This window comes from Streptomyces sp. W1SF4 (genome assembly GCF_003950035.1).
In the GTDB taxonomy this organism is placed as follows: domain Bacteria; phylum Actinomycetota; class Actinomycetes; order Streptomycetales; family Streptomycetaceae; genus Streptomyces; species Streptomyces racemochromogenes.
Map to the genome: position 1 here is coordinate 5396528 of NZ_CP034350.1, position 107615 is coordinate 5504142.

Below are 107615 nucleotides of genomic sequence, written 5' to 3' on the forward strand. Positions count from 1 at the left end.
CTGCTCATCGGAGTCGAATAGCCGCCTTGTCAGCGCGATGGTGTGCAATGGAACACGTGCCCGCGCTCGACGAAGACCTCAAGAAGACCCTCGGCCCCGCCACCGCCAAGGTGCTGGCCGAGCAGCTCGGCCTGCACACGGCCCTGGACCTGCTCCACCACTACCCCCGGCGGTACGCCGAGCGCGGCGAGCTGACCTCGCTGGCGGACCTCGCCGACCAGCTCGACGAACACGTCACCGTCGTCGCCCAGGTCGCCGACGCCCGCCTGCTCACCTACCACGGCGGCCGCGGCGGCGGGAAGCGCCTCGAAGTCACCATCACCGACGGCAGCGGCCGCCTCCAGCTGGTCTTCTTCGGCGCCGGCGTCCACAAGCCGCACAAGGAGCTGCTGCCCGGCAGCCGCGCCATGTTCGCCGGCAAGGTCTCCCGCTTCAACCACAAGCTCCAGCTCGCGCACCCCGCGTACGAACCCCTCGGCGCCGAGGCCTCCGACCGGGACGCGGCCACCGCCTTCGCCAACCAGCTGATCCCGATCTACCCGGCCTGCGCCAAGCTGGAGTCCTGGAAGATCGCCAAGTGCGTGGACGCGGTACTGCCCCGCGCCCAGGAGGCCGTGGACCCGCTCCCGCCCGCCCTGCGCGAGGGCCGCGGGCTCGTCCCGCTCCCCGAGGCGCTCCTCAAGATCCACCGCCCCGCCACCAAGGCCGACATCGAGGACGCCCGCCAGCGCCTGAAGTGGGACGAGGCCTTCGTCCTCCAGGTCGCCCTGGCCCGCCGCCGCCACGCGGACTCCCAGCTCCCCGCCGTCGCCCGCCGCGCCGCCCCCGGCGGCCTCCTCGACGCCTTCGACGCCAAACTGCCCTTCACCCTCACCGAGGGCCAGCAGAAGGTCTCCAAGGAGATCTTCGACGACCTCGCCACCAGCCACCCCATGCACCGCCTCCTCCAGGGCGAGGTCGGCTCCGGCAAGACGATGGTGGCCCTGCGCGCCATGCTCGCCGTCGTCGACTCCGGCGGGCAGGCCGCGATGCTCGCGCCCACCGAGGTGCTCGCCCAGCAGCACCACCGGTCGATCACCGAGATGATGGGCGAACTCGCCGAGGGCGGCATGCTCGGCGGCTCCGACCGGGGCACCAAGGTGGTCCTGCTCACCGGCTCCATGGGCACCGCCGCCCGCCGCCAGGCCCTGCTCGACCTGGTCACCGGAGAGGCCGGCCTCGTCATCGGCACGCACGCCCTGATCGAGGACAAGGTGCAGTTCCACGACCTCGGCCTGGTCGTCGTCGACGAACAGCACCGCTTCGGCGTCGAACAGCGCGACGCCCTGCGCTCCAAGGGCAAGCAGCCGCCGCACCTGCTCGTCATGACCGCCACCCCGATCCCGCGCACCGTCGCCATGACCGTCTTCGGCGACCTGGAGACCTCCGTCCTCGACCAGCTGCCCGCGGGGCGCTCCCCGATCGCCACCCACGTCGTGCCCGCCAAGGACAAGCCGCACTTCCTCGCCCGGGCCTGGGAGCGGGTCCGCGAGGAGGTGGAGAACGGCCACCAGGCGTACGTGGTCTGCCCGCGGATCGGCGACGGTGAGGACGACCCCGGGAACAAGAAGAAGGCCTCCGCCGAGGACGAGGCCGAGAAGCGGCCGCCGCTGGCCGTGCTGGACATCGCCGAACAGCTCACCCGGGGCCCCCTCGCCGGACTGTCCGTCGAGGTCCTGCACGGGCGGATGGACCCCGCCGACAAGGACGACGTGATGCGCCGCTTCGCCGCCGGCGAGGTCAAGGTGCTGGTCGCCACCACCGTCATCGAGGTCGGCGTGAACGTCCCCAACTCCACCGTCATGGTGATCATGGACGCGGACCGCTTCGGCGTCTCCCAGCTCCACCAGCTGCGCGGCCGCGTCGGCCGGGGCTCCGCCCCGGGCCTGTGCCTGCTGGTCAGCGAGATGCACGAGGCCAGCCCCGCCCGGGCCCGGCTCGCCGCCGTCGCCGCCACCCTCGACGGCTTCGAACTCTCCCGGATCGACCTGGAACAGCGCCGCGAGGGCGACGTCCTCGGCCAGGCCCAGTCCGGCGTCCGCTCCTCGCTGCGGATGCTCGCCGTCATCGACGACGAGGAGGTCATCGCCCAGGCCCGGGAGGAGGCCGCCCGCGTCGTCGCCGCCGACCCCGAGCTGGAGCACCTGCCCGGGCTGCGCACCGCGCTCGACGCCCTGCTGGACGCCGAGCGGGAGCAGTACCTGGAGAAGGGCTGAGGCGCACGACCTATCGTTGGAGGCCAGAACGGAGGCCAGGGCCTCCCCCCGACCGCCCCAGCGAAGGACCCCAGATGACCCGCGTGATCGCCGGCACCGCCGGCGGGCGGCGGCTGTCCGTGCCGCCCGGCACCGGCACCCGCCCGACCTCCGACCGGATGCGCGAAGGGCTCTTCTCCACCTGGGAGTCCCTGCACGGCGTCGACGGCTCCCGCGTCCTCGACCTCTACGGCGGCTCCGGCGCCGTCGGCCTGGAGGCCCTCTCCCGGGGCGCCGCCCACACCCTGCTGGTCGAGGCCGACGCCAAGGCCGCCAAGGCCATCCGGGACAACATCAGGACCCTGGGCCTGCCCGGCGCCGATTTCCGGGCCGGCAAGGCCGAGCAGGTCGTGGCCGCCGCCGCGCCCGGGGACCCGTACGACATCGTCTTCCTCGACCCGCCGTACGCCGTCGAGCACGCCGAGCTCGGCGAGATCCTCCTCACACTCCGCGCCAATGGCTGGCTCACGGACGACGCGCTCGTCACGGTGGAGCGCAGCACGAGGAGCGGTCCGTTCCCGTGGCCGGAGGGGTTCGAGCCGCTGCGTTCGCGCAAGTACGGCGAAGGCACCCTTTGGTACGGTCGCGCCGCCTTCACCAGCGAAGACTCATGAACGAGGGAGCTCAGTTGCGCCGCGCCGTCTGTCCGGGATCGTTCGACCCCATCCACAACGGGCACCTCGACGTCATCGGACGCGCCGCCCGGCTGTACGACGTCGTGCACGTCGCCGTGATGATCAACAAGTCCAAGCAGGGCCTGTTCACCATCGAGGAGCGGATCGACATGATCCGCGAGGCGACCGCCGACTACGGCAACGTCGAGGTCGAGTCCTTCCACGGGCTGCTGGTCGACTTCTGCAAGCAGCGCGACATCCCGGCCATCGTCAAGGGCCTGCGCGCCGTCAGCGACTTCGACTACGAGCTCCAGATGGCCCAGATGAACATGGGACTGTCGGGCGTCGAAACGCTGTTCGTCCCCACCATCCCGACCTACAGCTTCCTGTCGTCCTCCCTGGTCAAGGAGGTCGCCACCTGGGGCGGCGACGTGGCCCACCTGCTCCCCGCGCACGTCCACGCGGCACTGGTCGAACGGCTGCGCGCGAAGTGACCCGGCGCGGGACGGGCCGGTCTTCCCCGGCCCGTCCCGCGCGTCCGTCCGGGGGCCCTACAGTCGTCTCTCGTCAGTCCTAGGCCGAGAGAGCGCGAGCCCCCCATGGACGTACAGAAGAAGCTGGACGAGATCGTCGCGGCCGTGGGCGGAGCCCGCACCATGCCGATGTCCGCCTCCTGCGTGATCAACCGCGCGGAACTCCTCGCCCGGCTCGAAGAGCTGCGGGAGGCCCTGCCGGGCTCGCTCGCCCAGGCCCGGGAACTCATCGGCGGCCGGGAACAGATGGTCGAGGACGCCCGCCGGGAGGCCCGGCGCATCATCGAGTCCGCCCACGCCGAGCGGGGATCGCTGATCTCCGGCACCGAGATCGCCCGCCACGCGCAGGGCGAGGCGGACCGGATCCTGGCCGAGGCCCGCCGGGAGGCCGCCGAGATCCGGGCCGAGGCCGACGACTACGTCGACAGCAAGCTCGCCAACTTCGAGGTCGTGCTCAGCAAGACCATCGGCTCCGTGGACCGCGGCCGGGAGAAGCTGCTCGGCCGGGGCCCCGGCACGGACGAGCACGGCCGCGACGACAGCGGCGCCCCCGAGCCCAGCGCCGACCCGCAGACCCGGCGCGAGCAGGCGGACGCGTACGTGGACCAGAAGCTCGCCACCTTCGAGGCGGTGCTGTCCAAGACCCTGGAGGCCGTCGGCCGGGGACGCCAGAAGCTCCTGGGCCGGGCGCCCGCGGACGACCTCGGGGCCCACATGGCGGCCCAGGACGCCGCCGGGGCCCGGGGGGCCCGCCCGTCCAGCGACGCGGAGTTCCTGGCCGGCCTGGCGGACCCCGGCCCCGTGCCCGTGCCGCTGCCCGCCCAGCCGGAGCCGGTGTACGACGGCTACGCGGCGGCGTACCCGGCGCAGCCCGCCGCCCACCCCCAGCAGGACGGCTACGCGTACCAGGACCCGTACGCGGGCTACCCCCAGCAGCCGGACCCGTACGGCGGCTACCAGCAGCAGCCCGACCCGTACGCCTTCTACCAGCAGCAGCCCCAGCAGCAGCCCCAGCACCCCCAGCGGCCGGCGCTCGACGAGACCAGCTTCTTCGACACGAGCATGATCAACCTGGAACAGCTCCACCAGTACGGACAGGGGCGCTGAGCCCGGATTGGGCTCAGAGCGAAGCGCCGGGTATCCTGGCTCTTCGGTCGCGCGTATGCGTCGCGATCCATGCTGCCCGTGAGCGGCGGAATCTTTGATCTTCAGCGATCTGTGAAAGCAGGAACGGCCCTGAACACCCGCCTCGACCACCGCAACCCCCTCGTGTTCGACACGCACGAGCTGGGACGGCGTCCTGGTGCCATGCAGCGGCTGTCCCGCGAGATCCCGGCGCCGGCGGACCTCGGTCTCGTCGACGTCATCGGAGTGCCGGAAGGCGCGCCGCTGAAGCTCAACCTCCGCCTCGAGTCGGTCATGGAAGGGGTGCTTGTCACAGGCACCGTCCGTGCATCGGCGACGGGGGAGTGCGTAAGGTGTCTGGAGACCGTCGAGCGCGAGCTCAAGGCGGACTTCCAGGAGATGTTCTCGTACCCTGACGCCGACGACCGGGGCCGCCCCAAGGCGGAGCCGGCCGACGACGCCGAGGACGACGAGGACACGCTCCACCTCGAGGACGGCTTGTTCGACCTCGAACCCGTGCTGCGCGATGCGGTGGTGCTCGCACTGCCGATGCAGCCGGTGTGCCGGGAGGACTGTCTCGGACTGTGCCCCGACTGCGGGCTCAGCCTGAACGACGACCCGGAGCACCACCACGACGCCGTCGACATCCGTTGGGCGGCATTGCAGGAACTCGTCGTGACCGATCAGGACGACGAGAAGGACAACATGAGCGGCACTGCATCTGACGACGTTCAGAGCGCCGCCGAGAAGCAGGAGAAGTAGCCGTGGCTGTTCCGAAGCGGAAGATGTCGCGCAGCAACACGCGCCACCGCCGGTCGCAGTGGAAGGCTGCGGTCCCCACCCTGGTTTCGTGTGAGCGTTGCCAGGAGCCGAAGCTCCAGCACATCGCGTGCCCGAGCTGCGGCACCTACAACAAGCGCCAGGTCCTCGAGGTCTGAGCGGCTGGTGAGAGGCGCAATGTCTGAGCTGTCCAACGCTGAGAAGCAGGCAGACAGTAACAACGCGGCCTCGTCCCACACGCTTCTGGAAGGGCGGCTCGGGTACCAACTCGAGTCCGCCCTTCTGGTGCGTGCGCTGACCCACCGTTCGTACGCGTACGAGAACGGCGGCCTGCCCACCAACGAACGCCTGGAGTTCCTCGGGGACTCCGTGCTCGGCCTGGTGGTCACGGACACGCTGTACACGACCCACCCCGACCTGCCGGAAGGCCAGCTGGCCAAACTGCGGGCCGCGGTGGTCAACTCTCGTGCGCTGGCGGAGGTCGGGCGCGGCCTCGAACTCGGCTCCTTCATCCGGCTCGGCCGGGGCGAAGAGGGCACGGGTGGCCGGGACAAGGCCTCCATCCTCGCCGACACCCTTGAAGCGGTGATCGGCGCGGTCTATCTCGACAAGGGCCTCGACGCGGCCTCGGAGCTGGTCCACCGGCTCTTCGACCCGCTCATCGAGAAGTCCTCCAACCTCGGTGCCGGCCTGGACTGGAAGACCAGTCTCCAGGAGCTCACGGCGGCCGAGGGTCTCGGTGTACCGGAATACCTGGTCACCGAGACGGGACCGGACCACGAGAAGACCTTCACCGCTGCCGCCCGCGTCGGTGGTGTCTCGTACGGCACCGGTACCGGCCGCAGCAAGAAGGAGGCGGAGCAGCAGGCCGCGGAATCCGCCTGGCGCGGCATCCGCACCGCGGCGGACGAGCGCAAGGCGGCGGAAGCCGCTGCCGCCGCCGCTCCGGCACAGGGCGACGGGGCGCCGACGCCCGCCGACCCGGCGCCGGAGGCCTGACCGGCTTCTTCTACAGTGACCCCGTCGCACCCCGGTGCGGCGGGGTTTCCTGTTCGACGCCGCGCCCCCTCCAGGAGGAACACCATGCCCGAGCTGCCCGAGGTGGAAGTGGTACGGCGCGGCCTGGAGCGGTGGGTGGCCGGGCGGACCGTCGCGGCGGTGGAGGTGCTCCACCCCCGGGCCGTACGCCGGCACCTGGCCGGCGGCCCCGACTTCGCGGCGCGCCTGGCGGGCCAGACCATCGGGGTGCCGCGGCGGCGCGGGAAGTACCTGTGGCTGCCGCTGGAGGGCCGGGACCTGTCCGTCCTCGGCCACCTCGGGATGAGCGGGCAGCTGCTGGTGCAGCCGGCCGACGCCCCCGACGAGAAGCACCTGCGGATCCGGCTGCGCTTCGCCGACGACACGGGCACCGAACTGCGCTTCGTCGACCAGCGCACCTTCGGCGGGCTCTCGCTGCACGAGACCGTCCCCGGCAGCGCCGAGGGCCTGCCGGACGTGATCGCGCACATCGCCCGCGACCCGCTGGACCCCCTCTTCGACGAAGGGGCCTACCACCTGGCGCTGCGCGCCAAGCGCACCACCGTCAAGCGGGCCCTGCTGGACCAGTCGCTGATCAGCGGGGTCGGCAACATCTACGCCGACGAGGCGCTGTGGCGCGCCCGGCTGCACTACGAGCGCCCCACCGCGAGCCTGACCCGCCCCCGGAGCGCGGAACTCCTCACGCACGTGCGGGAGGTCATGAACGCCGCGCTCGACGTCGGCGGGACCAGCTTCGACAGTCTGTACGTCAACGTGAACGGCGAGTCCGGCTACTTCGACCGGTCGCTCGACGCCTACGGGCGCGAGGGCCGGCCCTGCCGCCGCTGCGGCACGCCGATGAGCCGCCGGGCCTGGATGAACCGGTCCAGCTACTTCTGCCCGCGCTGTCAGAGGCCGCCGCGCGCCGTGTCGTAGGCCTCCCGGGAGGCGAGCACCTCGTCCATGCTGGTCTCCAGCAGGTCGATCAGGGCGCGCAGGCGGTCGGCGACCTCGCGCCCCAGCGGGGTCAGCTCGTAGTCGACGCGGGGCGGGTTGGTCGGCTGCGCCTCGCGCAGCACGATCCCGTCGCGCTCCAGGGCGTGCAGCGTCTGGGAGAGCATCTTCTCGCTCACACCGTCGATCCGGCGGCGCAGCTCGTTGAACCGGCAGGGGCCCTCGCGCAGCGCGCCCACGGTGAGGCTGCCCCACCGGCCGGTGACGTGTTCCAGGGTTTCGCGCGAGGGGCAGGCGCGCGCGAAGACGTCGAACGGCAGGTCGGCCGTGACGGCTTCGGGACAGGCGGGGTTCTCCATGACACAAGCGTACTCCCGGGCAGCGCTAACTTTCTGCTTGCGCTTTCCAAAAGTTAGTGCTTCTCTTGCTCCAGCGCAGTCCTGCGCCCCGGTCGCACTGCGCCGCCCGACGTTTCGAGGAGAACAGTCATGTCCGCGAACACCCACACCCCCGTCGTCTCCGTCGCCTACCACTCCGGCTACGGGCACACCGCCGTGGTCGCCGAGGCCGTTCGGGCCGGCGCCGCCGACACGGGCGCCACGGTGCACCTGATCAAGGTCGACGAGATCACCGACGCCGAATGGGCGCTGCTGGACGAGTCGGACGCGATCATCTTCGGCTCCCCGACCTACATGGGCACCGCGTCGGGCGCCTTCCACGTCTTCGCCGAGGCCTCCTCGAAGCGCTGGTTCGGCGACGTGTGGCAGGACAAGGTCGCGGCGGGCTTCACCAACTCGGGCTCCAAGGCCGGCGACAAGCTGAACACCCTGCAGTTCTTCCAGATCCTGGCCGCCCAGCACGGCATGAGCTGGGTCAGCCTGGGCCTGAAGCCGGGCTGGAACCACAGCGGCGGTGCCGAGACCGACCTCAACCGCCTCGGCTTCTCCTCCGGCGCGGCCGCCCAGACCAACAACGACGAGGGCCCGGACGCCGTCCACAAGTCCGACATCGCCACCGCCGAGCACCTGGGCCGGCGCGTCGCCGAGCACGCCCGCGTGATCGTCGCGGGCCGTGCCGCCCTGGCGGCGGCCGGAGCCTGACGGCCGCGCCCCCGCGCCACCCGCGCCTACGCGGACGGGCGGACCACCCTCGGGTGGTCCGCCCGTCCGCGTACGCGCACCGGGTGCGGCCCCGTCAGAAGCCGAAGTCCTGGGTCCACCAGGGGCCGCCGGAGCCGAACCAGACGCCGACGCCCAGGGTGCGGAATTCGCAGTTGAGGATGTTCGCCTTGTGGCCGGGGCTGTTCATCCAGGCCTGCATCACGGACTTCGCGTCTCCCTGGCCGCGCGCGATGTTCTCGCCGCCCATGCCGGAGATGCCCGCGTTCTGGGCCCGCTGCCACGGCGAGTTCCCGTCCGGGTCGGTGTGGTCGAAGAAGCCCCGTACCGCCATGTCCTTGCTGAAGGCGCCGGCCAGCGCCGCGAGCGGCGGGTTCGCCCGGACCGGTACGCACCCGGCCTGGGCGCGCTCCTGGTTCACGAGCGCGAGGACCTCGGCCTCCTCGGCGGACTGCCCGCCGTCGGCCGTCGGAGCGGCGGGCTTGGGGGCCGTCGGCGGCTTGGGTGCGGCGGGCTTGGGTGCGGCGCTCGTCTGCGGGGCCTTGTCCGGGGCCTTCTCCGGCGCCTTGTCGGGGGCCTTCGTGGAGGCCGCGGGCGACGGGGACGCCGAGGGCGACCCTGAAGGGGAGGGCGACGCGAACGGGGAGGGCGACACGGACGGGGAGGGCGTGGCGGAGGAGGTGCCGGTCTGCGGGGCGGCGGCGGAGGCCCGGCCCGACAGGTTGGCCAGACCGTTCGGCTGCCCGGCCGGCTCGGGGGAGGCGGCGGCCGAGGGCTCGGCCCGGGCCTCCGTCCTCTCCCCGGCACCCGTGCCGACGTACGGGAAGGAGCCGCCGACCGGGACGAAACCGGTCGTCACGGCCGCCGTGCCGAGGGCCACGGCCACGGACGCGCCGAGCAGCCCGGTGCGCACGGCGGTGCGCTTGGCGCCGCGCCGGGGTGCGGCGTGGAGTCGGTGGCGTCCCATGGGTGCCGTGCCTTCCCTTTGCAAGATCAACGTTTGCTCACCCGAAAGGGTGAGTCATTGGTGGGGGACTGTAGCCCATGGGACAAGGGGGGCGATGGGTCCCGGAACCCTTTGCCCGGTTAGCGTTCTTGCATGGATGAAGACGTGCGCATGACCGCCTGGGTGCGCGGCCGTGTACAGGGAGTGGGCTTCCGCTGGTTCACCAGGGCCAATGCCCTGGAGATCGGAGGGATGGCCGGCTTCGCGCTCAACCTCGACGACGGGCGAGTGCAGGTCGTGGCGGAAGGTCAACGTGAGAATTGCCACCGGCTGCTGGACTGGCTCCGCTCCGCCGACACGCCCGGACGAGTGGACGGGGTGACAGAGATCTGGGGCACACCGCGCGGTGGCTACGACGGCTTCGAGATCCGGTGACCAATCGACTGATCATGGACTGATCAGACCCCCGGAACGTCCGCACCCGGTCGGATCTGCGCATTCGCCGCCGACGCGTTGCCGCGGCGGTGGATCCGTGGAAGGCTCGGAGGCGAGGATGATCCCTCCGCCCCCAGCGCGGACCGGGCCGCCCGCCGATACGGGGCGTGATCGTGTTGACCGTCAAACTTTTTGGTGAGACGCTGGAAGCCCCGCGCACCCGAGCTGTTTGGCAGTGGTGGTAGCAGTAAGCGCAGTGACTGACTGTCGTTGCCGGACATCCGCGGGTGCGATTCCCTCACGACCCACACCGCTTCGGTCGGTCACTCAGTGTGGAGGACCATCCATCATGGCAAAGGCGCTTCTCGGTTACGTCGGCGGTTCCGACCCGCGACTCCTCGCCGAGATGCGACGGCTTCAGCAGCGCGTCCAGGACCTCGAGTCCGAGCTCGGACGGATCCAGTCCGAGAACGACGCGCTGACCGCGGCCGCCGCTCAGCACGGAGAGTCGCTGCTGGACAGCATTGAGATCGACGTACCCCAGGCGGAGCCTGCGCTCACCTGATCCGCTCTCACCGTCGTTCGACTCCAGCCCCGAATGATCTGCAAGGGACGCCTCGGCGTCCCTTCTTTCTTTCCGCCGCACGCGACACGCGTTGGGCCAGGTGGGGGGCTGATTCCTTTAACGTCTGATGTGCCCTGCACCTTCATGGGTGAAACCGAACGTGAAAGGTAGAGTCCGGCGGCGTGCACCTCAAGTCCCTGACCCTGCGTGGCTTCAAATCCTTCGCCTCCGCCACCACCCTGCGCTTCGAACCGGGGATCACCTGCGTCGTCGGACCGAACGGATCCGGCAAGTCCAACGTGGTGGACGCGCTCTCCTGGGTCATGGGGGAACAGGGAGCCAAGTCCCTGCGCGGCGGGAAGATGGAAGACGTCATCTTCGCGGGCACCACGGGACGCCCGCCGCTGGGACGGGCCGAGGTCTCCCTCACCATCGACAACTCCGACGGCGCCCTGCCCATCGACTACGCCGAGGTCACCATCACGCGGATCATGTTCCGCGGCGGCAGCAGCGAGTACCAGATCAACGGTGACACCTGCCGGCTCCTCGACATCCAGGAGCTGCTCTCCGACTCCGGCATCGGCCGCGAGATGCACGTCATCGTCGGACAGGGACAGCTCGACTCCGTCCTGCACGCCGACCCCACGGGCCGCCGCGCCTTCATCGAGGAGGCCGCGGGCGTACTGAAGCACCGCAAGCGCAAGGAGAAGGCGCTGCGCAAGCTCGACGCGATGCAGGCCAACCTCGCGCGGGTGCAGGACCTGGCCGACGAACTCCGCCGCCAGCTCAAGCCCCTGGGCCGGCAGGCGGCGGTGGCCCGCCGGGCCGCCGTGATCCAGGCCGACCTGCGCGACGCGAAGCTGCGGCTGCTCGCCGACGACCTGGTGGCGCTGCGGGGCGCGCTGGAGGCGGAGATCGCGGACGAGGCCGCGCTCAAGGAGCGCAAGGAGGCCGCGGAACGGGACCTCGCCGGCGCGCTGCGCCGGGAGGCCGAGCTGGAGGAATCGGTACGCCGCCTCGCGCCGCGGCTCCAGCGGGCCCAGCAGACCTGGTACGAGCTGTCGCAGCTCGCCGAGCGGGTGCGCGGCACCGCCTCGCTGGCCGAGGCCCGGGTCAGGAGCGCGTCCGCGCCGGTGGAGGAGGAGCGGCGCGGCCGCGACCCCGAGGACCTGGAGCGGGAGGCCGCGCGGATCCGGGAGCAGGAGGCGGAGCTGACCGCGGCGCTGGAGGCGGCCGAGCGGGCCCTGGAGGACACCGCCGCGCACCGGGCCGAGCTGGAGCGGGCCCTCGCGCAGGAGGAGCGGCGGCTGCGGGAGGCCGCGCGGGCCATCGCCGACCGGCGCGAGGAGCTGGCCCGGCTGACCGGCCGGCTGGGGGCGGCCCGCTCGCGCGCGGGCGCCGCGCAGGCCGAGATCGAGCGGCTCGTGGCGGCCCGGGACGAGGCGCAGGCCCGGGCGGTGGCGGCCCGCGAGGAGTACGAGGAACTGGCCGCGGAGGTCGGCGGGCTCGAAGATCCCTCGGTGGAGGGGGAGTACGAGGCGGCGAAGGCCGAGCTGACCGGGGCGGAGGCCGCGCTCGGCGCCGCCCGGGAGGCGCTGGGCGCGGCGGAACGGTCCCGCGCGGCGGTGTCGGCGCGGCGGGAGGCGCTCGCGCTGGGGCTGCGGCGCAAGGACGGGACCGGGGCGCTGCTCGCGGTGCGGGAGCGGCTGGCGGGGGTGCTGGGGCCGGCGGCGGAGCGGGTGTCGGTGGTGCCGGGGTACGAGGTCGCCGTCGCCGCCGCGCTGGGGGCTGCCGCCGACGCGGTGGCGGTCGCCTCGGCGGGGGCGGCCGCCGGAGCCATCCGGCACCTGCGGGACGCCGACGCGGGGCGGGCCACGTTCCTGATCGCCGGTGCCGCCGGTGCTGCGATCCCCGAGCAGGGCCCCGTGGCCCCGGGCGGCGCCGCGCTGCCCGGCCAGGCCCAGGGGGCGGAAGCCCCCCACCCCGCCCCTTCCCCCCATGCTGATCAGCGGCTTCCCCGCGGGCGGGGGCCCGCCCCGGACCCCGCGCCTCAGGCGCCGGCGGGGCTGGAGGGGCTGGAGGGCGCGGCCGGCGGGGCGGGAGTGGCCGTCGGGGCCGCGTACCCGGAGGCCGCCTCGCTCGTGCGGGGGGCTGAGGAGGTGCGGCGGGCCGTGGCATGGGTGCTGCGGGACCACGTCGTGGTCGGGAGCCTGGAGGAGGCCGAGGCGGTCGTCGCCGCGCGGCCGGACCTGGTCGCGGTCACCGCCGACGGGGACGTGCTCGGCGCCCACCTCGCACACGGCGGCTCCGCGGGCGCGCCCAGCCTCATCGAGGTCCGGGCCGCCGTCGACGAGGCGGCGGCGGAACTGGAGCGGCTGGACGGCGAGTGCCGGGAGCTGGCCGGGGCCGAGGAGGCGGCCCGGCAGCGCCGCGACGGCGCGGCGGCCCGCGCCGAGGAGCTGGCGGAGCTGCGCCGGGCCGGGGAGAAGGCCCGCGCCGGGGCCGCCCAGCAGCTCGGCCGGCTCGCCGGGCAGGCGAAGGGCGCCCAGGGCGAGGCCGAGCGCAGTGCCCGGGCGGCGGCCACCGCCCAGGAGGCCCTCGAACGCGCGCGGCTCGACGTGGAGGAGTGCGCGGAGCGGCTCGCGGTCGCGGAGGAGACGCCGCTGGCGCAGGAGCCCGACACCTCGGCCCGGGACCGGCTCTCCGCCGACGGGGCGAACGCGCGGCAGACCGAGATGGAGGCCCGCCTCCAGCTGCGTACGCACGAGGAGCGGGTCAAGGGCCTGGCCGGCCGGGCCGACGCGCTCGACCGGGGCGCCCGCGCCGAGCGCGAGGCCCGGGCCCGCGCGGAGCGGCGCCGGCAGCGCCGGCGGTACGAGGCCGAGGTGGGCCGGGCCGTCGCCGACGGGGCCCGGCAGCTGCTGGCGCACCTGGAGGTGTCGATCGGCCGGGCGGAGCTGGAGCGTTCGGCCGCCGAGCACGCCAAGGGGTTGCTTGAGCAGGAGCTCGGCGAGGCCCGCGGCCGGGGCCGCGACCTCAAGGGCGAGCTCGACAAGCTGACCGACTCCGTGCACCGGGGCGAGGTGCTCGGCGCCGAGAAGCGGCTGCGGATCGAGCAGCTGGAGGCGCGGGCGCTGGAGGAGCTGGGCGTGGAGCCCGCCGCCCTGGTGGCGGAGTACGGGCCCGACCAGCCGGTGCCCCCGTCCCCGCCGGCCGAGGGCGAGGTGCTTCCGGAGGACCCGGAGCACCCCCGCAACCGGCCGGGCCCCTTCGACCGGGCCCGGCAGGAGAAGCGGCTCAAGGCGGCCGAGCGGGCCTACCAGCAGCTGGGCAAGGTCAACCCGCTGGCGCTGGAGGAGTTCGCGGCGCTGGAGGAGCGCCACCGGTTCCTCAGTGAGCAGCTGGGTGACCTGCGGAAGACCCGTGCCGACCTCCTTCAAGTGGTGAAGGAGGTCGACCAGCGGGTCGAGCAGGTCTTCACCGAGGCCTACCGGGACACGGCCCGGGAGTTCGAGGGGGTGTTCTCGCGGCTGTTCCCCGGCGGCGAAGGCCGTCTGGTGCTCACCGACCCGGACGACATGCTGGCCACCGGCGTGGACGTCGAGGCCCGGCCGCCGGGCAAGAAGGTCAAGCGGCTGTCGCTGCTGTCCGGCGGCGAGCGGTCGCTGACGGCCGTGGCGCTGCTGGTCTCCATCTTCAAGGCCCGGCCCAGCCCGTTCTACGTGATGGACGAGGTGGAGGCGGCGCTCGACGACACCAACCTCCAGCGGCTGATCCGCATCATGGAGGAGCTCCAGGAGAGCTCGCAGCTGATCGTGATCACGCACCAGAAGCGGACGATGGAGGTCGCGGACGCCCTCTACGGCGTCTCGATGCAGGGCGACGGGGTCTCGAAGGTCATCAGCCAGCGCCTCCGTTGAGCCCTACAGCTTCAAGAAGTGAAATCAAAGCCCGACCTGCGGAAGTTAATCCGACCTTCACACCAGCTATTGACTTCAGGAAATGAACACATAGGCTCTGTGCTGCCTCCCGCCTTCCGGTGGTGCCCGATCTTGACCTGTGCGCCACTAGGAGAACGGACAGAACCCCCCACGGAGCACACCTTGACCAGCAGCACTGCGCAGGAACCGGCGCCCGGCGGCGGACGAGCGTCCCAGCCCGACCACCTCGGGCACGTCATCTTCATCACCGCGGCCGCCGCCATGGGCGGATTCCTCTTCGGCTACGACAGCTCCGTCATCAACGGCGCGGTCGTCGCCATCCGCGACCGCTTCGACGTCGGTTCGGCCGCGCTCGCCCAGGTGATCGCCGCCGCGCTGATCGGCTGCGCGCTCGGCGCCGCCACCGCCGGCCGCATCGCCGACCGGATCGGCCGCATCCGCTGTATGCAGATCGCCGCCGTCCTCTTCACGGCGAGCGCCATCGGCTCGGCCCTTCCGTTCGCGCTCTGGGACCTCGCCGCGTGGCGCGTCGTCGGCGGCTTCGGCATCGGCATGGCCTCCGTCATCGGCCCCGCCTACATCGCCGAGGTCTCCCCGCCCGCCTACCGCGGCCGGCTGGCCTCCTTCCAGCAGGCCGCCATCGTCATCGGCATCGCCGTCTCGCAGCTGGTCAACTGGGGCATCCTCAACCTCGCCGACGGCGACCAGCGCGGGCAGATCGGCGGCCTCGAAGCCTGGCAGTGGATGCTCGGCGTGATGGTGGTCCCGGCCGTGCTCTACGGGCTGATGTCCTTCGTCATCCCCGAGTCGCCCCGCTTCCTGATCTCCGCGGGGCGCAACCAGGAGGCCCGCAAGGTGCTGGCCGAGGTCGAGGGGACCAAGGTCGACCTGGACGGCCGCGTCGCCGAGATCGAGGCGGCCATGCGTTCCGAGCACAAGTCCACCTTCAAGGACCTGCTCGGCGGCCGCTTCGGCCTGCTGCCCATCGTCTGGGTCGGCATCGGCCTCTCGGTCTTCCAGCAGCTCGTGGGCATCAACGTGATCTTCTACTACAGCTCCTCGCTGTGGCAGTCCGTCGGTATCGACCCCACCAGTTCGTTCCTGTACTCCTTCACCACGTCGATCATCAACATCATCGGCACGGTGATCGCGATGATCTTCGTGGACCGGATCGGCCGCAAGCCGCTCGCGCTGATCGGCTCGGCGGGCATGGCCGTCTCCCTCGGCCTCTGCGCCTGGGCGTTCTCGTACAAGACCGGCACCGGCGACGACATCTCCATGCCCGACACCCAGGGCACCGTCGCGCTGATCGCCGCGCACGCCTTCGTCCTCTTCTTCGCCCTCTCCTGGGGCGTGGTGGTGTGGGTGCTGCTCGGCGAGATGTTCCCCAACCGGATCCGCGCCGCCGCGCTCGGCGTGGCCGCCGCGGCCCAGTGGGTCGCCAACTGGGCCATCACCGTCACCTTCCCGACCCTGTCGGACTGGAACCTGTCCGGCGCGTACGTCATCTACACCGTCTTCGCCCTGCTCTCGATCCCGTTCATCCTCAAGTGGGTGCCGGAGACCAAGGGCAAGGCGTTGGAGGAGATGGGGTAACCAACCCCCGCCACCACCCCTTCTTCTCCGCGGCGCTGCCCCGGCTCAGTCCCTGAGCCGGGGCAGTACCCGTTCGCACAGCAGCCGCAGGCCGCGCCACCCCTCCTCCAGCGGCATCCCGCCGCACAGCGGGTGCAGGACGAGGTTGCCCGCCTCGCCCGCTCCGCGCGCGTACGCCACCGCCTCCTGCGGGTCGAGGATCCGGTAGACGCCCTCGGCGCGCAGCTCCTCGACCGTGCGGGCGCCGGACCGCACCGCCGAGCGGATGTCCTTGGACTGCCAGGAGGCGTACATGCCCGCCTCGTGCAGGAAGTGCTTTCCGTAGAGCGCCCACGCCCGCTCCGGGTCCTCCGAGACGTGCAGCAGCGGGGTCTGACGCGCCGGCATCATGCAGAAGCCCTCGGTGCCGTACTCCGCGAGCCGCTCCGCGTAGTACGCCTCCAGTTCCGGCAGGTGCGCGCTCGGGAAGAACGGCAGCCCCAGCCGGGCCGCCCGCCGCGCCGCCGCCTTCGAACTCCCGCCCACCAGCAGCATCGGGTGCGGCCGGGTGAAGGGCACCGGGGTCACCTTGACGGTGCGGCCGCGGAACTCGAAGGGCTCGCCGGTCCAGGCCTTCAGCAGGGTCTCCAGCAGCTCGTCCTGGAGCCGGCCGCGCCGTCCCCACTCCACCCCGTGCTGCTCGTACTCCTCGGGCCGGTAGCCGATGCCCGCGACGGTCACCAGCCGCCCGCCGCCGATCAGGTCCAGCACGGCGATGTCCTCGGCCACCTTCAGCGGGTCGTGCAGCGGGCCGATGATCGCCGACACGGTGACCGCGATCCGCCGGGTCGCGCCGAGGACGGCGCCGGCGAACGCGAAGGGGGAGGGCAGCCAGTTGTTGTCCGTCCCGTGGTGCTCCTCGGTCTGGATCGTGTCGATCCCGTGCTCGTCGGCGTACCGGGCCATCTCCACCGCGGCCTGGTAGCGGGCGGCCAGCGTCGCGGGGGTGCCGTCGGGGTCGATCAGGTTGAACCGGGCCACGGTGATGGGCATGGGAAGTCCCCCTTCGCCGGATGCGGACGGTCGGGCGAGGGGGGACGTTAGCTGACGCGGCGTCAGTTGGACAGGGTGCCGGCCGGGACGCGCTCCGCGCCCGGCTCCGGCGCCGCCGGGGCCGGAGTCCGCGGCAGTACGGCGTACAGCGCGGCGGAGACCAGGATGCCGGTCACCCAGCCGAGGCCGTTCTCGCCGATCCAGGTGGAGGCCAGCGGCCCGCTGAACCAGTCCACCTTGGTGAACAGCAGCCCCGCGACCAGCGCCGCGCCCCAGGCCGTCATCGCCTGCCAGGCGAAACCGCCCCGGTACCAGTAGGCGCTGCCCGGCGTCGTGTCCAGCAGCGCGGCACCGTCGTAGGAGGGCCGGCGCAGCATGTCGACGCCGAAGACGCCGATCCACGCGGAGAAGGCCACGGCCAGCAGCGTCAGGAAGGAGATGAACGAGCCGAAGAAGCTGGTCGCCACCACCATCAGCAGGAAGCCGAAGACCAGGCTGATGATGGCGTTGACGCTGACCGCCCAGGCGCGCGGCACCTTGATGCCCAGGGTCTGCGCGGTGAACCCGGCCGAGTACATCGACATCGAGTTGATCAGCAGCATCCCGATCAGGGCGATCAGCAGGTAGGGCACCGCGATCCAGGTCGGCAGCAGCTCGCCGATGAAGGAGACCGGGTCCTGCGCGCTCGCCAGGTCCGGCGTGCCGACGGCCATCACCGCACCCATCAGCACCATCGGCAGGACCACCACACCCGCGCCGCCGACCGTCGCGCCGACCATCCCCTTGGCCGAGGCGGTGCGCGGCAGGTAGCGGGTGAAGTCCGGGCCGGACGGCACCCAGCTGATGCCGCCCGCCGCGATGGTGCCGATGCCCGCGACCATCATCGCCGTGGAGCCGGCCGGCTTGCCGAAGACGGCCGACCAGTCGGTGGTGAAGAGCAGGTAGCCGAGGACGAGCACGCTGAAGCCGCCGAAGAGGTACGTCGACCACGTCGAGCAGACGCGCAGCGCGTTGATGCCCAGCCCCGAGACCACGAAGGTGCAGCCCACGAAGAACAGCAGGGTCACGACCACGAGGGCGGTGTTGCTCTTCACGCCGAAGAGCAGGTCCAGGACGGTCAGCACGGCGTAGGCGCCGCTGACCGCGTTGATGGTCTCCCAGCCCCAGCGCGCCACCCAGATCAGGGCGCCGGGGAAGAGGTTGCCGCGCTGGCCGAAGACGGCCCGCGACAGCGCCATGCCCGGCGCCCCGCCGCGCTTGCCGGCGATGGAGATCAGGCCGACGATCCCGTACGAGACGACGGGCGCGGCGAGCGCGACGACCAGCACCTGCCAGATGTTCAGCTTGTTGAAGATGACCAGGCCCGCACCCATGGTGAGGAGCAGCACGCTGATGTTCGCGGCGACCCAGGTGGGCACCAGCTCGCGGACCCGGCCGGTGCGCTCGGCGTCCGGCACGGGCTCCAGCCCGCGGGTCTCGGCGGCGTTCCTGCCGCTGGCCTGGGCGGCTGCGGCTGCGGCTGCGGCTCCGGTTGCGGCTTCGGCTGTGGTCTGGGCCGGTATGGCGCCGGTGGCGGGCTCGGCGGGCATGCGGTTGCTCCGTGGGGCGTGCGAGGACGGGAAGTCGTCCATCATCGTAGATTTGCGCCGAATCGCATAAATAGGGGCTTAGGGCCCGGTACGAGTGCCGAGGTCCGGGCTCCGGGGCCGCCGTGGCGGATACTGGACGGGTTATGGAAATCCTCATCCTTGCCGTAGTCATCGCCCTGGTCGCGGTCGGCGCGATCAGCGGGCTCGTGGTCAGCAGCCGCAAGAAGAAGCAGCTGCCCCCCACGGCGCCGCCGAGCACGCCGACCATCACTGCCCCGCCCGCCGAACCGCAGGTGGGGGAGGACTCCGCCCCGACGGTCGAAGAGCCGCGCCGGACCATCGAGGAGGTCGTGCTCCCCGAGGCGGAGACCGCGGCCCCCGAGGCCGTCGAAGCGCCCGTCGCCGAGCCGGAGGCTCCGGCCGCGCCCGAGATCGAGGTGCCCGAGCCCACCGCCGGCCGCCTGGTCCGGCTCCGCGCGCGGCTCGCCCGTTCGCAGAACTCGCTCGGCAAGGGGCTGCTCACGCTGCTCTCGCGCGAGCACCTCGACGAGGACACCTGGGAGGAGATCGAGGAGACCCTCCTCATCGCCGACGTCGGTGTCGCGCCGACGCAGGAACTGGTCGAGCGGCTCCGCGAGCGGGTCAAGGTGCTCGGCACCCGCACCCCCGCCGAGCTGCGCGCCCTGCTGAAGGAGGAGCTGCTGACCCTGGTCGGCACCGACTTCGACCGCGCCGTGAAGACCGAGAGCGGCACCGACACCCCGGGCGTCGTGATGGTCGTGGGCGTCAACGGCACCGGCAAGACCACCACCACCGGCAAGCTCGCCCGGGTCCTCGTCGCCGACGGCCGCAGCGTGGTGCTCGGCGCCGCCGACACCTTCCGCGCCGCCGCCGCCGACCAGCTCCAGACCTGGGGCGAGCGCGTGGGCGCCCGTACCGTCCGCGGCCCCGAGGGCGGCGACCCGGCCTCCATCGCCTACGACGCGGTCAAGGAGGGCATCGCCGAGGGTGCCGACGTGGTGCTCATCGACACCGCCGGCCGGCTGCACACCAAGACCGGCCTCATGGACGAGCTCGGCAAGGTCAAGCGCGTCGTGGAGAAGCACGGCCCGCTGGACGAGGTGCTGCTGGTCCTGGACGCCACCACCGGCCAGAACGGCCTGACCCAGGCGCGCGTCTTCGCCGAGGTCGTGGACATCACCGGCATCGTGCTCACCAAGCTCGACGGCACCGCCAAGGGCGGCATCGTCGTCGCCGTCCAGCGCGAGCTCGGCGTCCCGGTCAAGCTCGTCGGCCTCGGCGAGGGCCCGGACGATTTGGCCCCCTTCGAGCCCGAGGCGTTCGTGGACGCCCTCATCGGCGACTGAGGCACCGGGACCTCACCGGAGGACCTTACGCAGACCAGTGCCCCCGCGTCCGTCCAGGACCCGGGGGCACTGCCGTGGGCGGGGGCCGTCAGCGGCGGAAGCGGTGGCAGGTGTAGGCCAGGGTGCCGAGCAGCAGCCGGGCCTGCGGGGGGCCGCCCGCACTGTCCAGCGCGGGCCCGCGCAGCCAGGTGGCCGGGCCCAGGCCGGCGTGGTCGCAGGGCGGGGCGGTGAGGAAGGCGCCGCGGCCCAGGGCGCGCAGGTCCAGGTCCGCGTCGTCCCAGCCCATCCGGTACAGCAGCTCGGGCAGCTCGGCGGCCGCGCCCGGGGCGACGAAGAACTGCGCCCGCCCGTCCGGGGTCGCCGTCACGGGCCCCAGCGGCAGGCCCATCCGCTCCAGCCGGACCAGGGCGCGCCGCCCGGCCTCGGCGGAGACCTCGATGACGTCGAAGGAGCGGCCGACGGGGAGCAGCACCGCCGCGCCCGGATACTCGCCCCAGATCTCGGAGACCTCGTCCAGGGTGGCGCCCCCCGGGACGGTCGGAGCGAAGTCCAGGGGGTGCGCCCCCGGCGCGCCGCAGTTCGTATGACCGCAGGAGCAGTCGCGGCCCGGACCGGCGGCGCGGGCGCCGGGGACCGCGTCCCAGCCCCAGAGCCCGGTGTACTCCGCCACCGTCGTGCACTCCGAGGTCCGTCCGCGGCGCCGGACGCCGGAACGGAACTCCTTGGTGCCGCGGCTGCCGCCGATCGTGAAGCCCATGCCCATGCCCCCTCCAACGGGTCGGACGCGCCGGTGGTTACGACGTCGGCGAGACCTGTCGGAGGCCGGGTGGAGCGCGCCGTCCACCGGAGCCGCCCGGCGCACTCCTCGCCGCGCGCGCCCCGAGCGCACTCCCGTCCAACCACTGCCGTTTCGCCTTGGTGTCAAGTGAATCGCGCCTGGCCGGTGGTGAGTTCATACGAAGGGGTGGCGAATGGTGGCGTTTCTGGAATCGACCTCGCCGACGGGGTGATCGTAGGATTACTTTCGGTGCACGAACCTGTGCGGCGGACCCCAACCGTGGGTATGCCGGAGGCAATCGGTGGAGGACCTGTGAAGGTCCCTGGCGGAGTCGGCCGCCCCCGCCAGGGTTTCGTGTGAAGAGGCGATGCGGATGGGGGCGTTCCAGTGAGCGGCAACGGCGCAAGCGGAGCGAGCGGCGAATCCGCTGTCCGGAACGAACAGCTGACCTCGTGGTTCGTCCGCAGCGGCTGGTCCAAGGGCGAACTCGCCCGCCAGGTCAACCGCCGCGCGCGCCAGATGGGCGCCCACCACATCAGCACCGACACCTCCCGCGTGCGCCGCTGGCTCGACGGCGAACAGCCCCGCGAACCCGTCCCGCGGATCCTCTCGGAGCTCTTCTCCGAACGCTTCGGTTCCGTCGTCGCCATCGAACAGCTCGGCCTGCGCACCGCCCACCAGACCCCCTCCGTCTCCGGTGTCGACCTGCCCTGGGCCGGCCCGCAGACCGTGGAACTGCTCAGCGAGTTCTCCCGCAGCGACCTGATGCTCGCCCGCCGCGGCTTCCTCGGGACCTCCCTCGCCCTCTCCGCCGGCCCCGCCCTCATCGAGCCCATGCAGCGCTGGCTCGTCCCCTCCCCGGCCGCCGACCTCGGACCGCGCCCCGACGCCGGCCCGTCGGGCGCGCTCGGCGGGCACCGGCCGCCCCGGCTGTCCGAGCCGGAGCTCGACCTCCTCGAAGCCACCACCGTGATGTTCCGCCAGTGGGACGCCCAGTGCGGCGGCGGACTGCGCCGCAAGGCCGTCGTCGGCCAGCTCCACGAGGTCACCGACCTGCTCCAGGAGAGCCACCCCGCCCCGGTCATGAAGCGGCTGTTCAAGGTCGCCGCCGAACTCGCCGAACTCGCCGGATGGATGAGCTACGACATCGGCCTGCACCCCACCGCGCAGAAGTACTTCGTCCTCGCGCTGCACGCCGCCAAGGAGGCCGGGGACAAGCCCCTGGGCTCCTACATCCTGTCCGGCATGAGCCGCCAGATGATCCACCTGGGCCGCCCCGAGGACGCCCTGGAGCTCATCCACCTCGCCCAGTACGGCAGCCGCGACTGCGCCGGACCGCGCACCCAGGCCATGCTGTACGCGATGGAGGCCCGGGCCTTCGCCAACATGGGCCAGCCCAGCCGCTGCAAGCGGGCCGTGCGGATGGCCGAGGACACCTTCTCCGACGTCGGCTTCGACTCCGAGCCGGAACCCGACTGGATCCGCTTCTTCTCCGAGGCCGAGCTCAACGGCGAGAACTCGCACTCCTACCGCGACCTCGCCTACGTCGCGGGCCGCAGCCCCACCTACGCCTCCCTCGCCGAACCGGTCATGGAACGGGCCGTGGAGCTCTTCTCCAAGGACGGGGAGCACCAGCGCTCGTACGCCCTGAACCTCATCGGCATGGCCACCGTCCACCTGCTCCAGCGCGAGCCGGAACAGGCCACCGTCCTCGTGGACCAGGCGCTCGACGTGGCGAGAAAGGTACGGTCCGAACGGGTGAACACCCGGCTCCGCAAGACCGTCGACACCGCCGCGCGTGAATACGGGGACGTGGCCGAGGTGGTCCGGCTGACCGACCTCCTCGCCTCCCGGCTGCCCGAGGCCGCCGAGGCCGTCTGAGCCGCCCCACGGCCCGGGCGCCCGCCTGACGTGCGCCCGGCCCCCGCCTGACCCTCACCTGACCCGGACCGGACCCGTACCTCACCGGTTCATGGAGGCGTAACACGCCCGACCTCTTCGTCATCGGCGCGAAACACCCAGCGGCGCCGCCGGAAACCGTCCTGCGCGAATCTCAGGGCCAATAACCGGCCAGACCTTACGCCGCCGCTCAGGTTTCCCACGATCGCCCGCACGCGAACGTACCGACGACGAGGAGACGCCGATGGCATCAGCCATCACGACCCTCGCAGCAGACGCCCCGACCCTGTCTGCCGCGAACACCGGGTTCATGCTCATCTGCTCCGCCCTGGTCATGCTGATGACCCCGGGACTCGCCTTCTTCTACGGAGGCATGGTCCGCGTCAAGAGCAGCCTCAACATGCTGATGATGAGCTTCATCAGCCTCGGGATCGTCACGATCCTCTGGGTCCTCTACGGCTTCAGCCTCGCCTTCGGCACCGACACCGGCTCGCTGATCGGCTGGAACTCCGACTACGTCGGCCTCAGCGGCATCGGCCTCACCGAGCTGTGGGACGGCTACACCATCCCCGTCTACGTCTTCGCCGTCTTCCAGCTGATGTTCGCCGTCATCACCCCCGCCCTGATCAGCGGCGCCCTCGCCGACCGCGTCAAGTTCAGCGCCTGGGCGCTCTTCTCCGCCCTGTGGGTCACCGTCGTCTACTTCCCCGTCGCCCACTGGGTGTGGGGCGCCGGCGGCTGGCTCTTCGAGCTCGGCGTCATCGACTTCGCCGGCGGCACCGCCGTCCACATCAACGCGGGCGCCGCCGCCCTCGGCGTCATCCTGGTCATCGGCAAGCGCGTCGGCTTCAAGAAGGACCCGATGCGCCCGCACAGCCTCCCCCTGGTCATGCTCGGCGCCGGCCTGCTGTGGTTCGGCTGGTTCGGTTTCAACGCCGGCTCCTGGCTCGGCAACGACGACGGCGTCGGCGCCGTCATGTTCGTCAATACCCAGGTCGCCACCGCCGCCGCCATGCTCGCCTGGCTCGGATACGAAAAGCTGCGCCACGGCTCCTTCACCACCCTCGGCGCCGCCTCCGGCGCCGTCGCCGGCCTCGTCGCCATCACCCCCGCCGGCGGCTCCGTCAGCCCGCTCGGCGCGATCGCCGTCGGCGCCATCGCCGGTGTGCTGTGCGCCATGGCCGTCGGCCTGAAGTACAAGTTCGGCTACGACGACTCCCTCGACGTGGTCGGCGTCCACCTCGTCGGCGGCATCGCCGGCTCCCTGCTCGTCGGCTTCTTCGCCACCGGCGGCGTCCAGTCCGACGCCAAGGGCCTCTTCTACGGCGGCGGCCTCGAACAGCTCGGCAAGCAGGCGATCGGGGTCTTCTCCGTCCTCGCCTACTCCCTCGTCGTATCGGCGATCATGGCCTTCCTCCTCGACAAGACCATCGGGATGCGGGTCGCGGAGGACGTCGAGGTCTCCGGCATCGACCAGGTCGAGCACGCCGAGACCGCCTACGACTTCAGCGGCGCCGGCGGCGGGATCTCCGCACGCACCACCACCGCACCCGCCTCCGCCGCCGCGAGCAAGAAGGTCGACGCATGAAGCTGATCACCGCCATCGTCAAGCCCTACAAGCTGGACGAGATCAAGGAAGCCCTCCACTCCTTCGGGGTCCAGGGCCTCACCGTCTCGGAGGCCAGCGGGTACGGCCGCCAGCGCGGCCACACCGAGGTCTACCGCGGCGCCGAGTACACCGTGGACCTCGTACCGAAGATCCGCATCGAGGTGCTCGTCGAGGACGAGGAGGCCGAAGAGCTGATCTCCGTCATCGTCAGCGCCGCCCGGACCGAGAAGATCGGCGACGGCAAGGTGTGGAGCGTCCCCGTGGACTCGGTCGTCCGGGTCCGCACCGGCGAGCGCGGCGCCGACGCCCTCTAGACGACGGGAGCCGCAGGGTGACGAGCGCCGAAGAGACCACGCAGGACGACCCGGCCGGCTCCGGACCCGGCGGCTACGCCGAGGCCCGGCTGCGACTCCTCCAGGAGGAGTCGCGGTCCGGGCCCTCCCGGCGTTCCGCCCTGTCCGCACTGACCGACCAGTGGCTGAACGCACAGTTCGCGCGGGCGGCACGCGAGAGCGGCGTACGCGGCGCCGCCCTCGTCGCCGTCGGCGGCTACGGCCGCGCCGACCTCTCCCCGCGCAGCGACCTCGACCTGCTGCTCCTCCACGACGGCAAGGCCCGGCCCGCCGCGCTGAAGACCCTCGCCGACCGCCTCTGGTACCCCGTGTGGGACCTCGGCCTGGCCCTGGACCACTCCGTACGCACCCCCGCCGAGGCCCGCAAGACCGCCGCCGAGGACCTCAAGGCCCACCTCGGACTGCTGGACGCCCGGCTCGTCGCCGGCGACGCCGGACTCCTCGCCGGGCTGCGCACCTCGGTGCTCGCCGACTGGCGCAACCAGGCCACCCGACGCCTCCCGGAACTGCACGCCCTGTGCCGGGAGCGGGCCGAGCGGGCCGGGGAGCTGCGCTTCCTGCTGGAACCCGACCTCAAGGAAGCCCGCGGCGGCCTCCGCGACATCACCGTCCTGCGGGCCGTCGCCGCGTCCTGGCTCGCCGACGCCCCGCGCGAGGGGCTCGCCGACGCCCGGCGCCGGCTGCTGGACGCGCGCGACGCGCTGCACCTGGTCACCGGCCGGGCCACCGACCGGCTCTCGCTCCAGGAGCAGCCCCAGGTCGCCGCCCGGCTGGGGCTGCTCGACGCCGACGCGCTGCTGCGCGAGGTGTACGAGGCCGCGCGGGTCGTCGCCTACGCCGGCGACGTCACCTGGCGGGAGGTCGGGCGGGTGCTGCGCGCCCGCGCCGCCCGGCCGAGGCTGCGCGGCCTCCTCGGGACCCGGGGCGCGGCGGCCGCCGCCGAGCGGGCGCCGCTGGCCGAGGGGGTGGTGGAGTCCGACGGGGAGGCCGTCCTCGCCCTCGCCGCCCGGCCCGACCGGGACCCCGTACTGCCCCTGCGCTTCGGCGCCGCGGCCGCGCAGGCGGGCCTGCCCGTCTCGCTGCACGCCGTACGCCGCCTCGCCGCGCAGGCCCGGCCGCTGCCCGTGCCGTGGCCGGCGGAGGCCCGGGAGCAGCTGCTGACCCTGCTGGGCGCGGGGGAGCCGACGGTGGGGGTGTGGGAGGCGCTGGAGGCCGAGGGGCTGATCACCCGGCTGCTGCCCGACTGGGAGCGGGTGCGCTGCCGCCCCCAGCACAACCCCGTGCACACCTGGACGGTGGACCGGCACCTGATCGAGACGGCCGTACGGGCCTCGGCGCTGACCCGCCGGGTGGGCCGGCCGGACCTGCTGCTGATGGCGGCCCTGCTGCACGACATCGGCAAGGGCTGGCCCGGCGACCACTCCGTCGTCGGCGAGACCATCGCCCGGGACATGGCCGCGCGGGTGGGCTTCGACGCCGAGGACACCGCCGTACTGGGCACGCTCGTACGCCACCACCTGCTGCTCGTGGACACCGCGACCCGGCGGGACCTCGACGACCCGGCGACCGTCACCGCCGTGGCCCGGGCGGTGGGGTCGGCCGGCACCCTGGAGATCCTGCACGCCCTCACCGAGGCCGACGCCCTCGCGACCGGGCCCGCCGCCTGGAGCACCTGGCGGGGCTCCCTCGTCGCCGACCTGGTGCGGCGGGTCGCCGCCGTGCTGAGCGGAGCCCCGCCGGCCGGCCCCGAACCGGACCTTCCCACCGCCGAGCAGGAGCGGCTCGCGCTGGAGGCGCTGCGCACCGGGGAGCCGGTGCTCACGCTGCACGCGCGGGAGGAGGAGGACGAGGCCGTCGGCGTCGAGCTGGTCGTGGCCGTTCCCGACCAGCCCGGGGTCCTGCCGGCGGTGTCCGGGGTACTGGCCCTGCACCGGCTGACGGTGCGGGCGGCGGACCTGCGGTTCCTGGAGCTTCCGGACCACCTGGGCGAGGTGCTGGTGCTGCGCTGGCGGGTGGCCGCGGAGTTCGGGGCGCTGCCGCAGGCGGCCCGGCTGCGGACCGACCTGGTGCGGGCGCTGGACGGCACCCTGGACGTCCCGGCCAAGCTCGCCGCCCGCGAGGCGGCGTACCCGCGCAGGCGCGGGGTCGTCCCCCCGCCGCCGCGCGTCACCGTGGTCCCGGACGTCTCGCCCCTGGCCACGGTCCTGGAGGTGCGGGCCCCCGACGCGGTGGGGCTGCTGCACCGGATCGGGCGGGCGCTGGACTCGGCGGGGGTGCGGGTACGCAGCGCGCACGTGTCCACCCTGGGGGCGAACGCGGTGGACACGGTCTACGTCGTCGACCCCGACGGCAAACCCCTCCCGCCGCCGGCTGCCGCCGCGCTCGCATCCCAGGTCCAGGCCGCCCTGACGTGACCGCAGCCCCCTCCCGGGGGCGGGGCCGGCGACCCCGCCCCCGGGAGGGGGAACGGGCGGATACCCTGGGGGACGACCACCACGCCCCCGACCCGAGGAATCGCGACCACCGTGTTCGATACGCTTTCCGACCGCCTCAGCGCGACCTTCAAGTCCCTCCGGGGCAAAGGCCGCCTCTCCGAGCAGGACATCGACGCTGCGGCGCGGGAAATCCGTATCGCCCTCCTCGAGGCCGACGTCGCGCTCCCCGTGGTCCGCTCCTTCATCGCGAACGTCAAGGAGCGCGCCCGCGGCGAAGAGGTCTCCAAGGCCCTGAACCCGGGCCAGCAGGTCCTCAAGATCGTCAACGACGAGCTCGTCTCGATCCTCGGCGGCGAGACCCGGCGGCTGCGCTTCGCCAAGACCGCGCCCACCGTGATCATGCTGGCCGGTCTCCAGGGTGCCGGTAAGACCACCCTCGCCGGAAAGCTCGGCTTCTGGCTGAAGGGGCAGGGCCACACCCCGCTCCTGGTCGCCTGCGACCTCCAGCGCCCCAACGCCGTCAACCAGCTCAGCGTCGTCGCCGAGCGCGCCGGCGTCGCGGTCTACGCGCCCCAGCCCGGCAACGGCGTCGGCGACCCGGTCCAGGTGGCCAAGGACTCCGTCGAGTACGCCCGTGCCAAGCAGCACGACATCGTCATCGTCGACACCGCCGGCCGCCTCGGCATCGACCAGGAGCTGATGCAGCAGGCCGCGGACATCCGCGACGCCGTCAGCCCCGACGAGATCCTCTTCGTCGTCGACGCCATGATCGGCCAGGACGCGGTCAACACCGCCGAGGCCTTCCGCGACGGCGTCGGCTTCGACGGCGTGGTGCTGTCCAAGCTCGACGGTGACGCCCGCGGTGGTGCCGCGCTCTCCATCGCGCACGTCACCGGCAAGCAGATCATGTTCGCCTCGAACGGCGAGAAGCTCGACGACTTCGACGCCTTCCACCCCGACCGCATGGCGGGCCGGATCCTCGACATGGGTGACATGCTCACCCTCATCGAGCAGGCCGAGAAGACCTTCTCGCAGGCCGAGGCCGAGAAGATGGCGGCCAAGCTCGCCAAGGGCCCCAAGGAGTTCACGCTCGACGACTTCCTGGCCCAGATGGAGCAGGTCCGCAAGATGGGCTCCATCTCCAAGCTCCTCGGCATGCTGCCGGGCATGGGTCAGATCAAGGACCAGATCAACAACATCGACGAGCGCGACGTGGACCGCACCGCCGCGATCATCAAGTCGATGACCCCGGCCGAGCGCCAGGACCCGACGATCATCAACGGCTCGCGCCGCGCCCGTATCGCCAAGGGTTCCGGCACCGAGGTCAGCGCCGTCAAGTCGCTGGTCGAGCGCTTCTTCGAGGCCCGCAAGATGATGTCCCGCATGGCCCAGGGCGGCGGGATGCCCGGCATGCCCGGCATCCCGGGCATGGGCGGCGGCCCCGGCCGGCAGAAGAAGCAGGTCAAGCAGGCCAAGGGCAAGCGCAAGAGCGGCAACCCGATGAAGCGCAAGGAAGAGGAGGCCGCGGCAGCGGCCCGCCGCGAGCAGGGCGCGCAGCCGGGCGCTCCGGCCGCGGACGGCAACCCGTTCGGGCTCCCCGCCGGAGGCGGCCAGCCGGGTCAGGACTTCGACCTGCCGGACGAGTTCAAGAAGTTCATGAAGTAGCGGGGCGGCGAGCCCTCGCGACAGGGCCCCGGGCGCGTCACGCGTCCGGGGCCCTGTCGCGTCCGCGGGGCAGTGGGTCGATTTGTCGCTTATGGTCGGCCGGGAGGACGGCATGACGGCATAAGGAGGCGCCCACGTGCCCAGCCCCACCCCCGTACCGCCGCGCGACCGGGCCGACACCCCCTGGCGCTCCGAAGGCGCCCCGCCGTCCCCGCCCGCCAAGCGCAAGCTCCCCGGCGGGGGCTGGCGCGGACTGGTCCTCGCCGCCCTGATCGTCTTCCTGCTGACCAACCTCGTGCTGTCCTTCTTCAACGAGGGCGACGAGCCGACGATCTCCTACACGGAGTTCAGCAAGCAGGTCTCCGACGGGAACGTCTCCAAGATCTACTCCAAGGGCGACGCCATCCAGGGCCAGCTCAAGAGCAAGCGGCCCGTCCCCGGCGGCGAGGGCGACTACACCAAGTTCGTCACCCAGCGCCCCGCCTTCGCCGACGACCAGCTGTGGTCCAACCTCACCGCCAAGGGCGTCACCGTCACCGCCTCCCCGGTGGTCGAGCAGCGCAGCTTCCTGGCCAACCTGCTGATCTCCCTCGCCCCGATGCTGCTCCTCGTCGGCCTGTGGCTGCTCATCGCCCGCCGGATGGGCTCGGCCATGGGCGGGATGGGCGGGCTCGGCCGCAAGGGCCCGCCCAAGCCCGTGGAACTGGAGGCGGGCGCCCCGCGCACCACCTTCGACGACGTCGCCGGCATCGACGAGGTCGAGGGCGAGCTGAACGACGTCGTCGACTTCCTCAAGAACCCCCGGGAGTACCACGACATGGGCGCCCGGATGCCCGGTGGCGTCCTGCTGGCCGGTCCTCCCGGCACCGGCAAGACCCTGCTCGCGCGGGCCGTCGCGGGCGAGGCGGGGGTGCCGTTCTTCTCCGCGTCCGCCTCCGAGTTCATCGAGATGATCGTCGGCGTCGGCGCCTCCCGGGTCAGGGAACTCTTCACCGAGGCCCGCAAGGTGGCCCCCGCGATCGTGTTCATCGACGAGATCGACACCATCGGCCGGGTACGCGGCGGCGGCGCGGGCCTGGGCGGCCACGACGAGCGCGAGCAGACCCTCAACCAGATCCTCACCGAGATGGACGGCTTCTCCGGCTCCGAGGGCGTCGTCGTCCTCGCCGCCACCAACCGGGCCGACGTCCTCGACCCCGCCCTGACCCGCCCCGGCCGCTTCGACCGCACGGTCGTGGTCTCCCCGCCCGACCGGGACGGCCGCGAGGCCATCCTGCGCATCCACACCCGCGACATCCCGCTCGCCGCCGGCGTCGACCTCGCCCAGGTCGCCCGGACCACCCCCGGCATGACCGGGGCCGAACTCGCCAACCTGGCCAACGAGGCCGCCCTGCTCGCCGTCAAGCGAAAGCAGCGGCAGGTCACCCAGGCGGACCTCTCCGACGCCCTGGAGAAGGTCCAGCTCGGCGCGGAACGCCCCCTGGTGATGCCCCTGGAGGAGCGCCGCCGCACGGCCTACCACGAGAGCGGCCACGCCCTGCTGGGCATGCTCCAGCCGGGCGCCGACCCCGTACGCAAGATCACGATCGTGCCCCGCGGCCGGGCGCTCGGCGTCACCCTCTCCACGCCCGACGCGGACCGGTACGCGTACACGGAGGAGTACCTCCGGGGCCGCATCATCGGCGCGCTCGGCGGCATGGCGGCCGAGCAGACCGTCTACGACGTGATCACCACCGGCGCCGAGAACGACCTCGAACAGGTCACCAACATCGTCCGCGGCATGGTCGCCCGCTGGGGCATGAGCGAGCGCGTCGGCAAGCTCACCGCCGTCCCCTCCGACGGGCAGGGACCGTACGGGCTGGCCGCCGCCCCCACCACCCTCGACGTCGTCGACCACGAGATGCGCCGGATCGTCAACGAGTGCTACGAGGAGGCCTGCCGCCTGCTGCGCGAGCACCGGCCGAAGCTCGACGCCCTCGCCGAGGCCCTCCTGGAGGCCGAGACCCTGGACGAGCAGGCGGCCTACCAGGCGGCCGGCATCCCCCGGCTCGCGAAATAAGGCGCCCGGTTAGGCCACCCGGGCGACGACGTACCGGAAGATGTTCGGCAGCCAGACGGTGCCGTCGGTCCGCTCGTACGGGTGAAGCGCCTCCGACAGCTCCTTCTCCGCCTGGGCGGCATCGGCCGCGGCGGAGTACAGCCCCGTCGACAGCAGCCCCCGTACGGCGCTGTCCACGTCCGCGTACCCGAACGGGCAGAACACCCGCCCCGACCCGTCGGGCACCAGCCGCGCCCGCGCCGCCAGCGCGTCCAGGTCCAGCGCCGCCGGGCCCCCGCCCAGCACCGCCGGTACCGTGCAGCGCTCCGGCGGACCCCAGCCGGCCAGCACCACCGCCCCGCCCCGCCGGACCGCGGGCAGGGCCGCGGCCAGGGCGTCGGGGGAGGGCGCGAAGGCGAGCAGCACGTCGTAGGGGCGCGCGGCCGGGACCGGGGGAGCCGCCACCACCTCCAGCAGCCGTTCCCGGGCCAGCGCCCGGCGGGCTGGATCGGCCTCCACGCCGGTGGCGGCGGCACCCCGCCCGCCGGCCAGCAGCAGGGCCAGCCCGGCCCCGCAGTCGAGGCCCAGCAGCCGGTCACCCGGCCCGATCTCCAGCCGGTCGTAGACCGCTTCGTACAGCGGGACCAGCATCCGTTCCTGGATCTCCGCCCAGTCCCGGGCGACGAGCGTGGCCGTCGGCGTCGGTGTCATCGAAAGAGCGCTCCTGATTCCGTCTCGCCCCCTTGCCCCCGTTGCCAGGGAACTCCCCATTCGCCCCCGCGTCCAGAGGAGCGCGCCACCCGATTCACGCTCGACCCGCCCGGCGCCGTACCATTCGCGCCATGGCAAAGGCACCCGTTCTCACCCCGCAGGCGGAGGATTTCCCCCGCTGGTACCAGGATCTGATCAACAAGGCCGAGCTGGCCGACAACGGTCCGGTCCGCGGCACCATGGTCATCCGCCCGTACGGCTACGGCCTGTGGGAGCGGATGCAGCAGGAGATGGACGCCCGCATCAAGGAGGCCGGCGCCCAGAACGCGTACTTCCCGCTCTTCATCCCGCAGTCGTACCTGACGAAGGAAGCCGAGCACGTCGAGGGCTTCGCCCCCGAGCTCGCGGTCGTCACCCACGGCGGCGGCAAGGAGCTGGAGGAGCCGGTCGTCGTCCGGCCCACGTCCGAGACGATCATCAACGACTACTTCTCCAAGTGGGTCCAGAGCTACCGGGACCTGCCGCTGCTGATCAACCAGTGGGCCAACGTGGTCCGCTGGGAGATGCGCCCCCGCGTGTTCCTCCGTACGAGCGAGTTCCTCTGGCAGGAGGGCCACACCGCCCACGCCACGTACGAGGACGCCCGCGACTACGCGGCCCGCATCCACCGCGACGTCTACGGCGACTTCATGACGAACGTGCTCGGCATCGACGTCGTGCTCGGCCGCAAGACCGCCAAGGAGCGCTTCGCCGGCGCCATCAACACCCTCACCCTCGAGGGCATGATGGGCGACGGCAAGGCCCTGCAGATGGGCACGAGCCACGAGCTCGGCACCAACTTCGCCAAGGCCTTCAACACCCAGTACCTGTCGAAGGAGGGCCAGCAGGAGCTGGTCTGGCAGACCTCGTGGGGCGTCTCGACCCGCATGGTCGGCGGTCTGATCATGTCGCACGGCGACGACAACGGCCTGCGGGTGCCGCCGCGCCTGGCCAACGTCCAGGTCGTCGTCATGGCGATCAAGGGCGACGAGGCCGTGGCGAAGGTCCGCGAGCTGGGCGACCGGCTCAAGGCCGCGGGCATCCGCGTGCACGTCGACGACCGCGTCGACACCCCCTTCGGCCGCCGCGCCGTGGACTGGGAGCTCAAGGGCGTACCGGTGCGCATCGAGATCGGCCCCCGCGACCTGGAGGCCGGCACCGCGATGCTGGCCCGCCGGATCCCGGGCGGGAAGACCCCGGTCCAGATCGACGCCCTCGTCGACCTGCTGCCCAAGGTCCTCGACGAGGACCAGGCGCAGCTGCTGCGCGAGTCCCGCGAGCGCCGCGAGGCCCGTACCAGCGACGTCGCCACCATCGAGGAGGCCGCCGAGGCCGCCATCGCGGGCGGCTGGGCGCGCATCCCGTGGGCCGACCTCGGTCCCGAGGGCGAGGCCAAGCTGGGCGAGCAGGCCGTGTCGGTGCGCTGCCTGGTGGCCGAGGACGGGTCGGTCCCGGTGGCCGACGACGCCCCCGGTACGCTCGCGATCGTCGCGCGCTCGTACTGATCTCCCCCTGGCGCCCCTGGCGTGCGGCTCCGGCCGCGCACCGGGGGCGTCGGTGTCGATAGCCCTCCTTACGTACCGACTCCTCCTGGGATATGCGCACCCGTCCTCGTCAGGACGCATCAGAGTGAACTGACTGGTACGTGCAAAAAATTTGGAATGGCCCGGAATCGGAACACCGGGGCACCCCGGCTCGTTGTCACGACGTGAGCACGACACCACCTGTTCTCGCCGCAGAGCTGGCGCAGGCGTGGGCCGACATTCAGCGGTACCACCCCGAGCTGCCTGACCTTGCCGCGCCCGAGTCCCTGATCGGAGAGTCCTCGTCCGCCTGCGGCGCCGAACTCTCCTTCGAGCGACTGCTGCACGAGGCAGTCCACGGCATCGCCGCCGCCCGCGGAGTGCGTGACACCTCGCGCGCCGGCCGCTACCACAACCGCAGATTCCTCGCGATCGCCGAGGAGATGGGGCTGGACCACTCCGAGGAGCCGCACGCCAGCAGCGGGTTCTCCCTGGTCACCCTCAACCCCGAGGCCAAGAAGCGCTACCGCCCCACCATCGAGCGGCTCCAGCGCGCCCTCAAGGCGCATACGGCGGCCACCGCGGCCGACACCAAGCGCAGCTTCCGCGGCCCGGCGGCCCGGCACGGCTCCTCGGGCGGCGGCGTACGGGTCAAGGCGGTCTGCGACTGCGGGCGCAACGTGCGGGTGGTCCCCTCCGTGCTGGCGCAGGCGCCGATCGTCTGCGGCGGCTGCATGAAGCCCTTCCGGATCCCCGAGGTCGCCACCGCGGCCGCGTCCTGAGCGCGGCCGCCGGTGTGCGGCGCGGTCCGGTGGGGCCGGTCCGGGCTGACGGGGCGGGGCCGGTCCGGCCGGTGCTGCCGCCCGCGCCGCGGCCCGCGGTCCGGGGCGCCGGGGCGGTCCCTCCCGCTCGGAGGCATCGCGGGCGTGTGGCACAATGGGCAGCTGTACTCGACAGTCGCATAGGACCCCTCTCTCCTCCGGCTGACGCGTCCATCGGGCATCCGAGTACCGCAACCCCACGTGGCATCTCAAGTGCCCAACCACGTCAAGTTCAGGAGACACCACTCCAGTGGCAGTCAAGATCAAGCTCAAGCGCCTCGGTAAGATCCGCTCCCCGCACTACCGCATCGTCGTCGCCGACGCCCGCACCCGCCGGGACGGTCGCGCGATCGAGGAGATCGGCATCTACCAGCCGACCTACAACCCCTCGCGCATCGAGGTCAACGCCGAGCGCGCGCAGTACTGGCTGTCCGTGGGCGCCCAGCCCACCGAGGCCGTTCTCGCCATCCTGAAGCTCACCGGTGACTGGCAGGCGCACAAGGGCCTCCCGGCCCCGGCGCCGCTGCTGCAGCCGGCGACGAAGGAAGACAAGCGTCGTTCCTTCGACGAGTTCGCCAAGGCCCTCGAGGGCGTCGGCGAGGGCAAGGGCGAGGCCATCACGCAGAAGAAGAAGGCCGACAAGAAGGCGGACGAGGCTGAGGCCGCCGCCGAGTCGACCGAGGCCTGAGCATGCTCGAGGAGGCTCTTGAGCACCTCGTAAAGGGCATTGTGGACAACCCCGACGACGTGCAGGTCGCCTCGCGCAACCTGCGCCGCGGGCAGGTGCTGGAGGTCCGGGTCCACCCCGACGACCTCGGCAAGGTGATCGGCCGCAACGGCCGCACCGCTCGTGCCCTGCGCACCGTCGTGGGCGCCATCGGCGGCCGGGGGATCCGCGTCGACCTCGTCGACGTGGACCAGGTCCGCTGAGCAGTTGAACACCGGCACGGGCCGGGGAGGGCATGCAGCCCGCCCCGGCCCGTTGTCGTCCTGACAGGAGAATGTGGTGGAGCTGGTAGTAGCGCGGGTCGGCCGCGCCCACGGGATCAAGGGTGAGGTCACCGTCGAGGTGCGGACCGACGAGCCGGAGCTGCGTCTGTCGCCCGGCGCCGTCCTGCGGACCGACCCGGCGTCGGCGGGTCCGCTGACCATCGAGACGGGCCGGGTGCACAGCGGCCGCCTCCTGCTCCGCTTCGAGGGCGTCAAGGACCGGACCGCCGCCGAGGGGCTGCGCAACACCCTCCTGATCGCGGACGTCGACCCGGCGGAGCTGCCCGAGGAGGAGGACGAGTACTACGACCACCAGCTCATGGACCTGGACGTGGTGCTCGAGGACGGCACCGAGATCGGCCGGATCACCGAGATCTCGCACCTGCCCTCGCAGGACCTCTTCATCGTCGAGCGCCCGGACGGCACCGAGGTCATGATCCCCTTCGTCGAGGAGATCGTCGCCGAGATCGACCTGGAGGAGCAGCGCTGCGTCATCACCCCGCCGCCCGGGCTGATCGACGACCACGCCGTGATCGCCTCCGCGCGGGACGCCGAGGCCGACGGGGCCGCCGCTGACGCCGCGAAGGCCGGGGGCGAGAAGTCCGGGGACGACGCCTGATGCGGCTCGACGTCGTCACGATCTTCCCCGAGTACCTGGAACCGCTGAACGTCTCCCTGGTCGGCAAGGCGCGGGCCCGCGGCCAGCTCGACGTACACGTCCACGACCTGCGGAACTGGACGTACGACCGGCACAACACCGTCGACGACACCCCGTACGGCGGCGGCCCCGGCATGGTCATGAAGACCGAACCCTGGGGCGAGGCCCTGGACTCGGCGCTGGCCGACGGCTACGAGTCCGGCGCGCACGGCCCGGTCATGGTCGTGCCCACGCCCAGCGGCCGGCCCTTCACCCAGGAACTGGCCGTCGAGCTCTCCGAGCGCCCCTGGCTGATCTTCACCCCGGCCCGGTACGAGGGCATCGACCGCCGCGTCATGGACGAGTACGCGACGCGGATGCCGGTCTACGAGGTCTCCATCGGCGACTACGTCCTCGCGGGCGGGGAGGCGGCCGTGCTGGTCGTCACCGAAGCCGTGGCCCGGCTGCTGCCCGGCGTGCTCGGCAACGCCGAATCGCACCGCGACGACTCCTTCGCCCCCGGTGAGATGGCCAACCTGCTGGAGGGCCCCGTCTACACCAAGCCCCCGCAGTGGCGCGGCCGAGGCATCCCCGAGGTGCTGCTCAGCGGTCACCACGGGAAGATCGCCCGCTGGCGCCGGGACGAGGCCTTCCGCCGCACCGCCCGCAACCGCCCGGACCTGATCGAGCGCTGCGAGGCCTCCGCCTTCGACAAGAAGGACCGCGAGATCCTCAGCATCCTGGGCTGGAAGCCGTCCGGGGACGGACGATTTTGGCGCAGGCCGCCGGCCGTGGAAGAATAGGCGGCTGCTGTGTGCTTCCGTACGCTCCTGCCACAGGGGGATCGCCGTACGGGGTGTGGCACGGCTCCCGAATTCTCTCCGGAAACCCGCACCGGCGACCTGTGGCGTCGTGCGAAGAAAGCAGACGAACAACATGTCTCACCTGCTCGATGGCGTCAACGCCGCCTCCCTGCGCTCGGACGTCCCGGCCTTCCGCCCGGGTGACACGATCAACGTGCACGTCCGCGTGATCGAGGGCAACCGCTCCCGTATCCAGCAGTTCAAGGGCGTTGTCATCCGTCGCCAGGGCTCTGGCGTCTCCGAGACCTTCACCGTCCGCAAGGTCTCCTTCAGCGTCGGCGTGGAGCGCACCTTCCCGGTCCACTCCCCGATCTTCGAGAAGATCGAGCTCGTCACCCGCGGTGACGTGCGTCGCGCCAAGCTGTACTTCCTCCGTGAGCTCCGCGGCAAGGCCGCGAAGATCAAGGAGAAGCGCGACCGCTGATCTCCTCTCCGGGTCCCGGGGGCGGCCGGATAGGCTCCCACCCGATGGACACCGAAGCAGAGCTCACACAGCGCGGCCACTCCTCCCCCGAACAGGGGGAGGGGCGGCCGCGTTCTGCTTTCTCCGGGTCCTGGCGGCGGGCCGGGCTGATCGGGGTCTGCTGCGCCGTCTTCCTGCTCCTGCTGGCCAACTTCGTGGTCCAGCCCTTCCAGATCCCGAGCCGCTCCATGGAGCCGACCCTGCAGGTGGGGGACCGGGTCCTGGTCAACAAGCTGGCCTACCGTTTCGGCGCCGAGCCCCGGCGGGGGGACGTGGTGGTCTTCGACGGCGCCGGTTCCTTCGTACGGGAGCCCGCGGGCGGGAACCCGGTGGGCGACGCCGTGCACGGCGCGCTGTCGGCGCTCGGGCTCGCGGAGCCCTCCGACACCGACTTCGTGAAGCGGGTCGTGGGTGTCGGCGGGGACGACGTGGTGTGCTGCGACCAGGGCGGCCGGATCCAGGTCAACGGAGTCCCGGTGGAGGAGCCCTACCTGTACGCCGGAGACCCGGCCTCGAAGGTGCCCTTCCGGATCGCCGTTCCCCTGGGGACCCTGTGGGTCATGGGCGACCACCGCTCCCAGTCCCGGGACTCCCGGGACCACCTGGGGGAGCCGGGCGGGGGAATGGTGCCGGTGGAGAAGGTGATCGGGCGGGCCGACTGGATCGGCTGGCCGGTGACGCGCTGGGGTTCGGTGCCCGCGGCGCGGACCGGGGACGGCCCGCATGGGTAGCCGCGGGCGCCCGCGGGGTGCCGGCCGTCCGGAGCCCGGGCGGGGCGGCGAGCCGGAACGGCCCGAACGGTCCGAACGGACCCGGCGCGGCCCCGGACCCGCGCCCGCCCGGGAGCCCGCCGCGTCCCAGCGTCAGGCGCGGGACGCCGAGGACGCCGAGGGCGTGAAGCCCGTGGAGCCCGTGGAGCCCGTCGAGCCCGTCGAGCCCGGAGGGCGGGCCGAGCGGCGCCGGCTGGCGCGCAAGGTCCGCCGGCGCAGGCGCACCCGCCGCGTGGGCGAACTGCCGCTGCTGGTGGCGGTCGCGCTGTGCATAGCCCTGCTGCTCAAGACCTTCCTGGTGCAGGCCTTCTTCATCCCCTCCGGCTCCATGGAGCAGACGATCCGGATCGGGGACCGGGTGCTGGTGGACAAGCTGACCCCGTGGTTCGGCTCGAAGGTCCAGCGGGGCGAGGTCGTCGTGTTCAAGGACCCGGGCGGCTGGCTCAAGGGCGAGGCCGCGAGGCCCGAACCGGATCCGGCGGGCGTCAGGCAGATCAAGCAGGCCCTGACCTTCATCGGCCTGCTGCCCTCGGCGGACGAACAGGATCTGATCAAGCGGGTCATCGGCGTCGGCGGCGACACGGTCAAGTGCTGTGACGCCCGGGGACGGGTGACCGTCAACGGAACGCCGCTCGATGAGCCTTACGTGTCACCCGGCAACGCCCCCTCCGAAATCCGATTCGAGGTGCGCGTACCGGCCGGGCGGATCTTCGTCATGGGCGACCACCGCGCCAATTCGGCCGATTCCCGCTACCACCTGGACGAGGCCTTCGAGGGCACCGTCGACGAGAAGAACGTGGTCGGGCAGGCGGTGGTGATCGCCTGGCCCTTCGACCACTGGCGCGGACTCGACCAGCCGGCGACCTTCCTGCAGGTGCCCGATCCCGTACGGGGCGGACGGCGGCGCGGGCCCCGTCGGCGCCGTCGGAGCACGCCCTTCGCATAGTGTGGCCCTGGTCTCCCGCGCCTTAGGGAACTCCCGCTCGTTAGGGGAGGGGAGGGCCCGTTCCTGTTCCGGTGCGGGCAGCGGTTTCCGAGTGAGGAGTGGATGTGGGGGACGTGGCGGTAGGCGCACGATCCGGACGCGATGAGGGCGAGGAGCGGCCGGACGACGCCGTCGGGCACGAGACCGGGGAGGAGGGCGCCGAGGCGGAGAGGCCGCAGCGTTCCTTCTGGAAGGAGCTCCCGCTCCTCATCGGTATCGCCCTGCTGCTGGCCCTGCTGATCAAGACCTTCCTGGTGCAGGCGTTCTCGATCCCGTCCGACTCGATGCAGAACACCCTGCAGCGCGGCGACCGGGTGCTGGTGGACAAGCTCACCCCGTGGTTCGGTTCGGAGCCCGAGCGCGGCGAGGTCGTGGTCTTCCACGACCCAGCGAACTGGCTGGCCGGCGAACCCACCCCGGAGCCCAACATCGCGCAGACGATCCTGAGCAAGATCGGCCTGATGCCGTCCGCCGACGAGAAGGACCTGATCAAGCGGACCATCGCCATCGGCGGGGACACCGTGGAGTGCAAGAAGGGCGGCCCGGTCGTCGTCAACGGCAAGGCGCTCGACGAGCCGTACATCTTCCCCGGCAACAGCGCCTGCGACGACTTCCCCTTCGGCCCGATCACCGTGCCCAAGGGCAAGATCTGGGTGATGGGCGACCACCGGCAGAACTCCCAGGACTCCCGCTACCACCAGCAGGACTCCACCCAGGGCTTCGTCCCGGTCAAGGACGTCGTCGGCCGGGCCGTCGTGGTGGCGTGGCCCGTCACCCGCTGGGCCACGCTCCCCGTCCCGGACACCTTCGACCAGCCGGGCCTGGGCAACCAGCCCCCGGCGCCGCTGCACTCGCCGCAGGCGAGCGGCGCGGGCGCGGCGGGGGTCACCCCGGCCGCGCTGGGGCTCGTCGGGGCGGTTCCCCTGGTCATGTGGCGCAGGCGGAGGCTGACCAAGGGGCGTACCGCCCGGTAGGGTGCCGCCCAGGTCGACGATCTCCGAGTCATGGGGGCGCTGCAATGGGCGGAACGCAGGCAATACGCGCGCGCAAGGACGGCCGCGGCGGCCTCGGCAACACGTTGTCGGGGATCGCCGTGGCCGTCGGCTTCGTGCTGTTCCTCGGGGGCTTCGTCTGGGGCGCCGTGGTCTACCAGCCGTACACGGTGCCGACGGACTCGATGGTGCCGACGGTGCGGCCGGGCGACCGGGTGCTGGCCGAGCGCATCGACGGCGGCGAGGTGCGGCGCGGTGACGTGGTCGTCTTCACCGACACCGTGTGGAGCAACTCGCCCATGGTCAAGCGGGTCGTCGCCGTCGGCGGCGACACCGTCTCCTGCTGCGGGCAGGGCGGCCGGGTGACCGTCAACGGCCGGCCGCTGGACGAGCCGTACCTGGACCGGGAGGGCGACGGCGCTGCGGCCGCGGGCACGACGCCGTTCGAGGTGAAGGTGCCCGAGGGCAACCTCTTCCTGCTGGGCGACCGGCGCGGCGGCTCGCTGGACTCCCGCTCGCACCTCCAGGAAGCCGGCCAGGGAACGGTGCCCCGGTCCGCGGTCGCGGCCCGCGTGGACGCCCTCGCCTGGCCGGACGCGAAGATGCTGGAGCGGCCGCAGGTCTTCGCCGCCCTGCCCGGCGGGACCTCCGCACCCGGCCCGCTGCGGCTCCAGGTGACGGCGGTGCTGGTCGGCGGGGCCCTGGTGCTGCTCGGCGGGGCCTACGGGCCGCTCGCGCGGCTCCTGGGACGCGGGCGCGGCAGGGCGGGCTCCGATGGCCGCTGAGCCGTCCGGGACGCCGCGCAAGGTCTCGCGGGTGGTCCTGCTCGATCCCGAGGACCGGATCCTGCTGCTGCACGGCTTCGAGCCGGACGATCCCGCCGACGACTGGTGGTTCACCCCCGGCGGGGGCCTGGAGGGCACCGAGAGCCGGGAGCAGGCCGCGCTGCGGGAACTCGCCGAGGAGACCGGGATCACAGAGGTGGAACTGGGGCCGGTCCTGTGGCACCGGTACTGCTCCTTCCCCTTCGACGGTAGGCGCTGGGAGCAGGACGAGTGGTACTTCCTGGCCCGTACCGCCCAGACCGACACCGTGATGGGCGGCCTCACGGAGCTGGAGCGGCGCAGCGTCACGGGGGCCAGGTGGTGGACCTCCGAGGAACTCCTCGCGGCGCGTGAGACGGTGTACCCGACCAGACTGGCCGAGCTGCTCCGGACGCTGCTCGACGACGGTCCTCCGGGCGCTCCGGTGGTCCTCGCCCCGGAAATCGTTTAGGGGCGTACGGCGCTGGCGCACAATAGGGGGACGCACGGCTGAAGGGGAACATGCCATGAGCGCCGAGGACCTCGAGAAGTACGAGACCGAGATGGAGCTGAAGCTCTATCGGGAGTACCGCGACGTCGTCGGGCTGTTCAAGTACGTGATCGAGACCGAACGACGTTTCTACCTCACCAACGACTACGAGATGCAGGTGCACTCGGTCCAGGGCGAGGTCTTCTTCGAGGTCTCCATGGCCGACGCGTGGGTCTGGGACATGTACCGGCCGGCCCGCTTCGTCAAGCAGGTGCGCGTGCTGACCTTCAAGGACGTGAACATCGAGGAGCTCAACAAGAGCGACCTCGAACTGCCGGGGGCCGACCTGCCGGGCTGATCCCGCGGGCCGGTTCACCCCCAGGGGTGAGCCGGTCGTCCACAACGCGCCGGTTGTCCACCAAGATCCACTCGCTGCGTCCGGAACCGGGACCGTCAGCGGTGGAGGTGGTGCCGGATGGACGCGAAGGACGTGGCACGGCAGGCGTTGGGGCGGTACGGCGAGGAGCTCGCCGCGCGGAGGCTGACCGAATCCGGGATGACGGTGATCGCCAGGAACTGGCGGTGCCGGGCCGGGGAGATCGACATCGTCGCCCGCGACGGGGACGCCCTCGTCGTGTGCGAGGTCAAGACGCGCCGCGAGGGCGCGTTCGAACATCCCATGGCCGCCGTCCGGGCCGGCAAGGCCGACCGGCTGCGCGGGCTCGCCGGGCGGTGGCTCGCCGACCACGGGGGCCCGCCGCCGGGCGGGGTGCGGATCGACCTCGTCGGAGTCCTCCTGCCCCGGCGCGGCGCGCCCGTGGTGGAGCACGTCAGGGGGGTGGCCTGATGGGGTTCGCGCGGGCCTGCTCGGTGGCCCTGGTGGGCGTCGAGGGCGTACTGGTGGAGGTACAGGCCGACCTGGAGCCCGGGGTGGCGGCCTTCACGCTGGTGGGACTGCCGGACAAGACCCTGGTCGAGAGCCGCGACCGGGTACGGGCCGCCGTGGCGAACTCGGGCGCCCCCTGGCCGCAGAAGAAGCTCACGGTCGGACTCAGCCCGGCGTCCGTGCCGAAGTCCGGCGCCCATTTCGATTTGGCAAACGCCAGACAAAGGCACTACTAAAGTGCCAGCATAGAGCCATGACAGCTCTCACAACGCCCTCCGGGCGACGCGTGATCCGCTGCTACGCCTACGCCCGGATCAGCTCCGACCGCGAGGGCGCAGGGCTCGGCGTCACCCGCCAGTTCGAGGACATCGACGCCCTGGTGCACCAGCTGTCCACACCCCAGGCCGAGTACCGGATCGTCGACTACTTCGAGGACAACGACCTCAGCGCCTACTCCGGTAAGCCCCGCCCCGACTATCTCCGCATGCTCCAGGGCATGCGCGCAGGAGGAACTGACTGCATCCTCGCCTGGCACACGGACCGCCTGCACCGGCGCCCCCTGGAGCTTGAGGAGTACATCGACGTCTGCGAGCCACGCCAGATCGACACCCGCACGGTCAAGGCCGGCCACCTCGACCTGTCCACGGCCACGGGCCGGATGATCGCCCGCCAGCTCGGCGTGCAAGCCCGCTACGAGGTGGAGCGCATGATCGAGCGGCAGAAGCGGGCGCGCGAGCAGATGGCGCAGCACGGCAAGCACTTCGGGGGGCGTCGCCCGTTTGGGTGGGAGATCGACGGCCTCACCCCGATCGACGAAGAGGTCACCCATATCCAGTACGCCGCCCAGGCCATCCTGGCCGGGGCGTCGCTCCGCTCCGTTGCTGCGGAGTGGAACGAGCGGGGCGTGAAGACGTCCACCGGCGGGGAATGGGGGCCCAACGAGGTCAAGAAGATGCTCGCGCGCCCCCGCAATGCCGGTATCCGCGAGCACCGCGGGCAGGAGGTTGCCGCCGCCCAGTGGCCGGCGGCCCTCGACGAAGCCACGTGGCGCAGCGTCGTGAAGCTCCTCACGGACCCCGCCAGGCGAACAAACGTGGGCAGGACGGCGCGCGTATCGCTGGGCACCGGCATCTACACCTGCGGGGAATGCGGCAAACCCGTGATCTCGGGCACCTGCGGGTCCGGCCCAGTGAAGAACCAGATGCCGGCCTATCGCTGCCTGGGGCACGTCAGTCGGCGTCGGGACCTGGTGGACGACATGGTGCAGCTTGCCGTGCTGGAGCGTCTCTCCCGGCCGGACGCGTCCGATCTCCTGCTCGCGCGTGAAGAGCCTGTAGACGTCCAAGGGGCGCAGGAGGACATGAAAGAGGCTCGGGAGCTGCTCGACGAGCTGTCTGCGGCGCTGGGGCGCGGCGAGATGGACCTCCGGTCGTGGTCGGTGGCGTCCGCTGGGGCTAAGAAGCGCGTTGCGGACGCGGAGGCCCTTCTGTCTCGCGCGGTGTCCGTGAACCCGGTGGCGGGGCTCGTCCTTGCCGAGGATGTGGAGGCGGCCTGGAACGCCCTGGATCTCTCTCGGCGCCGCGCTGTGCTGTCGTACCTCGTGACGGTCACGATCTACCGTGCCCGTCGGGGCCGGCAGCCGGGCGGTGGGTACTGGGATTCCGATTCGGTGCGGATCGGCTGGAAGTAGAAGCGGGGCCCCGCGTCCGGGGCCCCGCGTCCGGGCCGCTCCCGCCGCCTGGGGGGCTGGACGGGGAGGGCCGTATGGGGTGCGGGGGTGATGCCCGCACGCATAGAAGATCACTCAATGTAGGGTGCACCCTACATACAAAATTCCATGATCCCGCCAGCGTGGGCAGGTGCCGCGCGCTACTCCAATCCCAGAGTCCGTCCTCGCGAGACGACGGCGTATCGGTGAACAGATTCGGGCGGCGCGGCTCGAACGGAACCTGACCCAAGAGCGGGTGGCTGAGCGGGCCAACGGCATGGATCGCGCGACGTACGTGAACATCGAGCGAGGGAAGTCGAGCCCGCTCCTGGATTCGCTGATCCTGATCGCGGACGCGATCGGGGTCCCGCTGTCGTACCTGGTGCGGGATTAGGTCACCCTAACCGGAGGGTGCGCCTCAACTTTGGCATGACCACACGGTACTGGCCGAAAAGCGTCTCCGCACTGGCCGGATCCCCATTGGAGCCCCAGGTCCAGCCCCGCTCTAGTCGCACTCCACCCACGGGCCACGACCAGGCCGTAGCCCCGGCCGACGGGGGAGCCGGCCGGGGCCGTCGGTCAAGCGCGCGGCGTGCGCAGCGCTTCCAGGCGCTCCTTGTACAGCGCCCCCGCGGCGTAGGTGCCGGCCTCGGCTGACGGGGCGTACGACTCGATCAGGTGGTGCGAGCGGGCCTTGAGTTCGGCCGCCCAGGCCAGCGCGTGCTGCTGCGCGGACCGGCCGCACTGCTGCGGCTCCCCGGGCATGCACAGCGGCAGCGGGTCGCCGAGCTTGTTCGCGGCGTGCCGGACCTGCCCGGCAATCGCCGTCCACTGGGCTTCGGTCCGCTCCTGGCCGGGCGGTGCGGGCCAGCCGAGGAAGCTCTCGCCGTGCGGGTCCATCATGTCCTCCAGGTGGGGTCAGGTGGTGGCGATCGTAGCGGCCTGAAGCGGGGCTTCCTGCGGGTCGCAGTGCTTGACCGACGGGACGCACGGGCCGCACGGCCCGCACATCGGCAGGAACTGCGGCGGCGTGCAGGCGGCGGCGCCGGCGCCGTGGACGGCGGCGATTTCAGCTCGCGCCTGGGTGATCCGGTCACCGCTCCAGATGTCGACGAGCGCCTCCTCCTTGACGTTGCCGACGTCGATGAAGCGGCCGAGGACGCACGGCCAGACGGCGCCGTCCGGACCGATGGCGCACTTCTCGTGCGCGCAGTGCCCGCACAGGTCCTTGATCTGCGGGCGGGCGCCCTGGCTGGCCCTGCCGAACGCACGCATCCGGTCCCCGCCGACCTGCTGCACGCCGATGGACTGGAGGTCCGTCACGGCGCCCTGGGCGCGCTGGCCCTCGCGGAGGGAGACCACGCCGCCGCGGATCGGGATCCCGAGCTCGACGGCCCGCTCGATGTTCGCGCGGGTCTTCCGGTGGGAGCCCCGGAGCTTGGTGATGGCGTCGTGCTCGGCCGCGTCGTCGGAGTAGTACGAGGTCGCGAGCTTCGCCCCGTGCTCGGTGATCGCCTCCCAGACCGCGGGCCGGACGTGGGTCATGTTCGAGAAGATCTCGATCCCGAGACCGCGGCCGGCCGCGTGGCCGATCAGCTCCGGCAGCTCCGGGTAGAGCATCGGCTCCCCGCCGATGAACTGGACGTCGAGGCCGCCCATGTCGGCGAGCTCGTCGATGACCCTGACCCAGTCCGCGACGGTCATCGTGCCGTGGCCGAGACCGGGGCCGGAGTCGGCGTAGCAGTGCGTGCAGATCTCGTTGCAGTTGCGGGTGAGCTCCAGCCACGCGAACTTCAGTGTCGTGGCGGGCGGGGTGGTGGTACTCATGTGGTGCCTCCTTGGTGAGTCGGGAGGTACAAGGGCCTCGTCCGGCCGCGGGTCCTGGCAGATGCGCGGCCGGGCGGGTGTCAGCGGTTCTGGCGCGGCTCGTCCGGCAGTCCGCCGCAGGCCGTGCAGGACGGGTCGGTGCCGCCGCAGCGCGGGCAGCTGGGTCCCATCTGGCAATCCGGATCCACGGGGATCCCTCCTCTCAAGTTCGTGAGCTGTGCGCGGGCGCGCAGGGGCCCGGCCGGCCGTGCGGCGCCGTTCCGCACGGACGGCCGGGGGTCTTAGGGGCTGGGCTCGCCCAGCGGGCAGGAGGGCGGCGGCTTCTCCCAGGGGTACCGCCGGACCGAGGGCTGCGGGCATGCGGCCAGCAGCCGCAGCACGTGGCGGTCATGCCGGTCCCTGTACGACGCCCAAGCCGTCGTGGACTGAGCGGCGTAGAGGTTCTCTCGGAGGTAGAGGGATGCCGACAGATATCCGGGCTCGCCCTCGGCTCCGGGGAGCGCGGCCAGCTGCTGCCGCATCCAGGCCTCGGCGTCCTCGGGCCCTGACAGCGTCGCCATGATCTCGGATGCCGGGCGTCCCAGCCAGGATGCCGGGTCGGTCGGGGCGTCCCGCTCGTGGTGCGGGAAGTAGCCCCGGGGGCCGGTGTAGCCGTAGGCGTGCCAGTGCGCGTCCACGGGCGTTCCGGTCACTGGCCCGCCGCCGGCTGGACGTTTCCGACGGCGGTGGTGAACTCCCGGCCGGACGCGCCCCGGATGTACGCGAGCTCCACCCAGCGCTCGATCCCGGTGGTGGAGACGTTCTCGTTGACCACGGCCATCAGCTCGCCCTCGACACCGGACGCGATGTCGCGGACGCGCTTCCGGAGCAGGCGGTGAGGGACGTACTCGTACTGCTCACTCATCGGCCACCGCCGAGGTGCTGCCGGTGAAGCGTTCCCAGCCAGCTCGCGCGCGGTCCAGCAGGTCGGCGCTGGGGAGGGGTAGCGCTGCCAGCCCCATCGTCGTGTCGTCCGGGGTGTCGAGGCTCAGGACGTCTCGGCTGGCGCGGTCGGTCGTTGGCCGGTAGTCGACGCTCTGGAGTCCGCTCACGAGGCGTCCTCCGCTGCGGTGGGGTTGGTGAGGTGCTCCAGCAGCATGCGGGCCTCGCGGCGGCTGAGGACGAGCTCACTGTCCCCCTGGTGGACGTCCACATCGAAGAGGGAGACCGGGATCCGGACTTCGCCGGTTTCGTGGTCCGTGCTCGGCTGCGCTCCGCGCGTCGGTGAGGCATGCCAGCCTCGGATCATCGTGCACCTCCAGGTGATGACGTGCAGTCACCGTATGGGCGCACAAAGCGAGGTAGGGGGACAGGTTGTCCCCCTACCCCAGGTTGTCCCCGTTCCCTAGGCGGCCATGACCCCCACGGCCTCGGCCAGGATGCTGGCCTCAGCCCGAAGCGCCCGCGGGGCTTCCCGCCAGAGATCGAGAACGGCCGTACGAGCGAGCGGCGTATAGGCCACGGTCTCCGGGTTGATCTCGTGGGCGATCTTCATGACGTGCAGCGCGGCCGTGCGGTCCCCCCGGTGCAGGTGCCCACGCGCCACATCAACCCAGAGGCGGGACCGACGCTCACGCGACGGCATCGCGTCCGGGTCCACCTCGTCCGCCAAGGTGAGCGCCTGGCTCGCGGCCGACAGGTCGGTCGCAACGCCGATCTGGTGGAAGTCGACGTTCGTGCGGCTGAACATCGTGGACGGGTGCATGTAAGCCGCCGGCAGCGACTTCGCGACCTGGTCGCCCGCGTCCCAGTAGCGCCACGCGTCACCGGCCCGGCCCGCGCGGGCTGCCGTGATCGCGGCCTGGAGCTGGAGCGCGCCGTACACGCCGCGCCAGTCGTCGGGCGCGCCGTCGAGGTGGGGACGGAGCAGCGCCGAGGCGTCCTGCACCAGCTGGAGCGCCTCGTCCGGGTGGGCCGTGCTGCGGAGGATATTGGCGAGGCTCCACGCCGCTGCGGCGATGGCCGCCGGGTCATCCGAGGCCTGCGCGGCGCCCATTGCGCGGTCCGTGACGACCCAGGCCATTTCGGCCGTCGCGATGTAGGCGGTGGCCTGCTGCGTCAGCCGGTACGTCTCAGACAGGGCCGCGTACGCCGACCGAAGCCGAGCCCCCTCCAGGGCCCGCACGGCGGTCTCAGCATCCCGGATCAGACCAGGCAGGACACCGCAGACCTGAGTCCGGTTGTGGTCGGAGTCGTGCCAGAGCTTCCACGCATCGGCCACACGCTGATGCAGCACGGCCGGGTCCGGCGGCGACGCGGGCAGATCCCAGATCAGCGGCCGGGTCATGACGGCGGACCAGATCGCCGGCATCCCCGGATGAGCGAGGCGGCCAGCGCCGACGACCGGCGCTGCTACCTCGGTCGTGGCGCCAGTCAGGAGCTGGAGGTCGCTCAGCTGAAGGGCGGCCGCGAGGCGCATCAGCAGGGAGTGCGACCGAAGTTCGCGCTCCCCGGATTCGATCTTCTTTAGCCAGTCCGGGCCGCGGCCACAGAGTCCGGCCAGCACGGGACGGGACATCCCGCGTGACTCTCTGAGCAGCCGAATGCGTTCGCCGGTGGTGAGGTTGCTGGGGATATCCACGTGGTGCCCCTTCTCGAATGCCGATGGCGTCAGCGTACGTCTGGCGGTCGGAGCGCGGGAATGCGGAAAGCGCCCCCTCCCGCCCGTAGGCGAGAGGGGGCACACGGTCACTTCGCGACGAGCTGGTACAGGGTGAGCCCGAGCCCGGCGAGGCCGGTCACAGCGGCGATGGAGGGGAGCGGCCAGCGGGCCCGCTCCAGGGCCTCGACCCGCTGCTCCAGGGCATCAATATCCGCCTCGGCCTGGCCGGTGCGCTGGAGCGCGAGGTCGAGCCGGCCGTTCAGCGCGGTGAATCCGGTTCGGATCTCGCCCCTCATCTCCGCCAGCTCGACCGCGACCCGGGTGGACTCCTCAGGGGTCACCCGCGGGTCCGGACGGTTTCGGTGATGCCCGGACCCTCCGCCCCGCCGGACGTGGCAATCGCGGTGAGGACCGCCAGGACGGATGCGAGGCCGCCGATCGATGCGGCCTGCCCCCAGTCGACGTCCAGGATCCCGAGCTGGTCGGCGCCGATGGCCCCGAGGACGCCCTGCGCGAAGGTGCGGACCGCGCGCTCCCCGGTGGACTTCCAGAACGCGTACGTGAACATGGGCTCTCCTTGATCAGTTGCTGATGGTGAAGCCGTGACGGGCGGCCAGGACGGCAAGGCTGGCGCGGCCGGGGATTCCGTCGGCGTCCTGCCCGCTGTAGCCCTGGCGCCGCTGCCACTTCGAGTACGCGCTGACGGTGGCGGTGCCAAAGTGCCCGTCCGCGAGTCGGCTGCTGAGGAGCCCTTCGGCGACGAGCGCGGCCTCCACCGTCTTGGTGCCGGAGTACGAGACCGGGGTGCCGACCGCCGGGGGGTCGGCTTTCGCCGCAGCGATGAGCCGGGACAGAGAGACGCTCGGGCGGTTCGGCGCTGGAGGCTGACTCCCCCCGCCCGCGCCGAGCAGGGCCGAGATGTCGATGCCGCCCGGGTCCCAGTGATCATTCCCCGGGATCTGGCAGTGCCCGTAGTGCCCGCCCTCGGTCGTCCAGGTCGCCGTGCTGCGAGAGACGTCGTCGCTGCCGGAGCGGGCGAGGCGGCCGGCGGGCCAGACGTCCGGGACGCCCCACGACCGGATTGCGCGGAGCAGGGCAGCGAAGTTCGGTCCGGGCTTCCAGTACCCGGTGAACGGGGTGGCAGCCTTGGCCATCACCTCGATCTGGATGCAGGCGGCGCCGGTCCGGTTCGTGCGGAGGCTTCCGGCGTTGCCGAGGGCCTTGGCGGACTCGTTGAGCGGCCCGAACTGGCCGAGCTGGTCCGTGCGGGGGTCGTACAGGATGTGGGGCTCGTAGCCCTTCTCGATCAGGTACTCGGCGGTGCTGGCGAACGCCGAGGCGCTGCCCGAGCTGCCCTCGGTGGTGTGCCAGACGACGCGCGCCGGGGCGCCGGGGCTGTCCATCGGGCCGCCGATGTTGCCGTCGCCGAGGCGCTCGGCCTCGGGAATCCAGATTTCACCCATCAGGGAGCCTCCAGGGCATGAGAAGAGCCCCGGCCAGCGGCGCGGGGCTGCGGAGTAGGGGAGGGTCAGGCAACGCGGGTGAGGAGGATCCAGGAGCCCGCGCGCATGATGCTGCTCGTCGCGTTCGTGACGCGCTGGGCCCAGTTGAGCTGGAGCGTGCCCGCGCTGGCCGAGGTGACGAGGCGGCCAAACAGGGGCGCCGTCATCACGGTGGTGTTCTCCGCCCCGTAGCCGCCAAGGGGGAACGCGGTGGCACCGATGCTCTGCTTGTCGACGACCATGCCGGTGGAGACGCCGCCGGTGCCGTCCTGCGGCTGGCCGTGAGCGATCCAGTCCAGGGTTGCGCCCGACGGCCCCGTGAAACCGATCTTGATGTCCGTGTCCGTGCGCGCCGAATACAGCAGCATCCCGGACATGAGGTAGGTGGCGTTCGCGGCCACCGGCACCAGGAGGTGACTGTCATTGGCGTTGGTCGTCGTCGAGGCCCGGGGCTCGTCAGCGGCCTTGACGACCGGCGAGGGGAGCATCGAGGTGAGCAGGCCGGCGGTGATGCGCTGGCCTGCCGAGATCACGGGGTACGGCACGGGGCCTCCTCCTCAGTAGCTGGTGATCGCGGGCTGAGCGAGCCGTACGTCGGTGCCTGCGGTCTGGGCCTTGGTGATCCCGTTCACGGACCGCGTTACGGTCATCCGCTGAGGCGACGCCACCACCCAGTTCGCGAACCGGTACTCGGTGGTCGCGTTGGTGTTGCCGGAGAACGCGCCGCCGCCGATCCCGACCTGTCCGGACGTGATGAGCCCGGTCGTCGCGGTGCGGTCGAGCTGCCAAATTCCGGTCGGCTCGATGGTTCCGGTGGGCCAGATCCGCATCAGGATGCGGTGTCCGATCAGCCGAACCCGCACCTCGTACTGCTGGCCGGCCGTGTAGGTGAGGCTGGTACTGACTGACGTGTCGATCAGTGTCGACCCGACCACCGCCGAGAGGCCGATGGCCCCGCCGACGCCCCACTCGACGCGGGCGCGGTAGCAGGAGCTGGCGCTCGACCAGCGCATCGCGAAGGACGTGACCATGCTCGCCCCGGTCGCGACCGCGTTCACCGAGACCGTGCACCGGATCTCCGCGTCCGCGCAGGTCTCTGCCACGGTCTGCATCCGCAGGGTGGTCTGGGCCGACGTTGCGGTGATCAGCCCGAGACCTCCGGACACCGACCGGTCAGCACCGGTGCCACCCGTGAGGGTGTAGGTGTGGCCGTCGGATGCCGTACCCCAGCCGCCCGCGGCGACGGTCCGGGCGAACGTGTCCTCGGCAAGGGAGGTGATCGCGGTCGCGGTGACCACCTCTCCGCCGAGCCGGACGTCGAACGGCATCTCGGCCGGGTCCTGTGTCCAGCGGGGACTGCTGCTGTCGGCGGTCTGCGTGGTGTGGACGAGCAGCGTCGTTGCTGACGAGGTGGCGTCAGCGCCGAGTACCGAGCTGTCCGTGTCTGCCCGTCCGTAGACGGAATCGTCGGCGAACGCGGCCGACCAGGGGCCGGCCGGGGTGCAGTTCAGGAAGATGTCCCAGCCGGTGGGGTGGCTGATGACCTCGGTGTACCCCTCGACGATCAAATCGATCGGGCCCGGCGGCAGCCAGACCGGCGGGTTGATGATCTGGATCCGGTCACCGATGTCCAGCTGCACGACAGCCGGGATGAGCGACGGGGCGGCGGCCAGGTTGATGTGGACGGTCGGATAGCGGGCCTCGTCCCAGGTGCCCATGTGCAGCAGCCAGCCCGCGATGTCCTCGGGCTGGCTGTCGTAGCGCAGGTTGAGGGTCCGCGCGTCGTCATACACGCCGACCCCGGCCGGCGGGGGCAGGATCGACAGGGGGCTCGTGGTGTCCACCGCGCGAGCGGAGGACCCGTTGGCCCGGGTGACGGTGCGGTCGTTGCGTACCCGCTGGTCGTCGTCGACCGGTTCCAGGGGCGGGGCCACGTGGCCGGCGACGGAGTAGTCCAGCGTCAGCGCCACCGGCTGGTTGTGGTACGTCGTGCGCCCCTTGTAGACCAAGCCGAGACGGTCCCTCGCCTCGTAGAGCACGCCGAGGTCCGCGTCGGCGCACTCGTTCAGGAGGGTAAGCAGGGTGTTCGGCCGCTGCGCGTCCACGGGTGTCGGCGCATAGTCGCTGACGATGGGGACGGACTCCTCGCCGCCGAGCCGGACGATGCGGCGGCTCGCTTCCTCGCCGCGCCATGCGTTGTCGCCAAACACGTAGGCGATGGTGGAAGAGGTGGGCAGCACGCCGAGGTGGCCGATCCGCATGTCTGCGGCGAGGGGGCCGAACGTGGTGGAGATGTCGGTGACGATCCCCGCGGTCCCGGCGATGGTGGTGCCGCCCCCGTACCCGGTCCCGTCAACTACGGTCCAGCCGAGTTCGTAGCGGACGTTGCCGCCGCCCTGGTCGGCGGCGGTGAGGTTGAGGTTGATCCAGTGGCCGTGGAAGTCGAGGAGGGAGAAGACGATCGAGACGACGGTGGAGCCGGCCGCGTCGTACCCGGTGAGGTCGACGCTGTCGGAGTCCATGGTGAGAACGAACCTGCGGGCGGTGCCGGTAGTGGTGAACTCCAGGATGGTCGTGGCCGACGCGGGGGCTCCGGGGCTGTGCATCATGTAGCTGACGAGCCACTGGCCGGTGGCCGGGTACGGCGGGACTGTCCCCCGCATTGAGGCCGTCGCGTCGATCTTCGGCAGGGCGGACGATCCGAACAGGGAGTCGTCCGCGCCGAACTCGAACCCGCTGACGACCAGCGGAGTGACGCCGGGCAGGGGGGAGTACGCCTGGGTCGCGTCCTTCCCGTCCTCCATCGGCCAGTACGCCACGGGGGCGCCCACCGCAGGAATCCTCCGGCGCAGCGTGGACGCCAAGGCCTTCCTGCCCTGCCCCAGTCGGCGCAGAATCCCTGATGCCTCTACAGGGACGTAAATGTCTCGGCCGGACGGGTCCCAGCGGGGCGGCCAGGACGACACCTCGGCGTGCAGCCGGTACTCGCGGTTGGAGATGGCGGCGGCCCCGGCCAGCGTCCACGTTCGGCCGGCGGAATCGGCCCACGAGGTTGTGCCCGGGGCGAGGGCCCGCATGTCGGGCGCGGCCACGACGGACCCCCCGATACCGGACCGCAGTTCGGCCCGGTGTACCCGCCCGCGCAGCGGGTACCGGGTGGCGGTGGCGCTGCTCTGATCAGGGCTGATTTCCAGGGGGGCGGTGCTGTTGAAGATCGACGTGGTGCCTGTCACGGTGACGGTGCCGATGGTGGTCCAGGACCCGGAGAGGGACGTGGACCAGTACAGGGTGATCGTGCGGCCGCCCGCGCCGTTGTCGACGTCCATGGTCAGCCGCAGTGCTGCGCGGCGGGGCAAGGGAGGAAGGGTGAACTGGGCGGTCAGCGCGTCGGCGGAGAGGCCGGTAGGGGTCCAGACCCAGGTGCACGAGGCGGACTGGAGGCGCAGGTCCCAGGAGCGGTTGCCATCGGTGGGCTGCGACCACTTGCCGATCAGCGTCTGCTGCTCGGTGTCGTACCAGCGGGCGGTGACCTCGATGCGGACGTCGATGTCGCCCACGATGTCCAGGCTGGCGTGGTCCGGGGTGGACGCGATGTCCGTCGGGAGTCCGGTCATCGCGAGGTACGACTCGGTCCCGGGCACCGAGAAGCGAACCGGGGTGTTACGGCCGATGCGCCCGTAGTTCGCGCTGCGCGGGTTGCGCGGCGAGTACTTGTTCTGCCGGTTGTCGAGCTGGAACGAGGCGCGCGCCGGGTCGACGCGGGCGGCCTCGTCCTGCCGGCCCCGCTCGATGCTGAGTGGGGCCCGCGCGTACAGGTCGCCGGTGATGTCGGTCCACACCCCGCCGATCTGCATCTCGGCGAGGAGCTCGATCGGGGTCTGCGGGAACGCCACGGGCGTCTCCTCTCTTACGTCTGGCCGTACGCGGTCTGCACGGAGCCCTGCCCGACGAGGCGGACGCTCTTGCGGAGCGCGGTCGCGAACGCGGACTCGACGGCTGCGTCGATGACGAGCCGGACCTCAACGGGGACGGGCCCGTACCCGGGGCGGGTCAGGACTCCGCCGCCGGAGCCGCCGCCCATCTGCTGGCCTGCCGCGGACGCGAGCCCGGACGCGGGGGGTTGGACGAGGCCGGTCATCGCCGCGTCGACCTCGCCGGCGCGGGACTCGATGCCGACGACGACGCCGGCGGGGATCCACTGGCCGATCTGGTCGGCCATCAGCTTGGAGGGCGACGCGATCCCGAGGGCCTTGGCGATGGGCCCGGGGATCAGCTTGCGGGCCCAGCTGATGAGGGTGGAGCGCAGCCAGGCGCCCATGGACTGGATGCCGCGCCACAGGCCGGACACGACGTCGCGGCCCTTGTCCACGAGGAGGCTGCCGAGCCCGGAAAGCTTGGCGGAGATCATCCCGGGCAGGTCGCGCACCCAGAGGATCAGCTCGCCGCCCTTGCGCTTCGCGCCCTCCTTGATGGCCTCCCAGTGCTTGATCATCAAGCCGATGGGGGTGAAGTTGAGGAAGGCGTTGTAGATCATCCCGGGGATGCCCTTGATCCAGGCGATCAGGCCGTCCCAGGCGGCCACCGCGGTGGACTTGATGGACTCCCAGTGGGAGGCGATCAGCCCGACGAGCGTGAAGTTCATGAACAGCTGGATCACGAAGTTCACGAAGCCCTGGATTTTCTGCCATACCCAGTCCCAGGCTGCGCCCGTCCAGGCCTTGATCTGGTCCCAGTAGGCGACGATCAGCGCGACGAGCCCGGCCACGGCCATGATGATCCAGCCGATCGGGCCCATCGCGATCAGCCACTGCGCGGCCATCACCGCGGCCCAGGCGACCGCGCGGGCGGCCATCAGTAGGAACTGCATCGCGGCCGTCGCCCCGGCCCGGAGCACGGCCAGGACCCACGTGCCGATCGAGACGAGCGCCGACCCGGTCCACGCGGCCGCCGTCGACAGTGCGGACGCGACGGCCCCGGCGGCGATGCGGGCGTAGGCCATCAGGCCGATGCCCATCATCCGCATCCAGTTCCCGATCACGCCCCAGGCGGACGCGGAGATGATCGCGTTGGCGCCCGCCACGATCGCGGACACCGCGGAGTAGACCATCATCGCGCCGCGCACGACGAGGACCGTCGCGGCCAGCCCGAGCAGCGTGTACACCAGCGGCTGGAACACGCCCTGGTGCTGCATCGCGAACTGGACCATGACGCCGCCCACCTCGGTGAGCTTGCCCATGGCCTCGCGCTTGAACTTCTCCAGCGCGGCGGCTGGGCTGTTGCCGAGGGTGTCGGCCATCGTCTGCGCGGCTCCGCCGACTTGCCCCAGGGCCGACACGGCGGTGGTCGGGTCCAAGGCGTAGAGGGCGTCTCCGAGGTCCTCGGCCTGGGTGCCGAAGAGCATGACCGCGGTCTGCGCGCGTACAACGGGGTCTTCGATGCTGCGGAGCTTGTCGAGGGTGAGGTCCAGGCCGGCGGCCGCAGAGCTCCCGCCCTTGCCGATTTTCGCCGCCATGTCGTCGGCGGACAGCCCGATCGCCTTGAACCCGTCGATGGTGGTCTTGGAGCCGTCCACCGCGCGGATGCTGAACTCCTTGAACGCGTCAGCGACGATGTCCGCGTCCCGGGCGCCAGCGCTGAGACCCTGGCTGATCAGGCCCATCGCGGTCTGCCCATCGAGGCCCAACTTCCGGAACTGCGTGCCGTACTCCCCGAAGGTGTCGAGGAGGTCGCCGGCCTTGTCCGCACCGGTCTGGAACCCGCGCGTCAGGATGTCGAAGGCTTCCGTCGCCGATCCGGCGAGCCCGGTCTTGAGCATCTGGGCGACAGCAGCCGTGGCGCTGGACACGTCCTGGTCGAAAGTCTGGGCCAGGGCCATCGCCTTGATCGTGACGCCCTCCAGCCCTCCATCCGCCTCGTCGACCTCGCCGATCTGCTGGTAGACGCCCTTGATCGCCTCGTTCACCTCGGCGGTCGACTCGCCCCACGCCTGCGCGTAGATGCTGGCGGACACCTTCGACACCTCGGCGGCTTCGGCCGGGCCGAGCCCCAGCTGTGCAGTGAGCTTGGCGTTCGCGGCTGAGGCGTCCAGGTTGGCCACGATTCCCGCGCCGAGTGCTGCTCCGACGCCCGCGCCGATCGTGGCCGCCGAGGCAGTGAACCGGTCGGCAACCCGGTCCATGACGCCGGACGCCCGGTCGCGAGCGATCAGGTTGAAGACGAGGGAGGTGTCCGAGGCCACGACGAGATCACCTCCCCCTCTTCATCTGTTCGTTCGCCTCACGCTGCGCTGTTTCGTACCGGTCGAGCCAGTCGAGTGCCGCGTCCGCCTGCTCGACGGTCATCAGGTTCCACTCCCAGGGCCGGATCCCGAGGAGGTGAGCGGCGTCGCCGAGGCGCCTCAGGCGACGATCGGCGGAAGGACTTTTCCCTCATCTCCCGGGCCGTCGTCAGCCTCGGCGATGGCCTGGTCGAGGCCGGCGAGCATCGCCTCCCGCTGGTCGGGGGACGCGTGCTCGGCTGCCTGCTCGCGAATGAAAACCAGTTCGGCGCGGGTCTGGACGAGGGTCAGCTCGTCCCACGCGAAGTCCACGTCCTCGTACCGCAGGGTGGGGTGCTCCCGCTTGAGGTACATGTGCAGCAGCGCGCGCCGGCAGCCCGAGTTGCCGTTGGCCACCGCCTTGGTGAAGTCGCTGAAGTCCTTGCCGGTGCGCTTCTCCAGCGCCTCGCGCTCCGCAGACATGATGCGACGGGGGTTGTACTCCCAGCGCTGCTCTTCCTCGGACCCCTCGGGCTTGTAGACCAAGTACATCTCGTCCCCTATCCGGCCCGGTCGGCGAGGCGCCGGGCCATGTTCTCCATCGCTTCGTGCACGGCGGCTGTGTAGCGGTTCGTGTCGCCCTCCATGGCGTGGTCGAACCACTGCTCCTTGCCGTGCTGCTGCACCCACGGCTCCCGGCCGTAGGTGAGGTGCCGCCAACCGCGTGCGCGGTTGGTGCGCTTCGGGGCGTTGGCGAACCCGCGGATGTTGCGGGTCTTGAACGCCTTGATCCGGGCCCCGGACCAGTTCCCGCCCAACTTGACCTCGGGCCGGATCTTCTTGGCGATGGCGGAGCGCAGCGCGGGCGCGGTGCCCGGTCCGCTGCTGGCCATCGCCATGATTCCGGACTTGGCCTGAACGGCTGCGGGCTTGAGCGCCTCGCGCATGTTCTTTGCGAGTTCGCGGCGCAGCTCCTTGCCGTCGGACTCCGCACGGAGCGCCCGCGCGAGCGCGTCGAGCCCGTCGTGGGTGACGGTGACCTCGAAGGGGGGCCGGTCGGCCATCAGGCCGTGGCGCGGGTGACGGCGCCGCTCGTCGGGAAGCTCACGCCGACGGACGCTTCGTCGCCGACCGAGCCCTCGATGGGGTTCCAGCCCTTGATCAGGACGGACCCGGTGTACTTGGGGTTGGAGGTGCCGACGGCGGCCGAGTCGGCCCGGACCTCAAACGTCACGACGGTGCCGAGGAGCGGCCACATGATGCTGTCGATCTTCGTAGCGGCCACGTCCTGGAGGAACTCCACCGCGAGCTCACCGCTCTTGAGACCGCCGAGGACGGCCTTCCAGCCCAGGCTGCCGTATGTCGTGACTTCCTTGTCCTCGACCTCGACGGTCAGCTCGGCCTTGCGGGTGTAGTCGGAGAGGTCGACCCCGTTGATCGCGAGGTACTGGGACAGCAGGACCATCTTGGCCATGAGGGATCACCTGATTCCGAAGGAGGTGGCGAACATGAAGGAGGGGGTGGTGCCGCTGATGGTCCAGGCCACGCGGTACCAGGTGTCCGTGATGGCGCCGCCCGTCGTACGCAGCGCCTCCCCGCCGGCGGCCGTGGCCGCGGTGAACGTGAGCTGCGTCGTCGGCGACGCGAAGCTGTTGGAGTCGTCGGACTCGATCCGCGCAGTGATCGACGGAGTGGTGCCCGCAACGGACAGCACGTGCAGCGCCGCGTACAGCCGCTTGCCCGCCGTGACCGCGCCGAGCTGCACCCCGGTGCCCGTGCCGGTCGAGGTGCGGGCGGTGCCGGCCGGGTGGGCCATCTGCCCGCGTACCAGCGGCCACGCCGAGGCGCCCTTGCCGGTCCACGGGGCGACGTCGCCCACGGAGCCGCCGAGGGCGTAGCTGGCGGTCAGGCACTGCGTGACGTACGCCAGATCACCGACGGCCGCCCCGTCCGGGCAAGCGGTCCACGGGCCGACCCCGCCGAGCCGCGCCCACATCGCGTCATCGACCTTCGTGGAGTCCGCGGCTTCCCACTGCCCTTCGGCGCTGACCTCGGCCGACCCGAGGCCGCCGATGACCTCCTTATACCCGGCGCTGTAGTAGTTGGTGGTCTCCTTGTCTTCGACCTCGCTGGTGAGCTCGATCTTGTTGGAGGCCCCGGTCAGGTCCGCTCCCACGGCGAACAGTCGGGCGTTGAGCAGCACGAACTTGCCCATGGTCAGCTCCTTCCGTCGCCGATGATGCGGATGATCAGCTCGGCCCCGACGTACTGCGTGCCCTGGTGCTCGTACCAGCGGTAGCCCTGCACGCGGGTCACGTGGAAGTCGTCGCAGAGCCCGCCGAGCGCGGGCTGCCCGGGTTCCCCGCGGGCGGCTTCGATCGTGGTCTTCAGCGAGGCGGGCCCGGACCCGGCGAGCAGCGCGTCGAGGGTGCGCTGCGCGGAGACGTCGTCCGCGCGGCCAACGAGGACGCGGCACGTCAGCTCGGCCTCGTCGAGCGCGCGGCGCATCGCCTTGTCGAATTCGAGGGTGAACTCCCCGGCGAAGAAGCATGGGGCCGGAACCGAGTCGGGCGTGTACCCGTAGCAGGTCAGCTTCCCCGCCCCGGCCGGCAGGACGACCGTGCGCGCGGCGGCTGCGATGGCCTCACGGATCGCCGCCATCTGCACCGCCGCCCACCTCCTTTGTCCTTCGGCGTCGGGCCGGCTGGTCGGTGACGTCTTCAGCGACGCCCGCAGCGACGAGGTGCGCGCCGACGATGGTGGGCACGTCGGCCTCGTCGCCGAGCGCGGGCCACGGCTCGCCGTCCCGGGTTGCGCCCTCGGGCATGGCGACGGTCATGCGGATCCGCATAGCTCCTCCTCACCCGAACCCGGGCAGGACGTAGGGCTCGATCAGGTTCCAGACGTCCGGGTCCCGGCGGGAGAGCCGCACCACGCCCCACTCGGCGCTGCCGGTGATGCCCTCGGGGGAGTCCTTGCGCTTGAACAGGCGGCTCGCCTGGATGAGGGTGGCCTGCACGATCTCGTCCGGAATGGCTGGCCAGCCGAACCGCGCCGTGACCCGCACGCGGCCAAGGACGCTGCCCCAGCCACCCCGCCGCAGCAGCGCGGTGACGGGGCGGCCGTCGGCGAGCGCGTTCTCGGGGACGAACTCCCAGTCGGTGACATCCGTCCACGTAGCCCCTGAGCCCGAGGCGACCACGAACCCGGCTGCGCTGCCGATGTCGTCGACGAGGAACAGCTCCCCGTCCGGCTCGCAGACGGTTCGGCCGCGGGGCCGGTACACGCGCTGCACGGGTGTCCCGTCGAGCCAGAACCGGCGGCCGGTCGCCGCGTCGATGGACCGTGACGCAGCCGTCAGCGCCTGCTGGAGCAGGGCGTCGCGGGAGGTGTCGGTGTCGTCCAGGCCGAGCTGCCGTTTCAGGGTGGCGAGGTCGGCGTACTCGTGCGCCACAACGGCCCCTCCCCTACTCCCGGATGATGTTGCCTTCGGCGTCGCGGGGCAGCTTGGGGCGGCCGCGGCCGCGCGGCCTGTCTTCGGTGTCCGCGGTGTCCTGCGGGGGCGCCTGCCGCTCGGCGGGGACCTCGTACCCGTGGTGGGCGAGCTGCTCGTCGACCTGGGCCATCCGCTCGGCCCTGCCGGAGCGTTCGTAGCCGGCGCGCTCGGCGAGGAGCGCGGAGATCATGTTCTGGTCCATGGCCGAACCCCTCAGCCCTGGAGAAACGCGATGGTGGCGCTGAACGTGAAGCTCGGCGTGGTCCCGCCGATCGTCGCCGTGGCGCGGACGTAGTTCGCGGTGATGCCGGCGGTCGCGATCCGGTTGCCGGCCGCGGTGAGCTGGGTCGCGCCGCCGCCAGTCACGGCGGACCACGAGGTGCCGTCCGCGGACTGCTCCAGGGCGACGTCGAGCGTCGGCGTGGTGCCGGACGCGGCGGAGCAGTGCACGAGCAGCACGGCCACGGAGGCCTGCCCGGGTGCCGCGACGGGCCCGGAGCTGGCGGTGGCGGTGCGGGCGGCGGACGTGAGGACGACGTCGCCCATGAACGGCCTGATGGCCATGAGGTTCTCCTGTCTGGGGTGGGGCGCAGCCCGGCCCGGGGGACGGTCGGGCCGGGCTGCGGTCAGGGTCAGAAGACGGGGGTCACCAGGCCGGTGCCGCTGACCTTCTGCATGCCGTTCGCGTACCGGCCGAAGGTGTACGCGAAGTAGCTGTAGGCGACGAGGAGCACGCCGAGGTTCGCGGCCTTGGCCTGCTCGGCCCGGATGAACATCGGGGCGCCCGGGTCCTCCCAGAGGTGGCACTCGGAAGAGGGGACCACATAGATCTCGTCCTCGTTGGTGCCGGCGCCGAGGTTCGTCGCGATGTTGTTGTCGACGATGACCTCCAGGCCGCACGGCAGCACGCCGCGGGCCCCGGACCCGTACGAGCTGTTCGGGTTGGCCTGCCCGGCAGCCTGCACGGGGAGGTTGGTCCAGTTGACCATCGGCCACGTGGCGGACATCTGCGACGTCAGCCAGTACCAGCGCCGCGAGTGCATGACCGCCAGGTTGGGCTTCCCCATGGCCAGGAGCGCGGCCTCGCCGCCCGCGGCCGCCCCGAGGATCTTCGGGTACAGCTCGGCGCCGGTCGGGTTCGCGTCGGTGTACGACACGGCCGCGGCCACGTTGGTCATGCCGTTCGTGGCCTGGTTCAGCAGGGCCGAGTCCACCGTGGTCGCGACCCGGTTGAACAGATCCTGGAACACGACGTCCTCGATGCCGGTGCCGCGGTCGATGGCCTGCCGACTGATCGTCTGCTGGCCGGCCGCGGTCTGCACGTTGACCGTGAGGAGCGTGTCGTCCATGTCCGTCTCGGACACGGCCGCGTTCTCCGAGGCCTGGAGCGCGGCGCTCGACGAGGTCGTGATCCGGCTGATGTTGACCGACATGCCGGACTGCGGCAGGGGGTGGCGGTTGCAGGCATCCGCGAACGGGCGCAGGTTGGCGGTCGCCGGGGCGTACAGATCGGTCAGGTACTGGGGCACAGTCAGACCGGCGAACGCGCCGGTGCCCACGGACCGCTGGAAGTACTCGGCGCGCTCGACCCGCTCCTCCTGCATGTGCCGCGCGAGGCGGGACGCCGCCTCCACGTCCTGGTACAGGAACTGCCGGGACAGGTCCATTAGGAACCCCTTGCCGTGGGGGTCCTCGTCCTTGCGGTAGGTCCGCTCCTCGCGGCCCACGCGGGCGACCTGGTCGTAGGACGGACGCCGGACCTGGGTCGGGGCGCTGGTGCGCTGCTGCTCGGCGCGCTCCATCTCCTCGGCCTTGATCTTGTTGGCGTTGGCGAGCTTGTTCTCGATGCCGGTGACGTCGCTCTTGGCCTGGTCACGGGCGGCGAACAGCTCGGTGATCCGCTCGTCCTCCTCGACGGACAGTGCGGACCGGCCGTCCTGCTGGGCCTTGTCGAGGATGAGCTGAATCTCCGCGCCGCACTTCTTCGAGCGCTTGTGCGCCGCTTCGAGTTCGACCTCGATCGAGGCGATGAGGTCGTCGATGGTTCCGGGCATGTCGGTGCCTTCCGGTAGATCGGGATGGTGGTGGGTCAGCGCGACTGCGCGCGGCGGGCCCGGGGCGTCTGCCGGGCGTGGCGAGTCCCGCCTCCGGGCGATCTGCCGGATGGCGTGCTGGAGGGTAGAGCTGGGGTTGATCAGTCGTCGCCGAGCTGGGCGAGGAACCGGGCCCGGACCATGGCGATCGAACGGCCCTGGGCCGGGGCCGCAGCCGGCGTCGTCGGCGCGGCAGGCTGGGGGGCCCGCAGGTCGGCGCGCTCGGAGAGGCGCGCGAGCGCCTCACGGGCGACCAGCGGGGACAGGTGGTCGATGGAGGCGAGGAACTCGCCCGAGCGCGCCGACACCGAGGTGTGCGGGTTCGCGCCGTAGGTCACCGGGCCAACGTCCCCGCGCTCCAGGTCGAAGCTGTTGATCCGGTACTCGGTGTAGTCCGGGGACCACGTCCCCTCGGTGATGCGGAACATGAACGACTGCTCGCGCACGTCCGCGTCCTCGATGGCCTGGACGAGCAGCTGCACGTCCGCCCGCTTGGGGTTGAGCCAGGCGCGCTGACCGAGGCCGGCGTCGTCGGCCCACAGCTGGAGCCGGCCGTTCCTCGTCGACGCCATCGGGGTCCCGCCGTGGTTGAAACGGAACACCACCTCGGGGTCGGCTGCGAGGGTCTTGTCGGCGGCGCCCTTGGTGACGACCTCGGTGTAGGGGCCGAACGCGTCCCACATCTCGTAGCCGCGCTCGAACGAGGAGGCGTAGCCCTCGACCTCGTACCACTCCATCTCGTCGCGCAGCACCTTCTTGGCGCGCAGCTGGGAGGTGAAGCGGACGGGCTGTTCCGTGGGCCGGTCGCGCGGGAGGCGCATCTCGGCGGAGCCCGCAGCGGAACGGCGGGCGGCTGCGGCCTGCGCCCGCAGGCTGGCCAGGTCGGTCATGTCGATGCTCCTGTCGGTGCGGCCGCCGCAGTGGGGGCGGGGTTCTTCGTGCCGAACAGCCGGTCGAACTCGCCGAGCTGGGCGTCCGTGAACGGGGCCCGGTCCTCCAGCTCCCGTGCCTCGGACGGGGCGAGCTGCCGGGAGTTGATCTGCGTGGCGAACATCGCTGCGCGGGCAGCGGGGTCCATGCGGAGCAGCGCGTCGGTGTTGAGCTTCACGTACCGGGGCCGGGACGACAGGGACGACAGGGCGTCCTCGCGGCGGATCACGGTGGGGCCGAGGTTCATCACCAGGAACTGGAGGTTGCGCTGGCTGATGTTGGCGTAGGTCATCGACCCGTTCGCGCCGGCGTCGATCAGGTCCCCGGGCACGTCGAAGAACCGGGCGATGTCGCCGATGCCGAACCGCTTCGCCTCGATCCAGTCCGCGCCCGCAGCCTCGGCCTGGATCATCTTGTACTCCCAGTCCTGCCCGGTCACGAACAGGTCCCCGCTCGCGGTGGCCGCCTTGAAGCGCTGCTTCACCTCGGTCGCGGTCTTGGGGTCGATGGTCTTCGCGGTGTTCTTCAGGTGCGCGCTGGGCACCGCCCCGTTGCCGAACCAGTCCAGCGCGAACTGCTGCACCGACAGGTACTCACCGATGGACCACGCGGCGTACGCGATCGGGGAGAGGCCGACCGGGAGGCCGGCCATCGTGTACTGCCGCTCGTGCCACACCTCGGACGCGTCGTAGTCGTGGCCTCCGATCCGGTACGAGCGGACCCCGTCCTTCATCCGCACCGTGACGTCGGCGAGGGGGACCAGGTCGATCCTCGACGGAAGACCGAGCCCGTCGCGCGCGGTGACCAGGCCGAAGCAGTTGCCCGCCCGGTCGAGGTCGAACTGCGTGGAGTACAGCCACTCCTTGATGCCGACCTGCGTCCCGCCCGGGTTGACCAGCACGGGGGGCTTGGGCACCTCGACGGCCCGGCCCTCGACCGTTCGGTACAGATCCACCGGCATCGTGGACACCAGGTTCGCGCGCAGCCGCAGGCACGCCCACACCGCGCTGTGCCGTAGCGATGACTCGGAGGTGACCGACACCCCGCCCGCATGCTGCGGCAGTCGCGGCGGGATCAGCTCGGAGGCCGTCGGGCCCTGGATGGACCGGCGCTTGAACAGGCTCATCCGCTACCGCCCCCCGTCCTGCCGCGCCGCAAGCCACGAGCCGCCCAGGACCACCAGCCCGGCCACGCCGAGCGCGCCCCCGGCCGTCCACGGCCACAGCGCAGCCCCGGCCCCAGCGGCGATCAGCAGCAGGCCGGCCGCGTCGAGGAGCGTCGTCACCACAGTGCGCACGGCGTCTCCCTCAGTAGATCGAATCGAGAACCTCGTAGTCCTCGCGTACAAGCGGGCCGCGCGTGAGCAGCGCCCACCGGGCGAGCGTGACCGCGACGAGCGGCGACACGTCGGCAAGGGAGCGGCGCCGGTCGAGGACCCATGCGTCCCCGACGGGGCGGGTCATCGCCCCGTTCACCGCGGCCGTCAACGGGGCCTGGTCGATGTGCGCCACCGTGCCCTGGTTCAGCGCGTCGGCGAGCTGGCCGCAGGCCTCGACGATGTCATTCGTCCGGAGCACGACCAGGTGCCCGTACTCCGGGCGCTCCTTGTCGGCTGGCACGTCAACCCCCGCGGCGACGAGGTCGTCGACGAGTGACCCGGCCGGGGACCCGGCGGAGGCGATGGCCACGGCCACCGGGCGGTGGAGCTGCCGCAGCCGTACGACCGCGGGCACCACCCAATCCGTGCCGGCCCGGCGGTCCACGACCTCCAGGTGCAGGCGCCCGTCCGGCCGGAGGGAGGCCAGCCCGATCGTCGCCGTGCTCCGGTCCTGCGAAACGTCCACGGCCAGCGCCAGTTCGTCGCCGGGGCGGGACTGCTCGTCGGCCAGGTTCGGCCAGTGCTGCTTGGGCACGTTCGGGTCGGACGGCGGAGCGGCCTTGCGCGTGCGGTTCAGGTATGCGCGGTCGAACTCGCCGGGGTCGAGCTTCTCCAGCTCGGAGCGGATCACGGCCTCGGTGACGGTGTGGCCGAGCGCGGGCAGCGCGGCCGCCCACGTGGCCGGGTCGTCACGCGGCATCTCGTCCGGCGCGAACCACTCGAAGTAGGCGACGGACGGCCTGTGCCCGGTGGCCCACATCTCCTCGACGAGGGCGCGACCGGCGGCCCGCTTCTTATTCAGCCACGCGCTCTTTTCGGTGCCGCCCGCGGACGCCCACCACAGCTGGGCCATCGGCCGCGTCAGCATCGCGGGCGAGAACGCCTGCTCCAGCCGGTCATCCTCGTGCGCGAACGCCTCGTCGATGACGCCGAGGTCGAGCGCCGGGCCGTGGCCGGCCTTCTCCGTGTTCGCGGTGATGCCCAGCTTGCTGCGGGTCCGCGTCCACAGGATCGCCTCGTTGCCGTTGGACTTCCGTGCCCGGACCCGGGGCGCCAGCGATGACCCTTCCAGGGTGACGAGGAACTCGTCCTCCCAGCGCTGCCTCGCCATGCCGCGGGTCTGCGCCGCGTACACCACGTTCTGCCGCTGCCACGCCGCGATGCGGTGCGTCATCAGCGCGAGGATCTGCTGCGTCTTGCCCTGCTGGCGCGGCACGGACAGCCCGACCTCGCGGTGCGCGAACAGCCCGGTCGCCGGGTTGATCTCCAACCCCACGTCGAGGACGTACCGCTGCCACGGCATCGGGGTGAAGCCCAGGGCCTCCATCACCCGGCACGCCGCCGGCCCCAAGCTCGGCCACTCCGGGCGCCGCGGCGTCCCCCAGCGCGGCGGGCACGTCAGCCCGTACCGCTCCAGCAGCTGCTCGGCGAACTCACTCGGGGGCTGCCAGGTCTCCAAGGCCGTCGTCGTCGTCATCGGCGGCCCGTCCCTCCAGCAGCTGGGCGAGCGTCAGCCGCAGCTCGCGCGAGAGGTTGGGCAGCAGCTTGGTGTCCTCGCTGGGCAGGAGGTCGACCTCGGCGGCCAGCCGGTAGGCCAGCTCGGTCAGCGACGGCTCCACGCCAGCCAGGTCGCCGAGCGCCTCGACGTCGGCGCGGACGGCTTCTTCAACGGGGCCCATCGGTACCTCCGGTGCACGGCTCGCCGACGGTCAGACAGGCGGGGCACGGCGCCGCCGCCGTGGGGGCCGTGCGGGCGCGGAACGTGGCGGGTGCTGGGAGTGCGAGGAGCCGGTCGATGGCGGCCCCGAGGGCGGCCTTCTGCTCGGGCGTGAACACGGCACCTCCATGATCATCCCGGTGGGATCCGGCCCGGGGGGAGAAAAATAAAAGCTGGGCGCGGGGCTGGGAGAAGATCGTTTCCAAAAAATCCGGCGCGCTTCTGACCTGCGACTTTGCGATCAGCGCATACGTGCAGGTCAGAGGCTTGCGTGTGAACTATGAGTACCAGTCGCGTGATGTCTTCAGCCTCACGGCCTGGGCCTTGCTCCCCTTCTCGCCGTTGCAGTTCCGGCCGCAGGTCGGGCAGCGGCCCACCCCGTGGGCGGGAAGCCAGTTACTCGTGTCCTCGGGGTCGGCCCCCTGCGCGACCGGGATGACGTGGTCGACGACGTCGGCGCCGGCGTGGCCGCAGAGGTGGCAGACGTCGGACTCGGCGAGGAACCGGGCGCGCTGCTTGCGGTAGCTGTACGCGGTGAGGTCGCGGCGCTTGGCCACGGCGTCACCTCCTCGGCGGCTGGCGGGGGTTGCCGCCCGGGGCCCTCGTCCCGGGCGGCTGCACCCGCACCCACTCGCACCGGAGTGGTCTGTGGCCCCGTCAGTACGTGGGGCAGATGGTGGTGTGGACGACGGCGAGGATCTGCGCGGCCTTGGCTTCGCCGTGTCCTTCCGGATGGGTTGGGCTGGTCCACCGCTGGTTGGTCTGCTCGACCTGCTTGGGGATGTCCCCGGTGTGGGCCTTGATGGCCGCGCAGGTGTCGATGCCCCGGCTGATGGCCTTGTCGTCCTTGCCGTGGACGATGTCCTTGTCGATGGCGTTGAGGCCGTCGAGGAAGGCCTTTCGCTGGGGGCCCTTGGGCTCGGCGGGCAGGCCGGCGGCGGAGCGGGCCGCGTCAGGGTTAGCGCTGGCGCCGCTCGCGCCGGGTGCAGGCTGAGCGGTGCCGGTGTCGCGGACCCAGGACGCGGACGGGCCGGGGCTGGCCGTGGTGCTGCTGGAGCAGCCGGTGAGCGCGAGGAGCCCGGCGGTGGCCAGGATGGTGATGGCGTGGTGTGTGCGCATCGGATCATGTTCGCCGGGGTGGTGGTGCCGCGTGGTGGTCGTGATGGGTCTGTGACGCGCGAAGGCCCCGCGCGGTGGCGGGGCCTTCGGATGGTTTTTGGGCGCGCTGATGACGCGCAGGTTCAGGATGCGGCACGGCCGCCGGTTTTGCAACTAGGTGCAGAATCGGGCTTCAGTGGGTGCAGCCCTTGGTCCACCACCCGCACGTGGGGCAGTACTCCATGCCGCTCACCCCCTGCCCACGGTGTAGTGCCGGGTGCTGGAGGGCTCTCGGACAATCCGCAGCGCCCCCTCAACGTGTAGCTCGGGTCCCGTAGCTGTAGCCGTAGCTGCCTCTGTAGGCGCCGCCTGACCTGCGGCAACTACAGCTGCGGCCGTGGCAGGGGAGGGGGCTGGAGAGGGGGTAGGAAGGTCGGCAGCCCGGACGCCGGTGGACACCCCGCGGCCGCGCTGACGAACGCTGCCGCAGTGCGGGATCCCGGCGGCCCGGCAGGCGGCTCGGACGGCGGCCGCATCCCAAGGCCGACGGGTGGTCTTGGTGAGGTGCTCGGCGAGGGCCTCGTAGTGCGCGCCGTGCCCGCCGTCCGCAACCGTGCGAGCGGCGGCCGCGATGTCGACGGCGGGGAGGGGCTCTTCTGGGGGTCCCGCCTCGTCCTCGGCCGGCGCGTGCTGCACGGGGTGCTGCGCCCCCGCCCGCCACGCTCTGACGAGCCACCAGGCGGCGACGGTCCACATCGCCCACGGCGTGCCCGCGAAGGCCTGGAACGCGGCGTACCCCAGTCCGGCAAGGATGCCCATGCGGAGCCAGGAGCCGAGGGCGGCTTGCCAGCCGTCGAGGTCGGCCCGGCGTCCGGCCGCGATCCACGCGGCGAGCTTCTGCACGTAGGCCCGGTAGGCGAGGGCGGATCCTGCCCGGAGCCGGGCGGCGGCGGGGGCGGTCACAGGGAGCCCCCCTCAGCTACGCGCTTCCCGGCAGCGCCGATGTCGTTGACGAGGCCGGGGAGCCCGTCGAGGGCACCGGCGACACCGGCGGTGATCGTCATGCAGAGGCCGAAGACGAGGCCCCCGAGCAGGCGCCGCTTATCGTCCTTCGAGGCCGCCTTGTAGGCGGCGAAGGTGATCCCGGCCGTGACCGCGACGACGAGGGCGCCCATCGGGGTGAGCTGTCCGGCGAGGCTGCGGGCGGCGAGCGGCTCCCCCGCGCCGACGCCGGTGAGGCCGGTGACGGCCTTGTCGCTGGCGGCGCTGACGCCCTGCCGGGTGCAGCCGGCGAGCATGCCGAGGAGGCCGCCGGTGCAGAGGGAGGCGAGCGCGCCCATGAGGCTGCCCTGCCCGAAGTGCAGCAGGAGCTTGGGATCGCGACTCCCGTTCCACCAGGTGCGCAGGTTGAGGTACGCGACGAAGACGCAGAGGGCGAAGCCGGCGGCGGACAGGCCGATGGTCATCGGGTGACTCCGGTGATGATCGTTACGGCGTCGAACCAGTCGACGGCGCCGTAGACGCCGAAGCCGGTGACGACGAGGAGGAATAGCAGCCGGACGGTGGCGCCGCGGCGCAGGATGCGGGCGACGACGAGGGCGCAGGGGATGCAGCCGAGGGCGTAGGGCTGCCACGGGCCGATGGCGCGGCCCGAGTCGACGACGTACGCCCAGGTGGTTGCGGCGCTGTAGCCGACTCCGGGGATGGGGGTCACGGCGAGGGTGATCGCGGCTGCGGCCTGCCAGGGCTGGCCGAATCGGCGGAGCCAGGCGGCGAAGCGCTCCCAGCGGGACGGCTCCGGCTCGGGCTCGGGGTAGACGAGGTGGACCTGTACGCGGTGCACGATCTCGCCGGGCGGCGGCGCGGGCTCGGGCGCGGAGTACCAACGGGGCTCGGCTGGCGGAGGCGGCGGCGGGGTCGGGCGCCAGGGCGGGATCTCGCCAGGCTCCGGCGGCCGCGGAGGGAGCGGCGCGCCGGGCGGGATGATCTGGGTGATGCGGGCGTCGGCCATCAGTTGTAGGCCCCCTGTGCTTGGCTGCGGGCGCGACGAACGGCCGCTGCAACGGACTTGGGGTTTGCGCCCGGGAGCTTCGCGAGCGTGCTGCGAACGGCGTCGGCGTTCTCGGCGTGGATCGCGATCTGTTCGCGAACGACATCGGCAAGGCTCGGTTGCTCGCGATCGGTGTTCGCCCTGGTGGGGCCGGTGTTCGCCACTGGCGGAAGCGTGGGGATCGCGATCTGATCGCGGTGATGCTCGCTGTGTTCGCGATCCCTTCTGGTGCTGATCGCGAGCGGCGACCGGCGCTCGATCTCGCGGAGCTTCTCGATGCGTTCGAGGCGGATCTCGGCATCGGCGTCGTCGCGGGCGAGGGTGATGCGGGCCTCGGCGCGGATGCGGGCGATCTCGGCGTCGGCGGCTCGGTCGACGCCGGCGAGCTGCGCGGCGTGGAGGCGGGCCTCGTACTCGCTGTCCCGCATCACGGCCGCGATCTCGGCTTCCTGGTCGGCGGTGAGCGCGGCCGGGTCGCGAAGGGCGGCGAGAGCGAACGTCCAGACGATCTTGCCGACGAGGACGACGAACGGGCCGGCGTACATCTGGCCAGCGCCGCCGACGTCGTGGCCGTGGCGGGCGAGGAGGGCGGCGACGCCGAGGGCGATGGCCCAGCCGGCGGGGGCTGCGCTGTAGCTCTTGCTCTTGATCTGGATGGTGATGCCGCGGTACTCGGCCCAGAGGACGGTGATCCAGCCGATGTCACCGGCGAGGGCGACCGAGAGGCCGAAGCGACCGGACTGCATGAGATCGGTGATGGCGTAGCCGGACCAGAGGAGTGAGAGAACGGCGAGGGCGGCGGCGCCGTAGAGGATGGGTGGGGTGTGCGGCAGGGTGGGGCGCTTCACGGAGGGTGCTCCGGGGTGTGCGGGGCCGGGGCCGCGCGGGTGGTCAGCGCGGGCCCGGCCGGTCGGCGGCGGGTCAGGCGGTGCGGTGCGACTGGGCGTCGCGGGCGGCCTGCGCCCGGGCGTAGTCGTCGGCGGCGCGGGCGAGGAGTTCGGCGGCGGTGGCTTCGGCGTCCTCGGCCATCACGCGTTCCTCGCGGCGAGGCGGAGGCGGAGCGCGTACTCGCCGCCGGTGATCCCCTGGGTGATGACGTCCCCGTCGCCGAGGGCGACGAGGGCGGCGAGCGCCTTCAGCAGGGCGGCGTCTCGGACGGCGCCGGGGTACTGGGCGAGCACGTTGGCGCCGGCGGAGCTGAAGGCGAGGCCGAGGGCCGTGGTGGTGAGGGGCTGCTCGGGCTGGTGGTCGCTGATGAGGTCGGCGACGGCGTGGAGGAGCTGCGCGGCGACGGGGAGATCCTCGCGGGCGCGGCGGAGGGCTTCGTCCGGCTGGGCGAGGTCGGTACGGTGTGTCATGGCTGTCCCCTGTTCGTGCAGGTGGATGGCTGGCCCCGGCGGAGTTGCACCTCTGCCGGGGCCGTTGTGTATCAGCAGCGAGTGCCACTTCCATCACTGTAGGGGGACCCCCTACAGTTTGGGAAGTGGGCCCGCCCAAACGGAGGGACCGGATGTGAGCGAGGAGGTGCAGCGGGTGTTCGAAGCCATCGATGCGCTCGAAGGGATCGCGGATCCGACAGAGCGGGCGCGCGCGCTGGGCGAGGTGCTGAAGGGCCTGCCGGACCGGAACAAGAGGCTCAAGACGGCGCGTCAGGCTGCGGTCGCCGAGCTCCTCGCGCGGCCGGGCGCGTCCTTGCGGAGCGTGGGCGCCGAGCTGGGCATCTCCTTCAGCACCGTGCAGGACATCGTGAAGGGGTACTCCGGCTCGGGCTCAAAGCGCCCACGGGCGGCGGGCGCCGAGTAGCCGTGACGGCGGAGCCCCCGGTCCCCGATGGATCGGGGGCTCCGTGCTGTCCGGATGCGTCCGGAGCTGTCCGGACGCAGGCTGGTGGGGTGCCCGACCGCGCGAGGATCGTCGTCTACCCGCCCGCCCCGACCGGCGGCCGGCGGGTCGTCGCGCACGTCCACGGGGAGGACTCCATCCTCGGCACCGCGTACGGGCTGGCAGATGTCGCGGAGTTCCTCCGGAGGGTCGGCGTGGATGATCCGGATGCCGTCCTCTCGGCCGGGGACCCGCTGATGGAGTGGCGCGGCGGCGGGCCCGAGACGTGGACCGCGAGCCCTGACGACGGGCCGGAGCCCGGACCGTAGGATCGCGCGGTGGGAATCGAACTGACCGACGAACTGATCAAGCTGCGGCGCGCAGCCAACGAGGCGCGGGCTCGGGCCACCGCCGGCCCGTACAGCGCTGAGGCATGGCGCCCCTGGGCGGAGGCTGCGGCCGCCGTGCACGAGGCGATCACCAAGCACGCCGCGGACACCGGGCAGAACCGGTACGAGGTCGAGAAGGCCGTCGTCACTGCGGCCAAGGCCCCGGCTCCGCCCGAGGCCGGGGCCGAGTAGCTACGCGGCCGCGCAGTCCAGCGTGAGCGACCGGGCGCAGGCCCGGCACACCAAGCTCGGCGGCCGCCCGTCCCCGCCCTCGAGGAGTAGCTCGGCGCCGCAGCCGCACGCCCGGCCGGTGCCCACGCTGCGCCGGCGGATCCCGAGGGCGTGCTCGACCCGCTCGGCGGCCCCGGCAGCCGTCCGGGTGATCTCGTCCAGCTCGGCGCCGGTGAGCGGCCGGAAGGGCCCGACGTCGCCCCGGACGCGGGCAGCGAGCCAGACAGCAGCCTGCGGAGCGGTGCGGGTGCCGGTGTACGGCCAGCGCGCCAGGTCGGCCGAGTCGGCGGCGGCCAGGGCGTTCCGCCGGTCGCGGTCGGCGGGGCTCCAGCCGCGGGCGGCCCAGTCGGCCGGCGCCGGGCTGACGGGGGAGGACTGAACGCGGGCGGCGATCTGGTCCGCGAGGGCGACGAGGACGGCCTCGACGGTGCGGATCGTGTCGATCACGTGGAGCCGGACGGGGGCGCTGCGGTCGGCGGGGTCGTACTCGTCGACGGTCCGCAGGTAGGCCTGGAGGGACGCGGGGGGCCATGCGTCGTGGGGGCGGGCGGTGCGCAGCTGGTGGAGGTCGGCCCAGTGGCGGACGACGAGGTCGAGGTGGGCGCTGGCGATGGCGTGTGAAGCGCTCACGGGGATGTCTCCTGGGGGTCGTCGATGGCGCGGATCGTCGGACAGGGGTACGGGACGGCGGCGTTGTCGCAGCTGCCGTTCCCGTAGCCGGAGCAGTGGCCGCAGATGATGCGTCGGCCGTGCTGCACGGGGGCGTGGAGGGCGCGGATGCGGTCGAGGGCGCGTGCCTGCTGTGAGGCGCGGACGGCGGCAGGTCCCCAGCCGGGCCTGCGGGGCGGGGTGGGCATAGCTACTCCTGCGGGGTGGGGCAGTCGGAGGGGTAGTGGCCGGTGTCGCCGCACAGCTCCCAGCACGGGTTGCACCAGCCGCTGCTGCTGTGGTCCTGCTGGTCGTGGCCGCACTGGCAGGCGTGGTCACAGCGGGGGCAGGCGGCGCAGCGCTTGGCGAGGGCGGCCTCGGCCTGGTCGGCGCGTTCCTTCTGCTGCTCGGCTTTGCCTGCCCAGGCGTCTCGGGCGTCGAGTGCGTTCCACAGGCGGATGTACAGCTCGTCGAGGTCGTTGTCGGTGATCGTGTCGGCGGTGTGCCGGGAGGGCTGAGGTTCGGCCGGGAGCGGGGCCCCGCAGCCGGGGGCGCACGGTGCGACGCGGTGGCACCCTTGCTCGAACTTGCAGATGGGCTCGGGCTGGTCGGTCACAGGTAGCTCCCGGTGGGGACGTCGGTGACGGGCCGGCAGTCGGGCTCGTCCCAGATTTCGGGCGGGGCGGTGTAGTCGAGGCAGGGGCAGGTGCCGGGTTCGTCGTCGTAGCCGCAGGCGGCCGGGTCGTACGCGCACGGCGGCAGCTGGCCGGTCATCGGCTGCTTCCATCAGTGAGGAGCTGCCGGAGTGCGGCGAGAGCGTCGTCGGTGAGCCCGATGTCAACGGACCAGGCCTGCGTGTCGAGGTGGGTGAAGTCGGGGAGGTGGAGGATCACGCCGTCGCCGTCCGGGTTCGGTGTGATGCGGGGGCCGTCGGTCATCGGCTGCTCCTGGGGTGGCTGGTGAGGTGCCAGGCGAGGCAGTGCGGGCACGCGTACGGGGCGACCTCGCTCCGGCCGCGGGCGCGGAGGGTGCGGAGGTTCCGGCGGGCTGCGCCGCGGGTGCGGTAAGGGTGCTTGCCGGTGGGGCAGGTCACGGCCGGATCCCGCTGGGCTGGCCGAGGACCGCGCGGGCGACGTCGAGAGCGGCCGTCCAGGCCTTGGAGGTTCCGCCCTCGGGGTGGAGCGCGCCGCCAGTCCCTTCGGTGGCGGCCACGTCGACGGCGGTCTCGCTGAGCCAGTGGGCGAGGGCGAGTCCGGTGGCGGGGCCGAGGAGGACGAGGTACCGGTTCACGGCTTCGAGGCGGGCGGCGTAGGTCTCGATCAGCACGCTGGGCTGTTCCGGGTCGTCGACGACGACGGGGGACCGGCTGCCGAGGGTGTGGCCGGTGGCCCAGGTGAGGCGGTCGTTGTGGATGGCGTCGGCTGTGCGGTCGAGGAGGCGGTCGGCGGCGGCGCGGAGTTCTTCGGCGGGGGTCATCGGTGGCGGCGCTTGAGGTTGTGGGCGATGCGGGCGAGGGCGGTGGCGGTGATGCTGCCGAGGACGAGCCAGAGGGCGAGGCCGCCGAGGACGATGCGGATCACGGCTGCCCCTCGGCGAGCTGGCGCAGCCGGGCGAGCGCGGCGTCGTCCTCGTCGGTGAACTCGTCACCGCGGACGGCCATGTGGTCGGCGGCGAGGTCGAGGGCGAAGGCGAGGAACTGGCGCTCGGACGCGGTGATCACGGGCAGGACGTTCTTTCCGACCCAGACCGCGGTGTGCACGGTAAGGTCCGCGGCGAGCTGGTCAGCGGCGCCGATCGGGGTGGCGCGCACGATCTGTTGGATGAGCTGCTGGAGCGGCAGCAGGGCGGCGATGGCGTGGTCGGGCTGCTGGCTCATGCTCCGGCCTCCTCGGCGTTGTCGAGCCGGCGGCGGACGGCGTCGCCGAGGGCGTTCCACGCGCCCTGGACGGCGGCCTCCTCGGGGGTGACGGTCGGCTGCCCGCCAGCCTGCCGGGCGACCTCGCGCAGGCCCGCGATGACCTCCTCCAGGCGGTCCACGGGGATGAACACGGCGGCGTCGCGGCCGTCGTGGTCGACGAGGCTGAGATAGACGGCGGGCTGGCCGCCGAAGGTCGAGCGGTCGGCGCGGATCCGGTTGAGGGGCGAGGGCGTGAAGGTGAACGTCACGGTGCGGGTCCTTCCGGTGGATGCTGGTGGGGTCGGCCGCCCCGCACTGCCCGCGGGGCGGCCGGCGGGCGGGTCAGAGCCGGTCGGGCTGCGGCGCGCCACACCGGCACGTCGTCCGGCCCGGGTAGTTGTCCTCGCGGCAGCTGGCGCAGCGCCACAGGAAGCCGGCCCGGCGGGCGATCCGGCTGAGGGCGCTGTGGTCGCTGGACGTCTCGACGGCGGCGAGGAGCTGGGCGATGGCAGCGGCTCGCGCTTCGGGCGTCGTGTAGTCGATGGGCTGCTCGGTCATGAGGGCTTCTCCTGTGTGCGTGAGGGCGGGAACCGGCTCCGGTCGGCCGGTCAGTCCTGGTTGGCGATGAGGTGCCACTCCGGCATGGGGCCGGGCGGGAGGCCGAGGGCGCGGAGGGCCTCGTCGAGTTCGGCCTGCCACTGGGCGTACTGGGCGGGGCTGGCGTTGAGGTCGCAGGTGATGGGGGTGCCGAGGTCGGCGGCGTGGGAGGCGGTGGCGAGGTAGAGGCGGTCTCGGTCGTACGGGCCGGCGGTGAGGTATTTGACGTCGCTGGTGAGGGGGCGGAGGGCGTTCTCGACGTCGCTGGTGTCGCGGGCGGGGATCTCGAATCCGTAGATCAGGTAGGCGGTGGTCCAGACGGCCATGGCGGGTCTCCTGTGTGCGAGGGCGGACGAGGCGGGTGCGGTCGTCAGGCGGCGTCGGGGTGGCTTTCGGCTTCGGGCGCGGAGGAGGAGATGGCGCGGGCGGCGTCCGTGCGGGAGGGGTGCGGTGCGCGGGCGCCCTGGCGCTTGCTCTCGGGGTCGCGGCCGGGGGTGACCCGGCGGCCGCGGCAGGCCTGCTCTACGGCGGCGGCGCACCAGGGGCAGGGCACGGCAAGGGGGTCGGGCTGGCCGGTGCGGATGAGGCGCTCGCGGGCGGCTGCGACGGGCCGGTACGCGGCGAGTGCCTTCCGGGCCTCCTCCGGCATGTAGCGGCCGATCCGGTTGAGGCGTTCCTGCACCTCGTCGGGGACGGCGTCGGCGCCGGTGATGGCCTTGAGGGGGGTCGGCTGCTGTTCGCCCATGATTACGGCGCGGCGTTCGGTGCGGAGGGCACGGATGAAGCCCTCGGCGTCGTCCGGGTCGAGCTCGGGGTGGTGGCCGGGCTCCAGGGTTCCGGTGTGGCGGTTCATGCGGTCGCGGACGTGGGCTCGCCAGCGGCCGGCGATGTCGGACGGCTTGATGGGGAACGGGGACTCGGCGTAGTGCTGGCCGACGGCCCACATGGCGAACTCGGCGGGGACGTCGATGAGGACGCCAGCCCAGAGTGCGGCCAGGCCCTGAAGTTCCTTCCGGTCCTCGGGGAGGACGCGGGGGTCGGCGTAGGAGACCTGCTTGAGGAGCTGGGGAATCTGATCGGGGTTCACTGGGCGCCTCCTGCTCGGAGTTGGGCGGACAGTTCGTCGAGGTAGTCGCGGGACGCGTTGCGGCGGGCCGCGGCCGGGCTGGCTGCGGGCGCCGGTGCGGGGCGGAGCGCGGGGAGGCGGTGGACGCCTTCGGGGTCCGGCGCGGGCGCGGGGGCAAGGTCCTTCCACCCGGGGATGAAGTAGCGGCCGTAGGTGATCTGCCGCTGCTGGCACTGTTCGACGGCGAAGCGGGCGAGGCGCTCGATGCCGTGGCTCTTGATGAGGGCGTGGACGACGAGCCATTCGGGGCCGGTGACGTTGCCCCAGCGGAGGGTGTCGTAGCCGGCACGGCCGATGGTGTCGACGAGGTCGCGGGCGAAGCCGGGGATGGTGCTGCCGGGGGTGGTGGGGGCGGGCTGTTCAGGCAAGCCCTCACTCCTGGTAGGAGTGGTTTGGTGAAGGGGTCCTGATTCCGGACCCCTAGGGGTCTCGATTCCGGACCCCCCCGGTCCTGATTCCGGACCCCTAGCGTTTTCGCTACCGGTCTCGATTCCGGACCCCTGCTGTTCGCTAGGGGTCTCGATTCCGGACCGGTAGCTCTGACTTAGGGGTCCTGATTCCGGACCGGTAGAGCCAGGTGCGGGGCGCCGGTAGCCGACGGCGTGGAGCAGCTGGTAGGCGGCTGCGCGGCTTCCCTTGGCCTCCTGAACGATGACCAGCTCGCCAGAGTTGAGGGCCTTGTCGACGGCCTTGACGACGACGGACTTCGACGTGTTGAGCCGGGCCCGCAGCTCGGTGGTGCCCATGCGGGCGACGCACTCGGGCCCGGCCGCCTTGTCGGCGATGGCGAGCAGCACGAGCCGGGGATTCCCGGTCGTCGTGGACCGGTTCCACACCCAGTGCATCGCGTCGATCGTCACGTGCAGCCTTCTCTCGTTCGGTGGGGCGGCGGTTGGTGCCCGCCCAGGGCGTTGAACCCTGGGCGCCGGCCGGTCCGGGCGGGCTGTTGGTCAGGGCGTCCGGCGGGATTCCAGGACGGCCCGGCCGAGGCTGGCGACGACCAGGAGGAGCGCGGCGACGGATTCGCTGAACTGGTCTGGGCCCGCCTTGATGGCGGTGGCGTAGAGCGCGTTGGTCATCTCGGGGTCGCGGTTGGCATGGGCGACGAAGAACCGCTGCGCCCACGCGGTCTGGGGATTCGCGGCGGCCGCTCCCGGCGTGACCTCGCTGAGCGCGAGCATCTCGCCCTTGGCCGGGTCGAATCCGGTGGGGTCGAGGAGCTGCACGGCGCGGGTTCCGGCCTCGGCGAAGGCGCAGCACACGCCGTACATCTGGCGGGCGTCGACGCTGAATCCGATGGCGTCCAGGGCGTCGGCGGCTTGGACGACTTCGCCGTGCACGGCTGCGGTGTAGGCGGTGGTGATGAGCTGGGTGATGGCTTCCATCAGCGTGCTCCTACGGGGCGGGGGCGGGGCGCATGGGTGGTGCAGCGCCAGCCGCAGGGGTAGAGACGGGAAGGGCCGTTGTGGCCGCCGGTGGGGACGTCGCAAGGGCGGTCGGTCATCCGAATAGGCCGAGCTGCTGCGGCGGCGGGGGCGGGTAGCAGGACCGGCAGGTGCAGCGGGCGCGGCACTCCGGTCCGGCCGTCCGAACCCGGGCCCGGGGCGGCCACGCGAGCCCCGGCCCGTAGACGCCCTTCTCCCGGTCGACGAGGTGCCCCGTGCACGAGTCGTGGCTGCCGACCTGGCAGGACGCGCACGGCTGCCGGGCGTCGCACGGGCAGGGCCCGCCGGCGCGCGGGCCGTACGACGGCGCGGACTGCACGAGGACGGTCTCGCGGATCCAGGCCGCGGCTGCCGGGGTCATGCGGCCGCCTGGTTCCGGCTGCGGGTGTACCGGTCGGCGCGCTCGGCGGGGCTGAGCCCGGCGCGGATTCCGTAGCGGTACTTCTTGGTCGCGTTGCCCTCGTACGCCATGGCGTCGGCAAGGCATTCGGCCTGGACCGGGCAGTCCGCGCAGATGCGGCGGGCCTCCTTGTAGGCGGGCAGGTTGCCGGGGCCGGGGTACATCAGCTCGGGGTCGACCGTGGCGCAGGCGGCGGAGTCAGCCCAGCTCGGCTCGGGTTCGAGGGTCTCGGGGGCGCGGTGTGGCCCGTAGGACTTGCTGATCACAGGGCACCTCCGAACAGGGCCTTGAAGGCGGCGCGGTTGCGCTGCCGGGCGGCGGTGTCGTCCATGTGCGCCGGGGCGACGCACCACGGCACGCCACAACCGGGCTGGACGACCCCGACCGGGGCCCGACGGTTGTGCGCGACGAACCCGGCCCGGTAGGCGGTGGTGCGGCGGCCGTGCCAGCGGAGGACGGGCACCTTGCGAGACAGCTGGCCGGTCCACTTCCGGTGGCCGTCGCCGGCGTCTTCCGACCGGGCGAGGAGGGCTTCGGCGAGCGTGCACGTGGTGCGCCCGCCGCCGGGAAACTTTGGGATCCCCAGGGCGGCGCGCGTCTTGGCCACGGTGGTGTGATTGACGTGCAGCCGCTTCTCGATCTGCCGGTCGGTGAGGCCGTCGCGGAGCATCTCGGCGATGTCGGCGCGGATCTTCACAGGACGCCCCCGCTCAGGGAGTCCGGCCACTGGCAGCCGGCGAGCGCCCGCCGGTGGGACTCCGGCAGTACCTTCAAGGGCTTGCCGAGCCAGTCGTGGCCGGCGGCCATCGCGACGTAAGCGTCGGCCTCGTCGTACCGGGCGGGGCCCTCGGTCAGGTGGCCGTAGCGGTCGGCGACCGCCGACCGGACCTCGCCCTTCTCCGCCCGCCCGTTGCCGGTGGCGTACACCTTCAGCGACGACGGCGGGATGACGGCGTACGGAATGTGGTGCCGGTAGCAGTACTGGCGGACGATCACCCGCAGACCGGCGAGGTCTTCGGGGTTGCGGGGTCCGACGTGCCCGAAGCTGGGGCCCTCCATGACGACGAGGTCGGCGGCCTTGATGTAGTCGGCGATCTCGATGATCAGGATCCTGATCCGGGCGTCCCCGCGGGTCTTGGTGCGGATCTTGTCGGTCCAGCCGTCCCCGGCGACGCCGGTGGAGGTGAGGGAGAGGTCCAAGCCCACGACGAGGGGGGAACTGGTGCCCGCGGCCGGGAGGGTGAGCGGCATCCCGGTCGCGGGGGTCACGGTGAGGCTCACGCGGCCACCGCCGGGGAGGAGATCCCGTCGTTGGCGGCCTGGAGCATCGCGAGCCTGGACTCCAGCGCCCGCACGGCGGCCCGCTCCTGCTGGAGGGCGAAGCGGAGCGCGGCCGTTTGCGCGTCGTCCACGACCCCGGCGCGCAGCTGGTCGATTTGGCGGGCCCGCCGCTCCAGCTCCGTCGTGAGGAACCCGACGCGGTCGATGTCCGCGCCGCCGCCCCGCATGAGCTTCACGACGGCGGCCTCGGCGGTCTCCAGCCGGGCTTCGAGGTCGCGGATCTTCACGGCCTGGCCCGCGATCACGCCGGCCGCACGGGTCTGGTCGCCACGGAACCGGCGGATGAGGTCTCGTACACGCATCACAGCTCTCCGTCCTGCTGCTGGGGAAGGAGGGGCCACTCGCCCCGGATGACCTTGCTCGGGTCGCCGCCCTGCTCCGGCGTCGCCTTCGTGCGGAACCACTCCTGCAACCCGGCCTGCTGCTCGGCCCGCCAAGCCCGCTGCGCCGCGAAGAGCTGAGCCGGGCCCATGTCGTTCAGGTGCGGGTACCGCTCGAACTGGGCCTCGGCGATCAGCAGCGCGGCGAGCGCGTCGGCCTCGGCGGTGTGCCAGTCGGTCAGCTCGACGCCGTACCGCTCACAGGTGGGCTTGAGCTTCCGCATCCCGGAGCCCTGGACGTAGCGGTCGAGCTGCTTGTCGATCACGTGCGGGTCCACCAGCCCCGGCACGAAGCCTTCGGGGAGGCGCGCGCTCATCGGCGTCAGTCCGTGCCGCTCCAGGTCGCGGGCGAGGATCGTCCAGTCGAACGACAGGTTGAACGCGACGATGGGCATGCCGTAGGCCATGGCCCTAGCGAGGTGGTCGGCGATGTCGTCGAGGGCGTCGGCCGGCGCGGCGCCGGTGGCGGCCTGCGCGTCGTTGATGCCGTGGACCTCGGTGGCTTCGGCCGGGATCGGGATGCCGGGGTTGATGAGCCAGGCCATGGCCCGGTCGGGGAGGTTCCCACCGCGGGCGATGACGGCGGCGGTGACGATGCGGTCCTCGGTCGGGTTGGGGCCGGTGGTCTCGGTGTCGAAGGCCAGGCGGCGGACGTCGGCGAACTTCATGCGCGGGCCCCCGCCCCGGGCTGCGCGGTCGGCGGCCAGTCGGACGGTTCCTCGTCGACGAACTCGGCGTCGATCGGGGCGTCGTCGTCTGTCTCGGTGATCCCGGCCGGCTGCGGCAGAGGGGCGGTCGGGCTCGGCCGTTCGGCGGCGACCTCGGCCTGTGCGCGGAGCTGCTCGCGCATGTACTCGGCGCTGGTCGGCACCCACTTCGTCAGCCGATGGGCGGCCGTCTTCATCCACATGGCCTCCTCGTGCTTCTGCCACGGGGAGTAGGCACTGTCAGAGCCCTGCGACATGGCCTTGGCCTGCATGACCTGGGCCCGGTTGAGGACGACGACCTTGGAGGTGGCGCCGTCCTTCATCACCGCGTAGGCGTAGACGAGGCGCAGCGGGCCGCGGTCCGCGGCGTCCCAGTCGATCTCGTGGTGCGGGCGCTCGTCCCGGCCGGGGCTGTACCGGAAGGTGTCGTTCTTCCTGACGACCTCGACGATCACGGAGGACACGGCGCCGGCGCGGTAGATGAGTTCGATCTCGCCTTGGTAGCCGCGGATGCCCTGGATCTCGAGGCGGCCTTTCATCTTGCGGGGGGTCAGGTAGTACTGCTCGGTGCCGGGCTCCAGGCCGAGGCGGGCGGCCTCCAACAGGGCGCCCATGAGGGCGGCCGGGTTGTTGGAGGCGGCCTCGGCGAGCCTTGGGTCGCGGCGCAGGACGGATACGGCGAGCCGGACGAACGTGTCGGGCTTGACGTGGGACGGCATGACCATGGCGAGGTCGTCGCGGTAGCGCTCGACCATCGCGCCGGGGCCGGTGTCCCGGGTGGCGAGTGCGCTGGAGACGGTCTGATCGGTCATCGGGGCAGCTCTCCGAGGTAGGTGCGGGCGATGTCGTGGGCGTGCTCGACGAGCGCCGGGTTCCTCGTGCTGTTGATCGCCCCGGCCTGGGCCGTTGAGCGGCCGCAGGATTCGAGGAGGTAGGCGAGTTCGCTGACGGCGGCGGGCGGCACGGTGACGGCCTCTCCGCTGCGCTTGGCGCTGGCGACCTTGGCGTTCAGGTCGGCGGCAGCGATGAGCATCTGTTCGGCGGGAGTCATCGGGCGGTCCTTCGGGTGCGGGCGGGAAGGAGCTGGTAGGTGTGGCCATCGCGGACGGTGCGGGTGGCGATCCGCTCGCGCTCGCAGACGGCGCGCTGGCCGGTGCCGATGTGGTCGAGGAGTTCGCCCCGGCAGGCGTTCAGCTCGTCCTCGGCGGCCCAGCCGGCGTCCTGCGCGGCGTACCAGCGGTCGCGAAGCGCGGTGGGGATCTCGACGTCGACCAGGTCCAGGCCCTCGGGCAGGTCCCGGAGAACCTGGTAGGTGGCGCTGTGCCCGTCGATGTCCGGCCGCTCGCCGGCCCCGAGCGTCCGCATGAACTCGGCGCCGCCATCCCGCAGGAGGCGGGCCTCGGCCTCGTCGTACTCGACGACGTACTCCCGGTAGTCCGACAGGCCGATCAGCACCGCGACGTGGCAGCGGCGGGCGCCGAGGACGTCGAGGTACCACAGGCACTGGGCCCGGTAGTGCACCGGGATCTCGTCGGTGCCGGGCTCGCCCCAGTGCTCGTCGTCGCGGGAGGTCTTCGCCTCCAGCAGCTCCCCGAGCTCGCGGGGCCGGAGCAGCAGCCGGTCAGGGTTAGCGATCTGCACCCCGCGGCTGTACGTCGGCGCCTCCTCGACCCGCCACTCCGGATGCCGCTTGCCGAACTCGGCGCAGATCGCGGGCTCGTGGATCTTCCCCCAGTACATGACGTCGGTCTCCTCGACCGGCGCCACCAACCCCTTCTTCCGGTGCCACAGGGAGAACCGGGACTCGTACGGGGACAGGCCCATCACGGCGGCGATCTCCGAACCCCCAATCCCGGCCGCCCGCGCGGCGTGCCACTCCGGGGACCCGGCGGGGAACCAGCCGAGGACGCGGGCCCCGGAGGCCGGGGCCGAAGCCCCGGCCAACACGGACTCGGTCATTGGCCACCGCCCAGCCAGCCGTGCAGCTTGGCCCGCGTCTCGTCGTCGAGGAGCAGCGCCACCGGGCGCCCGTCCTCCGCGACGCAGCACACGAGCAGCTCGGGGTCCTCGTCCTCCAGCGCCGGTTCGACGGCGCAGTCGACACGGCGGACCACCAGCGGCTCCGAGGGGATCAGCGGGCTCGACAGCTCGGTCCAGCCGTCGACCTCGTCGCGGTAGTCCCCGTTCCACTTCGCTCCGGGCGCACCGGACTTGGACCAGCCGATCGCGCGGAGGTGCCCGCGCTCCGGGTGGGCGGTGATGTGCTCCACGTGGAAGTACGTGGTGATCTCGGGGGCCCGGTAGCCGTTGTTGTCGGTGTAGGTGCGGTCCACCTGGAAGTACGGTGCGGTCATGCGGCGGCGCTCCTCTTGGTCGGTTCGGGCAGGTAGGCGCGGCGGCCGTCGGCGGTGACGATGCGCAGGTCCCCACGGCCGGCGAGGTCCCTCAAGTCCTTCCGCGCGGTATTGCGCCCGGCCGTCGGCCACGGCGACCCGGCGAGGAGCGCTGCGGCATGCTGCGTCGTCACCGGCCCCGGCGCGGCCTGGAGCGCGGCCAGCAGCCACGCCCGGCGCGTCACCGGCCACCGCCCAAGTCGGCGTTGATGAGGGCGACGAGGTACGCGGCGAGGTCCACGTCTTCCGTGTCGATGGCCGGGTCGGGGCAGCAGTCGTAGACGCTGCCGTCGGCCTCCTCGTGCTCCTCGTCGGGGCACACGGGCGCGATGCCGGTCGGCTCCTCCGAGTTGTCCAGCCAGACCACCCGCCACCGGGCGGGGAGGCTGTCGGCGACGGCGGCACGGGCGCGGTCGAGGGCGTTCACGCCGCCTCCCCACGCTGCTGCGGCACCGACGGCGGGGCCACGGCCAGGAGCCGGCGGGCGAGCCGCGCGGCCGCCGGACCGTACAGCGGCACCTTCGACGAGGCGCGCTCGACGAGCAGCCGCTCCAGCTCCTCTCGGTCGAGGCGCTCGTCGTCGTCCTCGGCGCGCTTGGGCGGGTCGGCGACCTCGTGAAGGAGGTCCCACAGGGCGCCGTCCGGGTCAAGGAGTGCGTCGATGACGTCGCTGACGACGAGGGAGGTGAACGCGCCGAGGTCGAGGGTGGCACCGGCGGGGATGCGCTCGACGCCGATCAGGATGGGCCCGGTCACGGGCGGCTGGTTGGTCATCGGGTCCCCTTGATGGCGAGGCGGAGGGCGCGGCGGTGCTGCATGCGGGCGAGGATCTGGCGGTCGGTCGGCCTGTCCCAGGCGTGCATGCCGACCCCGGCGCGGTACCGGCGGCCGTGCTCGCCCCGGGGGGTGCCGCAGTGGCGGCAGCCGTACGGGGTGATCTCGCGGTCAGCCACGGGGCACCTCCGGCAGCTCACGGCCGATGCGGTACTCGTGGTGAAGCGGGGAGTCGTGCGGGTCCTCCAGCGGCTCCGGGTTCGGCTGGTACGACTCGTACGTTCGCCCGGCACCGTCCACGTCCGGCTCGGTGAGGTCGACGAGCGTTTCCTCCAGCTCGGCCACCCGGTCCCGCAGCCGGGTCAGTTCGGCAACGTGCGCATTCCGCTGCTCCAGCGTGTGCCGGTGGTTGGACTGCTCGCTGAAGTACAGGGCCCCCGCCAGCGAGGCGCGCTCTCGGGCTGAGCGCCACGCCGTCCGCAGCCGGGCCAGCTGGGCGGCGGACTCCGGCGACTGAAGCAGCTGCGCCGCCTCCAGGTCGTACGCCAGCTCCTCCGGCGTGGCCGCGCCGCGCTGCATCGCCATGCGCAGGGCGCCGGCCGCCGCGTTCATCCGGTGCGCGTTCACGCCGCACGCTCCGGGGCCGTCGCCACCCACTCCAGCAGCGCGACCGCGCCGACCTGGTCGACACCGTCGGACCAGTCCTCGACGTGCCGTTCCAGCGACAGCAGGTCGGGCCGCACCGGGCCGCCGTCGATCGACAAGGCCAGGAAGTTCACAGCCTGGTCGGCGAGCAGGCTGGAGCGCTGCGGGTTGCCGGTCGCCGCGTACCGGATGGCGCCGACCACCGACATCGGCCGCATGTACAGCGGCACGTCGAGTCCGTCGAGGCCGAGCGCGTCGAGGACGTAGTCGCCGTGGTGGATGCCGAGCCGGGCGATGACGCGGGCGGCGGCAAGGAGTACCTCCTCGACCGTGTCCGGGGCGGTGGGCCGGGGCGGGAGGGCGACCAGGACCGTACGGCGGCCGCCGGTCGGGAGGCTGGTCGGGCTAGGCTTGTGGTTCACGGTGTACCTCGATCTCTGGGTGTGAGGTGTGCCGAGGGGCTTGTCCGGATGGCCGTCCGGGCGGCCCCGCTTTTCGTTGGTCAGGCAGCGAGCTGCTCGCGCGGCACCGGCACCGGCTTCGGTGCCGAGGCGAAGACCGCCTGAAGCTGCATGCGGGTTTCGCCCCGCAGCGGGGGTGCCGCATCGACCAGGGCCCGGACCGCAGCCACTGCGGCCGGTCCGAGGCGCCGCTCTGCGTCGGCCCGGCTGAAGGGGGTGGCGGTCATGCCGCTGCCAGCCGACGCCGGCCGGTCTGCGGCGTGGTGGCGCGGCCCGAATGCCGCGTCGCGCGCCCCGTGGGGGTGAACAGAATCAGGACATCCACGCCGATCGCTGCTGCGATCTGACAGGCCGTCGGCGCGAAGACCGCCTCCTGGCTGCCGGACAGCAGGTTCCCGATCGTGCTGCGGGAGACGCCGGCCTGGGTGGCCAGCTCCCGGACACTCACGGAAGCGCCCGAACCGGTGCGCTTCATGAGGGTGGCCAGGAGGTCTCGGTTCACCAGCTGGAAGAGCGGAATCGTGTGCTCAGACATCAGCATCCGTCCATCTCGTGCAGTGAGTTGTTGCACTGCTTGGATGGGAGAAGCATTGCACAGCTTGGACGCTGCGTCCAGGCTCTTGGATGGATGGTGAGGATTTAGCCAAAGTCTCCAACGCGCCCTGGTGTGCGCCGTTGCATCGAGTGGACACTCTGTCCTAGGGCTGGGACGGCAGACCCGCGCCCATTAGGGGGTATAGGTGGACCGCCTCACTGGTCACTTGGACACCCGTCGACCCATGGCCAGAGCAGGAGTGGCAGGATGACCCTCATGGCTGCACAAGATCGATCCGCAACGGAGCGCTCGCAGCTCAGAGATCTCGTGCGCGACCGTAAGGACGTGCTAGGCCTGAGCTACGACCGTCTCGCGGCCCGCTGTGTTGATCCGGAGACCGGCGTCCAGACGGTCAAGTCCTCCTGGCTGCACCGGCTTGCTACTGGCATGGCGGTGCAGATTCCCGACTTCCCCATGCTGCGCGGCCTCGCCGCCGGCCTTGACGTCCCGCTGGGGCGTGTTCAGGACGCTGCGTCGGCCGAGTTCTTCGGCATGGACGTGGTCTGGGCAGCGTCTGGTGAGGCGCGGGCCTTGGTGAAGAGCGCCGAGACTCTGACGCCTACTCAGCGTGAGCAGCTCCAGAAGCTGTTGGAATCGTTCACCCGACAGGAATAAGGATTCGGGCATATGCCCTTGGGTAGAACGGCAACGCTGAGTAGTTCACGCGTGCATGGTGTAGTCACAGGTAGTCCAATACGGCACTATTGGCTCACCGCCTGGGGGCGAAGCTGTCCGATAGCCTGCATCACGCCTGCCTGTTCGAACTCACGGACGAATTGTGATGCAGGGCGCGCCAAGGGGGTCGCATGTCGCACGGAGTACGCACGGAGACCGAGGACGAGGCGAATCAGGCGCTCGCGGCCGTGCCCCAGGTAGTCATCTCAGATCTCGTTCCCGAGGGCCGCGCACTCGTACCCGTGCAGACCTCCGACCGCCTGTACATCGCAGTGCGGCCGGACGCCGAGGTCAAGCAGCTCGTCCAGGAGCTCAACGATCACATCCAGCACGCCTATGGCACGGGGCTCGTCGTCCCCTACAACGCCGATGGCGAGACGCGCCCGCGGCCTACGGTTTAGATGTGCCTCTGAGGTGATTTCGATTTGGCCGTCGCCGCGGCCGTGCTGGGGGCCGCCGAGGTCGTCGACCCCGGCAGGATCGCCGACCTCGTGCTCATCGGGGAGCTGGGCCTCGACGGCCGGGTGCGCCCGGTGCGGGGGATCCTGCCGGCCGTGCTCGCCGCCGCGGAGGCCGGCTACCGGCAGGTGGTGGTGCCGCAGCAGTGCGCCGCCGAGGCCACCCTGGTCCCGGACGTCTCGGTGCTGGGCGTGCGCAGCCTGCGGCAGCTGATCGCGGTGCTGACCGGCGGGGAGGTGCCCGAGGAGGACCCCCCGCCGCAGGCCGGGCGCCCCGATCCGATGCTCGCCGGGCTGGTCGTCCCCGGCGCCGGGCTCGGGACGGGCCTCGCGGGCCGGGGAGAGGCCGCGGACTCCCCCGACCTCGCCGACGTCGCCGGGCAGCAGGGCGCCCGCCGGGCACTGGAGGTGGCGGCCTCGGGGGGCCACCACCTCTTCCTCAGCGGGCCCCCGGGCGCGGGCAAGACGATGCTCGCCGAGCGGCTGCCCTGGCTGCTGCCGCCGCTCACCCGACAGGACTCCCTGGAGGTGACGGCCGTCCACTCGGTCGCGGGAATCCTGCCGCCCGGCGAACCGCTGGTCGGCCGGCCCCCGTACTGCGCCCCGCACCACTCCGCGACCATGCAGTCGCTGGTCGGCGGCGGGGCCGGGATCCCCAGGCCGGGGGCGGTCTCCCTGGCCCACAGGGGGGTGCTCTTCCTCGACGAGGCCGCCGAGTTCAGCGGGAAGGTGCTGGACGCTCTGCGGCAGCCCCTCGAAGCCGGGCACGTGGTCATCGCCAGGGCCGCCGGGGTGGTACGGCTGCCCGCCCGGTTCCTGATGGTCCTCGCGGCGAACCCCTGCCCGTGCGGCCGCCACACCCTGACCGGGGCCGGCTGCGAATGCCCCGCCTCGGTGATCCGGCGCTACCAGGCCCGGCTGTCCGGGCCGCTGCTCGACCGGGTCGACCTGCGGGTCGAGGTGGAGCCCGTCACCCGCTCCGACCTGCTCGGCCGCGGCGGCCGGGGAGAGCCCACCGCCGCCGTCGCCGACCGGGTCCGCGAGGCCCGCGACCGGGCCGCCGCCCGGCTCGCCGGCACCCCGTGGCGGCTCAACTCCGAGGTGCCGGGCCACGAGCTGCGCACCCGCTGGCCCGCCGGCCCTGGCGCCCTGGCCCTGGCCGAGCGGGACATGGAGCGCGGACTGCTCACCGCCCGGGGCCTGGACCGGGTGCTGCGGGTCGCCTGGACCGTCGCCGACCTGCGGGGCCGTGACCGCCCCGACGCGCTGGACGCGGCCGTCGCGCTGGAACTGCGCACCGGGATCGCCCGGGGCGCGGCCCAGGCCCTGGGGACGGGACCGTGAGCGCCGGGGAGCGGCCCGGCGCGGAGCTCGTGGCCCGGGCCGCGCTGACCCGGGTGCTGGAGCCCGGCGACGAGCACGGCGGACGCTGGATCCGCGAACTCGGGGCCGCCGCGGTGATGGGGCTGCTGACCGGCCCTGGCCGGGAGCCCGGCCCGCTGACCGGCGTGGGGCCCGAGCGGCTCGCGGGGTACCGCAGGCGGGCCGCCGTCGCGGAGCCCCTGCGGGACCTGGAGAGCGCCGCCGCAGCGGACGTCCGCTTCGTGTGCCCCGGCTCGGCGGAGTGGCCGACCCAGCTGGACGACCTCGGCGACGCCCGGCCCGTAGGCCTCTGGCTGCGGGGCCGCCCGCACCTGCGGACCTGGGCCCTGCGCTCGGTCGCCGTGGTCGGGGCCCGGGCCTGCACCCCGTACGGGGCCCACATGGCGCAGACCCTGGCCGCCGGGCTCGCCGAGCGCGGCTGGGTGGTCGTCTCCGGGGCGGCGTACGGGATCGACGGCGCCGCCCACCGCGGGGCCCTCGCCTCGGGCGGGGCCACCGCGGCCGTACTGGCCTGCGGGGTGGACACGGTCTACCCGCGCGGGCACGCCGGACTCCTGGGCCGGATCACCCGCCAGGGGCTGGTCCTGGGCGAACTGCCGCCCGGCACCCACCCCACCCCGAGCCGGTTCGTGCTGCGCAACCGGGTCATCGCCGCCCTCACCCGGGGGACCGTCGTCGTGGAGGCCGCCCTGCGCAGCGGCTCCCTCGTCACCGCCCGCAGGGCCCAGGAGCTGGGCCGCCTCACCATGGGCGTACCCGGCCCGGCCACCAGCGGCCTCTCGGCCGGGGTGCACGAACTGCTGCGCGGCGAGGCGGTGCTCGTCACCGACGCCGACGAGATCGTCGAACTCGTCGGCGACATGGGCGAACTGGCCCCCGCCCGGCGCGGCCCGGTGCACGCCCGTGACCTGCTGGCCCCCGGCGCCGCGCGGGTACTGGAAGCGCTCCCCGCGGGACGGGCCGCGGGGCTCGACGAGATCGCCCTCGCCGCGGCCTCCGGCACCGATGAAGTCATCGGCAGACTGTACGAACTTCACTCTCTGGGGTTCGTCGAACGGCAGGGCGACGGCTGGCGGTTGACCCCGCGGACGTCGCGAGAGGGGGTGCAATCCGGAGCCGACCGGCGAGGCGGTCGTTGACCTGGGGCGTTCCGGTGAAAGAGTGACGGCGATGACAGACGCGGTCCTCCCGGTGGCACTCGCCGGGACCGTGCGCGAGGCGCCGGTCCCGGGCCGCCCGCGCGAGGGCGGACGCCCCTGGGCCCCCGTGCCATCCCGTACTCTTCGCGCACCGCGACACTTCCGTCACGCTACGCTCCCAAGGAATCCGGCTCCGGCAAAGGCGAAGCATGCCCCAGCACACCTCAGGGTCCGACCGCGCTGCGGTGCCCCCCGCTGCCCGCGGCAGTGTGCGGTCCACCGCGCCCTCGTCCCTGGAGGTGCTCTGGCGCTCATACAAGGACTCGGGCGACGAGCGGCTGCGGGAGCAGCTGATCCTGCACTACTCGCCCCTGGTGAAGTACGTCGCCGGCCGCGTCAGCGTGGGCCTGCCGCCCAACGTGGAGCAGGCCGACTTCGTCTCCTCCGGAGTCTTCGGGCTGATCGACGCGATCGAGAAGTTCGACATCGAACGCTCCATCAAGTTCGAGACGTACGCCATCACCCGCATCCGCGGGGCGATGATCGACGAGCTGCGCGCGCTGGACTGGATCCCGCGCTCCGTGCGGCAGAAGGCGCGGGCCGTCGAGCGGGCCTACGCGACGCTGGAGGCCCAGCTGCGGCGCACCCCCACCGAGGGTGAGGTGGCCGGGGAGATGGGCATCGCGGTGGAGGAACTCCACACGGTGTTCAGCCAGTTGTCCCTCGCCAACGTGGTCGCCCTGGAAGAGCTGCTGCACGTGGGCGGGGAGGGCGGCGACCGCCTCTCCCTGATGGACACCCTGGAGGACACCGCCGCCGACAACCCGGTCGAGGTGGCCGAGGACCGGGAGCTGCGCCGGCTGCTCGCGCGGGCCATCAACACCCTCCCGGACCGGGAGAAGACCGTGGTGACCCTCTACTACTACGAGGGCCTGACCCTGGCCGAGATCGGCAACGTGCTGGGCGTCACCGAGAGCCGGGTCAGCCAGATCCACACCAAGTCCGTGCTCCAGCTGCGGGCCAAGCTCGCCGACGTCGGCCGCTGAGCCGCCGGCGGCCCGCCGACGGGGCGGACACCCCTTGCGGGACCTCCGTACAGTGGTGACGTGCCCAGGATTCGAGCGGCCTCCGTGGCCGAGCACCGGTCGATGCAGCGCGGCGCCCTGTTGGACGCCGCCCGTTCCCTGTTGTCCGAAGGCGGGACGGAAGCCCTGACCTTCCCCGCCCTCGCGGAGCGGACCGGGCTCGCCCGGTCGTCCGTGTACGAGTACTTCCGGTCCCGCGCGGCCGTCGTCGAAGAGCTGTGCGCGGTGGACTTCCCCGTCTGGGCCGCCGAGATCGAGGCGGCGATGGAGCGTGCGGCCACGCCGGAGACGAAGATCGAGGCCTACGTGCGCACCCAGCTGGGGCTGATCGGGGACCGGCGCCACCGCGCGGTGGTGGCGATCTCCGCCGGCGAGCTGGACGCCGGCGCGCGGGAGAAGATCCGCGCCGCCCACGGGGGCCTGGTGGCGATGATCGTCGAGGCCCTGGGCGCCCTCGGGCTGCCGGAGCCCAGGCTGTCCGCGATGCTGCTCCAGGGCGTGGTGGACGCCGCGGCCCGCCGGATCGAGCTCGGCGCCGCCGAGGACCCGGACGTGATCACCGAGACGGCCGTCGCCATGGCCCTGCGGGGCGTCACCGCCTGAGCAGCCCCCGGCCCGGGCGCGGGTGCTCCCCGGGGAGCTCCCGGCAGCAGCCGGGGCGTGGCCGCGGGGAGCAGGGACAGCGGGTTGAGATAGGCGTCCTCACCCGCCAGCAGGCCCCAGTGCAGGCAGGGGCCCGGGCAGTGGGAGCCCTCCGTGAGCACCGCCACCACCTGCCCCGCCTCGACCGTCTCCCCCTGCGCCACCAGCGGCCGCACCGGCTCGTACGTGGTGCGCAGGCCGCCCGGCAGGGTGAGCGAGAGCACCCCCCGCCCCGCCACCCGCCCGGCGAAGTGCACCCGCCCAGGCCCCACGGCCCTCACCTCGGCCCCGGCCGGCGCCGCCAGGTCCACACCGCGGTGGCCGGCCGCGTACGGGGTCGGCGGAGGGTCCCACCAGCGCACCACGGACAGCGGCGCGGGCAGCGGGCGCGCGCCCCGCACCCCGCCCGCCGCGCCCCCGCCGCGCACCGGTGCGACGGGTGCGGACGGGGCCGGATCGGGGGCCGCGGGCCCGGGTGCGGGAAGCGGCCCCGGCAGCGGACCGGGCAGGACCAGAAGCAGGATGAGCAGCAGTTTCGTCATGTCCGGCAGGATCGCGCGCGGGCGGGCCGCCCCGCCGGGGCCTGTGGACGGCCGACGGGGTGTGGACAACGGCGTCACCCGGCATACCGCCGGGTCCCGTACACTTCTTGTGGCGATCCGGGTCACCGGGTCGACTTCGCACGCCCCAGCGCCGACCGGTTCCGGTCAGGTGAAAGCGTCTCTCGGTCCCTCAAGGGGCAGGGCGCGGCGGGGCGTCAGGAACCAAAACCGAGAAACCAAGGAGATGGCCATGGCCGTCGTAACGATGCGGGAGCTGCTGGAGAGCGGCGTCCACTTCGGTCACCAGACCCGTCGCTGGAACCCGAAGATGAAGCGCTTCATCTTCACCGAGCGCAACGGCATCTACATCATCGACCTGCTCCAGTCGCTGTCGTACATCGACCGCGCCTACGAGTTCGTGAAGGAGACCGTCGCGCACGGCGGCTCCATCATGTTCGTCGGTACGAAGAAGCAGGCGCAGGAGGCCATCGCCGAGCAGGCGACCCGCGTCGGCATGCCGTACGTCAACCAGCGCTGGCTGGGTGGCATGCTCACCAACTTCTCCACCGTCTACAAGCGCCTCCAGCGTCTGAAGGAGCTTGAGGCGATCGACTTCGAGGACGTCGCCGCCTCGGGTCTCACCAAGAAGGAGCTCCTGGTCCTCTCCCGCGAGAAGGCCAAGCTGGAGAAGACCCTCGGTGGTATCCGCGAGATGTCGAAGGTTCCCAGCGCCGTCTGGATCGTCGACACCAAGAAGGAGCACATCGCCGTCGGTGAGGCGCGCAAGCTGCACATCCCGGTCGTCGCGATCCTCGACACCAACTGCGACCCCGACGAGGTCGACTACAAGATCCCGGGCAACGACGACGCGATCCGCTCCGTCACCCTGCTCACCCGCGTGATCGCCGACGCCGTCGCCGAGGGCCTCATCGCCCGCTCCGGCGCCGCGACCGGCGACTCGAAGCCGGGCGAGAAGGCCGCCGCCGAGCCGCTCGCCGAGTGGGAGCGCGACCTGCTCGAGGGTGAGAAGAAGGCTGACGCCGAGGCCCCCGCCGCCGAGGCCCCGGCTGCCGAGGCTCCGGCCGCCGAGGCCGAGGCCGAGGCCCCGGCCGCGGACGCCGAGCAGGCCTGACCCACTGAGAGCGCCCGGCGTTCACCCGCCGGGCACTCACAGCACGGACGATGACGGCGGGGGAGCCGCGCCACGAGCGCGCTCCTCCGCCGTTCACCCGTAGATCTACGACTTCGAGAGAGAATCACAGACTCATGGCGAACTACACCGCCGCTGACGTCAAGAAGCTCCGCGAGCTCACCGGCGCCGGCATGATGGACTGCAAGAAGGCCCTCGTCGAGTCCGACGGCGACGTCGACAAGGCCGTCGAGGCCCTGCGTATCAAGGGCCTGAAGGGTGTCGCCAAGCGCGAGGGCCGTTCCGCCGAGAACGGTGCCGTCACCTCCCTGATCTCCGAGGACGCCACCTCCGGCGTGCTCGTCGAGCTCAAGTGCGAGACGGACTTCGTCGCCAAGAGCCCGAAGTTCCTGGCCGTCGCCGACCAGCTCGCCGCCCACGTGGCCGCCACCAAGCCGGCGGACATCGAGGCGCTGCTGGCGTCCGAGATCGAGGCCGGCAAGACCGTCCAGGCGTTCGTGGACGAGGCCAACGCCAACCTCGGCGAGAAGATCGTCCTGGACCGCTTCGCCGCGTACCAGGGTGCCTTCGTGGCCTCCTACATGCACCGCACCATGCCCGACCTGCCCCCGCAGATCGGTGTCCTGGTCGAGCTGGACAAGGCCGACGCCGACCTGGCCAAGGGCATCGCCCAGCACATCGCCGCGTTCTCGCCGAAGTACCTGACCGCCGAGGACGTCCCGGCCGAGGTCGTCGAGTCCGAGCGCCGCGTCGCCGAGGAGACCACCCGCGCCGAGGGCAAGCCCGAGGCCGCGATCGCCAAGATCGTCGAGGGTCGCGTCAACGGCTTCTTCAAGGACGCCACGCTGCTCGGCCAGCCGTACGCGCTGGACAACAAGAAGTCCGTCCAGAAGGTTCTGGACGAGGCCGGTGTCACCCTGAAGCGCTTCGCCCGCATCAAGGTCGGCATCTGAGTCCGTCCGTACACGACGGACACCGGACCCCGATAGGGTCTGAAGCAGTCGTCCGCGCTCGCGCAGGACGACCGCAGATCTGACGAGGAGGCCATTGCCGCAGAGGGAACCGCGAGGACCCACCGGCAATGGCCTTCTTCGTATGTGCACGAGGAGATCTCCATGAATCAGGGCGTGGACCCCCACACCGCATCCGACGACAAGAGCGACCACGAGAAGAAGGGTCGCCGCTTCATGCTGAAGCTGTCCGGCGAAGCCTTCTCCGGCGGCGGCGGACTGGGTGTCGACCCCGACGTCGTGCACGCCATCGCCCGCGAGATCGCGGCCGTGGTCCGCGACGGGGCCGAGATCGCGGTCGTCATCGGCGGCGGCAACTTCTTCCGCGGCGCGGAGCTTCAGCAGCGCGGCATGGACCGGGCCCGGTCCGACTACATGGGCATGCTCGGAACCGTCATGAACTGCCTCGCCCTCCAGGACTTCCTGGAGAAGGAGGGCATCGACAGCCGGGTCCAGACCGCCATCACCATGGGGCAGGTCGCGGAGCCGTACATCCCGCTGCGCGCCGTGCGCCACCTGGAGAAGGGCCGCGTCGTCATCTTCGGCGCGGGCATGGGCATGCCCTACTTCTCCACCGACACCACGGCCGCCCAGCGTGCCCTGGAGATCGACGCCGAAGCCCTCCTCATGGGCAAGAACGGTGTCGACGGGGTCTACGACTCCGACCCGAAGACCAATCCGGACGCGGTGAAGTTCGACGCGCTGGAGTACAGCGAGGTGCTGTCCCGGGACCTCAAGGTCGCCGACGCCACGGCCATCACGCTGTGCCGCGACAACCAGCTGCCGATCCTGGTCTTCGAGCTGCTGGCCGAAGGCAATATCGCCCGCGCCGTCAAGGGTGAGAAGATCGGCACGCTCGTAAGCGACCAGGGCACCCGGGCCTGAGCCCACCGAGCCGGACCCGCAGGGGTCCGGTCCGGGCGGCCCGGACCGCCCGCGCCCGCCTGAACCATCCAAATCTGACATGCAGGAGCACGTGGTGATCGAAGAAATCCTCCTCGAGGCCGAGGAGAAGATGGAGAAGGCCGTCGTCGTCGCCAAGGAAGACTTCGCCGCGATCCGCACCGGCCGTGCGCACCCGGCGATGTTCAACAAGATCGTGGCGGACTACTACGGCGCCATCACGCCCATCAACCAGCTCGCCTCCTTCGCCGTGCCCGAGCCGCGCATGGCGATCGTGACGCCGTTCGACGCCTCCGCGCTGCGCAACATCGAGCAGGCGATCCGCGACTCCGACCTCGGTGTCAACCCGAGCAACGACGGCCGCATCATCCGGGTGACCTTCCCGGAGCTGACGCAGGACCGCCGCAAGGAGTTCATCAAGGTCGCCAAGACCAAGGCCGAGGACTCCCGGGTCTCCATCCGCTCCGTGCGCCGCAAGGCCAAGGACGCCCTCGACAAGCTGATCAAGGACAAGGAGGCCGGCGAGGACGAGGTGCGCCGCGCCGAGAAGGAGCTCGATGACACCACCGCGAAGTACGTCGCGCAGGTGGACGAGCTGCTCAAGCACAAGGAAGCCGAGCTCCTCGAGGTCTGATGAACGACTCTCCCTGGGCCGCTGAGCCGGTTCCGGCGGGTCCCGCATACGATGCGCTGGTGGGCCCGCAGACTGCGCCCATGCCCATCGTGCCCGATGCCGCCGGCCGTGCCTTCGACGACCGGGAAGCACGCGATCGGGGGGCCGCCTTCGTCGGCGGCCCCCCGTTCCGCGCCGAGACGCCGTTGCAGGAGCCCATGCCCAGCCCCCCGCCTCCGCCTCCGCAGGCCCCGCAGGACGCCTCGCCCCCGCCGCAGAAGAAGCGCGCGGGGCGGGATCTGCGTGCCGCCATAGGGGTCGGCGTCGGCCTCGGTGCGGTGATCTTCGCTTCGCTGTTCATCGTCAAGGCCGTCTTCGTCGGCGTCATCGTCGTCGCGGTCGTGGTCGGCCTGTGGGAGCTCACCTCCCGGCTCCAGGAGAAGAAGGGCATCAAGGCCCCGCTGGTCCCGCTCGCGGTCGGCGGCGCGGCGATGATCATCGCCGGGTACGTCCGCGGGGCCGAGGGCGCCTGGGTGGCGATGGCGCTCACCGCGCTGGCCGTCCTCGTGTGGCGGATGACCGAGCCCCCCGAGGACTACCTCAAGGACGTCACGGCCGGCGTCTTCGCGGCGTTCTACGTGCCCTTCCTGGCCACGTTCGTCGCGATGCTGCTGACCCCCGACGACGGCCCTCAGCGGGTGGTGACCTTCCTGCTGCTGACCGTGGTCAGCGACACCGGGGCGTACGCGGTCGGCTGGCGCTTCGGCAAGACCAAGCTGGCCCCGCGCATCAGCCCCGGCAAGACCCGCGAGGGGCTCTTCGGAGCGGTGGCCTTCGCGATGGGGGCCGGCGCGCTGTGCATGGAGTTCCTCATCGACGACGGCGCCTGGTGGCAGGGCCTGGTACTGGGCCTCGCCGTGGCGGTCTCCGCCACCCTGGGCGACCTCGGCGAGTCGATGATCAAGCGTGACCTGGGCATCAAGGACATGGGCACGCTGCTCCCGGGCCACGGAGGCATCATGGACCGGCTGGACTCGCTGCTGCCGACCGCTCCGGTGGTCTGGCTGCTGCTGGCGGCGTTCGTCGGCACCGGCTGACCGGGCCGGGCCGGGTTATCCTGGAGGGCGCGCCACGTGCACGTGGCGCGCCTTTTCCGTCCGGCGGCCGAGTCGCCGCGGACCGGCCCTGCACGCGCGGGGTGACCCCCACCCCGTCGTACCGAGGAGTACAGCATGGCCCCCCGTCCCGTTCCGGGCGAGCTCACCTTCGTCGCGCCCCGCGGAGCGAAGAAGCCCCCGCGGCACCTCGCCGACCTCACGCCGGCCGAGCGCCGCGAGGCGGTGGCCGCGATCGGCGAGAAGCCCTTCCGGGCCAAGCAGCTCTCCCAGCACTACTTCGCCCGCTACGCGCACGACCCGGCCGAGTGGACCGACATCCCCGCCGCCTCGCGCGAGAAGCTCCAGCAGGAGCTGCTGCCGGAGCTCATGAACGTCGTGCGGCACATCAGCTGCGACAACGACACCACCCGCAAGACCCTGTGGAAGCTGCACGACGGCACGCTCGTCGAGTCCGTGCTGATGCGCTACCCGGACCGGGTCACGATGTGCATCTCCTCGCAGGCCGGCTGCGGCATGAACTGCCCGTTCTGCGCCACCGGCCAGGCGGGCCTGGACCGCAACCTCTCCACCGCCGAGATCGTGCACCAGATCGTCGACGGCATGCGCGCCCTGCGCGACGGCGAGGTCCCCGGCGGCCCGGCCCGGCTCTCCAACATCGTCTTCATGGGCATGGGTGAGCCGCTCGCCAACTACAAGCGCGTCGTCGGTGCCATCCGCCGCCTCACCGACCCGGAGCCCGACGGCCTGGGCCTGTCGCAGCGCGGCATCACCGTCTCCACCGTCGGCCTGGTCCCGGCGATGCTGCGGTTCGCCGACGAGGGCTTCAAGTGCCGCCTCGCGGTCTCCCTGCACGCCCCGGACGACGAGCTGCGCGACACCCTCGTCCCCGTGAACACCCGCTGGAAGGTCCGCGAGGTCCTCGACGCGGCCTGGGAGTACGCGGAGAAGTCCGGCCGCCGGATCTCCATCGAGTACGCCCTGATCCGCGACATCAACGACCAGGCCTGGCGCGGCGACCTGCTCGGCCGCCTGCTCAAGGGCAAGCGCGTGCACGTGAACCTGATCCCGCTGAACCCGACGCCGGGCTCCAAGTGGACGGCCTCGCGCCCCGAGGACGAGAAGGCCTTCGTCGAGGCCATCGCCCGCCACGGCGTGCCCGTGACCGTGCGGGACACCCGCGGCCAGGAGATCGACGGCGCGTGCGGCCAGCTCGCCGCCTCGGAACGCTAGATTCCGACCGCGTTCCGGACAGGGGTCGGCGTGAATCGGCCGCAGGGGTACCCTGTGGCCGAACCAATTGCATATTCCGACAGGGGAGCGCCACAGCGCTGAGAGTGCGGTATCCGTCATCCGCAGACCCTCTGAACCTCGCCCCGGTCATTCGGGGTAGGAAGTTCGGTCACCACTCAAGCTGTTGCGCCCTGCCCGGCGTCCGCTCCCGCAGAGCGCCGGGCGGGGCCGCGTCTTCTCCTGGTCATCCCAGGAGGAATCACCAGTGAGCACCACCAAGAAGATCGCGGGCGCGGCGCTCGCGGCCGCGCTCGGCGTGACCACGCTCAGCGCCTGCGGCGGCGGCGACGCCAAGGACACGTCCGCGGGCGCGAGCGACGCCCCGAAGTCCAAGACGGTCACGCTCGTCTCCCACGACTCCTTCAACGTGACCGATGCGGTCCTCAAGGAGTTCGAGCAGCAGAGCGGCTACACCGTCAAGGTGCTGAAGTCCGGCGACGCCGGCGCCGCCCTCAACCAGGAGATCCTCACCAAGGGCTCCCCGCGCGGCGACGTCTTCTTCGGCGTCGACAACACCCTGCTCTCGCGCGCCCTCGACAACGGCGTCTTCACCCCCTACCAGGCCAAGGGCCTGGACACGGTGAAGCCCGAGTTCGTGCTCGACAAGCAGCACCGCGTCACCCCCGTCGACTCCGGCGACATCTGCGTCAACTACGACAAGGCGTACTTCGCCGACAAGAAGACAGCCCCGCCGCAGACCCTGGACGACCTCGTCAAGCCGGAGTACAAGAACCTGCTGGTCACCGAGAACGCCGCGACCTCCTCGCCCGGACTCGGCTTCCTCCTCGCCTCCGTCGGCAAGTACGGCGAGGAGGGCTGGAAGGACTACTGGAGCAAGCTCAAGGCCAACGGCGTCGAGGTCGTCGACGGCTGGGAGCAGGCCTACAACGAGCGCTTCTCCGGCTCCGCCGGCGGCAAGAAGGCCAAGGGCGACCGCCCGCTGGTCGTCTCCTACGCCTCCAGCCCGCCGGTCGAGGTCCTCTACGGCGAGCCGCAGCCGGCCGAGGCGCCCACGGGCGTGGCCACCGGCACCTGCTTCCGCCAGGTGGAGTTCGCGGGCCTGCTCAAGGGCGCGAAGAACGAGGAGGGCGGCAAGGCCCTCATCGACTTCCTGGTCTCCAAGAAGTTCCAGGAGGACATGCCGCTCCAGATGTTCGTGAACCCGGTGGTCAAGGACGCGAAGCTGCCCGACCTGTTCACGAAGCACGGCGTCGTGGTCGACAAGCCGGAGAACGTCGCTCCGGAGGCCATCGCCAAGAACCGTGAGCAGTGGGTCAAGACGTGGTCCTCGCTCGTCGTGAAGTAGAGCGCCCTCCCGCGGAGGGCGGGCGCGCCACGGCCGTCAGGCTCGCTCTGATGGCCGTGCCGCTCGCCTTCTTCGGACTGTTCTTCGCCTACCCCGTCGCCGCGATCGTCGGCCGCGGGCTCAAGACGGACGAGGGCTGGCAGTTCGGCCGGATCGGCGAGGTCCTCGCCCGGCCCGACATCGGCGGCGTGCTGTGGTTCACCACCTGGCAGGCGCTCGCCTCCACCGCCCTCACCCTGCTCCTCGCACTGCCCGGCGCCTACGTCTTCGCGCGCCTGGAGTTCCCCGGCAAGCGGCTGCTGCGCGCGCTGGTCACCGTTCCCTTCGTGCTGCCGACCGTGGTCGTCGGCAGTGCCTTCCTGGCGCTGGTCGGGCGGGGCGGGCTGCTCGACGAGCTGGGGGGCGTCCGGCTGGACACCACCGTGTGGGCGATCCTGCTCGCCCACGTCTTCTTCAACTACGCCGTCGTGGTGCGGACCGTCGGCGGGCTCTGGGCGCAGCTGGACCCGCGCCAGGAGGAGGCCGCGCGGGTGCTGGGCGCCGGGCGGTTCGCGGCGTGGCGGCGGGTGGTGCTGCCCGCGCTGGGGCCGGCGGTGGCCGCGGCCTCGCTGATGGTGTTCCTGTTCACGTTCAGCTCCTTCGGCGTCGTGCAGATCCTGGGCGGGCCGGCGTACGCCACCCTGGAGGTGGAGGTCTACCGGCAGACGGCGCAGCTGCTGGACCTGCCGACCGCCGCCGTCCTGACGATGGTGCAGTTCGCGGCCATCGCCGCCGTCCTCGCGGTGCACGCGTGGACCGTGCGCCGGCGGGAGACCGCACTGCGGCTCGTCGACCCCGCGCGCACCGCGCGGCCGCCGCGCGGCTGGGCGCAGCGGGGGCTGCTGGGCGGGGTACTGGTGTCGGTGGCGCTGCTGGTGGTGGCGCCGCTGGCGGTGCTGGTGGAGCGGTCCTTCGATGCCCCGGGCGGGTACGGCCTCGGCTTCTACCGGGCGCTGCAGGACGCGGGCTCGGGCGGCGGAACGTTTCTGGTGCCGCCGCTGGAAGCCGTCTGGAACTCCCTCCAGTACGCCCTGGCCGCCACCGCCATCGCCGTGGCGGTCGGGGGGCTCGCCGCCGCGGCCCTGACGCGGCGCGGAGGCCGCTTCGTGCGCGGCTTCGACGCGCTGCTGATGCTGCCGCTCGGGGTGTCGGCCGTGACGGTGGGCTTCGGGTTCCTGATCACCCTGGACGAGCCGCCGCTGGACCTGCGGACCTCGTGGATCCTGGTGCCGCTCGCGCAGGCGCTGGTCGGGGTGCCGTTCGTCGTACGGACCATGCTGCCGGTCCTGCGGGCCGTCGACGCCCGGCTGCGGGAGGCGGCCGCCGTGCTCGGTGCCTCGCCGCTGCGGGCCTGGCGGGAGGTGGACCTGCCGCTGGTGCGGCGGGCCCTGCTGATCGCGGCCGGGTTCGCCTTCGCGGTCTCGCTGGGCGAGTTCGGCGCGACCGTCTTCATCGCCCGGCCCGACCACCCGACGCTGCCGGTGGCCGTAGCGCGGCTGCTGGGGCGGGCCGGGGAGATGAACTACGGGCAGGCGATGGCCCTGAGCACGATTCTGATGCTGGTGTGCGCGGTGTCCCTGCTGGTGCTGGAGCGACTGCGACCCGACAAGACCTCGGGAGAGTTCTGATGACCCTGCTCCGGCTCGAAGGGGTGACGGTCCGCTTCGGCGACCGGGTGGTCGTGGACGCGGTCGACCTGGAGGTGGCCGAACACGAGACCGTGTGCGTGCTGGGCCCCAGCGGCAGCGGCAAGTCCACCCTGCTGCGGGTGGTGGCCGGCCTCCAGCAGGTGTCCGCGGGGCGGGTGCTGCTCGGCGGGGCCGACCAGGCCGGCGTACCGGTGCACCGGCGCGGGGTGGGCCTGATGTTCCAGGACCACCAGCTGTTCCCGCACCGGGACGTCGGCGGGAACGTCTCCTTCGGCCTGCGCGTGCAGGGCGGCCCGAAGGGCTCGTCCGGGGCCCGGGTCGAGGAGCTGCTGGAGCTGGTCGGGCTCCCGGGGGCCCAGGGCCGCGCCGTCTCCTCGCTCTCCGGCGGGGAACAGCAGCGGGTGGCCCTCGCCCGGGCACTGGCCCCCTCGCCCCGGCTGCTGATGCTGGACGAGCCGCTCGGCCAGTTGGACCGGGGGCTGCGCGAGCGGCTGGTGGTCGAGCTCCAGGGGCTGTTCTCCCGGCTGGGCACCACCGTCCTGGCCGTCACCCACGACCAGGGCGAGGCCTTCGCGCTGGCCGACCGGGTGGTGGTGATGCGGGACGGGCGGATCGCGCAGGCCGGGACGCCGCTGGAGGTGTGGCAGCGGCCCGCGTCGGAGTTCGTGGCCCGCTTCCTCGGCTTCGAGAACGTGGTCCCGGGCACGGTGGCCGGTACCGCCGCCGCGACCGCGTGGGGCAGGGTGCCGGTCCCGGCCGGCACGCCCGAGGGGGAGCGGCGGCTGCTCGTCCGCCCCGCCGGGGTGGTGCTGTGCGAGGCGGGCCTGGGCTGCGTGGTGGAGTCCCGGACCTTCCGCGGCACGCACGTGGCCCTGCGGCTGAGGCCCGCGTCGGGGCCCGTACTGGAGGCCGAGTGCGAGCTGGCCACCGCGCCGGCCGTCGGGGACCGGGTCGCGGTGGCGTTCAGCCCGTCGCAGGTCGTCGTCCTCCCGGAGGCCTCCTGACCTGCCCAGTCCCCGGGGGTTCTAGTCCCGGATCCCGTCGACGGCGATCGGCAGGTGGCGGGGGCCGCGCAGGACCGCGTTCTGCCGGTAGGGCGGCGGGTCCTCCAGCAGCCGGGGGTTCTCCAGCCTGCGGGCCAGCTCGCTCAGCGCCAGTGCCGCCTCCAGCCGGGCCAGCGGCGCGCCGAAGCAGCTGTGGATGCCGCTGCCGAGGCCCAGGTGCTGGACGTCCTGGCGGTCCGGGTCGAACCGGTCCGGGTCCGGGAACCGCTTCGGGTCGCGGTTGCCGGAGGCCAGGATCAGCCAGAGCGAGGAGCCCTTGGGGATGGTCACCCCCGCCACCTCGATGTCGGAGAGGGTGCTGCGCTGCGGCAGCAGCTGCACGGGCGGCTCGTAGCGCAGCAGTTCCTCCACGATCGGCACGCCCAGGTCCGGCTCGGCGCGCAGCCGGGCCAGGTGCTCCGGATGCCGCAGCAGGGTGAGCATGCCGTTCGTGATCAGGTTGACGGTGGTCTCGTGCCCCGCGATCAGCAGCAGCGCCGCCGTGCTCAGCACCTCCATGGTGGTCATGGTGCCGTCCGGCCCCTGCGCGGTCGCCAGCTCCGACAGCATGTCCCCGGTGGGGTTCTTGCGCCGCTCCTCGATCAGCCCGGCCAGGTACATGCCGAGCTCCATCCGGGCGCCCTTCGTCTTGTCCGCGCGCTCGGCGGGGTCGGCGCCCGGATCGGGGTCCAGGCTCGCGGCGAGGGTGTCGGCCCAGACGTGGAAGCGCGCCTCGTCCTCGGGCGGGACGCCCAGCAGCCGGCAGATCACCGTGACCGGGAAGGGGTACGAGAACTCCTCGACCAGGTCGATCCGCGAGGGGTCGCCCTCCTTGGCGATCGCGTCGATCAGGCCCTTGACGATGCCGCCCAGCTCACCGCGCATCTGCTCGACGCGGCGCGGCGAGTGCGGCGGCCCGAACGGGCGGTTCGTCATCCGGCGCAGCCGGTCGTGGTCGGGCGGGTCCAGCTTCAGGAAGGAGGGCGGCAGGACGCCCTCCCCCTCGTCCTCGCCCGTCTCGCTCAGCGGGTCCCCGGCGACCGCCGTCAGGTTGCGGGAGTCGGAGCTGATCCGCGGATCGTGCAGCAGGCCCTTGATCTCGTGGTACGTGCTGAGGACGTACGGCCCGGTGCCGTCGTGGAACACCGGGGTCTTGCGGAGCTCCTCGTACAGGGGGTAGGGATCGGCCCGGCTGGAGTAGTCGAGGATCTGCCGCAGGATGCCTTCAGTCATGAGAGGTCCTCGTGCTCAGTTGTGCGCCGGCGTGAACTTCATCCGCCGGTCGGCCGGTGAGTAGCCGCTCAGGGTGATGGTCGGGCCGTGCGTCGGGATCGACGGGTCGGGGAAGTCCGCGTCCAGCGGCCGGTTCCCCTCGGGCCTGCGGTCCACCGTCGAGTAGGGCGGCGGGAACGGCGCCGTCTGCTCGATCTGCTGCTCGTAGAAGTCCAGCCAGCGGCACTGGTCGAAGGTGACGGCACCGATGACGCGGCCCTGGTAGCCGTAGACGCCGACGAAGCGGCGCTCGGCGCGCGAGCCCTGGGTGATGACGATCTCGGTGCCCATCGAGGGGACCCCGACCGACTTGATGTTCACCCCGAACTGGGACGACCAGAAGGCCGGTACCCATACGTGCGGGCGGCGCTCCGCGCTCTCGCTGAGCATGTTGTGCGCGGCCGTCTCGGCCTGGGCGACGGCGTTGCCCCAGTGCTCCAGGGACAGGAACTGGTAGCCGAAGAGGGCGTGCGGGGAGCGGGCGACGTCGCCGGCCACGTAGATGTCGTCGGTGACGATGCCCCAGATGTCGAAGGCCCGGCAGCCCGCGTCGCAGGCGATGCCGCGCGGACCGGCGCCGAGGCCGGACCCGGTCAGCCACTCGGTGTTGCGCTGGGCGCCGAGCGAGACGACCACCACCTCCGCCTCCAGCGTGGTGCCGTCGGAGAGGTGTGCGGCGCGGACCCTGCCGGAGGAGTCGCCCTCCAGGGCCGTCACCATGATGCCGGTGCGCAGGTCCACCCCGTTCTCGCGGTGCATCTCGGCCGCGACCGCGCCGACCACCCCGCCGAGCGCCCCGACCAGGGGCGCGTCGCCGCGTTCCGCGACGGTGACGGCCAGGCCGCGTTCCCGGCAGGCGGAGGCGATCTCGGAGCCGGTGAACCCGGCGCCGATGACGAGGACCCGGCCGGGTCCGGCCGCCAGCGCGCGTTCCAGGGCCGCACCGTCGTCCCGGGTGCGCAGGACGAAGACCCCGTCGAGGGAGCCCTCCTCCGGCTTGGGCCACGGCCGGGCGCGGACGCCGGTGGCGATCAGCAGCCGGTCGTACTCCACCTCGTCCCCGTCGGCGAGGCGGACCCGGCGGGCCTTCATGTCCAGGCCGGCGGCCGGTACGCCGAGCCGCCACTTGGCGTCGATGTCCAGGCGCCGGGGCAGGGCCGTGCGGTCCGCGGTCGCCTTGCCGAGCAGGACCTGCTTGGACAGCGGGGGCCGGTCGTACGGCTCGTGGGGTTCGTCGCCGATCATCGTCAGGGATCCGGAGAACCCCTTCTCGCGCAGGGTCTCGGCGGCCCGCAGGCCGGCCAGGGAGGCTCCCACGACGACGATGCGGCCTTCGCGCTTGAGCCGTTCCAGGGCTGCGTCACCGCTCACCACGCGCCTCCGCGGTCGACAGGGACCCGTTCATCGCATCCAGCAGGATGGCCCGGACGGGGCAGGCGTGGACGGCGCGGACGACGTTCTCGCGGTGCTCCTCGTCGGGCTGCGGGTCGTAGAGCAGGGACTCGTCGCCGTGCATGGCGAAGACGTCCGGCGCGAGGAACGCGCACTGCGCGTACCCCTGGCACCGGTTGAGGTCCACGACAAGCCTCATGGGGCATCAGCCTTTCCGTGACCTGTTGACCCCCACGGACCCCCGACACCCTCCCGTTCTCCAGCATGCGCGCGGGACCCGCGCGCCGCCTGCCGGGGGCCAGGCCTCAGGCGGTCCGGCGCAGGTTGGTGCGCAGGACGTGCAGGCTGACGACGAGCACCCAGAACGGGAAGACCATCTCGGACCAGGGGACCCCGGAGCCGAGGAGGAGCAGCACCAGCCCGGTGGCGTAGCCCAGCGCGACCAGCGGGCGCGGGAAGAAGCCCAGGCGGCGCCCCATGGTGGAGGTCACGAAGACGAAGACGGCCGCCATGCGCATCGCGTACGTGGTGAGCACGGCGTACGCGAAGGGGCGGCCGAATCCGGAGGGCGGGACGGTCTCCTGGAGGACGGTGCCCGCCGCGGCGGCGGCGACGAAGAGGGTCCCGACGAAGACGTAGCCGCTGCCGAGGAACACCGCCGCGACGAACCGGTCCTCGCCGCCGCCGGAGTGCGCGCGCAGGGCCCCCATGAACCAGAGGAAGAAGATCCCGGCGAAGGGGACGATCTCCAGGGCCAGCCGCACGGCCCAGCGGTCGGAGTCGGCGACGGGGGCGTCGGAGGGGCTGCCGGAGGGGATGGCGAGCCTCATCAGCACGATCGCCACCGCGAGCAGCACGGCGAAGACGAGCCCGGCCGTCCCGGCGGCCCGTGGCGTGCGCATCCGCGCGGTGGTGGACTCCATGCCTTCAGCAGGCGGCACCCGCCGGGCCCCCGCCACCGCAGGGGCCCCGGGGGAGTGAATCCCGGCCCGGCCGCGGGGGCCGGGCCGGGAGGGTCAGGACACCGGTGCCGGAACGGGTTCCCCGGCGGGGTCCTCGGCCCCGTCGTGGTTGCCGTACCAGGCCACCGCGACGGCGCCGGCGACGGCCAGCACGAAGCCGGTCACCGCGAGCCAGGCCAGACCCGGACGGGAGGCGTCGCCGAGCCACAGGACGCCGATCGCGCCCGGGAGGACCGTCTCGCCGACGACCAGGGCGGCGGTGGCGCCGTTGACCGAGCCGATCTGGAGGGCCACCGTGTGCAGGTACATGCCGCCGATGCCGGCGATCAGGATGGCGTACAGCGCCGGGTCGGTGGCGAGGGTGAACGGGTCGAAGGGGTCCACGCCGTCGAGGATGCGCACGCCGACGCCGAGGGCGCCGAAGGCCAGACCGGACAGCAGGCCCGCCAGGATCGCGGCCCGGGCGCCGAGGAAGCGTACGGCCACGGTGCCGCCGACGATGATCAGCAGGGTCACGGCCAGCAGCCACCAGTGCGTGGACATCGGGGCGTGGTGGTCGCCCTCGTGGCCGGCGGCGGTCGCCAGCAGCACCAGCGCCGCGCAGACGACACCGATCGAGGTCCATTCCTTGCGGGTCAGCCGGATGCCCAGCATCTTCACGCTGAGGACGGCGGTGATCACCAGGTTGGCGCTGATGACCGTCTGGGAGAGGAACAGGGGCAGCATGCGGGCCGCCAGCGCGCCCAGTGCGAAGCCCACGAAGTCCAGGATGGTGCCGACGATGAACTCCCAGGTCATCGCGGCCTTGGCGGTGGAGGTCAGGTTCGGTCCGCCGTGGGCGGTCACGCCGGCGGCGGCCGGCGACATCCGGGCGGCGCGGCGCGAGCCCACGGCTTGCAGGACAGAGCCCGTCCCGTAGCAGATGGACGCCGCGACAGCGGTCAGCAGGCCTATGAGCACAGGAGGCTCCGTTCAACGTCTGGCAGGTAGGGCGGTACCTCTGCCAGACGTCATAACGGGCCGCGAAGTTGCCTCCGCCTGGGATTTCTTTGACCGGCCCTTTGCCCTGGGTGGGGCTCAGGCCATGGCTGCGAGCGCGTCCGGGACCTCGTCCACCGAGTCCACCAGCGCGATCCGCGACTCCATGGGCCGGCCCGACGCCAGCGCCCGCAGCAGCGGCCAGACCGGCAGCCGCTCGGTCCAGTGGGCGCGGTCGACCAGCACCATCGGGGTCGGCTCGGACCGCGACTCGTAGTAGTTCGGGGTGGCGTTGTCGAAGACCTCCTGCACGGTGCCCGCGGCGCCCGGCAGGAACACCACGCCCGCGGTGGACCGGGCCAGCAGCCCGTCCTCGCGGGTGGCGTTGGCGAAGTACTTGGCGATCTGCCCCGCGAAGGCGTTCGGCGGCTCGTGGCCGTAGAACCAGGTGGGGATCCCGACCGAGTCCCCGCCCCGGGGCCAGCGCTCCCGTACGGCGAAGGCCGCGCGCGCCCAGTCGGAGACGGAGGGGCTGAAGGAGGGCACCTTCGCCAGCAGCTCCAGCGCTTCGGGCAGGGCCCCGTCCGGCGCGGGCGCCAGGTAGGCGCCCAGGTTGGCGGCTTCCATCGCGCCGGGGCCGCCGCCGGTGGCGACCGTCAGCCCGGACCGGGCCAGCGTCCGGCCCAGCTCCGCCGCGCCGCGGTAGTCCGTACCGCCGCGGGCCATGGCGTGGCCGCCCATGACGCCGATCACGCGGGCGCCCGCGAGGTGTTCGTCGAGCGCGTCGGAGATGGCGTCGTCGTGGAGGGAGCGGAGCATCGAGGAGAAGACGTCGCCGTCGGACCTGGTCTCCTGGAACCAGGCGTACGCCCGGGCGTCCGGGGTGGCTTCGTAGCCTTCGGCCAGACCGGTGAACAGCTCTTCGGCCGTGTACAGCAGACCCCGGTACGGGTCGAACGGCAGGTCCGGTATCGGCGGGAAGACGAGCGCCCCGTCCGCGCGGACCTTCGCCGAGGCGTCGGGCTCCATCGCGCAGCCCAGGAACACGGCCGCGGAGGTGTCCGCGGACAGCAGGGCGAAGGTCCGCTCCAGGAGGTTGACCGACTGGATCCGGTAGCCGCTCAGGGACCCGCGGGCGACGACCCGGTCGAACTCGGCGAGCGTTTCGATCTCGATGTCTGCGTTGACCATTCGGCCCACCCTAAGGGCCGGCCGGCTCAGCGGGTCAGGGCCAGCGACGTCAGCTGCGCCACACCCCAGCCGAGCCCCGCCGAGGCCGCGAGCAGCGCGGCCGCCCGCAGGGCCGCGGCCGTACGCAGCACCGTGCCCGGGGTGCCGAGACCGGCCAGCGCCTCCCGGGAGGCGGAGCGGGCCTGCCGGGACTCGACGGCCGAGGTGAGCAGGGTCCCGGCCGCGCACAGGGCGACGAGGGCCGCGGCGGGGCCGGTCAGCGGCCCGAGCGGGGTCAGGGGGCCGCCCGGGGCGTGCGGGGAGAAGGCGGTGAGGGCGGCCGCGCCGACGGCGGTGAGCACCCCGAGGGGCCGTCCCAGCCGGGGCGCCTCCTCCTGGAGGCCGCGCCCGGCCAGCAGCCGCAGCAGCCCCGGCCGGACGGCCTGCACCAGGGTCCCGCAGGCGTAGGCCAGTCCCGGACCGGCGAGGGCCAGCCCGACCGCGATCAGCGCGCAGCCGGCCGGTACGCCGGCTCCGCCGGGCCGCGCGTACGCCAGTGCGGCGAGCCCGCAGGCGGCCAGCGCCACCCCCCAGGGCACGCCGGTCTGCGGGGTCATCCCGGCGTGCGGCGGGCGGGGGCGCAGGGCGAGGGCGGTGGCCGCGGTGGCGGTCAGCGGGACCAGGGCCAGCAGGGTGAGAGCGGCGGCCACCGGCAGCGGCCGGTCGGCGTGCAGCTGCCGGGCGCCGGCTCCGTCGAAGGGCAGTCCCGCCAGATCGCCCCTCAGGTGGAGGAAGGCGGCCAGGGCGAGGGCGCTGCCGAGGGCGCACGCGACGGCGGTGGAGACGGCTGCGACCAGGGTGAGCCGTACGGGGCCCAGCCCGGCGGCGTCCAGTCCGTCGCGGGGCCGGGTCGCGGGGTCGGTGCGGGCGACGGCCACCGCGAACTGGGCGGTGGCGGCGAGCGGGACCAGCGCCCACAGCAGGCGGGGGAACGATCCGGCGGGCCGGACGGTCGCGTCCGCGAGGACGTACAGCAGGAGGAACCCGCTGCCTGCGGAGGCGGCCGCGACCAGCAGCCGGCGCAGCTGGACCAGGGGGCGGGAGCCGCGGACTAGGCGGAGAGCGAGCACGCGGACTGGTCCTCCGTGGTGAGGGCAGAGGCGGCGGCCGCGGCTCCGGCCGGCCGGCCGTCGAGCAGGGCCAGCGCGCGGTCGGCACAGGACGCGGCCTCCTCGTCGTGGGTGGCCAGCAGGACCGTGATGCCGTGGGAGCGGGCGGCCGTGGTCAGGGTGCGCAGCAGCAGTGCGCGTTCGGCGCGGTGCAGCGGCGCGGTCGGCTCGTCGGCGAAGAGCACCGCCGGCTCCGCGACCAGGGCGCGGACCAGGGCGACCCGCTGGGCCTCGGCACGGTTGAGGGCGCCGGGGCGCTTGCCGGCGAAGCGGTCGAGGTCGAGGCGCTCCAGCCATTCGAGGGCGGCCCGGCGTGCGGCGCGGTGCGGGGCGCCGCCGATCAGCAGGGGCAGGGCGGCGTTCTCCCAGACCTTGAGTTCGGGCAGCAGCTGCGGGTCGGGGCCGATCCACGCGAACCGGTCGCG

Annotated in this window: 132 protein-coding genes, 4 pseudogenes and 1 riboswitch (2 of these 137 running past the window's edge); of the genes and pseudogenes, 56 read left to right on the forward strand and 80 right to left on the reverse strand. The window is 72.2% G+C overall.

The annotated features are described in order from the left end of the window. The 9 genes from D1J60_RS25300 to mutM form a co-directional block, all read left to right on the forward strand. Nucleotides 1-21, forward strand: the end of a protein-coding gene (locus tag D1J60_RS25300) for a DAK2 domain-containing protein (protein WP_125822624.1). 1659 nt of this gene lie to the left of the window's left edge; the window shows 21 of its 1680 coding nt (coding positions 1660-1680); its start codon lies off the left edge, out of view; it ends in the stop codon at nt 19-21. Nucleotides 22-47: 26 nt separating this feature from the next. Beyond that, nucleotides 48-2255: an ATP-dependent DNA helicase RecG gene (gene recG, locus D1J60_RS25305; RefSeq protein WP_125822625.1), complete on the forward strand. Its 2208-nt coding sequence runs from the start codon at nt 48-50 to the stop codon at nt 2253-2255. A gap of 74 nt (nt 2256-2329) precedes the next feature. Further along, complete coding sequence (gene rsmD, locus D1J60_RS25310) at nt 2330-2908, forward strand: 16S rRNA (guanine(966)-N(2))-methyltransferase RsmD (protein WP_125822626.1); 579 nt, start codon at nt 2330-2332, stop codon at nt 2906-2908. A 14-nt stretch (nt 2909-2922) separates the two neighbouring features. Then, a complete protein-coding gene (gene coaD, locus D1J60_RS25315) occupies nt 2923-3402 on the forward strand; it encodes a pantetheine-phosphate adenylyltransferase (protein ID WP_185899221.1) in 480 nt (159 codons plus the stop codon). A 105-nt stretch (nt 3403-3507) separates the two neighbouring features. Continuing rightward, a complete protein-coding gene (locus D1J60_RS25320) occupies nt 3508-4548 on the forward strand; it encodes a cell division initiation protein (RefSeq protein WP_125822627.1) in 1041 nt (346 codons plus the stop codon). Nucleotides 4549-4677: 129 nt separating this feature from the next. After that, nucleotides 4678-5328 carry a DUF177 domain-containing protein gene (locus tag D1J60_RS25325; RefSeq protein WP_241253604.1) on the forward strand — a complete coding sequence of 217 codons (651 nt, stop codon included), beginning with the start codon at nt 4678-4680 and terminating at the stop codon, nt 5326-5328. 2 nt (nt 5329-5330) lie between these two features. Further along, a complete protein-coding gene (gene rpmF / locus D1J60_RS25330; protein WP_003965982.1) occupies nt 5331-5504 on the forward strand; it encodes a 50S ribosomal protein L32 in 174 nt (57 codons plus the stop codon). 19 nt (nt 5505-5523) lie between these two features. Beyond that, complete coding sequence (gene rnc, locus D1J60_RS25335; protein ID WP_125594588.1) at nt 5524-6345, forward strand: ribonuclease III; 822 nt, start codon at nt 5524-5526, stop codon at nt 6343-6345. Nucleotides 6346-6429: 84 nt separating this feature from the next. Next, nucleotides 6430-7299, forward strand: coding sequence for a bifunctional DNA-formamidopyrimidine glycosylase/DNA-(apurinic or apyrimidinic site) lyase (gene mutM, locus D1J60_RS25340; protein WP_125822628.1), 870 nt, complete (start codon nt 6430-6432; stop codon nt 7297-7299). On the opposite strand, the gene D1J60_RS25345 is transcribed toward mutM, so the two are convergent. After that, on the reverse strand, nt 7272-7676 hold the full coding sequence (locus D1J60_RS25345; RefSeq protein ID WP_125594590.1) for a helix-turn-helix domain-containing protein: 405 nt from the start codon (nt 7674-7676) through the stop codon (nt 7272-7274). The two genes, mutM and D1J60_RS25345, sit on opposite strands and share 28 nt — an antisense overlap. A 129-nt stretch (nt 7677-7805) precedes the next feature. Here D1J60_RS25345 and D1J60_RS25350 point away from each other — a divergent pair, with 129 nt between their 5' ends. Further along, entirely contained in the window at nt 7806-8417 is a 612-nt protein-coding gene (locus tag D1J60_RS25350) for a flavodoxin family protein (RefSeq protein WP_125594591.1), read from the forward strand. 94 nt (nt 8418-8511) lie between these two features. Here the strand turns inward: D1J60_RS25350 and D1J60_RS25355 are convergent, their stop codons facing one another. Next, nucleotides 8512-9402, reverse strand: a complete 891-nt coding sequence (locus tag D1J60_RS25355) for a CAP domain-containing protein (protein WP_125822629.1) — start codon at nt 9400-9402, stop codon at nt 8512-8514. A 132-nt stretch (nt 9403-9534) separates the two neighbouring features. Here D1J60_RS25355 and D1J60_RS25360 point away from each other — a divergent pair, with 132 nt between their 5' ends. The 4 genes from D1J60_RS25360 (at nt 9535) to D1J60_RS25375 (ending at nt 15918) form a co-directional block, all read left to right on the forward strand. After that, nucleotides 9535-9816 carry an acylphosphatase gene (locus D1J60_RS25360; RefSeq protein ID WP_007266807.1) on the forward strand — a complete coding sequence of 94 codons (282 nt, stop codon included), beginning with the start codon at nt 9535-9537 and terminating at the stop codon, nt 9814-9816. A 349-nt stretch (nt 9817-10165) separates the two neighbouring features. Continuing rightward, on the forward strand, nt 10166-10381 hold the full coding sequence (locus D1J60_RS25365) for a hypothetical protein (RefSeq protein ID WP_125605129.1): 216 nt from the start codon (nt 10166-10168) through the stop codon (nt 10379-10381). Between the two features lie 182 nt (nt 10382-10563). Further along, on the forward strand, nt 10564-14301 hold the full coding sequence (locus tag D1J60_RS25370; protein WP_125822630.1) for an AAA family ATPase: 3738 nt from the start codon (nt 10564-10566) through the stop codon (nt 14299-14301). A gap of 183 nt (nt 14302-14484) precedes the next feature. Continuing rightward, nucleotides 14485-15918, forward strand: a complete 1434-nt coding sequence (locus D1J60_RS25375) for a sugar porter family MFS transporter (RefSeq protein ID WP_125822631.1) — start codon at nt 14485-14487, stop codon at nt 15916-15918. A gap of 45 nt (nt 15919-15963) precedes the next feature. Here the strand turns inward: D1J60_RS25375 and D1J60_RS25380 are convergent, their stop codons facing one another. After that, nucleotides 15964-16950: an LLM class flavin-dependent oxidoreductase gene (locus D1J60_RS25380; protein ID WP_125822632.1), complete on the reverse strand. Its 987-nt coding sequence runs from the start codon at nt 16948-16950 to the stop codon at nt 15964-15966. A gap of 62 nt (nt 16951-17012) precedes the next feature. Further along, entirely contained in the window at nt 17013-18539 is a 1527-nt protein-coding gene (locus D1J60_RS25385; protein ID WP_241253392.1) for a cytosine permease, read from the reverse strand. Nucleotides 18540-18682: 143 nt separating this feature from the next. Between D1J60_RS25385 and ftsY the strand changes: the two genes are divergently transcribed. Next, nucleotides 18683-19906: a signal recognition particle-docking protein FtsY gene (gene ftsY, locus D1J60_RS25390; protein WP_125594848.1), complete on the forward strand. Its 1224-nt coding sequence runs from the start codon at nt 18683-18685 to the stop codon at nt 19904-19906. Nucleotides 19907-19994: 88 nt separating this feature from the next. Here the strand turns inward: ftsY and D1J60_RS25395 are convergent, their stop codons facing one another. Continuing rightward, entirely contained in the window at nt 19995-20663 is a 669-nt protein-coding gene (locus D1J60_RS25395) for a bifunctional DNA primase/polymerase (protein WP_007266816.1), read from the reverse strand. Nucleotides 20664-21071: 408 nt separating this feature from the next. Here D1J60_RS25395 and D1J60_RS25400 point away from each other — a divergent pair, with 408 nt between their 5' ends. The 6 genes from D1J60_RS25400 to ftsH all read left to right on the forward strand — a co-directional run bounded on the left by D1J60_RS25400 (nt 21072) and on the right by ftsH (nt 30704). Next, on the forward strand, nt 21072-22565 hold the full coding sequence (locus D1J60_RS25400) for a hypothetical protein (protein ID WP_125594847.1): 1494 nt from the start codon (nt 21072-21074) through the stop codon (nt 22563-22565). Nucleotides 22566-22827: 262 nt separating this feature from the next. After that, entirely contained in the window at nt 22828-24171 is a 1344-nt protein-coding gene (locus D1J60_RS25405; RefSeq protein WP_125594846.1) for an ammonium transporter, read from the forward strand. Continuing rightward, nucleotides 24168-24506, forward strand: coding sequence for a P-II family nitrogen regulator (locus D1J60_RS25410; RefSeq protein WP_125594845.1), 339 nt, complete (start codon nt 24168-24170; stop codon nt 24504-24506). Before D1J60_RS25405 ends, D1J60_RS25410 begins: the two co-directional genes overlap by 4 nt. 17 nt (nt 24507-24523) lie before the next feature. Beyond that, nucleotides 24524-26959: a [protein-PII] uridylyltransferase gene (locus tag D1J60_RS25415; protein ID WP_125822633.1), complete on the forward strand. Its 2436-nt coding sequence runs from the start codon at nt 24524-24526 to the stop codon at nt 26957-26959. A gap of 111 nt (nt 26960-27070) precedes the next feature. Further along, on the forward strand, nt 27071-28645 hold the full coding sequence (ffh, locus tag D1J60_RS25420) for a signal recognition particle protein (protein WP_125594843.1): 1575 nt from the start codon (nt 27071-27073) through the stop codon (nt 28643-28645). 136 nt (nt 28646-28781) lie between these two features. Beyond that, nucleotides 28782-30704 (forward strand): ATP-dependent zinc metalloprotease FtsH, encoded by a 1923-nt coding sequence (gene ftsH / locus D1J60_RS25425; RefSeq protein ID WP_125822634.1) that lies wholly within the window; start codon nt 28782-28784, stop codon nt 30702-30704. A gap of 9 nt (nt 30705-30713) precedes the next feature. Here the strand turns inward: ftsH and D1J60_RS25430 are convergent, their stop codons facing one another. Next, nucleotides 30714-31394 carry a methyltransferase type 11 gene (locus D1J60_RS25430; protein ID WP_125822635.1) on the reverse strand — a complete coding sequence of 227 codons (681 nt, stop codon included), beginning with the start codon at nt 31392-31394 and terminating at the stop codon, nt 30714-30716. A gap of 131 nt (nt 31395-31525) precedes the next feature. On the opposite strand from D1J60_RS25430, the gene proS reads away from it, so the two are divergent. The 17 genes and pseudogenes from proS to D1J60_RS38195 all read left to right on the forward strand — a co-directional run bounded on the left by proS (nt 31526) and on the right by D1J60_RS38195 (nt 43758). Next, nucleotides 31526-32938 (forward strand): proline--tRNA ligase, encoded by a 1413-nt coding sequence (gene proS / locus D1J60_RS25435; RefSeq protein ID WP_007266823.1) that lies wholly within the window; start codon nt 31526-31528, stop codon nt 32936-32938. A 203-nt stretch (nt 32939-33141) separates the two neighbouring features. Beyond that, nucleotides 33142-33738 carry a hypothetical protein gene (locus tag D1J60_RS25440; protein WP_125594841.1) on the forward strand — a complete coding sequence of 199 codons (597 nt, stop codon included), beginning with the start codon at nt 33142-33144 and terminating at the stop codon, nt 33736-33738. A gap of 289 nt (nt 33739-34027) precedes the next feature. Further along, a complete protein-coding gene (gene rpsP / locus D1J60_RS25445; protein ID WP_007266826.1) occupies nt 34028-34465 on the forward strand; it encodes a 30S ribosomal protein S16 in 438 nt (145 codons plus the stop codon). A 2-nt stretch (nt 34466-34467) separates the two neighbouring features. Continuing rightward, nucleotides 34468-34707 carry an RNA-binding protein gene (locus D1J60_RS25450; RefSeq protein WP_007266827.1) on the forward strand — a complete coding sequence of 80 codons (240 nt, stop codon included), beginning with the start codon at nt 34468-34470 and terminating at the stop codon, nt 34705-34707. 76 nt (nt 34708-34783) lie between these two features. Continuing rightward, nucleotides 34784-35386, forward strand: coding sequence for a ribosome maturation factor RimM (gene rimM, locus D1J60_RS25455; RefSeq protein ID WP_125822636.1), 603 nt, complete (start codon nt 34784-34786; stop codon nt 35384-35386). Continuing rightward, the gene (trmD, locus tag D1J60_RS25460) at nt 35386-36207 is read left to right on the forward strand and encodes a tRNA (guanosine(37)-N1)-methyltransferase TrmD (protein ID WP_125594839.1); all 822 of its coding nucleotides are present in this window, start codon (nt 35386-35388) and stop codon (nt 36205-36207) included. The genes rimM and trmD overlap by 1 nt, the downstream gene beginning before the upstream one ends. Nucleotides 36208-36340: 133 nt before the next feature. After that, nucleotides 36341-36691, forward strand: coding sequence for a 50S ribosomal protein L19 (rplS, locus tag D1J60_RS25465; RefSeq protein WP_007266830.1), 351 nt, complete (start codon nt 36341-36343; stop codon nt 36689-36691). Nucleotides 36692-36735: 44 nt separating this feature from the next. Beyond that, nucleotides 36736-37461 carry a signal peptidase I gene (lepB, locus tag D1J60_RS25470; protein ID WP_125822637.1) on the forward strand — a complete coding sequence of 242 codons (726 nt, stop codon included), beginning with the start codon at nt 36736-36738 and terminating at the stop codon, nt 37459-37461. Between the two features lie 163 nt (nt 37462-37624). Beyond that, nucleotides 37625-38588 (forward strand): annotated as a pseudogene (gene lepB / locus D1J60_RS25475) (signal peptidase I); the annotation flags it as partial. After that, a complete protein-coding gene (gene lepB, locus D1J60_RS25480; RefSeq protein ID WP_125822639.1) occupies nt 38560-39459 on the forward strand; it encodes a signal peptidase I in 900 nt (299 codons plus the stop codon). The pseudogene lepB (D1J60_RS25475) and the gene lepB (D1J60_RS25480), both read left to right, overlap by 29 nt. Nucleotides 39460-39503: 44 nt before the next feature. After that, nucleotides 39504-40262 (forward strand): signal peptidase I, encoded by a 759-nt coding sequence (gene lepB / locus D1J60_RS25485; protein WP_125822640.1) that lies wholly within the window; start codon nt 39504-39506, stop codon nt 40260-40262. Next, entirely contained in the window at nt 40252-40752 is a 501-nt protein-coding gene (locus D1J60_RS25490) for an NUDIX hydrolase (protein ID WP_125594835.1), read from the forward strand. Before lepB (D1J60_RS25485) ends, D1J60_RS25490 begins: the two co-directional genes overlap by 11 nt. Before the next feature lie 55 nt (nt 40753-40807). Beyond that, nucleotides 40808-41128 (forward strand): DUF2469 domain-containing protein, encoded by a 321-nt coding sequence (locus D1J60_RS25495; protein WP_007266836.1) that lies wholly within the window; start codon nt 40808-40810, stop codon nt 41126-41128. 117 nt (nt 41129-41245) lie between these two features. Continuing rightward, complete coding sequence (locus D1J60_RS25500) at nt 41246-41617, forward strand: YraN family protein (RefSeq protein ID WP_125822641.1); 372 nt, start codon at nt 41246-41248, stop codon at nt 41615-41617. Further along, a pseudogene (locus D1J60_RS25505) lies at nt 41617-41868 on the forward strand (magnesium chelatase domain-containing protein); the annotation flags it as partial. The gene D1J60_RS25500 and the pseudogene D1J60_RS25505, both read left to right, overlap by 1 nt. A gap of 41 nt (nt 41869-41909) precedes the next feature. Then, nucleotides 41910-43346, forward strand: coding sequence for a recombinase family protein (locus D1J60_RS25510; protein ID WP_125822642.1), 1437 nt, complete (start codon nt 41910-41912; stop codon nt 43344-43346). Between the two features lie 274 nt (nt 43347-43620). Next, nucleotides 43621-43758: a helix-turn-helix transcriptional regulator gene (locus D1J60_RS38195; RefSeq protein ID WP_241253393.1), complete on the forward strand. Its 138-nt coding sequence runs from the start codon at nt 43621-43623 to the stop codon at nt 43756-43758. 185 nt (nt 43759-43943) lie between these two features. On the opposite strand, the gene D1J60_RS25520 is transcribed toward D1J60_RS38195, so the two are convergent. From D1J60_RS25520 to D1J60_RS25675, 34 genes are all read right to left on the reverse strand, one after another. Beyond that, the gene (locus tag D1J60_RS25520) at nt 43944-44267 is read right to left on the reverse strand and encodes a hypothetical protein (protein ID WP_241253394.1); all 324 of its coding nucleotides are present in this window, start codon (nt 44265-44267) and stop codon (nt 43944-43946) included. A gap of 15 nt (nt 44268-44282) precedes the next feature. Further along, entirely contained in the window at nt 44283-45191 is a 909-nt protein-coding gene (locus tag D1J60_RS25525) for a radical SAM/SPASM domain-containing protein (protein ID WP_125822643.1), read from the reverse strand. Nucleotides 45192-45472: 281 nt separating this feature from the next. After that, complete coding sequence (locus D1J60_RS25530; protein WP_125822644.1) at nt 45473-45883, reverse strand: hypothetical protein; 411 nt, start codon at nt 45881-45883, stop codon at nt 45473-45475. After that, nucleotides 45880-46095 (reverse strand): hypothetical protein, encoded by a 216-nt coding sequence (locus tag D1J60_RS25535; RefSeq protein WP_125822645.1) that lies wholly within the window; start codon nt 46093-46095, stop codon nt 45880-45882. The genes D1J60_RS25530 and D1J60_RS25535 overlap by 4 nt, the downstream gene beginning before the upstream one ends. Then, a complete protein-coding gene (locus tag D1J60_RS25540) occupies nt 46088-46282 on the reverse strand; it encodes a hypothetical protein (RefSeq protein ID WP_125822646.1) in 195 nt (64 codons plus the stop codon). Before D1J60_RS25540 ends, D1J60_RS25535 begins: the two co-directional genes overlap by 8 nt. Continuing rightward, complete coding sequence (locus D1J60_RS25545) at nt 46279-46479, reverse strand: hypothetical protein (RefSeq protein WP_125822647.1); 201 nt, start codon at nt 46477-46479, stop codon at nt 46279-46281. Before D1J60_RS25545 ends, D1J60_RS25540 begins: the two co-directional genes overlap by 4 nt. A gap of 96 nt (nt 46480-46575) precedes the next feature. Next, nucleotides 46576-47811 carry a helix-turn-helix domain-containing protein gene (locus D1J60_RS25550; RefSeq protein WP_125822648.1) on the reverse strand — a complete coding sequence of 412 codons (1236 nt, stop codon included), beginning with the start codon at nt 47809-47811 and terminating at the stop codon, nt 46576-46578. A gap of 107 nt (nt 47812-47918) precedes the next feature. After that, on the reverse strand, nt 47919-48173 hold the full coding sequence (locus D1J60_RS25555) for a hypothetical protein (protein WP_241253395.1): 255 nt from the start codon (nt 48171-48173) through the stop codon (nt 47919-47921). After that, nucleotides 48170-48400: a holin gene (locus D1J60_RS25560; RefSeq protein WP_125822649.1), complete on the reverse strand. Its 231-nt coding sequence runs from the start codon at nt 48398-48400 to the stop codon at nt 48170-48172. Before D1J60_RS25560 ends, D1J60_RS25555 begins: the two co-directional genes overlap by 4 nt. Nucleotides 48401-48413: 13 nt before the next feature. Next, complete coding sequence (locus D1J60_RS25565) at nt 48414-49295, reverse strand: peptidoglycan-binding protein (RefSeq protein WP_125822650.1); 882 nt, start codon at nt 49293-49295, stop codon at nt 48414-48416. 65 nt (nt 49296-49360) lie between these two features. Beyond that, nucleotides 49361-49879, reverse strand: coding sequence for a hypothetical protein (locus tag D1J60_RS25570; protein ID WP_125822651.1), 519 nt, complete (start codon nt 49877-49879; stop codon nt 49361-49363). 12 nt (nt 49880-49891) lie between these two features. Continuing rightward, the gene (locus D1J60_RS25575) at nt 49892-53227 is read right to left on the reverse strand and encodes a hypothetical protein (RefSeq protein WP_125822652.1); all 3336 of its coding nucleotides are present in this window, start codon (nt 53225-53227) and stop codon (nt 49892-49894) included. 14 nt (nt 53228-53241) lie between these two features. Continuing rightward, on the reverse strand, nt 53242-55572 hold the full coding sequence (locus tag D1J60_RS25580) for a phage tail tape measure protein (RefSeq protein WP_125822653.1): 2331 nt from the start codon (nt 55570-55572) through the stop codon (nt 53242-53244). 159 nt (nt 55573-55731) lie between these two features. Continuing rightward, the gene (locus D1J60_RS25585) at nt 55732-56142 is read right to left on the reverse strand and encodes a hypothetical protein (RefSeq protein WP_125822654.1); all 411 of its coding nucleotides are present in this window, start codon (nt 56140-56142) and stop codon (nt 55732-55734) included. An 8-nt stretch (nt 56143-56150) separates the two neighbouring features. Continuing rightward, nucleotides 56151-56654 (reverse strand): hypothetical protein, encoded by a 504-nt coding sequence (locus D1J60_RS25590; protein ID WP_125822655.1) that lies wholly within the window; start codon nt 56652-56654, stop codon nt 56151-56153. After that, nucleotides 56654-57064, reverse strand: a complete 411-nt coding sequence (locus D1J60_RS25595) for a hypothetical protein (RefSeq protein ID WP_125822656.1) — start codon at nt 57062-57064, stop codon at nt 56654-56656. Before D1J60_RS25595 ends, D1J60_RS25590 begins: the two co-directional genes overlap by 1 nt. A gap of 6 nt (nt 57065-57070) precedes the next feature. Further along, entirely contained in the window at nt 57071-57805 is a 735-nt protein-coding gene (locus D1J60_RS25600; RefSeq protein ID WP_125824184.1) for a hypothetical protein, read from the reverse strand. Between the two features lie 2 nt (nt 57806-57807). After that, nucleotides 57808-58251, reverse strand: a complete 444-nt coding sequence (locus D1J60_RS37410) for a hypothetical protein (RefSeq protein ID WP_241253605.1) — start codon at nt 58249-58251, stop codon at nt 57808-57810. Then, nucleotides 58235-58441, reverse strand: coding sequence for a hypothetical protein (locus tag D1J60_RS25605; RefSeq protein WP_125822657.1), 207 nt, complete (start codon nt 58439-58441; stop codon nt 58235-58237). Before D1J60_RS25605 ends, D1J60_RS37410 begins: the two co-directional genes overlap by 17 nt. Before the next feature lie 9 nt (nt 58442-58450). After that, entirely contained in the window at nt 58451-59044 is a 594-nt protein-coding gene (locus D1J60_RS25610; protein ID WP_125822658.1) for a head-tail connector protein, read from the reverse strand. A gap of 13 nt (nt 59045-59057) precedes the next feature. Beyond that, nucleotides 59058-59288 (reverse strand): hypothetical protein, encoded by a 231-nt coding sequence (locus D1J60_RS25615; protein WP_125822659.1) that lies wholly within the window; start codon nt 59286-59288, stop codon nt 59058-59060. 11 nt (nt 59289-59299) lie between these two features. Continuing rightward, complete coding sequence (locus tag D1J60_RS25620; protein ID WP_125822660.1) at nt 59300-59650, reverse strand: hypothetical protein; 351 nt, start codon at nt 59648-59650, stop codon at nt 59300-59302. Nucleotides 59651-59718: 68 nt separating this feature from the next. Continuing rightward, complete coding sequence (locus D1J60_RS25625) at nt 59719-61140, reverse strand: hypothetical protein (RefSeq protein WP_125822661.1); 1422 nt, start codon at nt 61138-61140, stop codon at nt 59719-59721. 140 nt (nt 61141-61280) lie between these two features. Further along, nucleotides 61281-62069 (reverse strand): HK97 family phage prohead protease, encoded by a 789-nt coding sequence (locus tag D1J60_RS25630; RefSeq protein ID WP_125822662.1) that lies wholly within the window; start codon nt 62067-62069, stop codon nt 61281-61283. Beyond that, complete coding sequence (locus D1J60_RS25635; RefSeq protein WP_125822663.1) at nt 62066-63235, reverse strand: phage portal protein; 1170 nt, start codon at nt 63233-63235, stop codon at nt 62066-62068. The genes D1J60_RS25630 and D1J60_RS25635 overlap by 4 nt, the downstream gene beginning before the upstream one ends. 3 nt (nt 63236-63238) lie before the next feature. Then, on the reverse strand, nt 63239-63406 hold the full coding sequence (locus tag D1J60_RS37415; RefSeq protein ID WP_164720968.1) for a hypothetical protein: 168 nt from the start codon (nt 63404-63406) through the stop codon (nt 63239-63241). Nucleotides 63407-63416: 10 nt separating this feature from the next. Continuing rightward, entirely contained in the window at nt 63417-64964 is a 1548-nt protein-coding gene (locus D1J60_RS25640; protein ID WP_125822664.1) for a terminase family protein, read from the reverse strand. Then, nucleotides 64921-65166, reverse strand: coding sequence for a hypothetical protein (locus D1J60_RS25645; RefSeq protein WP_125822665.1), 246 nt, complete (start codon nt 65164-65166; stop codon nt 64921-64923). Before D1J60_RS25645 ends, D1J60_RS25640 begins: the two co-directional genes overlap by 44 nt. Before the next feature lie 316 nt (nt 65167-65482). Beyond that, a complete protein-coding gene (locus D1J60_RS25650) occupies nt 65483-65761 on the reverse strand; it encodes an HNH endonuclease (protein WP_125822666.1) in 279 nt (92 codons plus the stop codon). A 100-nt stretch (nt 65762-65861) separates the two neighbouring features. Next, nucleotides 65862-66323: a hypothetical protein gene (locus tag D1J60_RS37420; protein ID WP_164720969.1), complete on the reverse strand. Its 462-nt coding sequence runs from the start codon at nt 66321-66323 to the stop codon at nt 65862-65864. Between the two features lie 938 nt (nt 66324-67261). Next, a complete protein-coding gene (locus tag D1J60_RS25660; protein ID WP_125822668.1) occupies nt 67262-67768 on the reverse strand; it encodes a hypothetical protein in 507 nt (168 codons plus the stop codon). Next, nucleotides 67765-68313 carry a hypothetical protein gene (locus D1J60_RS25665; protein ID WP_125822669.1) on the reverse strand — a complete coding sequence of 183 codons (549 nt, stop codon included), beginning with the start codon at nt 68311-68313 and terminating at the stop codon, nt 67765-67767. Before D1J60_RS25665 ends, D1J60_RS25660 begins: the two co-directional genes overlap by 4 nt. Continuing rightward, nucleotides 68313-69200, reverse strand: coding sequence for a hypothetical protein (locus D1J60_RS25670; protein WP_125822670.1), 888 nt, complete (start codon nt 69198-69200; stop codon nt 68313-68315). Before D1J60_RS25670 ends, D1J60_RS25665 begins: the two co-directional genes overlap by 1 nt. 180 nt (nt 69201-69380) lie before the next feature. Beyond that, nucleotides 69381-69710 (reverse strand): hypothetical protein, encoded by a 330-nt coding sequence (locus D1J60_RS25675; protein ID WP_125822671.1) that lies wholly within the window; start codon nt 69708-69710, stop codon nt 69381-69383. A gap of 154 nt (nt 69711-69864) precedes the next feature. Between D1J60_RS25675 and D1J60_RS25680 the strand changes: the two genes are divergently transcribed. From D1J60_RS25680 to D1J60_RS25690, 3 genes are all read left to right on the forward strand, one after another. Beyond that, nucleotides 69865-70155, forward strand: coding sequence for a helix-turn-helix domain-containing protein (locus tag D1J60_RS25680; RefSeq protein WP_125822672.1), 291 nt, complete (start codon nt 69865-69867; stop codon nt 70153-70155). Nucleotides 70156-70244: 89 nt separating this feature from the next. After that, entirely contained in the window at nt 70245-70502 is a 258-nt protein-coding gene (locus D1J60_RS25685; RefSeq protein WP_241253396.1) for a hypothetical protein, read from the forward strand. Between the two features lie 9 nt (nt 70503-70511). Continuing rightward, entirely contained in the window at nt 70512-70754 is a 243-nt protein-coding gene (locus tag D1J60_RS25690; RefSeq protein ID WP_125822673.1) for a hypothetical protein, read from the forward strand. Here the strand turns inward: D1J60_RS25690 and D1J60_RS25695 are convergent, their stop codons facing one another. The 31 genes from D1J60_RS25695 to D1J60_RS25835 form a co-directional block, all read right to left on the reverse strand. Continuing rightward, nucleotides 70755-71423, reverse strand: a complete 669-nt coding sequence (locus D1J60_RS25695) for a hypothetical protein (RefSeq protein WP_125822674.1) — start codon at nt 71421-71423, stop codon at nt 70755-70757. Beyond that, entirely contained in the window at nt 71420-71650 is a 231-nt protein-coding gene (locus D1J60_RS25700) for a hypothetical protein (protein ID WP_125822675.1), read from the reverse strand. The genes D1J60_RS25695 and D1J60_RS25700 overlap by 4 nt, the downstream gene beginning before the upstream one ends. Nucleotides 71651-71652: 2 nt before the next feature. Beyond that, nucleotides 71653-72057 carry a hypothetical protein gene (locus tag D1J60_RS25705; protein ID WP_125822676.1) on the reverse strand — a complete coding sequence of 135 codons (405 nt, stop codon included), beginning with the start codon at nt 72055-72057 and terminating at the stop codon, nt 71653-71655. Beyond that, the gene (locus D1J60_RS37425) at nt 72054-72215 is read right to left on the reverse strand and encodes a hypothetical protein (protein ID WP_164720970.1); all 162 of its coding nucleotides are present in this window, start codon (nt 72213-72215) and stop codon (nt 72054-72056) included. The genes D1J60_RS25705 and D1J60_RS37425 overlap by 4 nt, the downstream gene beginning before the upstream one ends. Then, a complete protein-coding gene (locus D1J60_RS37430; RefSeq protein WP_164720971.1) occupies nt 72212-72379 on the reverse strand; it encodes a hypothetical protein in 168 nt (55 codons plus the stop codon). Before D1J60_RS37430 ends, D1J60_RS37425 begins: the two co-directional genes overlap by 4 nt. 151 nt (nt 72380-72530) lie before the next feature. Next, entirely contained in the window at nt 72531-72917 is a 387-nt protein-coding gene (locus D1J60_RS38710) for a hypothetical protein (RefSeq protein WP_125822677.1), read from the reverse strand. Nucleotides 72918-73017: 100 nt separating this feature from the next. Next, nucleotides 73018-73317 carry a hypothetical protein gene (locus D1J60_RS25715; protein ID WP_125822678.1) on the reverse strand — a complete coding sequence of 100 codons (300 nt, stop codon included), beginning with the start codon at nt 73315-73317 and terminating at the stop codon, nt 73018-73020. Next, nucleotides 73314-73607 (reverse strand): hypothetical protein, encoded by a 294-nt coding sequence (locus tag D1J60_RS25720; protein WP_125822679.1) that lies wholly within the window; start codon nt 73605-73607, stop codon nt 73314-73316. The genes D1J60_RS25715 and D1J60_RS25720 overlap by 4 nt, the downstream gene beginning before the upstream one ends. 73 nt (nt 73608-73680) lie before the next feature. Further along, nucleotides 73681-73896, reverse strand: coding sequence for a hypothetical protein (locus tag D1J60_RS25725; protein WP_125822680.1), 216 nt, complete (start codon nt 73894-73896; stop codon nt 73681-73683). Nucleotides 73897-73946: 50 nt separating this feature from the next. Beyond that, a complete protein-coding gene (locus D1J60_RS25730; protein WP_125822681.1) occupies nt 73947-74261 on the reverse strand; it encodes a hypothetical protein in 315 nt (104 codons plus the stop codon). Nucleotides 74262-74305: 44 nt separating this feature from the next. Further along, on the reverse strand, nt 74306-75022 hold the full coding sequence (locus D1J60_RS25735; protein ID WP_125822682.1) for a hypothetical protein: 717 nt from the start codon (nt 75020-75022) through the stop codon (nt 74306-74308). After that, entirely contained in the window at nt 75019-75429 is a 411-nt protein-coding gene (locus D1J60_RS25740) for a hypothetical protein (RefSeq protein ID WP_125822683.1), read from the reverse strand. Before D1J60_RS25740 ends, D1J60_RS25735 begins: the two co-directional genes overlap by 4 nt. Nucleotides 75430-76011: 582 nt before the next feature. Next, on the reverse strand, nt 76012-76446 hold the full coding sequence (locus tag D1J60_RS25745) for a hypothetical protein (protein WP_125822684.1): 435 nt from the start codon (nt 76444-76446) through the stop codon (nt 76012-76014). 115 nt (nt 76447-76561) lie between these two features. Continuing rightward, entirely contained in the window at nt 76562-76867 is a 306-nt protein-coding gene (locus D1J60_RS25750; RefSeq protein WP_125822685.1) for a hypothetical protein, read from the reverse strand. Then, the gene (locus tag D1J60_RS25755; RefSeq protein ID WP_125822686.1) at nt 76864-77172 is read right to left on the reverse strand and encodes a WhiB family transcriptional regulator; all 309 of its coding nucleotides are present in this window, start codon (nt 77170-77172) and stop codon (nt 76864-76866) included. Before D1J60_RS25755 ends, D1J60_RS25750 begins: the two co-directional genes overlap by 4 nt. Beyond that, complete coding sequence (locus D1J60_RS25760) at nt 77169-77603, reverse strand: hypothetical protein (protein WP_125822687.1); 435 nt, start codon at nt 77601-77603, stop codon at nt 77169-77171. Before D1J60_RS25760 ends, D1J60_RS25755 begins: the two co-directional genes overlap by 4 nt. Further along, on the reverse strand, nt 77600-78187 hold the full coding sequence (locus D1J60_RS25765; RefSeq protein WP_241253397.1) for a hypothetical protein: 588 nt from the start codon (nt 78185-78187) through the stop codon (nt 77600-77602). The genes D1J60_RS25760 and D1J60_RS25765 overlap by 4 nt, the downstream gene beginning before the upstream one ends. Then, on the reverse strand, nt 78184-78549 hold the full coding sequence (locus D1J60_RS25770) for a hypothetical protein (protein WP_125822688.1): 366 nt from the start codon (nt 78547-78549) through the stop codon (nt 78184-78186). The genes D1J60_RS25765 and D1J60_RS25770 overlap by 4 nt, the downstream gene beginning before the upstream one ends. Next, complete coding sequence (locus tag D1J60_RS25775; RefSeq protein WP_125822689.1) at nt 78549-79295, reverse strand: exonuclease domain-containing protein; 747 nt, start codon at nt 79293-79295, stop codon at nt 78549-78551. The genes D1J60_RS25770 and D1J60_RS25775 overlap by 1 nt, the downstream gene beginning before the upstream one ends. Continuing rightward, nucleotides 79292-80146: a recombinase RecT gene (locus tag D1J60_RS25780; RefSeq protein ID WP_125822690.1), complete on the reverse strand. Its 855-nt coding sequence runs from the start codon at nt 80144-80146 to the stop codon at nt 79292-79294. Before D1J60_RS25780 ends, D1J60_RS25775 begins: the two co-directional genes overlap by 4 nt. After that, nucleotides 80143-80385, reverse strand: coding sequence for a hypothetical protein (locus D1J60_RS25785; RefSeq protein ID WP_125822691.1), 243 nt, complete (start codon nt 80383-80385; stop codon nt 80143-80145). Before D1J60_RS25785 ends, D1J60_RS25780 begins: the two co-directional genes overlap by 4 nt. Next, nucleotides 80382-81293 carry a lambda-exonuclease family protein gene (locus tag D1J60_RS25790; RefSeq protein WP_125822692.1) on the reverse strand — a complete coding sequence of 304 codons (912 nt, stop codon included), beginning with the start codon at nt 81291-81293 and terminating at the stop codon, nt 80382-80384. Before D1J60_RS25790 ends, D1J60_RS25785 begins: the two co-directional genes overlap by 4 nt. After that, complete coding sequence (locus D1J60_RS25795) at nt 81290-81688, reverse strand: hypothetical protein (protein WP_125822693.1); 399 nt, start codon at nt 81686-81688, stop codon at nt 81290-81292. Before D1J60_RS25795 ends, D1J60_RS25790 begins: the two co-directional genes overlap by 4 nt. Continuing rightward, nucleotides 81685-81912 (reverse strand): hypothetical protein, encoded by a 228-nt coding sequence (locus D1J60_RS25800; protein WP_125822694.1) that lies wholly within the window; start codon nt 81910-81912, stop codon nt 81685-81687. Before D1J60_RS25800 ends, D1J60_RS25795 begins: the two co-directional genes overlap by 4 nt. After that, nucleotides 81909-82154 carry a hypothetical protein gene (locus tag D1J60_RS25805; protein ID WP_125822695.1) on the reverse strand — a complete coding sequence of 82 codons (246 nt, stop codon included), beginning with the start codon at nt 82152-82154 and terminating at the stop codon, nt 81909-81911. The genes D1J60_RS25800 and D1J60_RS25805 overlap by 4 nt, the downstream gene beginning before the upstream one ends. Beyond that, nucleotides 82151-82501, reverse strand: coding sequence for a hypothetical protein (locus tag D1J60_RS25810; protein WP_125822696.1), 351 nt, complete (start codon nt 82499-82501; stop codon nt 82151-82153). The genes D1J60_RS25805 and D1J60_RS25810 overlap by 4 nt, the downstream gene beginning before the upstream one ends. Continuing rightward, on the reverse strand, nt 82498-82680 hold the full coding sequence (locus tag D1J60_RS25815) for a hypothetical protein (RefSeq protein ID WP_125822697.1): 183 nt from the start codon (nt 82678-82680) through the stop codon (nt 82498-82500). Before D1J60_RS25815 ends, D1J60_RS25810 begins: the two co-directional genes overlap by 4 nt. Beyond that, complete coding sequence (locus tag D1J60_RS25820) at nt 82673-83128, reverse strand: hypothetical protein (protein ID WP_125822698.1); 456 nt, start codon at nt 83126-83128, stop codon at nt 82673-82675. The genes D1J60_RS25815 and D1J60_RS25820 overlap by 8 nt, the downstream gene beginning before the upstream one ends. Beyond that, complete coding sequence (locus D1J60_RS25825; RefSeq protein ID WP_125822699.1) at nt 83125-83568, reverse strand: hypothetical protein; 444 nt, start codon at nt 83566-83568, stop codon at nt 83125-83127. Before D1J60_RS25825 ends, D1J60_RS25820 begins: the two co-directional genes overlap by 4 nt. An 80-nt stretch (nt 83569-83648) precedes the next feature. Next, the gene (locus tag D1J60_RS25830; RefSeq protein WP_125822700.1) at nt 83649-83834 is read right to left on the reverse strand and encodes a hypothetical protein; all 186 of its coding nucleotides are present in this window, start codon (nt 83832-83834) and stop codon (nt 83649-83651) included. Continuing rightward, on the reverse strand, nt 83831-84142 hold the full coding sequence (locus D1J60_RS25835; protein ID WP_125822701.1) for a helix-turn-helix domain-containing protein: 312 nt from the start codon (nt 84140-84142) through the stop codon (nt 83831-83833). The genes D1J60_RS25830 and D1J60_RS25835 overlap by 4 nt, the downstream gene beginning before the upstream one ends. 267 nt (nt 84143-84409) lie before the next feature. On the opposite strand from D1J60_RS25835, the gene D1J60_RS25840 reads away from it, so the two are divergent. The 6 genes and pseudogenes from D1J60_RS25840 to D1J60_RS25865 all read left to right on the forward strand — a co-directional run bounded on the left by D1J60_RS25840 (nt 84410) and on the right by D1J60_RS25865 (nt 89545). Continuing rightward, on the forward strand, nt 84410-84817 hold the full coding sequence (locus tag D1J60_RS25840) for a hypothetical protein (RefSeq protein WP_125822702.1): 408 nt from the start codon (nt 84410-84412) through the stop codon (nt 84815-84817). A 191-nt stretch (nt 84818-85008) separates the two neighbouring features. Beyond that, nucleotides 85009-85278, forward strand: coding sequence for a hypothetical protein (locus D1J60_RS25845; protein ID WP_125822703.1), 270 nt, complete (start codon nt 85009-85011; stop codon nt 85276-85278). 18 nt (nt 85279-85296) lie between these two features. After that, nucleotides 85297-86679 (forward strand): annotated as a pseudogene (locus D1J60_RS25850) (ATP-binding protein); the annotation flags it as partial. Further along, nucleotides 86676-87857 (forward strand): DNA-processing protein DprA, encoded by a 1182-nt coding sequence (gene dprA, locus D1J60_RS25855; RefSeq protein WP_125822704.1) that lies wholly within the window; start codon nt 86676-86678, stop codon nt 87855-87857. The pseudogene D1J60_RS25850 and the gene dprA, both read left to right, overlap by 4 nt. A gap of 209 nt (nt 87858-88066) precedes the next feature. Beyond that, the gene (gene whiG, locus D1J60_RS25860; RefSeq protein ID WP_125594831.1) at nt 88067-88903 is read left to right on the forward strand and encodes an RNA polymerase sigma factor WhiG; all 837 of its coding nucleotides are present in this window, start codon (nt 88067-88069) and stop codon (nt 88901-88903) included. An 84-nt stretch (nt 88904-88987) separates the two neighbouring features. Beyond that, nucleotides 88988-89545 carry a TetR/AcrR family transcriptional regulator gene (locus D1J60_RS25865; RefSeq protein WP_125824187.1) on the forward strand — a complete coding sequence of 186 codons (558 nt, stop codon included), beginning with the start codon at nt 88988-88990 and terminating at the stop codon, nt 89543-89545. A 158-nt stretch (nt 89546-89703) separates the two neighbouring features. On the opposite strand, the pseudogene D1J60_RS25870 reads toward D1J60_RS25865, so the two are convergent. Continuing rightward, nucleotides 89704-90126, reverse strand: a pseudogene (locus D1J60_RS25870) (M23 family metallopeptidase); the annotation flags it as partial. Between the two features lie 250 nt (nt 90127-90376). Between D1J60_RS25870 and rpsB the strand changes: the two are divergent. The 9 genes from rpsB (at nt 90377) to D1J60_RS25915 (ending at nt 100208) form a co-directional block, all read left to right on the forward strand. After that, the gene (gene rpsB / locus D1J60_RS25875) at nt 90377-91258 is read left to right on the forward strand and encodes a 30S ribosomal protein S2 (RefSeq protein WP_125599137.1); all 882 of its coding nucleotides are present in this window, start codon (nt 90377-90379) and stop codon (nt 91256-91258) included. A gap of 134 nt (nt 91259-91392) precedes the next feature. Further along, a complete protein-coding gene (gene tsf / locus D1J60_RS25880; RefSeq protein WP_125599134.1) occupies nt 91393-92229 on the forward strand; it encodes a translation elongation factor Ts in 837 nt (278 codons plus the stop codon). 162 nt (nt 92230-92391) lie between these two features. After that, complete coding sequence (gene pyrH, locus D1J60_RS25885) at nt 92392-93171, forward strand: UMP kinase (protein ID WP_007266845.1); 780 nt, start codon at nt 92392-92394, stop codon at nt 93169-93171. A gap of 94 nt (nt 93172-93265) precedes the next feature. Further along, entirely contained in the window at nt 93266-93823 is a 558-nt protein-coding gene (gene frr, locus D1J60_RS25890) for a ribosome recycling factor (protein ID WP_125822705.1), read from the forward strand. Further along, nucleotides 93823-94899 carry a phosphatidate cytidylyltransferase gene (locus tag D1J60_RS25895; RefSeq protein ID WP_125599128.1) on the forward strand — a complete coding sequence of 359 codons (1077 nt, stop codon included), beginning with the start codon at nt 93823-93825 and terminating at the stop codon, nt 94897-94899. The genes frr and D1J60_RS25895 overlap by 1 nt, the downstream gene beginning before the upstream one ends. Nucleotides 94900-95034: 135 nt before the next feature. After that, nucleotides 95035-96150 (forward strand): 23S rRNA (adenine(2503)-C(2))-methyltransferase RlmN, encoded by a 1116-nt coding sequence (gene rlmN / locus D1J60_RS25900; RefSeq protein WP_007266848.1) that lies wholly within the window; start codon nt 95035-95037, stop codon nt 96148-96150. A gap of 71 nt (nt 96151-96221) precedes the next feature. Beyond that, a riboswitch (TPP riboswitch) is annotated at nt 96222-96331 on the forward strand. Between the two features lie 84 nt (nt 96332-96415). Then, nucleotides 96416-97516: a thiamine ABC transporter substrate-binding protein gene (locus D1J60_RS25905; RefSeq protein WP_125822706.1), complete on the forward strand. Its 1101-nt coding sequence runs from the start codon at nt 96416-96418 to the stop codon at nt 97514-97516. A 50-nt stretch (nt 97517-97566) separates the two neighbouring features. After that, entirely contained in the window at nt 97567-99183 is a 1617-nt protein-coding gene (locus tag D1J60_RS25910; protein ID WP_125822707.1) for an iron ABC transporter permease, read from the forward strand. Continuing rightward, the gene (locus D1J60_RS25915; protein WP_125822708.1) at nt 99183-100208 is read left to right on the forward strand and encodes an ABC transporter ATP-binding protein; all 1026 of its coding nucleotides are present in this window, start codon (nt 99183-99185) and stop codon (nt 100206-100208) included. Before D1J60_RS25910 ends, D1J60_RS25915 begins: the two co-directional genes overlap by 1 nt. 21 nt (nt 100209-100229) lie before the next feature. Here the strand turns inward: D1J60_RS25915 and D1J60_RS25920 are convergent, their stop codons facing one another. From D1J60_RS25920 to D1J60_RS25955, 8 genes are all read right to left on the reverse strand, one after another. Further along, nucleotides 100230-101480: a cytochrome P450 gene (locus tag D1J60_RS25920; protein ID WP_125822709.1), complete on the reverse strand. Its 1251-nt coding sequence runs from the start codon at nt 101478-101480 to the stop codon at nt 100230-100232. Between the two features lie 15 nt (nt 101481-101495). Next, nucleotides 101496-102890 (reverse strand): FAD-dependent oxidoreductase, encoded by a 1395-nt coding sequence (locus D1J60_RS25925; protein WP_125822710.1) that lies wholly within the window; start codon nt 102888-102890, stop codon nt 101496-101498. Then, nucleotides 102880-103110: a ferredoxin gene (locus D1J60_RS25930; RefSeq protein WP_125599113.1), complete on the reverse strand. Its 231-nt coding sequence runs from the start codon at nt 103108-103110 to the stop codon at nt 102880-102882. Before D1J60_RS25930 ends, D1J60_RS25925 begins: the two co-directional genes overlap by 11 nt. A 106-nt stretch (nt 103111-103216) precedes the next feature. Further along, a complete protein-coding gene (locus D1J60_RS25935; RefSeq protein WP_125822711.1) occupies nt 103217-103834 on the reverse strand; it encodes a hypothetical protein in 618 nt (205 codons plus the stop codon). 93 nt (nt 103835-103927) lie between these two features. Further along, nucleotides 103928-104833 carry a hypothetical protein gene (locus D1J60_RS25940; RefSeq protein ID WP_125599107.1) on the reverse strand — a complete coding sequence of 302 codons (906 nt, stop codon included), beginning with the start codon at nt 104831-104833 and terminating at the stop codon, nt 103928-103930. A 117-nt stretch (nt 104834-104950) separates the two neighbouring features. Next, complete coding sequence (locus D1J60_RS25945; RefSeq protein ID WP_125822712.1) at nt 104951-106042, reverse strand: LOG family protein; 1092 nt, start codon at nt 106040-106042, stop codon at nt 104951-104953. 26 nt (nt 106043-106068) lie between these two features. Next, a complete protein-coding gene (locus D1J60_RS25950; RefSeq protein WP_125822713.1) occupies nt 106069-107151 on the reverse strand; it encodes a hypothetical protein in 1083 nt (360 codons plus the stop codon). Further along, nucleotides 107133-107615: the 3' portion of an ATP-binding cassette domain-containing protein gene (locus D1J60_RS25955; protein WP_125822714.1), read on the reverse strand. It continues 285 nt past the right edge of the window; 483 of the gene's 768 nt are visible here — the last part of the coding sequence; its start codon lies off the right edge, out of view; the stop codon is at nt 107133-107135. The genes D1J60_RS25950 and D1J60_RS25955 overlap by 19 nt, the downstream gene beginning before the upstream one ends.

What these genes read in the sequence shown, in the direction of transcription:
- D1J60_RS25635 (WP_125822663.1), bottom strand. Translation starts at nt 63,235, where the DNA reads ATGAGCCTGTTCAAGCGCCGGTCCATCCAGGGCCCGACGGCCTCCGAG.
- D1J60_RS25675 (WP_125822671.1), bottom strand. Translation starts at nt 69,710, where the DNA reads ATGACACACCGTACCGACCTCGCCCAGCCGGACGAAGCCCTCCGCCGC.
- D1J60_RS25385 (WP_241253392.1), bottom strand. Translation starts at nt 18,539, where the DNA reads ATGCCCGCCGAGCCCGCCACCGGCGCCATACCGGCCCAGACCACAGCC.
- D1J60_RS25490 (WP_125594835.1), top strand. Translation starts at nt 40,252, where the DNA reads ATGGCCGCTGAGCCGTCCGGGACGCCGCGCAAGGTCTCGCGGGTGGTC.
- D1J60_RS25840 (WP_125822702.1), top strand. Translation starts at nt 84,410, where the DNA reads ATGACCCTCATGGCTGCACAAGATCGATCCGCAACGGAGCGCTCGCAG.
- D1J60_RS25545 (WP_125822647.1), bottom strand. Translation starts at nt 46,479, where the DNA reads ATGATCCGAGGCTGGCATGCCTCACCGACGCGCGGAGCGCAGCCGAGC.
- D1J60_RS25560 (WP_125822649.1), bottom strand. Translation starts at nt 48,400, where the DNA reads ATGTTCACGTACGCGTTCTGGAAGTCCACCGGGGAGCGCGCGGTCCGC.
- ftsY (WP_125594848.1), top strand. Translation starts at nt 18,683, where the DNA reads ATGGAAATCCTCATCCTTGCCGTAGTCATCGCCCTGGTCGCGGTCGGC.
- D1J60_RS25935 (WP_125822711.1), bottom strand. Translation starts at nt 103,834, where the DNA reads ATGGAGTCCACCACCGCGCGGATGCGCACGCCACGGGCCGCCGGGACG.
- D1J60_RS25350 (WP_125594591.1), top strand. Translation starts at nt 7,806, where the DNA reads ATGTCCGCGAACACCCACACCCCCGTCGTCTCCGTCGCCTACCACTCC.
- D1J60_RS25700 (WP_125822675.1), bottom strand. Translation starts at nt 71,650, where the DNA reads ATGCCCACCCCGCCCCGCAGGCCCGGCTGGGGACCTGCCGCCGTCCGC.
- D1J60_RS25380 (WP_125822632.1), bottom strand. Translation starts at nt 16,950, where the DNA reads ATGCCCATCACCGTGGCCCGGTTCAACCTGATCGACCCCGACGGCACC.
- D1J60_RS25640 (WP_125822664.1), bottom strand. Translation starts at nt 64,964, where the DNA reads ATGACGACGACGACGGCCTTGGAGACCTGGCAGCCCCCGAGTGAGTTC.
- D1J60_RS25810 (WP_125822696.1), bottom strand. Translation starts at nt 82,501, where the DNA reads ATGACCAACCAGCCGCCCGTGACCGGGCCCATCCTGATCGGCGTCGAG.
- D1J60_RS25320 (WP_125822627.1), top strand. Translation starts at nt 3,508, where the DNA reads ATGGACGTACAGAAGAAGCTGGACGAGATCGTCGCGGCCGTGGGCGGA.
- D1J60_RS25345 (WP_125594590.1), bottom strand. Translation starts at nt 7,676, where the DNA reads ATGGAGAACCCCGCCTGTCCCGAAGCCGTCACGGCCGACCTGCCGTTC.
- D1J60_RS25430 (WP_125822635.1), bottom strand. Translation starts at nt 31,394, where the DNA reads ATGACACCGACGCCGACGGCCACGCTCGTCGCCCGGGACTGGGCGGAG.
- recG (WP_125822625.1), top strand. Translation starts at nt 48, where the DNA reads ATGGAACACGTGCCCGCGCTCGACGAAGACCTCAAGAAGACCCTCGGC.
- D1J60_RS25395 (WP_007266816.1), bottom strand. Translation starts at nt 20,663, where the DNA reads ATGGGCTTCACGATCGGCGGCAGCCGCGGCACCAAGGAGTTCCGTTCC.
- D1J60_RS25895 (WP_125599128.1), top strand. Translation starts at nt 93,823, where the DNA reads ATGAACGACTCTCCCTGGGCCGCTGAGCCGGTTCCGGCGGGTCCCGCA.
- trmD (WP_125594839.1), top strand. Translation starts at nt 35,386, where the DNA reads ATGCGGCTCGACGTCGTCACGATCTTCCCCGAGTACCTGGAACCGCTG.
- D1J60_RS25715 (WP_125822678.1), bottom strand. Translation starts at nt 73,317, where the DNA reads ATGAGCCAGCAGCCCGACCACGCCATCGCCGCCCTGCTGCCGCTCCAG.
- D1J60_RS25355 (WP_125822629.1), bottom strand. Translation starts at nt 9,402, where the DNA reads ATGGGACGCCACCGACTCCACGCCGCACCCCGGCGCGGCGCCAAGCGC.
- D1J60_RS25665 (WP_125822669.1), bottom strand. Translation starts at nt 68,313, where the DNA reads ATGGCCGACGCCCGCATCACCCAGATCATCCCGCCCGGCGCGCCGCTC.
- D1J60_RS25780 (WP_125822690.1), bottom strand. Translation starts at nt 80,146, where the DNA reads ATGACCGATCAGACCGTCTCCAGCGCACTCGCCACCCGGGACACCGGC.
- D1J60_RS25660 (WP_125822668.1), bottom strand. Translation starts at nt 67,768, where the DNA reads ATGACCATCGGCCTGTCCGCCGCCGGCTTCGCCCTCTGCGTCTTCGTC.
- D1J60_RS25830 (WP_125822700.1), bottom strand. Translation starts at nt 83,834, where the DNA reads ATGACCGCCACCCCCTTCAGCCGGGCCGACGCAGAGCGGCGCCTCGGA.
- D1J60_RS25365 (WP_125605129.1), top strand. Translation starts at nt 10,166, where the DNA reads ATGGCAAAGGCGCTTCTCGGTTACGTCGGCGGTTCCGACCCGCGACTC.
- D1J60_RS25945 (WP_125822712.1), bottom strand. Translation starts at nt 106,042, where the DNA reads ATGGTCAACGCAGACATCGAGATCGAAACGCTCGCCGAGTTCGACCGG.
- D1J60_RS25750 (WP_125822685.1), bottom strand. Translation starts at nt 76,867, where the DNA reads ATGACCCCGGCAGCCGCGGCCTGGATCCGCGAGACCGTCCTCGTGCAG.
- D1J60_RS25745 (WP_125822684.1), bottom strand. Translation starts at nt 76,446, where the DNA reads ATGGAAGCCATCACCCAGCTCATCACCACCGCCTACACCGCAGCCGTG.
- pyrH (WP_007266845.1), top strand. Translation starts at nt 92,392, where the DNA reads ATGAATCAGGGCGTGGACCCCCACACCGCATCCGACGACAAGAGCGAC.
- D1J60_RS25405 (WP_125594846.1), top strand. Translation starts at nt 22,828, where the DNA reads ATGGCATCAGCCATCACGACCCTCGCAGCAGACGCCCCGACCCTGTCT.
- D1J60_RS25605 (WP_125822657.1), bottom strand. Translation starts at nt 58,441, where the DNA reads ATGCGGATCCGCATGACCGTCGCCATGCCCGAGGGCGCAACCCGGGAC.
- D1J60_RS37425 (WP_164720970.1), bottom strand. Translation starts at nt 72,215, where the DNA reads ATGACCGGCCAGCTGCCGCCGTGCGCGTACGACCCGGCCGCCTGCGGC.
- rsmD (WP_125822626.1), top strand. Translation starts at nt 2,330, where the DNA reads ATGACCCGCGTGATCGCCGGCACCGCCGGCGGGCGGCGGCTGTCCGTG.
- D1J60_RS25535 (WP_125822645.1), bottom strand. Translation starts at nt 46,095, where the DNA reads ATGAGTGAGCAGTACGAGTACGTCCCTCACCGCCTGCTCCGGAAGCGC.
- D1J60_RS25600 (WP_125824184.1), bottom strand. Translation starts at nt 57,805, where the DNA reads ATGGGCAAGTTCGTGCTGCTCAACGCCCGACTGTTCGCCGTGGGAGCG.
- D1J60_RS37410 (WP_241253605.1), bottom strand. Translation starts at nt 58,251, where the DNA reads ATGGCGGCGATCCGTGAGGCCATCGCAGCCGCCGCGCGCACGGTCGTC.
- D1J60_RS25585 (WP_125822654.1), bottom strand. Translation starts at nt 56,142, where the DNA reads ATGTACTTGGTCTACAAGCCCGAGGGGTCCGAGGAAGAGCAGCGCTGG.
- D1J60_RS25500 (WP_125822641.1), top strand. Translation starts at nt 41,246, where the DNA reads ATGGACGCGAAGGACGTGGCACGGCAGGCGTTGGGGCGGTACGGCGAG.
- D1J60_RS25785 (WP_125822691.1), bottom strand. Translation starts at nt 80,385, where the DNA reads ATGACTCCCGCCGAACAGATGCTCATCGCTGCCGCCGACCTGAACGCC.
- D1J60_RS25525 (WP_125822643.1), bottom strand. Translation starts at nt 45,191, where the DNA reads ATGAGTACCACCACCCCGCCCGCCACGACACTGAAGTTCGCGTGGCTG.
- D1J60_RS25620 (WP_125822660.1), bottom strand. Translation starts at nt 59,650, where the DNA reads ATGGCCATCAGGCCGTTCATGGGCGACGTCGTCCTCACGTCCGCCGCC.
- D1J60_RS37430 (WP_164720971.1), bottom strand. Translation starts at nt 72,379, where the DNA reads ATGACCGACGGCCCCCGCATCACACCGAACCCGGACGGCGACGGCGTG.
- D1J60_RS25845 (WP_125822703.1), top strand. Translation starts at nt 85,009, where the DNA reads ATGTCGCACGGAGTACGCACGGAGACCGAGGACGAGGCGAATCAGGCG.
- tsf (WP_125599134.1), top strand. Translation starts at nt 91,393, where the DNA reads ATGGCGAACTACACCGCCGCTGACGTCAAGAAGCTCCGCGAGCTCACC.
- D1J60_RS25410 (WP_125594845.1), top strand. Translation starts at nt 24,168, where the DNA reads ATGAAGCTGATCACCGCCATCGTCAAGCCCTACAAGCTGGACGAGATC.
- rpsB (WP_125599137.1), top strand. Translation starts at nt 90,377, where the DNA reads ATGGCCGTCGTAACGATGCGGGAGCTGCTGGAGAGCGGCGTCCACTTC.
- D1J60_RS25645 (WP_125822665.1), bottom strand. Translation starts at nt 65,166, where the DNA reads ATGGGCCCCGTTGAAGAAGCCGTCCGCGCCGACGTCGAGGCGCTCGGC.
- D1J60_RS25565 (WP_125822650.1), bottom strand. Translation starts at nt 49,295, where the DNA reads ATGGGTGAAATCTGGATTCCCGAGGCCGAGCGCCTCGGCGACGGCAAC.
- D1J60_RS25595 (WP_125822656.1), bottom strand. Translation starts at nt 57,064, where the DNA reads ATGGCCAAGATGGTCCTGCTGTCCCAGTACCTCGCGATCAACGGGGTC.
- mutM (WP_125822628.1), top strand. Translation starts at nt 6,430, where the DNA reads ATGCCCGAGCTGCCCGAGGTGGAAGTGGTACGGCGCGGCCTGGAGCGG.
- lepB (WP_125822640.1), top strand. Translation starts at nt 39,504, where the DNA reads ATGGGCGGAACGCAGGCAATACGCGCGCGCAAGGACGGCCGCGGCGGC.
- D1J60_RS25520 (WP_241253394.1), bottom strand. Translation starts at nt 44,267, where the DNA reads ATGATGGACCCGCACGGCGAGAGCTTCCTCGGCTGGCCCGCACCGCCC.
- D1J60_RS25775 (WP_125822689.1), bottom strand. Translation starts at nt 79,295, where the DNA reads ATGAAGTTCGCCGACGTCCGCCGCCTGGCCTTCGACACCGAGACCACC.
- D1J60_RS25625 (WP_125822661.1), bottom strand. Translation starts at nt 61,140, where the DNA reads ATGCCCGGAACCATCGACGACCTCATCGCCTCGATCGAGGTCGAACTC.
- D1J60_RS25730 (WP_125822681.1), bottom strand. Translation starts at nt 74,261, where the DNA reads ATGGCCGTCTGGACCACCGCCTACCTGATCTACGGATTCGAGATCCCC.
- D1J60_RS25835 (WP_125822701.1), bottom strand. Translation starts at nt 84,142, where the DNA reads ATGTCTGAGCACACGATTCCGCTCTTCCAGCTGGTGAACCGAGACCTC.
- D1J60_RS25450 (WP_007266827.1), top strand. Translation starts at nt 34,468, where the DNA reads ATGCTCGAGGAGGCTCTTGAGCACCTCGTAAAGGGCATTGTGGACAAC.
- rlmN (WP_007266848.1), top strand. Translation starts at nt 95,035, where the DNA reads ATGGCCCCCCGTCCCGTTCCGGGCGAGCTCACCTTCGTCGCGCCCCGC.
- D1J60_RS37420 (WP_164720969.1), bottom strand. Translation starts at nt 66,323, where the DNA reads ATGCGCACACACCACGCCATCACCATCCTGGCCACCGCCGGGCTCCTC.
- D1J60_RS25770 (WP_125822688.1), bottom strand. Translation starts at nt 78,549, where the DNA reads ATGCGTGTACGAGACCTCATCCGCCGGTTCCGTGGCGACCAGACCCGT.
- D1J60_RS25510 (WP_125822642.1), top strand. Translation starts at nt 41,910, where the DNA reads ATGACAGCTCTCACAACGCCCTCCGGGCGACGCGTGATCCGCTGCTAC.
- D1J60_RS25630 (WP_125822662.1), bottom strand. Translation starts at nt 62,069, where the DNA reads ATGACCGACCTGGCCAGCCTGCGGGCGCAGGCCGCAGCCGCCCGCCGT.
- rplS (WP_007266830.1), top strand. Translation starts at nt 36,341, where the DNA reads ATGTCTCACCTGCTCGATGGCGTCAACGCCGCCTCCCTGCGCTCGGAC.
- whiG (WP_125594831.1), top strand. Translation starts at nt 88,067, where the DNA reads ATGCCCCAGCACACCTCAGGGTCCGACCGCGCTGCGGTGCCCCCCGCT.
- rnc (WP_125594588.1), top strand. Translation starts at nt 5,524, where the DNA reads ATGTCTGAGCTGTCCAACGCTGAGAAGCAGGCAGACAGTAACAACGCG.
- D1J60_RS25915 (WP_125822708.1), top strand. Translation starts at nt 99,183, where the DNA reads ATGACCCTGCTCCGGCTCGAAGGGGTGACGGTCCGCTTCGGCGACCGG.
- D1J60_RS25795 (WP_125822693.1), bottom strand. Translation starts at nt 81,688, where the DNA reads ATGACCGCACCGTACTTCCAGGTGGACCGCACCTACACCGACAACAAC.
- D1J60_RS25590 (WP_125822655.1), bottom strand. Translation starts at nt 56,654, where the DNA reads ATGGCCGACCGGCCCCCCTTCGAGGTCACCGTCACCCACGACGGGCTC.
- D1J60_RS38710 (WP_125822677.1), bottom strand. Translation starts at nt 72,917, where the DNA reads ATGACCCCCGCCGAAGAACTCCGCGCCGCCGCCGACCGCCTCCTCGAC.
- D1J60_RS25930 (WP_125599113.1), bottom strand. Translation starts at nt 103,110, where the DNA reads ATGAGGCTTGTCGTGGACCTCAACCGGTGCCAGGGGTACGCGCAGTGC.
- D1J60_RS25920 (WP_125822709.1), bottom strand. Translation starts at nt 101,480, where the DNA reads ATGACTGAAGGCATCCTGCGGCAGATCCTCGACTACTCCAGCCGGGCC.
- D1J60_RS25495 (WP_007266836.1), top strand. Translation starts at nt 40,808, where the DNA reads ATGAGCGCCGAGGACCTCGAGAAGTACGAGACCGAGATGGAGCTGAAG.
- lepB (WP_125822637.1), top strand. Translation starts at nt 36,736, where the DNA reads ATGGACACCGAAGCAGAGCTCACACAGCGCGGCCACTCCTCCCCCGAA.
- D1J60_RS25360 (WP_007266807.1), top strand. Translation starts at nt 9,535, where the DNA reads ATGGATGAAGACGTGCGCATGACCGCCTGGGTGCGCGGCCGTGTACAG.
- D1J60_RS25615 (WP_125822659.1), bottom strand. Translation starts at nt 59,288, where the DNA reads ATGGACCAGAACATGATCTCCGCGCTCCTCGCCGAGCGCGCCGGCTAC.
- D1J60_RS25790 (WP_125822692.1), bottom strand. Translation starts at nt 81,293, where the DNA reads ATGACCGAGTCCGTGTTGGCCGGGGCTTCGGCCCCGGCCTCCGGGGCC.
- proS (WP_007266823.1), top strand. Translation starts at nt 31,526, where the DNA reads ATGGCAAAGGCACCCGTTCTCACCCCGCAGGCGGAGGATTTCCCCCGC.
- D1J60_RS25725 (WP_125822680.1), bottom strand. Translation starts at nt 73,896, where the DNA reads ATGACCGAGCAGCCCATCGACTACACGACGCCCGAAGCGCGAGCCGCT.
- D1J60_RS25910 (WP_125822707.1), top strand. Translation starts at nt 97,567, where the DNA reads ATGGCCGTGCCGCTCGCCTTCTTCGGACTGTTCTTCGCCTACCCCGTC.